General features: G+C 43.5%; 105 protein-coding genes (2 of these 105 cut by a window edge). 52 read left to right on the top strand and 53 right to left on the bottom strand.

Features of this window, described 5'->3' with window-relative positions:
- From MD536_RS15385 to MD536_RS15360, 6 genes are all read left to right on the top strand, one after another.
- On the top strand, positions 1-579 hold the 3' portion of the coding sequence (locus MD536_RS15385) for a rod shape-determining protein (RefSeq protein WP_234867301.1). 447 nt of this gene lie to the left of the window's left edge; 579 of the gene's 1026 nt are visible here — the last part of the coding sequence; the start codon falls outside the window, past its left edge; the stop codon is at positions 577-579.
- Between the two features lie 5 nt (positions 580-584).
- Positions 585-1439 (top strand): rod shape-determining protein MreC, encoded by an 855-nt coding sequence (gene mreC, locus MD536_RS15380; protein ID WP_239601699.1) that lies wholly within the window; start codon positions 585-587, stop codon positions 1437-1439.
- The gene (locus MD536_RS15375) at positions 1432-1962 is read left to right on the top strand and encodes a rod shape-determining protein MreD (protein ID WP_239601697.1); all 531 of its coding nucleotides are present in this window, start codon (positions 1432-1434) and stop codon (positions 1960-1962) included. Before mreC ends, MD536_RS15375 begins: the two co-directional genes overlap by 8 nt.
- Before the next feature lie 134 nt (positions 1963-2096).
- Positions 2097-4193 carry a penicillin-binding protein 2 gene (gene mrdA / locus MD536_RS15370; RefSeq protein ID WP_239601696.1) on the top strand — a complete coding sequence of 699 codons (2097 nt, stop codon included), beginning with the start codon at positions 2097-2099 and terminating at the stop codon, positions 4191-4193.
- A gap of 4 nt (positions 4194-4197) precedes the next feature.
- Entirely contained in the window at positions 4198-5529 is a 1332-nt protein-coding gene (gene rodA / locus MD536_RS15365) for a rod shape-determining protein RodA (protein WP_239601695.1), read from the top strand.
- A gap of 11 nt (positions 5530-5540) precedes the next feature.
- Positions 5541-6278: an MBL fold metallo-hydrolase gene (locus MD536_RS15360; protein ID WP_239601694.1), complete on the top strand. Its 738-nt coding sequence runs from the start codon at positions 5541-5543 to the stop codon at positions 6276-6278.
- Position 6279: 1 nt separating this feature from the next.
- Here the strand turns inward: MD536_RS15360 and MD536_RS15355 are convergent, their stop codons facing one another.
- From MD536_RS15355 to MD536_RS15320, 8 genes are all read right to left on the bottom strand, one after another.
- Positions 6280-6687, bottom strand: a complete 408-nt coding sequence (locus tag MD536_RS15355) for a hypothetical protein (protein WP_239601693.1) — start codon at positions 6685-6687, stop codon at positions 6280-6282.
- 10 nt (positions 6688-6697) lie between these two features.
- On the bottom strand, positions 6698-7465 hold the full coding sequence (locus tag MD536_RS15350; RefSeq protein ID WP_239601692.1) for a hypothetical protein: 768 nt from the start codon (positions 7463-7465) through the stop codon (positions 6698-6700).
- Between the two features lie 34 nt (positions 7466-7499).
- The gene (locus MD536_RS15345; RefSeq protein WP_239601691.1) at positions 7500-8045 is read right to left on the bottom strand and encodes an RNA polymerase sigma factor; all 546 of its coding nucleotides are present in this window, start codon (positions 8043-8045) and stop codon (positions 7500-7502) included.
- A gap of 31 nt (positions 8046-8076) precedes the next feature.
- Positions 8077-9030, bottom strand: coding sequence for a transketolase family protein (locus tag MD536_RS15340; protein ID WP_239601690.1), 954 nt, complete (start codon positions 9028-9030; stop codon positions 8077-8079).
- A gap of 27 nt (positions 9031-9057) precedes the next feature.
- Entirely contained in the window at positions 9058-10113 is a 1056-nt protein-coding gene (gene galE, locus MD536_RS15335) for a UDP-glucose 4-epimerase GalE (protein ID WP_239601689.1), read from the bottom strand.
- 35 nt (positions 10114-10148) lie between these two features.
- Positions 10149-11015 (bottom strand): glucose-1-phosphate thymidylyltransferase RfbA, encoded by an 867-nt coding sequence (gene rfbA / locus MD536_RS15330; RefSeq protein ID WP_239601687.1) that lies wholly within the window; start codon positions 11013-11015, stop codon positions 10149-10151.
- A gap of 95 nt (positions 11016-11110) precedes the next feature.
- Entirely contained in the window at positions 11111-12172 is a 1062-nt protein-coding gene (locus tag MD536_RS15325; RefSeq protein WP_239601685.1) for an inorganic phosphate transporter, read from the bottom strand.
- 100 nt (positions 12173-12272) lie between these two features.
- Positions 12273-12920 (bottom strand): DUF47 domain-containing protein, encoded by a 648-nt coding sequence (locus MD536_RS15320; RefSeq protein WP_234867278.1) that lies wholly within the window; start codon positions 12918-12920, stop codon positions 12273-12275.
- Between the two features lie 164 nt (positions 12921-13084).
- Between MD536_RS15320 and MD536_RS15315 the strand changes: the two genes are divergently transcribed.
- The 6 genes from MD536_RS15315 (at position 13085) to MD536_RS15290 (ending at position 21468) form a co-directional block, all read left to right on the top strand.
- Positions 13085-14296, top strand: coding sequence for a porin (locus MD536_RS15315; RefSeq protein ID WP_239601683.1), 1212 nt, complete (start codon positions 13085-13087; stop codon positions 14294-14296).
- A 130-nt stretch (positions 14297-14426) separates the two neighbouring features.
- Positions 14427-17219, top strand: a complete 2793-nt coding sequence (locus tag MD536_RS15310; RefSeq protein ID WP_239601681.1) for a TonB-dependent receptor — start codon at positions 14427-14429, stop codon at positions 17217-17219.
- Positions 17220-17258: 39 nt separating this feature from the next.
- Positions 17259-18617 carry a beta-helix domain-containing protein gene (locus MD536_RS15305; RefSeq protein ID WP_239601679.1) on the top strand — a complete coding sequence of 453 codons (1359 nt, stop codon included), beginning with the start codon at positions 17259-17261 and terminating at the stop codon, positions 18615-18617.
- Between the two features lie 64 nt (positions 18618-18681).
- A complete protein-coding gene (locus MD536_RS15300) occupies positions 18682-19101 on the top strand; it encodes a hypothetical protein (RefSeq protein ID WP_239601677.1) in 420 nt (139 codons plus the stop codon).
- A gap of 154 nt (positions 19102-19255) precedes the next feature.
- Positions 19256-20521 (top strand): DUF5690 family protein, encoded by a 1266-nt coding sequence (locus tag MD536_RS15295; protein ID WP_239601676.1) that lies wholly within the window; start codon positions 19256-19258, stop codon positions 20519-20521.
- Positions 20522-20631: 110 nt separating this feature from the next.
- Positions 20632-21468 (top strand): endonuclease/exonuclease/phosphatase family protein, encoded by an 837-nt coding sequence (locus tag MD536_RS15290; RefSeq protein ID WP_239601674.1) that lies wholly within the window; start codon positions 20632-20634, stop codon positions 21466-21468.
- 54 nt (positions 21469-21522) lie between these two features.
- On the opposite strand, the gene MD536_RS15285 is transcribed toward MD536_RS15290, so the two are convergent.
- Both MD536_RS15285 and MD536_RS15280 read right to left on the bottom strand, forming a co-directional pair.
- Positions 21523-22578, bottom strand: a complete 1056-nt coding sequence (locus MD536_RS15285) for a sensor histidine kinase (protein WP_239601672.1) — start codon at positions 22576-22578, stop codon at positions 21523-21525.
- Positions 22575-23261 (bottom strand): response regulator, encoded by a 687-nt coding sequence (locus MD536_RS15280; RefSeq protein WP_239601665.1) that lies wholly within the window; start codon positions 23259-23261, stop codon positions 22575-22577. The genes MD536_RS15285 and MD536_RS15280 overlap by 4 nt, the downstream gene beginning before the upstream one ends.
- A 144-nt stretch (positions 23262-23405) precedes the next feature.
- On the opposite strand from MD536_RS15280, the gene MD536_RS15275 reads away from it, so the two are divergent.
- The 18 genes from MD536_RS15275 (at position 23406) to MD536_RS15190 (ending at position 45247) form a co-directional block, all read left to right on the top strand.
- A complete protein-coding gene (locus MD536_RS15275) occupies positions 23406-25631 on the top strand; it encodes a hypothetical protein (RefSeq protein ID WP_239601663.1) in 2226 nt (741 codons plus the stop codon).
- A 12-nt stretch (positions 25632-25643) separates the two neighbouring features.
- Positions 25644-27416, top strand: a complete 1773-nt coding sequence (locus MD536_RS15270) for an ABC transporter ATP-binding protein (RefSeq protein WP_239601661.1) — start codon at positions 25644-25646, stop codon at positions 27414-27416.
- Between the two features lie 438 nt (positions 27417-27854).
- A complete protein-coding gene (gene atpB, locus MD536_RS15265) occupies positions 27855-28952 on the top strand; it encodes a F0F1 ATP synthase subunit A (RefSeq protein WP_239601659.1) in 1098 nt (365 codons plus the stop codon).
- Positions 28953-28995: 43 nt separating this feature from the next.
- Positions 28996-29244 (top strand): ATP synthase F0 subunit C, encoded by a 249-nt coding sequence (gene atpE / locus MD536_RS15260; RefSeq protein WP_150848847.1) that lies wholly within the window; start codon positions 28996-28998, stop codon positions 29242-29244.
- 125 nt (positions 29245-29369) lie between these two features.
- Positions 29370-29873, top strand: coding sequence for a F0F1 ATP synthase subunit B (gene atpF / locus MD536_RS15255; RefSeq protein ID WP_239601658.1), 504 nt, complete (start codon positions 29370-29372; stop codon positions 29871-29873).
- A 54-nt stretch (positions 29874-29927) separates the two neighbouring features.
- Entirely contained in the window at positions 29928-30491 is a 564-nt protein-coding gene (gene atpH / locus MD536_RS15250; RefSeq protein ID WP_239601656.1) for an ATP synthase F1 subunit delta, read from the top strand.
- 26 nt (positions 30492-30517) lie between these two features.
- A complete protein-coding gene (gene atpA / locus MD536_RS15245) occupies positions 30518-32095 on the top strand; it encodes a F0F1 ATP synthase subunit alpha (protein ID WP_239601654.1) in 1578 nt (525 codons plus the stop codon).
- A gap of 308 nt (positions 32096-32403) precedes the next feature.
- Positions 32404-33492: a hypothetical protein gene (locus MD536_RS15240; protein ID WP_239601652.1), complete on the top strand. Its 1089-nt coding sequence runs from the start codon at positions 32404-32406 to the stop codon at positions 33490-33492.
- 96 nt (positions 33493-33588) lie between these two features.
- On the top strand, positions 33589-34227 hold the full coding sequence (locus MD536_RS15235; protein ID WP_239601650.1) for a T9SS type A sorting domain-containing protein: 639 nt from the start codon (positions 33589-33591) through the stop codon (positions 34225-34227).
- 63 nt (positions 34228-34290) lie between these two features.
- On the top strand, positions 34291-34440 hold the full coding sequence (locus MD536_RS15230; protein ID WP_239601648.1) for a hypothetical protein: 150 nt from the start codon (positions 34291-34293) through the stop codon (positions 34438-34440).
- Between the two features lie 98 nt (positions 34441-34538).
- Complete coding sequence (locus MD536_RS15225; protein ID WP_239601647.1) at positions 34539-36791, top strand: TonB-dependent receptor; 2253 nt, start codon at positions 34539-34541, stop codon at positions 36789-36791.
- Between the two features lie 12 nt (positions 36792-36803).
- Positions 36804-37445 (top strand): hypothetical protein, encoded by a 642-nt coding sequence (locus MD536_RS15220; RefSeq protein WP_239601645.1) that lies wholly within the window; start codon positions 36804-36806, stop codon positions 37443-37445.
- A 1-nt stretch (position 37446) separates the two neighbouring features.
- On the top strand, positions 37447-38061 hold the full coding sequence (locus tag MD536_RS15215; RefSeq protein ID WP_239601644.1) for a hypothetical protein: 615 nt from the start codon (positions 37447-37449) through the stop codon (positions 38059-38061).
- Between the two features lie 21 nt (positions 38062-38082).
- A complete protein-coding gene (locus MD536_RS15210; RefSeq protein ID WP_239601642.1) occupies positions 38083-38373 on the top strand; it encodes a winged helix-turn-helix domain-containing protein in 291 nt (96 codons plus the stop codon).
- Between the two features lie 70 nt (positions 38374-38443).
- Entirely contained in the window at positions 38444-39376 is a 933-nt protein-coding gene (locus tag MD536_RS15205; protein WP_239601640.1) for an ABC transporter ATP-binding protein, read from the top strand.
- Positions 39354-40193 (top strand): ABC transporter permease, encoded by an 840-nt coding sequence (locus tag MD536_RS15200; protein ID WP_239601638.1) that lies wholly within the window; start codon positions 39354-39356, stop codon positions 40191-40193. The genes MD536_RS15205 and MD536_RS15200 overlap by 23 nt, the downstream gene beginning before the upstream one ends.
- 1 nt (position 40194) lies before the next feature.
- Positions 40195-40884 carry a LolA family protein gene (locus MD536_RS15195; protein WP_239601635.1) on the top strand — a complete coding sequence of 230 codons (690 nt, stop codon included), beginning with the start codon at positions 40195-40197 and terminating at the stop codon, positions 40882-40884.
- A 91-nt stretch (positions 40885-40975) separates the two neighbouring features.
- Entirely contained in the window at positions 40976-45247 is a 4272-nt protein-coding gene (locus tag MD536_RS15190) for a T9SS type A sorting domain-containing protein (RefSeq protein WP_239601633.1), read from the top strand.
- A gap of 7 nt (positions 45248-45254) precedes the next feature.
- Here the strand turns inward: MD536_RS15190 and pdxA are convergent, their stop codons facing one another.
- Positions 45255-46346 (bottom strand): 4-hydroxythreonine-4-phosphate dehydrogenase PdxA, encoded by a 1092-nt coding sequence (pdxA, locus tag MD536_RS15185; RefSeq protein ID WP_239601632.1) that lies wholly within the window; start codon positions 46344-46346, stop codon positions 45255-45257.
- Between the two features lie 78 nt (positions 46347-46424).
- Here pdxA and rsmA point away from each other — a divergent pair, with 78 nt between their 5' ends.
- The 6 genes from rsmA (at position 46425) to MD536_RS15155 (ending at position 52307) form a co-directional block, all read left to right on the top strand.
- Complete coding sequence (rsmA, locus tag MD536_RS15180; RefSeq protein ID WP_239601630.1) at positions 46425-47189, top strand: 16S rRNA (adenine(1518)-N(6)/adenine(1519)-N(6))-dimethyltransferase RsmA; 765 nt, start codon at positions 46425-46427, stop codon at positions 47187-47189.
- Complete coding sequence (locus tag MD536_RS15175) at positions 47182-48105, top strand: NAD(P)-dependent oxidoreductase (RefSeq protein WP_239601628.1); 924 nt, start codon at positions 47182-47184, stop codon at positions 48103-48105. Before rsmA ends, MD536_RS15175 begins: the two co-directional genes overlap by 8 nt.
- A gap of 98 nt (positions 48106-48203) precedes the next feature.
- Positions 48204-48677 carry a transcription elongation factor GreA gene (gene greA, locus MD536_RS15170; RefSeq protein ID WP_234867225.1) on the top strand — a complete coding sequence of 158 codons (474 nt, stop codon included), beginning with the start codon at positions 48204-48206 and terminating at the stop codon, positions 48675-48677.
- 90 nt (positions 48678-48767) lie between these two features.
- Entirely contained in the window at positions 48768-51116 is a 2349-nt protein-coding gene (locus MD536_RS15165) for an alpha-L-rhamnosidase (RefSeq protein ID WP_239601626.1), read from the top strand.
- A gap of 67 nt (positions 51117-51183) precedes the next feature.
- The gene (locus MD536_RS15160; protein WP_239601625.1) at positions 51184-51891 is read left to right on the top strand and encodes a toxin-antitoxin system YwqK family antitoxin; all 708 of its coding nucleotides are present in this window, start codon (positions 51184-51186) and stop codon (positions 51889-51891) included.
- Entirely contained in the window at positions 51888-52307 is a 420-nt protein-coding gene (locus tag MD536_RS15155; RefSeq protein WP_239601623.1) for an HIT family protein, read from the top strand. Before MD536_RS15160 ends, MD536_RS15155 begins: the two co-directional genes overlap by 4 nt.
- On the opposite strand, the gene ruvC is transcribed toward MD536_RS15155, so the two are convergent.
- On the bottom strand, positions 52291-52860 hold the full coding sequence (gene ruvC / locus MD536_RS15150) for a crossover junction endodeoxyribonuclease RuvC (protein ID WP_239601621.1): 570 nt from the start codon (positions 52858-52860) through the stop codon (positions 52291-52293). The two genes, MD536_RS15155 and ruvC, sit on opposite strands and share 17 nt — an antisense overlap.
- Positions 52861-52882: 22 nt before the next feature.
- Between ruvC and MD536_RS15145 the strand changes: the two genes are divergently transcribed.
- Positions 52883-53899, top strand: a complete 1017-nt coding sequence (locus MD536_RS15145) for a lysylphosphatidylglycerol synthase transmembrane domain-containing protein (RefSeq protein WP_239601618.1) — start codon at positions 52883-52885, stop codon at positions 53897-53899.
- 1 nt (position 53900) lies between these two features.
- A complete protein-coding gene (locus tag MD536_RS15140; protein ID WP_239601617.1) occupies positions 53901-54695 on the top strand; it encodes a DUF3108 domain-containing protein in 795 nt (264 codons plus the stop codon).
- Between the two features lie 40 nt (positions 54696-54735).
- Here MD536_RS15140 and MD536_RS15135 read toward each other — a convergent pair whose 3' ends face one another.
- Genes MD536_RS15135 through MD536_RS15115 form a run of 5 tightly spaced genes read right to left on the bottom strand, consistent with a single transcriptional unit; the run spans position 54736 to position 58905 of the window.
- A complete protein-coding gene (locus MD536_RS15135) occupies positions 54736-55566 on the bottom strand; it encodes an MBL fold metallo-hydrolase (RefSeq protein WP_239601609.1) in 831 nt (276 codons plus the stop codon).
- The gene (locus MD536_RS15130) at positions 55547-56887 is read right to left on the bottom strand and encodes an MFS transporter (RefSeq protein ID WP_239601608.1); all 1341 of its coding nucleotides are present in this window, start codon (positions 56885-56887) and stop codon (positions 55547-55549) included. Before MD536_RS15130 ends, MD536_RS15135 begins: the two co-directional genes overlap by 20 nt.
- A 27-nt stretch (positions 56888-56914) precedes the next feature.
- A complete protein-coding gene (locus MD536_RS15125) occupies positions 56915-57745 on the bottom strand; it encodes an undecaprenyl-diphosphate phosphatase (RefSeq protein WP_239601603.1) in 831 nt (276 codons plus the stop codon).
- Between the two features lie 10 nt (positions 57746-57755).
- Positions 57756-58016 (bottom strand): DUF3098 domain-containing protein, encoded by a 261-nt coding sequence (locus tag MD536_RS15120; RefSeq protein WP_239601601.1) that lies wholly within the window; start codon positions 58014-58016, stop codon positions 57756-57758.
- Positions 58017-58032: 16 nt separating this feature from the next.
- The gene (locus MD536_RS15115; RefSeq protein ID WP_239601599.1) at positions 58033-58905 is read right to left on the bottom strand and encodes a cell division protein FtsX; all 873 of its coding nucleotides are present in this window, start codon (positions 58903-58905) and stop codon (positions 58033-58035) included.
- Between the two features lie 144 nt (positions 58906-59049).
- On the opposite strand from MD536_RS15115, the gene leuS reads away from it, so the two are divergent.
- A complete protein-coding gene (leuS, locus tag MD536_RS15110; protein ID WP_239601598.1) occupies positions 59050-61827 on the top strand; it encodes a leucine--tRNA ligase in 2778 nt (925 codons plus the stop codon).
- Between the two features lie 438 nt (positions 61828-62265).
- On the opposite strand, the gene MD536_RS15105 is transcribed toward leuS, so the two are convergent.
- The 5 genes from MD536_RS15105 to MD536_RS15085 form a co-directional block, all read right to left on the bottom strand.
- The gene (locus tag MD536_RS15105) at positions 62266-63378 is read right to left on the bottom strand and encodes a hypothetical protein (RefSeq protein ID WP_239601597.1); all 1113 of its coding nucleotides are present in this window, start codon (positions 63376-63378) and stop codon (positions 62266-62268) included.
- Positions 63379-63402: 24 nt separating this feature from the next.
- On the bottom strand, positions 63403-63837 hold the full coding sequence (locus MD536_RS15100; protein WP_239601596.1) for a class I SAM-dependent methyltransferase: 435 nt from the start codon (positions 63835-63837) through the stop codon (positions 63403-63405).
- Positions 63834-64307 (bottom strand): GNAT family N-acetyltransferase, encoded by a 474-nt coding sequence (locus tag MD536_RS15095; RefSeq protein WP_239601595.1) that lies wholly within the window; start codon positions 64305-64307, stop codon positions 63834-63836. The genes MD536_RS15100 and MD536_RS15095 overlap by 4 nt, the downstream gene beginning before the upstream one ends.
- Positions 64308-64334: 27 nt before the next feature.
- Positions 64335-64748: an ester cyclase gene (locus MD536_RS15090; RefSeq protein WP_239601594.1), complete on the bottom strand. Its 414-nt coding sequence runs from the start codon at positions 64746-64748 to the stop codon at positions 64335-64337.
- A 67-nt stretch (positions 64749-64815) separates the two neighbouring features.
- Complete coding sequence (locus MD536_RS15085) at positions 64816-65379, bottom strand: Crp/Fnr family transcriptional regulator (RefSeq protein ID WP_239601593.1); 564 nt, start codon at positions 65377-65379, stop codon at positions 64816-64818.
- Positions 65380-65461: 82 nt separating this feature from the next.
- Here MD536_RS15085 and MD536_RS15080 point away from each other — a divergent pair, with 82 nt between their 5' ends.
- A complete protein-coding gene (locus tag MD536_RS15080; RefSeq protein WP_239601591.1) occupies positions 65462-66460 on the top strand; it encodes a S41 family peptidase in 999 nt (332 codons plus the stop codon).
- Here the strand turns inward: MD536_RS15080 and MD536_RS15075 are convergent.
- From MD536_RS15075 to MD536_RS15030, 10 genes are all read right to left on the bottom strand, one after another.
- Complete coding sequence (locus MD536_RS15075) at positions 66446-66925, bottom strand: YdeI/OmpD-associated family protein (RefSeq protein WP_239601589.1); 480 nt, start codon at positions 66923-66925, stop codon at positions 66446-66448. The genes MD536_RS15080 and MD536_RS15075 overlap by 15 nt on opposite strands.
- 12 nt (positions 66926-66937) lie before the next feature.
- The gene (locus MD536_RS15070; protein WP_239601587.1) at positions 66938-67474 is read right to left on the bottom strand and encodes a DinB family protein; all 537 of its coding nucleotides are present in this window, start codon (positions 67472-67474) and stop codon (positions 66938-66940) included.
- A gap of 15 nt (positions 67475-67489) precedes the next feature.
- On the bottom strand, positions 67490-67855 hold the full coding sequence (locus tag MD536_RS15065) for a DUF2200 domain-containing protein (protein WP_239601585.1): 366 nt from the start codon (positions 67853-67855) through the stop codon (positions 67490-67492).
- Entirely contained in the window at positions 67852-68319 is a 468-nt protein-coding gene (locus tag MD536_RS15060; protein ID WP_239601583.1) for a hypothetical protein, read from the bottom strand. Before MD536_RS15060 ends, MD536_RS15065 begins: the two co-directional genes overlap by 4 nt.
- Positions 68320-68398: 79 nt before the next feature.
- Positions 68399-69127 (bottom strand): carbon-nitrogen hydrolase family protein, encoded by a 729-nt coding sequence (locus MD536_RS15055; RefSeq protein WP_239601581.1) that lies wholly within the window; start codon positions 69125-69127, stop codon positions 68399-68401.
- On the bottom strand, positions 69124-70398 hold the full coding sequence (locus MD536_RS15050) for a serine hydrolase domain-containing protein (protein ID WP_239601579.1): 1275 nt from the start codon (positions 70396-70398) through the stop codon (positions 69124-69126). Before MD536_RS15050 ends, MD536_RS15055 begins: the two co-directional genes overlap by 4 nt.
- A gap of 13 nt (positions 70399-70411) precedes the next feature.
- Positions 70412-71029, bottom strand: a complete 618-nt coding sequence (locus MD536_RS15045) for a succinate dehydrogenase/fumarate reductase transmembrane subunit (protein WP_239601577.1) — start codon at positions 71027-71029, stop codon at positions 70412-70414.
- A gap of 74 nt (positions 71030-71103) precedes the next feature.
- Complete coding sequence (locus MD536_RS15040) at positions 71104-71556, bottom strand: RES family NAD+ phosphorylase (RefSeq protein WP_239601575.1); 453 nt, start codon at positions 71554-71556, stop codon at positions 71104-71106.
- Between the two features lie 3 nt (positions 71557-71559).
- Positions 71560-71982, bottom strand: a complete 423-nt coding sequence (locus tag MD536_RS15035; protein ID WP_239601573.1) for an Xre family toxin-antitoxin system antitoxin — start codon at positions 71980-71982, stop codon at positions 71560-71562.
- A 51-nt stretch (positions 71983-72033) separates the two neighbouring features.
- Complete coding sequence (locus MD536_RS15030; RefSeq protein WP_239601571.1) at positions 72034-73107, bottom strand: serine hydrolase domain-containing protein; 1074 nt, start codon at positions 73105-73107, stop codon at positions 72034-72036.
- A 159-nt stretch (positions 73108-73266) separates the two neighbouring features.
- Here MD536_RS15030 and MD536_RS15025 point away from each other — a divergent pair, with 159 nt between their 5' ends.
- Positions 73267-73947 (top strand): DUF2202 domain-containing protein, encoded by a 681-nt coding sequence (locus tag MD536_RS15025; RefSeq protein WP_239601569.1) that lies wholly within the window; start codon positions 73267-73269, stop codon positions 73945-73947.
- Between the two features lie 7 nt (positions 73948-73954).
- On the opposite strand, the gene MD536_RS15020 is transcribed toward MD536_RS15025, so the two are convergent.
- The 11 genes from MD536_RS15020 to MD536_RS14970 all read right to left on the bottom strand — a co-directional run bounded on the left by MD536_RS15020 (position 73955) and on the right by MD536_RS14970 (position 82992).
- Positions 73955-74665: a CPBP family intramembrane glutamic endopeptidase gene (locus MD536_RS15020; protein WP_239601566.1), complete on the bottom strand. Its 711-nt coding sequence runs from the start codon at positions 74663-74665 to the stop codon at positions 73955-73957.
- Between the two features lie 49 nt (positions 74666-74714).
- The gene (locus tag MD536_RS15015; RefSeq protein ID WP_239601564.1) at positions 74715-75287 is read right to left on the bottom strand and encodes a Crp/Fnr family transcriptional regulator; all 573 of its coding nucleotides are present in this window, start codon (positions 75285-75287) and stop codon (positions 74715-74717) included.
- Between the two features lies 1 nt (position 75288).
- Positions 75289-75729, bottom strand: coding sequence for an RDD family protein (locus tag MD536_RS15010; RefSeq protein WP_239601562.1), 441 nt, complete (start codon positions 75727-75729; stop codon positions 75289-75291).
- Positions 75730-75762: 33 nt separating this feature from the next.
- Complete coding sequence (locus MD536_RS15005; protein ID WP_239601560.1) at positions 75763-77010, bottom strand: S41 family peptidase; 1248 nt, start codon at positions 77008-77010, stop codon at positions 75763-75765.
- Positions 77011-77028: 18 nt separating this feature from the next.
- A complete protein-coding gene (locus tag MD536_RS15000) occupies positions 77029-77718 on the bottom strand; it encodes a nucleotidyl transferase AbiEii/AbiGii toxin family protein (RefSeq protein ID WP_239601558.1) in 690 nt (229 codons plus the stop codon).
- Positions 77715-78209, bottom strand: a complete 495-nt coding sequence (locus tag MD536_RS14995) for a hypothetical protein (RefSeq protein ID WP_239601556.1) — start codon at positions 78207-78209, stop codon at positions 77715-77717. The genes MD536_RS15000 and MD536_RS14995 overlap by 4 nt, the downstream gene beginning before the upstream one ends.
- Before the next feature lie 120 nt (positions 78210-78329).
- Positions 78330-78506 (bottom strand): hypothetical protein, encoded by a 177-nt coding sequence (locus tag MD536_RS14990; RefSeq protein ID WP_239601554.1) that lies wholly within the window; start codon positions 78504-78506, stop codon positions 78330-78332.
- Between the two features lie 18 nt (positions 78507-78524).
- Positions 78525-79466 (bottom strand): toxin-antitoxin system YwqK family antitoxin, encoded by a 942-nt coding sequence (locus MD536_RS14985; RefSeq protein ID WP_239601552.1) that lies wholly within the window; start codon positions 79464-79466, stop codon positions 78525-78527.
- 204 nt (positions 79467-79670) lie between these two features.
- Positions 79671-80501 (bottom strand): hypothetical protein, encoded by an 831-nt coding sequence (locus MD536_RS14980; protein WP_239601550.1) that lies wholly within the window; start codon positions 80499-80501, stop codon positions 79671-79673.
- Between the two features lie 4 nt (positions 80502-80505).
- Positions 80506-81492, bottom strand: a complete 987-nt coding sequence (locus MD536_RS14975) for a hypothetical protein (protein WP_239601548.1) — start codon at positions 81490-81492, stop codon at positions 80506-80508.
- 12 nt (positions 81493-81504) lie between these two features.
- Positions 81505-82992 (bottom strand): rhomboid family intramembrane serine protease, encoded by a 1488-nt coding sequence (locus tag MD536_RS14970; RefSeq protein ID WP_239601546.1) that lies wholly within the window; start codon positions 82990-82992, stop codon positions 81505-81507.
- 251 nt (positions 82993-83243) lie between these two features.
- Between MD536_RS14970 and MD536_RS14965 the strand changes: the two genes are divergently transcribed.
- Positions 83244-83834: a hypothetical protein gene (locus tag MD536_RS14965; protein ID WP_239601545.1), complete on the top strand. Its 591-nt coding sequence runs from the start codon at positions 83244-83246 to the stop codon at positions 83832-83834.
- Positions 83835-83921: 87 nt separating this feature from the next.
- Here MD536_RS14965 and MD536_RS14960 read toward each other — a convergent pair whose 3' ends face one another.
- Complete coding sequence (locus tag MD536_RS14960; RefSeq protein ID WP_239601543.1) at positions 83922-85025, bottom strand: DUF2147 domain-containing protein; 1104 nt, start codon at positions 85023-85025, stop codon at positions 83922-83924.
- A gap of 153 nt (positions 85026-85178) precedes the next feature.
- On the bottom strand, positions 85179-88469 hold the full coding sequence (locus MD536_RS14955; protein WP_239601542.1) for a S41 family peptidase: 3291 nt from the start codon (positions 88467-88469) through the stop codon (positions 85179-85181).
- Positions 88470-88585: 116 nt separating this feature from the next.
- On the opposite strand from MD536_RS14955, the gene MD536_RS14950 reads away from it, so the two are divergent.
- A complete protein-coding gene (locus MD536_RS14950; protein WP_239601540.1) occupies positions 88586-89074 on the top strand; it encodes a hypothetical protein in 489 nt (162 codons plus the stop codon).
- Here the strand turns inward: MD536_RS14950 and MD536_RS14945 are convergent.
- Complete coding sequence (locus MD536_RS14945) at positions 89053-90051, bottom strand: LacI family DNA-binding transcriptional regulator (protein WP_239601538.1); 999 nt, start codon at positions 90049-90051, stop codon at positions 89053-89055. The two genes, MD536_RS14950 and MD536_RS14945, sit on opposite strands and share 22 nt — an antisense overlap.
- 296 nt (positions 90052-90347) lie before the next feature.
- On the opposite strand from MD536_RS14945, the gene MD536_RS14940 reads away from it, so the two are divergent.
- From MD536_RS14940 to MD536_RS14925, 4 genes are all read left to right on the top strand, one after another.
- On the top strand, positions 90348-93332 hold the full coding sequence (locus MD536_RS14940; RefSeq protein WP_239601536.1) for a SusC/RagA family TonB-linked outer membrane protein: 2985 nt from the start codon (positions 90348-90350) through the stop codon (positions 93330-93332).
- Between the two features lie 21 nt (positions 93333-93353).
- Positions 93354-94883 carry a RagB/SusD family nutrient uptake outer membrane protein gene (locus tag MD536_RS14935; RefSeq protein WP_239601529.1) on the top strand — a complete coding sequence of 510 codons (1530 nt, stop codon included), beginning with the start codon at positions 93354-93356 and terminating at the stop codon, positions 94881-94883.
- A 71-nt stretch (positions 94884-94954) separates the two neighbouring features.
- Positions 94955-98251 carry a VCBS repeat-containing protein gene (locus MD536_RS14930; protein ID WP_239601526.1) on the top strand — a complete coding sequence of 1099 codons (3297 nt, stop codon included), beginning with the start codon at positions 94955-94957 and terminating at the stop codon, positions 98249-98251.
- Positions 98252-98263: 12 nt separating this feature from the next.
- On the top strand, positions 98264-101581 hold the full coding sequence (locus tag MD536_RS14925; protein WP_239601525.1) for a VCBS repeat-containing protein: 3318 nt from the start codon (positions 98264-98266) through the stop codon (positions 101579-101581).
- Here MD536_RS14925 and MD536_RS14920 read toward each other — a convergent pair.
- Both MD536_RS14920 and MD536_RS14915 read right to left on the bottom strand, forming a co-directional pair.
- A complete protein-coding gene (locus MD536_RS14920; RefSeq protein ID WP_239601523.1) occupies positions 101572-102456 on the bottom strand; it encodes a hypothetical protein in 885 nt (294 codons plus the stop codon). The genes MD536_RS14925 and MD536_RS14920 overlap by 10 nt on opposite strands.
- A 3-nt stretch (positions 102457-102459) precedes the next feature.
- Positions 102460-103365: a GyrI-like domain-containing protein gene (locus MD536_RS14915; protein ID WP_239601521.1), complete on the bottom strand. Its 906-nt coding sequence runs from the start codon at positions 103363-103365 to the stop codon at positions 102460-102462.
- A 64-nt stretch (positions 103366-103429) separates the two neighbouring features.
- On the opposite strand from MD536_RS14915, the gene MD536_RS14910 reads away from it, so the two are divergent.
- Together MD536_RS14910 and treF are read left to right on the top strand one after the other, a co-directional pair.
- Positions 103430-105475, top strand: coding sequence for a kojibiose hydrolase (locus tag MD536_RS14910; protein WP_239601519.1), 2046 nt, complete (start codon positions 103430-103432; stop codon positions 105473-105475).
- A 16-nt stretch (positions 105476-105491) separates the two neighbouring features.
- Positions 105492-107087, top strand: coding sequence for an alpha,alpha-trehalase TreF (gene treF / locus MD536_RS14905; protein ID WP_239601518.1), 1596 nt, complete (start codon positions 105492-105494; stop codon positions 107085-107087).
- Here the strand turns inward: treF and MD536_RS14900 are convergent.
- From MD536_RS14900 to MD536_RS14890, 3 genes are read right to left on the bottom strand one after another with little or no spacing between them, the layout of a single operon-like run.
- Complete coding sequence (locus MD536_RS14900; RefSeq protein WP_239601514.1) at positions 107084-107965, bottom strand: carbohydrate kinase family protein; 882 nt, start codon at positions 107963-107965, stop codon at positions 107084-107086. The two genes, treF and MD536_RS14900, sit on opposite strands and share 4 nt — an antisense overlap.
- 9 nt (positions 107966-107974) lie before the next feature.
- Positions 107975-109147, bottom strand: coding sequence for a glycoside hydrolase 100 family protein (locus MD536_RS14895; RefSeq protein ID WP_239601513.1), 1173 nt, complete (start codon positions 109145-109147; stop codon positions 107975-107977).
- A 2-nt stretch (positions 109148-109149) separates the two neighbouring features.
- Complete coding sequence (locus MD536_RS14890; RefSeq protein WP_239601511.1) at positions 109150-110478, bottom strand: MFS transporter; 1329 nt, start codon at positions 110476-110478, stop codon at positions 109150-109152.
- Between the two features lie 86 nt (positions 110479-110564).
- Between MD536_RS14890 and MD536_RS14885 the strand changes: the two genes are divergently transcribed.
- The gene (locus MD536_RS14885; protein ID WP_239601509.1) at positions 110565-111254 is read left to right on the top strand and encodes a peptidoglycan DD-metalloendopeptidase family protein; all 690 of its coding nucleotides are present in this window, start codon (positions 110565-110567) and stop codon (positions 111252-111254) included.
- A 73-nt stretch (positions 111255-111327) separates the two neighbouring features.
- Positions 111328-112536 carry an OmpA family protein gene (locus MD536_RS14880; RefSeq protein WP_239601507.1) on the top strand — a complete coding sequence of 403 codons (1209 nt, stop codon included), beginning with the start codon at positions 111328-111330 and terminating at the stop codon, positions 112534-112536.
- 43 nt (positions 112537-112579) lie between these two features.
- On the opposite strand, the gene MD536_RS14875 is transcribed toward MD536_RS14880, so the two are convergent.
- Positions 112580-113476: an NAD(P)H-binding protein gene (locus MD536_RS14875; protein ID WP_239601506.1), complete on the bottom strand. Its 897-nt coding sequence runs from the start codon at positions 113474-113476 to the stop codon at positions 112580-112582.
- Between the two features lie 40 nt (positions 113477-113516).
- Positions 113517-113942, bottom strand: coding sequence for a MarR family winged helix-turn-helix transcriptional regulator (locus MD536_RS14870; protein ID WP_239601505.1), 426 nt, complete (start codon positions 113940-113942; stop codon positions 113517-113519).
- Between the two features lie 152 nt (positions 113943-114094).
- On the opposite strand from MD536_RS14870, the gene glgP reads away from it, so the two are divergent.
- A protein-coding gene (glgP, locus tag MD536_RS14865; protein WP_239601504.1) for an alpha-glucan family phosphorylase crosses the window boundary here: on the top strand, positions 114095-115343 show its 5' portion. It continues 407 nt past the right edge of the window; 1249 of the gene's 1656 nt are visible here — the first part of the coding sequence; it begins with the start codon at positions 114095-114097; its stop codon lies off the right edge, out of view.

The raw sequence follows: 115343 nt of genomic DNA, 5'->3' as shown, positions 1-115343 counted from the left end.
GTGGAAGAACCCGTTGGTAACATGATCATCGATATAGGTGGTGGTACTACCGGTATTACGGTAATCGCTCTGGCTGGTATCGTGTGCGACCAGAGTATCCGTATCGCTGGGGACGAATTTACCGCTGATATCATGGAAGCGCTGCGTCGTTATCATAGTCTGTTAATCGGCGAGCGTACTGCCGAGCAGATCAAAATCCAGATCGGAGCGGCAATGAAAGACCTTGACAATCCACCTGATGATATCCCGGTAAACGGTCGCGACCTGGTAACCGGTATCCCCAAGCAGATCATGGTGAGCTTCCAGGAAATTGCTGAAGCACTGGATAAGAGCATTTTTAAAATTGAAGAAGCCATCCTGAAAGCATTGGAAACCACACCACCTGAGCTGGCCGCTGATATTTACCGCAGAGGCTTGTATATCACCGGAGGCGGTGCCCTGCTGCGTGGGCTGGATAAGCGACTGAGTCAAAAAATCAAACTGCCTGTTCATGTGGCAGATGATCCGCTGAAGAGTGTGGTTCGTGGTACTGGTATTGCGTTGAAGAATTATGACCGCTATCCCTTCGTGATGCGTTAACAGATATGCGAAATATCTTCCTGTTTATCCGGCGTTACTTTAATTTTTTGTCGTTCCTGGCATTGCAGGCATTGGCACTGTCTTTCCTTTTTCGGTATAATAAATTTCACGAAGCGGCATTTGCAGGCGTTGCCAATGAGATAACCGGCAGGGTAAATGAACAATACAATACCGTAGACTATTACTTCAAGCTGAAAAAAGCGAATGAAAACCTGGTAAAAGAAAATGTAGCACTCAGGGAATTGCTACGATCCAATTACCAGTCGCCCGATACTACGCAAAAACTCATCGTGGATTCCATCCGGGTGGATTCACTGAAGCCCTTTCAGCGCTACGTCTACCGGGAGGCCAAGGTCGTGGGAAGTTTTATTACCACTCAAACCAATTTCATTACGATACATCGGGGTTCCAGCCAGGGTGTTCGGCCAGATATGGCGGTGATTGGTCCCAATGGGGTGGTAGGCCGGGTAGTTAATACCAGTGCGAATTACTCAACAGTAATGACCATGATCAGTCGGCAGTTCAAAGTGGATGGAAAGCTCAAAAATTCAGGTGAACGGGGTTCGATAGGGTGGGACGGGCAGAATCCCCGTATCGTACAGATGCGGAATATTCCGAAAAGTGTGAAGATTCAGAAAGGAGACTCGGTGCTGACCAGCGAACTATCTTCTATTTTCCCGCCCAATATTTTGATTGGAACCGTGGATAGTGTGATGAATGATCCCAGTACCAATTTTTACAACCTGCGGCTTAAAACAGGCACCAATTTTTCAACGGTGCAGTTTGTATACATAGTGCAGAATACACAACTGGAAGAACAACAGAAACTGGAAAACGCAACCCGCAATACGAATGAGTGATTTTGTGAAACATAGTCTGCGAGCAATGCTCTTTCTGCTGGTTCAGGTTTTTATCCTGCACAAGATCCCGCCATTACATCAATTCATTGTTCCATATCTCTACTTTTTATTTATTCTCTGGCTTCCATTTAACATGGGCAGAACCTGGCTGATGGTAGTAGCATTTTTGTATGGCCTGGCACTGGATTACTTCCTGATGTGGCCGGGATTACACACAGCGGCCTGTGTTCTGATTGCTTATCTGCGCCCCTTCCTGGTGAATCTGCTGATCCGGCAGGAAGGAGCAGAACAGAGTTATGGTGCACCTTCCATAAACAGCATGGGCTGGGCACCCTACATGGTACTCGTAGTGGTATTAACACTCGTACACCACAGTTACCTTGTTTTCCTGGAATGGATGAGCTTTGGCAACTTCTGGTATTTCCTTGGCAAAGTAGGCGCATCTACCGGGATCAGTCTCTTGCTTATACTTATAACCGAGATGCTCTTTTACAGGAAGGAGAGATTTCGCACTAATATGTGAGAAGAAGTGAAAGGTGAAAGGAGATACTCTTCTTTCACCTCTCACTTCTCTCGCTTTCACCTTTCACCTTTCACCTTTCACTTTTCACCTTTTCCCTACCTTTGCCCTTATAATTCTCCATCTCCCATTCCCATATGTCTGTGTTTAACCAATCGCGTTCAACTGTTATCCGTCTGATTGTGGCGGGTGTGTTTCTGATCATTGTGGCACAGTTGGTAAACCTGCAATTGTTTTCCAGTAAATACGAGGCCCTGGCCTTTAACAATGCGGTATATCCCAAAGTGCGGTATCCGGATCGTGGTATCATTTACGATCGCAAAGGGAAGGCTATCCTGAACAATACGATTATGTATGACCTGGAAGTGACCCCTTCTCAGATCAAGGGAGTAGATACCAGTTTCCTATGTAAACTGGTGGAAATTGATACGGCAGAATTTAAAAAGAGAATAGTTACCGCCATACTGAAAAACGGTCGCTACCGACCAAGTATATTCGAAGATCTGCTCACCCCGGAAATGCATGCAAGGCTGGAGGAGAATATTTATAAATTCCCGGGCTTTGCACTGGTGGAACGCCCGGTTAGGGTGTATCCATTTAAAGCGGCCGCCCATATTATGGGTTATATCGGCGAGGCTGATTCCGGTAATATCAAACGTTCCAATGGATTTTACCGGTTGGGTGACTATATCGGTAAAACCGGACTGGAAGCCTATTATGAACGCGTGCTTATGGGCAAACGGGGGGTAGAATACCTCATCAAGGATAACAAGAACCGGCTGGTAGGCAAATACGAAAACGGGATTTATGATACTGCAGCCGTTGCAGGAAGAAATCTGCATACATATATAGATATAGAACTTCAACAACTGGCCGAGAAATTAATGCAGGGCAAAGTGGGTGCGGTTGTTGCCATTGAACCAAAAACAGGGGGCATTTTATCTATGGTATCCGGACCAAATTTTGACCCCAACATGTTGACGGGTCCCAATAAACAACAAAACTTCAACAAGCTTTTCCTGGATGTGAGTAGTCCGCTCCTGAACCGCGCCATTAAGGGACAGTACCCTCCCGGTTCTACCTTTAAGCCATTGGGTGCATTGGTAGCATTGGATGAAGGTATTATCACACCCTCCTTTGGAATTGGATGTGGTGGCGCTTATTATGGTTGTTCAAGGCCTGTAAAATGTACGCATAACAATGCCGGACATGCGGCTAACCTTCGCCTGGCGATCGCCAACTCCTGTAACTCCTATTTCACACATATCTACCGGTTATCAGTAGATGCAGCCAAATACAAAGGAGTGAAAAGCGGTTACCAGAAATGGAAGCAGTACATGAATGCATTCGACCTCGGGGTTCGGGTAGGAGTAGATCTTCCAAGTGAAGACCGGGGCAATATTCCAGACAGTTCGGTGTACAACAAAGTGTATCGTAACAGTTGGAACAGTTGTACAAATCTGACCCTGGGTATTGGGCAGGATATGATGCTGGCTACTCCCTTGCAACTGGCCAATTCCATGTGCATCATTGCCAATAAAGGGTATTATTATACCCCTCATTTTGTAAAAAATATTGAAGATGAAACGCCTGCTGATTCCATCATGAATCCCTTCCGGATCAAACATGAACCACTCACAAGTATACCGGATGATGCCTATGAAGCGGTGATTTCCGGAATGCAGGATGTAGTTGAAATTGGAACAGCGCGGGTAGCCAAACTGCCTGATATTAATGTTTGTGCAAAAACCGGAACGGCAGAGAACTATCGGGTAATTGATGGAAAGCGAACCAAACTGAAAGACAACTCTGTATTTGTTTGCTTTGCCCCCAGAGAGAATCCGAAGATAGCGATTGCCGTGATTGTGGAGAATGCGGGATATGGTGGAACCTGGGCAGGACCAATTGCAGCGCTCATGATGGAGAAATTCCTGAATGACACCTTGCGTACAGAGCGATTGAAGGAAGTTGAACGAATTGCAGCTGCCAACCTGATGCCCGGCTGGCTGGTGCGCGAACAGTACAAGGCCGACTCAACGCGAGCCTATAACTGGTTCAAAATGACAAAGGATTCCAGTGCAATCAAGCGTTTTTTAAGAAGGGATTATAAAAAGGACAGCCTTCAGCAAAAAGAAAATTCGCCAACTCCGATTCGGGATATCCGTACAACCTGGCAACGACCGGAAGCCATTCTGCCTGAACAATATTTTATCACCCATCCTGTAACTGCCTGATCGTATGCACGCAAGAAATGCTTCAAAAGGTATTGACTGGGTATTGGTGGGCCTGTATATGATTTTATGTGCTATCGGGGTGATAAGTATATTCGGTGCTACCTACAAGGAGGGAGATCCCATCCTGCAGTCCTTTACCTCTTTTAAAACCGATTACGGTAAGCAATTGATATTCTGGGTGCTGGCCATGATCATTGCGGTCTTTATCATGGTTACAGATTCGAAATTTTTTACCGCAACGGCCAATTTGTGGTATGCATTCGGTATTGTTTTGCTGTTGCTCGTATTTCCCTTCCATACAGAAATCAAGGGTACGAGATCAATCATCCGCTTTGGTAGTTTTCAGTTGCAGCCGGCGGATCTTTGCAAAGTATTTGTGGCGCTGGCACTGGCTAAATATTTAAGTAGGGTTGAAACGGATTTTTCAAAAACAAAATCACAATTAATTGCTACCGCGATAGCACTTACACCTGCCATACTCTCCATCCTGCAGCAGGAAACCGGATTGGCACTGGTTTATTTTTCATTTTTCCTGGTCATGTTTCGGGAAGGATTACCGGCGGGTATTTTGATTATCGGTTTCTCTTTTGCAGTGCTGGTGGTGGCCACTCTTTTAATGGAGCCGAATACGCTGGCGATGATATTAACCGGTATTGCATTGGCAGCGATCTATATTTTACGCAGGCAAATTAAACGTAGAAAGCAACTTCTAATTGCGATTATCGGTATCTGGATGGTATGTGTGGGTGTTCAACGTTTCCTGGTTCCCTATGTATTTGAATCAGTTTTGCAGCCCTACCAGGTTAAACGAATCTACGATACCATTGGTAAGGATTATGTTCCAAGCGGAGGCACAGCTGTACTGGAAGAAGTGCCTGCCAAGAAAAAAGACGATAGTGGCGATTATAACGTAAAACAAAGTAAGATCGCAATTGGTAGTGGAGGGTTTGCCGGAAAAGGGTTGCTAAAAGGGACACAAACCCGTTATGATTTTGTACCCGAGCAAAGAACCGATTTCATATTTTGTACAATTGGGGAAGGTTTCGGATTTGTAGGAAGTTTTATACTGATGGCTGTTTATTTTTTACTACTAATGCGGATCATTACAGTGGCAGAACGACAACGAAGTGTTTTCAGCAGGGCCTATGCTTATGGAGTAGCATCCATCCTGTTCTTTCATATTGCGATTAATATCTGCATGACCATTGGGCTTGCTCCGGTGATCGGAATTCCTTTACCTTTTATCAGTTACGGCGGAACCTCATTAATCACGTTTACTGCTGCACTGTTTATATTAATCCGATTGGATGCAGACCGGCAGATGGTACTGCGTTAAATTCAAAAAATATGCGCGTAATCCCTCTTTCAGAAGGAAGTTTCACGATTGATGGTACCAAACAATTTGTGCCTTTTAATCACCAGGAAGATGAATTGAATAATCGTCCGACAGGTAGTTTGTTGGTAGAAGTTCAACCCTTTGTAGTAATAACCAGCGAAGATGTTTTATTGCTGGATACCGGGCTTGGATTCGAAGTAGATGGACATCCACAGTTGTTCAAAAACCTGATGGATGCAGGGATTAATCCAGGTGAAGTCACGAAGGTCTTGATGACGCATTTACATAAAGATCATGCAGGAGGAGTAAGCCACCGAGATCCTGAAACAGGAAAGATGGAGTTGTCCTTCCCACAGGCAACCTATTATATTCAACGCAAAGAACTGGACTTCGCTTTTGAAAAGGGATTTCCCTCTTATATACCGGAAGAGCTGGACTGTTTAAGATCAGCGCCACAGGTAGTACTGCTGGATGGAGATGGAGTGATCGACAGTTATATTCAATATCAATTGGTAGGCGGGCATTGCCCTTACCACCAGGTATTTCGGATTGTAGACGGTGGAAGTACTGTGTTTTTTGGAGGTGATAATGCGCCACAACTGCAGCAGATGAAAAGCAAGTTTGTGGCGAAATATGATTATGATGGAAAACGTGCGATGGAACTTCGGCAGGAATGGTGGAAAACCGGCCAGGAAAACAGCTGGAAATTCCTGTTTTACCATGATGTCAAAATACCAAGTTTCGGTTAAGTTAATTGTCGCGGAAGCGCGCCCGGTTATCCTGTCGTTGCTGGCGGCGCTCCTGTAGTTCTTTTTGAACGTATCCGTAGAATTCTTTTTCTGCCTTAAAGAATTGATTCGCCCGGTCAGGGGATAAGGCCTTGCTAAAAGATGCCTGGTACTTCTTTCTTACTTCCAAAAGCTTCTCTTCGCGTTTAAGTTCATCGCCCCCACGGTTCTCCTGCCGAACTTTTTTCAGATCGGCCATATAATCATTGTATACAGGCCAGAATTTTTGCGCTTCTTCCGTATTCAGGTTAAGCTTCTTGGTCAGGTAGGCTACTTTCAGCGCTTCCAATCGTTCCCCGTCGCGCTGTTGCGCCTGGGTTATCAACTGAAATGAGCCTATAAAAAAAAGAAGAGTAAAAATATATTTCATGCCTTTCCCTTTAGTTCATTGAATTTGCGTTTTTCCCATTGAATTCCTGCAGGTATTGTTGCAGTGCTTCGTCACTAACATCTCCAAGGAGGTCATGTACTTCAGAACCGGATAATTCTCCCGGAGCAAGCACGGCCGTTCCATAATAGATCGTGCTGGTTGGATTGGTGAATTCCAATATTTCCTCATCACTGATCTCCTTTATTTCCTCATCCAATTGCTTTACAAAAGCCGGATTAACCCCCAACTTATCGGATGCCGGGCGGAAATACAACCATCCAGCCAGGGCAAGTACTGCAGTAACCACTGCTGCAGCAGCATATCGTATCCAGGATCTTCCCAGTGAAATTACCTTGGCACCGGAACCTGAAGCAGTTGAAGGGATATCATTTACTAGGTTGTTGGCCGACTGAACCTTACTCAATAGTTGCTGAGGCAGCTCCTCAAAGTACCCGGTTGGTACTGTATATGGGCCTGTCCTTCCAATTCTGTGCAAGGGTGAAGCAGGGGAAAGATCGGAGATACTCTCGAACGCCTGCTCTGTTTGCTCGAAATACCCCTCCGGTACCGTAAACGGCATTTTTTTAGATAAACCGGCAAGCAGGGGAGAAATAACTGCAATTTCCTCTTTTGCTTCAGCCTGTTTTACCAGTTGAAGCATTCGTTGAGGGAATTGTTCAAAATACCCGACCGGTATCTCGTATGGAAGCGGAGATTGCTTTCCTACAAGTGCCGGAGCTAACTCCCTTAATTCATTTTCTATGTTCAGATCGGGCATCATCATTTGTTAGACCCTGCCAGCTGGCCCAGGTTTAATGATTTAGTAAATAGTCTTCAATTTTTTTTACTGCATGGTGATAGGATGCTTTCAACGCTCCTTCGGAGGTGTCCAGCACCCGGCTCATCTCTTCATATGGCATTTCGTCATAATATCTAAGGCTGAATACAATCCGCTGTTTTTCAGGTAGCTTTTGAATGGCAAGCTGCAATTTCCATTCAATTTTTTGTGCATCAAAGTCTTTTTCAGCCCGAACCTGGTTGATTAATCCCTCATCTACATCAGAAAGTGATACCGATGTTTTTTTCTTCTGTTGTTCCAGAAAGCTCAGGCATTCATTGGTTGCCACCCGGTACAGCCAGGTATAGAGTTTGGAGTCTTCCCGGAAGTTTTCGAGGCCGTTCCATACACGGATAAATACATTCTGCAGTACATCGTTCGCATCTTCATGGTTCACGACCATCCGTCGGATATGCCAGTAGAGCCGTTCCTGGTATTTTCTGACAATAGACGTGTAGGCACGCTCCTTTGTTTCGGGTTGCCTGAACTGGGCCAGTAATTCTAGATCGTCTGTAGCCATAGTTAAATCCGGTCGGGTTGCACCGTTCCGTTTATTTTCGGGTAATTACTTTTTTGGCGGCTGCCACGATATGATCGGGACTGAGTCCGTATTTTTCAAGTAGTTGGGCAGGTGTACCACTTTCACCGAAGGTATCCTGGGTGCCCACCATTTCAATGGGAACAGGATGGTATTGTCCGGCAACCCTGGCAATACTTTCACCTAATCCTCCTAATACATTGTGTTCTTCTGCGGTAACGGCACAACCCGTTTTCCGGATAGAGGTCAATACGGCTTCTTCATCTAGTGGTTTGATCGTATGAATGTTTACGATCTCCACGCTTAGGCCTTCTGCCTCGAGCTTTTTACCTGCTTCAATAGCATTCCAGACCATATGTCCGCATGCGAATATGCTTACATCCGTTCCCTTGCTGAAAAATTGAGCTTTTCCGATCTCAAAAGGCAGCCCTTCAGTAAAAATGGGCCAAACCGGGCGACCAAACCGCAGGTATACAGGACCTTCATATGCCGCAATAGCCAGGGTGGCCTGCCGTGTTTGCTCATAATCGCAGGGAACGATGACCGTCATACCCGGAAGCATTTTCATCATGCCGATATCTTCCAGTATCTGGTGGGTAGCACCATCTTCACCTAGGGTAAGGCCGGCATGGGAGGCGCAGATCTTTACATTTTTGCCGGAATAGGCCACGGATTGCCTGATTTGGTCGTATACCCGACCGGTCGAAAAGTTGGCGAAGGTGGTGGTAAAAGGAATCTTGCCGCCGATTGTTAAGCCAGCTGCTATTCCAATCATATTGGCTTCCGCAATCCCACATTGGATAAATCTGTCGGGATTTTCTTTGATAAAAATTCCCAGTTTCAGCGAGCCGGCCAGATCGGCGGTAAGGGCAACCACATTTGGGTTGGTTCTCCCGAGTTCAGTAATGCCATCGCCAAAGCCGCTACGGGTATCTTTTTTCCCGGTTACCTGGATTTCCTTCAACATACGCTAACTGTTATTCAGCTAAGATACTTAATTCAAATTGGCCTGTTGTACCTGGAAAAGGTTCTCGTCTTCCTTCAATTTTTTCTCCCATCTCCAGGCTGTAGCCATCATGTCTTCCAGGTTGTACTTCAGTTCCCATTCCAGTTCATTTACAGCATGTTCATTGTTGGCATAAATCGCAATGACATCACCCGGACGGCGGGGTCCGATTGAATAATTAAGAGCCTGTCCGCTTACTTTCTCAAAAGCACGGATGGCCTCCAGTACGGTAACCCCATTTCCTGTACCGAGGTTAAACACTTCACAGGATTTTTTTCCTTTTCCTTTTATCAGGTATTGAAGAGATAGCGTATGTGCATGGGCGATATCCGAAACATGGATGAAATCACGAAGGCAGGATCCATCTCTTGTATCGTAATCGTTTCCAAAAACAGTCAGTTGCGGTATTTTACCGATAGCTGTCTGGGTGATGGCAGGCACCAGGTTGGCTGGCCGGCCAATTGGCAATTCTCCGATCTGAATACTGGGATGCGCACCTACCGGATTAAAATAACGAAGCAGAATACACTGGGTCTGGTTCACTTTCGCAAATTCACTGATGATTTGTTCTCCCATTTGTTTGGTATAACCATAGGGCGATTCGGCCGGTTTAGGTGGTGTGCTCTCTGTAACGGGAATTTCATCAGGGTTGCCATAAACTGTGCAGGAAGATGAAAATACGAAATAAGGAACTTTAAATTCCTGCACACATTTCAGCAGGTTCAGGAGGCTAACCAGGTTATTCTCGAAATAGAGGAGGGGCTGCTCTACGGATTCGCCAACCGCTTTGTAAGCCGCAAAATGGATGATGCCGGTGATATCACTGTTCTCTGCGAAGATTGCATACGTATCATCGAAATTGCAAAGGTCTACTTTGTAATTTTTGATTTTTTTACCGGTTATTTTTTCTACACCCTCAAGAATACGAGGCGTTGAACGGGAGTTGTTATCGACAGAAATAACTTCAAATCCGTTTTCAACCAAATCAACCACGGTATGTGAACCGATATAACCACATCCACCGGTAACCAGAATCTTGCTCATGGGATTGTTTTAGGTTAATGATATATGTTATAGTGTCAGCCTTCTTTAAGAACGGCCATGAGGTATTGTCCATATCCACTCTTCAATAAAGGTTGCGCAATTTTTTCAAGTTGTTCGTTATTAATAAATCCTTTTCTCCAGGCTATCTCTTCAATACAGGCTACTTTAATGCCCTGTCTTTGTTCAATCACCTGCACAAATTGTGCAGCCTGCATAAGCGAATCAAAAGTTCCGGTATCCAGCCATGCGGTGCCGCGATCCATGATGGAAACTTTGAGCTTGCCTCTTTTCAGGTATTCTTTGTTTACATCCGTTATTTCGTATTCACCCCTCGGACTTGGTTGAAGGTTGGCGGCAATTTCAATCACGGCATTATCATAAAAATACAATCCAGGTACGGCGTAATTACTTTTTGGCCGGGCAGGTTTTTCTTCAATGGAAATCACCTGGTTGTTTTTATCAAATTCTACTACACCATAGCGTTCAGGGTCGCTTACACGATAAGCATAAACTATTCCGCCATCAGGGTTGGTATTATGTGCCAGTTGTGTTCCAAGTCCTGCACCATAAAAAATATTATCACCGAGTACAAGTGCAACTTTATCTTTTCCAATAAAAGGCGCCCCTATTACAAAAGCCTGTGCCAGTCCGTTAGGAATAGGTTGTTCAGCATAGCTGATGTCAAGTCCGAGTTCATTTCCAGTACCCAATAGTTTTTTGAAAAGTGGTAAATCGTGCGGTGTTGAAATAATCAATATTTCCCTGATTCCGGCCAGCATCAGCATGGAAAGCGGATAATATATCATTGGTTTATCATAAACCGGCATAATTTGTTTGCTGATGGCATAGGTAATTGGATGCAGCCTGGTGCCTGAACCACCGGCAAGAATAATTCCTTTCATAGTAGCTTAAAATAGTCGGCAATATAAGCCAAATTCTCTATGTGTGCATGAAAAAGGGGTGCCTATTGACACCCCTTTTACTGACTAAGAAATACTTAGAATATTGCCTTTATAATAAAATATACAATGGCTGCAATGATGGCCGACACCGGAATAGTGAGGATCCATGCCCAAAGCAGGTTAATGGTAACGCCCCAGCGAACGGCCGACAAACGTTTGGTGGCACCTACGCCGATGATAGCACCCGTTATGGTATGAGTGGTACTCACCGGAATCCCCAATGCTTCGGTGAGATAGAGTGTTGCGGCACCAGCGGTTTCTGCACTAACTCCTTCCAGTGGAGTTACTTTTGTTATTCGGGTTCCCATCGTTTTAACAATCTTCCACCCTCCACTCAGCGTTCCCAATGCGATGGCTGTAAAACTCGCAACGGGTACCCACCAGTAGTCTTCCACGAAATGTGAAAAACGGTGTGCGGAATCCAAGGTGGTGTAGGCAGAATTTCCGTTTTGAACTTCAAAGAAGATTACCGCTGCTCCAATAATACCCATTACTTTTTGGGCATCGTTTCCACCATGTCCCAGGCTGAATAGAGCAGACGATACGAGTTGCAATCGACGGAACCATTTTTCAGCTTTGTATGGCACTGCTTTCCGACAAATATTCAATATGATTACAGTTATAATGTAGGCTATAATCATTCCAATTACAGGAGCAAGAAAGATAAATAGAAAAGTTGGGAGCACTTTTGCATAGTTGATAACATCTTCCCCATTTTTAACCATTCCGCCAGCATGTGCTACTGCTGCACCCATGAATCCACCCAGTAATGTGTGAGAAGAACTTGATGGAATTCCAAACCACCAGGTTAACAAGTTCCAGGTAATGGCTGCAATCAGTCCGGCAAAGATCACTTCCAGCGTGATGAAGTTCTCATGCACAGATTTCGCGATGGTATTGCCTATTTTGAATTCTCCAATCAGGTATTTGGAAATGAAAAATGCGGCAAAGTTGAACACAGCTGCCCATAAAACTGCCTGGAAAGGTGTCAGTACTTTTGTTGATACGATGGTCGCTATTGAATTCGCAGCATCATGGAAGCCATTGATATAATCAAATATCAGGGCTAACACAATGATGATTACCAGGAAAGTCATGGGGAAAGTATGAAGTATGAATTAGGAAGTATGAATTAGGAAGTAAGAAGTGGGAAGTCTCACATCTCACGTCTCACGTCTCACATCTCACTTAATTGTTTTATGCATATTTAATGATGATGCTTTCAATTACATTGGCGGCATCTTCACATTTGTCAGTAACGATTTCCATAACCTGATAGATCTCTCTTTTCTTAATTACTTCCTTCGCGTCAGGTTCGGTTTCAAAGAGTCGATCAATGCTCAGATCAAAAATATCATCAGCCTGGTTTTCAATGCTGTTCACTTTTACCAGCGCATCGGTGATCTGGCGCATGTTTTTCATGTTCCGCAGTTCGATTACCGCGTTTTTGATATGCTCTGCTCCCTGCTCAATCAGATCCGCCATTTTCTGGATGCCAGGATCATTCGGGTTCACCTTGTAAAAATTGATCTTTTTGGCGGACGCGAATATATAGTCACAAATATCGTCCAAGGCAGTTGCCAGGTAGTGTATGTCCTCGCGATCGAATGGGGTTATGAAATTTCTTCCGAGTTCAGTGAAGATTTTATGAGTCAGGTCATCGTTAACATGCTCGAGGTCCTCCATTTTTGAAATCAGTCCCGCTCTCTTGTCGAAGTCCGATTCACTTACCACATCTTTCATCAGGGCCCCCATTTTGGCTACAGTATTTGCTACTTCTTCGAAAAGCGAATAAAAGACTTTATCCTTGGGAGTGAACAGTTTTAGGATCGAGGACAGTGCCATAACTAAATTTTGCGCAAAAATAGACCCCTTTACCCTGTTGAGGGATGCCGGGGGCTTTGGTAATAATTTCTTAACATTAACGATTGTTGAGTTTCCCCCTCTATTCTAAAGACATTACCTTTGCCGCCGTTAATAATTTGGTAACACTAAATTAATTCCAGTAAATGGCTTCATTTCACCGGCTAATTGGCTTGATTCTTATTGGGTTGACTGTTTTTTCTAATGTGTCGGGCCAGGATTCGGTGACTACAGTAGCCGTTACCAAAAAGAAGTGGTTTGAAACCTTCACAATCCGTGGATATGTACAAACCCGGTACAATCGCCTGCTGGAAACCAATCCCAATCTCCAATGTGAGCAATGTGACCGTAGCTGGGGAGGAAATGGCGGATTTTTTCTGCGCCGGGTCCGCGTCATTATCCAGGGTAATATTTCTGATCGGGTATCTATTTATATACAACCGGATTTCGCCTCCTCAGCCGGTGGAGGGCTTAATTATGGTCAGGTGCGCGATGCCTACTTTGATCTTGCTTTTGATGCAAAAAAGACCTGGCGGATTCGGGTTGGACAAAGTAAAATCCCTTATGGATTCGAAGGTATGCAGAGCAGCTCCAACCGGTTACCCCTGGATCGTAGCGATGGTATCAACTCCTCCTTTGTTAACGAACGGGATCTGGGGGCTTTTTTATATTGGGCGCCTGCAGAAAAACGTGAGTTACTGAACCGCCTTACAGAAGATGGCCTCAAAGGCTCAGGTGATTATGGCGTTGCAGGTTTTGGGGTATTTAATGGCCAATCGGCCAATCGGCCAGATCAGAATCGCCAGGTGCATGTGGTTGGTCGGTTTTCATGGCCTACCCAATTGTCTAACGGACAAATCATTGAAGCAGGTATTCAGGCTTACACCGGCAAATACACGGTTGCCGATACCACTCGCGGCGTAAAGCTGATCAACCCCGAAGCAAGTTATAAAGATGAAAGAGTAGCTGCTTCCTTTACCTTATATCCACAACCGTTCGGCATCCAGGCAGAATATAATGTAGGAACCGGTCCTGAATACGACCCTTCTACCAACACGATCCAGCAAAAAAGATTACAGGGTGGTTATTTTATCGCCAATTACATGATGAAGCCGGGTAAGATGGTATTGATTCCATTTGCCCGCTACCATTATTATCAGGGAGGTAAAAAGTTTGAACTCGATGCCCGCAGTTACCAGGTAAATGAACTGGAACTTGGGGCCGAATGGCAGATCAACCGTAATGTTGAGCTGGTAGCTATGTATGTTTTTTCCAGCCGGAGGTATGAAGATGCGGCTAATCCTGATAACAAACAAAGTGGCCGTTTACTGAGACTGCAGGCGCAGCTGAATTTCTAAATCCTTGCTGGATAAGGCCTTCAGGACCTCTTAATATTCCGGTAACATTGGAGTTACAATTCGTTAACGCTCCAATAACAAGGCGATAATATTGCCCTTCTACTTTTGCCCGCAAATAAACCTCTTAGTTGTGAGCAAAAAGTTTACCTACCTGTTGTTGTTGGTGTTGATGACCGGACTGCAAGCCGCAGCGCAAACAACAATTAAACTTAGTGGTAAAGTAATCAATACCCAAAATGAACCCGTACCTGGTGCTACTATCGCTGTTGAAGGTGCACAGCAGCGTGTAGCTGCGGATGTGGAAGGTCGTTTCAGCCTGACCCTGGCAGCAGGAAAAAAATATGTATTAAGAGTATCCAGTGCAGGGTACAATACAAAACTGGTAGAAGAAGTTGAACTGAAAGAAGGTGTAGAGAATAATGTTACGATTGTACTTGAAACCAAATCTGAGTTAGGAGAAGTAGTTGTAAGAACTTCTGTTCGTCGCGAAACTACTTCTGCACTGATTAACCTGCAACGTAATAATACAGCTGTATCCAGTGGTATTGCCGCTGATCTGATTAAAAGGACGCCTGACCGTACCACCGGTGAAGTATTGAAGCGGGTGAGTGGTGCTTCCATCCAGGACAATAAGTTCGTAATTGTTCGTGGTTTGAGTGATCGTTACAACGCGGCCTTTATCAACAATGCGCAACTTCCTTCGTCTGAGCCAGACCGTAAAGCTTTCTCTTTCGATGTGATCCCGGCCAACATGATTGATAATATTATTATCAATAAAACGGCTACACCTGAGCTGACCGGTGAATTTGCCGGTGGATTGATCCAGGTACAAACAAAAGATATTCCTACCAAAGATTTCCTTTCTGTTGGTGTTCAGTTCGGTTTCAATACCAACTCTACTTTCAAAGATTTTATCAGTAACCCCAGAACATCCACTGACTGGCTGGGTTTTGATGACGGTACCCGTAAATTTCCTGCAGGTTTCCCGGGCTCTCCCCAGGAATACCGCGGACAGAATGTGAATGATCAGATTGCCGATTCGAAGTTGTTCCGGGATGATGTGTATGCGCAGCGCACTACCACGGCTCTTCCCATCATGACATATAATATTGCCTACGGTAGTTCCAGAGTCTTGAAAAATGATGCCAAATTGGGTTTGATTGCCTCTGTAGTGTATCGTAACTCAATGATCCGTTATAATGTAGATCGCCAGTTTACGCAAAATGATGGCACCCCGATTTTCCAGTTTGAAGACAAGCAAAACCGGTATCAGACAAACCTGGGTGCGTTGATTAACCTTACCTATTCTCAAAAGAAAAATAAGATCTCTTTCAAGAATATTTACAATCGTTTCTACGACGATAATTACTTCGTACGCGGCGGTGTGAATAATAACCGTAACCAGAACGTTGATTTTTATTCCTCTTTCCTGAATCAACGGAACTTTTTCAGCAGCCAGTTGGAAGGTGATCATCAACTTTCGATTGCTAAAGCAAAATTCCGCTGGAATGCCGGTTATTCTTTAGTTACCCGTGATCAGCCTGATCTTAGAACTCAACAGTACACCCAGGCTTTTGGAAGTAATATCAAACAAATTGATCCGGATGACTCCCGTCGTTTCTGGTCAGACCTGCAGGATCATACGATAACCGCTTCAGGTGCATTTACCATTCCCTTCGAACTTTTTGGTGAGAAGCAGAATTTCAAATTCGGTGGTTCTACAATTGTACGTTTCCGTGATTTCCAGTCGAGAATCTTCCGGTACCGCGAAGCAAGTCTGCCGAATTTCAATGATGATCTCGTGAGTTTACCTTACGACCAGATTTTCAACCGTAACAACTTTGGCATCAATGGTTATGTGATGGATGATTTTACCGGGAACTCTGACAAGTATTTTGGTATATCCGCCATCAATGCTGGATTCCTGATGTTTGACAATAAATTGAGTGATAAGGTTCGATTGGTTTGGGGTGGTCGATTGGAGTTTTTTGAGCAGTATCTGACATCCAAAGATGTTACTGCCAAGCGTATTAATGTGAATACAGAAACCTACGATTTCTTACCTTCTGTAAACCTGACCTATTCAATCAATACCACGCAGAACATTCGTTTTGCGGCCTTCCAGACCGTTGCTCGTCCGGAGTTTCGGGAAATTGCACCCTTCCAGTTTTTCGACTATGAATCCAATTATGGAGTATCTGGTAATCCTGATCTGAAGCGGACAAAAATTTTGAACCTGGACTTGCGTTACGAGATCTACCCAAGAGCAGGAGAGGCTTTCACCATTGGCGCCTTCTACAAACGGTTTACGGATCCGATCGAATTCCGCCTGGACCCGGGTTCCAATGCCGACCGCCGCTTGTACTTCTACCAGAATGCATCGGAAGCCAATACCTATGGTGCGGAATTGGAGATTCGCAAAAACATGGACTTTTTGGGTGATAGTAAATTCTTTGATAATATGACTGCTTTCGGAAACTTTACCTACCTGTTTTCAGATGTGAGCTTCCCGGATGCAACATCAGCCGGACAGTCGATCAACTCCAACCGTCCGATTCAGGGACAATCGCCTTACCTTATCAATGGTGGATTGCAGTATTCAACTGACAATGGATTAAATGCAACGGTTTTATATAACCGAATCGGTCCCCGCCTGGCACTGGTAGGTAATGGAGAGTTTCCTGATATCTATGAACGCCCCCGTCACCTGCTGGATTTCCAGTTATCTAAGCGGATTCTGAATAAAAAGGGAGAATTGAAACTGACTTTCTCCGACATTCTGAACAATGAGATTTATCTCTATGAGAACGTGGGTGGCAGTAAGGAATTCAATAAAGGGAACGGAGACCGGCTCTTCAGTTCCTATCGCCCTGGTACCAATATTTCCATTGGATTCACCTATGATTTCGATTTAAGAAAATAAACAACTATAAACTCTACTCAACTATTTAAACTGTATAAAATGAAATTGGTAAAACAATTTGCCCTCATCGCGATTAGTGCGGTAACCATTACTTCCTGTATTAAGGTAGAAGTGGGTGATACAATTAATAATCCCGGTGGTGGCACCGATACAACAGCCCGTGTTCTAAACGGTACCATTGATGAAAGCGTAACCCTTACTCGTGGAACCTGGACCCTGAAAGGATACGTATATGTAAATAATGGCGCTGTGCTGACGATCGAGCCAGGTACCATCATTAAAAGTGATGTAAGTGATAAAGGTGCCCTGATCGTTGAGCGTGGTTCCCGCCTGGTGGCTGATGGTCGTCCGGATGCTCCAATCGTATTTACTTCTGGTCGCCCAGCCGGTGAGCGTGCACCTGGCGATTGGGGTGGTATCATTCTCCTGGGAAATGCACCAACCAACCGTCCGCAATCTCCTGCTCCCATTATTGAGGGAGGCGTTAACCGTCCTTATGGTGGAACCAATGCGGCAGATAACAGTGGAACACTGCGTTATGTACGTATCGAGTTCTCTGGTATCGCTGCCGAGCCCGGATCAGAGATCAATGGTTTAACACTTGGTGGTGTAGGTTCCGGTACAATTATTGAAAATGTGCAGGTTTCTTACGGTGCAGATGATGCTTATGAGTTCTTTGGCGGTACTGTAAATTGTAAAAACCTGATTGCTTTTGGTACCATGGATGATGACTTTGACTTCGATTTTGGTTACCAGGGTAAAATTCAGTTTGCCGTTTCCCTGCGCGACAAGCCAGCGGATACTGACCAGGCCAATGGTATCGAATGTGATAACGATGGGTCAGGTTCAAATGCTGAACCGTTTACCCGTCCTTACCTTTCCAACCTTACTTTGATTGGACCTTACGATACAACCGGTTCTAATTCCAACCACGGTTTTTCCAATCGTTGGAGAAGAGCTACCCGTTTTGTATTGAACAATTCCTTGTTGATTGGTCATCGCCGTGCTGGTTTCTCAATGGAATCTGCAGCAACTGCCCAGGCATACAAAGATGGTTTGTCTGAATTCAAAAATAATATTGTAGCTGTTTACACCAGACCTTACAACGTACAGGATGATGGTGCGAAGACAGTGTTTGCTACAAATGATATTCTTCAGACAAAAGCGGAATCAGAAGGTAACAGAACACTTGCTTCCCGTGATGCAGTTCAGTTGAATGATCCGTTCAACTTAAACGCTCCTAATTTCCTGCCCAAAGCTGGTTCACCCGCTTTGACTGGAGCAAGTTTTACCGGTATGGATAGTTTCTTCACCACCACCACCTATATTGGTGCATTCGGAACTTCCAACTGGGCACAGGGCTGGTCCAGCTTTAATCCTCGAGCAAACGTTTATTAATAATTCCTAAACTCTTATTGCCGCTTTGTGATAAATCGCAAAGCGGCAATTTATTTTTGGACAAATGAGATACCTTCTTTTCTTCGGGTTACTGGTTACATTTTTTTCTTGCGCTGAAAATAAAAAAGCCATAGGAGATAGCCAGTTTCCACAAATGGCTGCTGTTGATAGTATACAGGTATTGTTTTATGATAAGGAAGATGAAGATCGTTTTTATACCTATCTTATTAATTCAGATAATTCAAAAATCAGTGGTTTGATCAACGATTTGCGTTATGACACCATCGCACCTGTTAGCTGCACCCGGCAGGGTAAAATTTATTGCTTTGTAGATGGTGCAATCTACAATACCGTATACTTCAACCTGGATTGTAAAATCCCCCATTTCAGGTACATCAAAAATGCCCGGCTATATCATTTCCCGATGTCGGGCGAAAACCGGCAACAGTTAGCGACCTGGAGAAATGAAGCGATTGCTCCTTAGTAAACTGACGTTTACTTAACCTCCCCTTCATAATTCGGTAATAAGAGAACCTGAGATTTGTGTCTCAGTTGTTGTGTTTTCAATAGCAGCAAGATTTTCTCATGCAGTTTAGAACCCGGACTATTTCTATAGTCCGGGTTTTGTATATTGAGTGATGTTCACCAAAAAAGACTGGTTAAGCGCTTTTTATGCGGCACTGATTGCTTTTTGCCTCTATTCCAGCCTGTTTGCCTTTCGGAAGGCATTTAATGTGGCAGCTTTTGAAGGGTTTAGCCTGGCCGGACTCGATTATAAAATTATCCTGGTCATTACCCAGGTTGCTGGCTATATGGCTAGTAAATTTTATGGTATCAAGTTCATCGCTTCTATGAAAAGAATGGGGAGGGGCAGACTGATTCTGATCCTCGCCGGTGTTGCCTGGCTTTCCTGGCTGGCATTCGGACTGATCCCCGCCCCTTATAACTGGCCCTGTCTTTTTTTTAGTGGCTTTCCGCTTGGGATGCTTTGGGGTATTGTATTCTCCTATGTAGAAGGCCGGCGTATGACTGATTTTATCAGTGCGGCACTTGCGGTCAGTTTTATTTTCGGATCAGGGCTTGCCAAATCCGTTGCTTCCTTTGTGATGGAACAGCTCGGTGTTTCGGAATACTGGATGCCTTTTACCACTGGTGCCATTTTTGCCCTGCCATTGATTTTTTTTGTGGTACTGATGGAAAAAATTCCACCCCCATCCAAAGAGGATATCCGGCATCGTACGGTGCGATTGCCCATGACCGGTAGTCAGCGTATGCTACTGGTTAAAACCTACGGCCCAGGTTTGTTTTTACTGGTACTGGTATATTCATTGGTGACTATTCTAAGAGAAGTGCGAGACAGCTTTATGGCAGATATGTGGCGCGATTCAGGGGATCAATTTAACCTAAGTGTCTTTGCTCAAACCGAAACGATTATCACTCTAGTTTTACTGATTCTGATCGCTTCCATGGTGCTGGTTAAAAAAAACTTCAAAGCGTTGATGCTTACCCATTGGATTATGGGGGTCGGTTTTTTATTAAGCCTGCTGATTACCATTGCTTATAGGCAGCAGGCTGCAACCACATTTTACTGGATGTTAGGGGTAGGGTTAGGCTTGTATCTTGTGTATATTCCATTCAACAGTATTTTATTTGATCGTTTGATTGCCAGTTTTCGTGTAACCGGCAACGTTGGATTTCTTATTTACCTGTCAGATTCATTTGGTTACTTGGGAAGTGTCACTGTTTTGCTGAGCAAATCAGTATTTAATATTCAGTTGTCCTGGTTGAATTTTTACCAGGAACTGGTTCTTGTAACAGGAATTATAGGATTGATAGCAACTGCTGCTTCAATGTTTTATTTCAGAAATAAATTTAATAAAGGGGAAGTGGCCCCGGCATCCTGAGTCGCAATTATCAATGAATAATCTGCTAACTTCAATTTCCGAAATCAGCCGGATTCCTGCTTAATACTATTAAATACGAAATAACTTTAGCAGGCAATAAACAGAACAACATGAAAAAAACAAGATTAGTGGTTTTGCTCTTGATGCTGCTAAACGGCTCTTTTCTGCAGGCGCAAAACCTGGTTACTGGTAGCTTCAATATTCGTTATGCAAATCAGAATGATACTGGCAACCTTTGGGTTGATCGAGCACCTGTTTGTGCAGCCCTCATTCGCTTTCACCAATTTGACATTGTTGGTACACAGGAAGGATTACGCCACCAGTTGGATGATTTACAAAGTTCGCTTCCGGGTTATGCTTTTTATGGTGTCGGCCGGGATGATGCCAAAACAAAGGGCGAGCACTCTGCTATTTTTTACAAAAAAGATCGTTTTCTGGCAAAAGACAGTGGTGACTTCTGGTTATCTGAAAAACCGGATGCACCCGGCTGGGGTTGGGATGCCAAACACAATCGGATCTGTACCTGGCTTAAATTGGAAGATAAAAAAGCGAAGAAAATATTTTATGTGTTTAATGTCCACTATGATCACCAGGGAGTAGTTGCAAGAACTGAAAGCAGCAAACTGATCTTAAAGAAAATCCAGGCTATTGCCGGAAAAAATCTGGTCGTTTTGATGGGCGATTTTAACGGAAATCACCAATCCGACTGGTATTTACAGATTCAAAACAGTTCAAATCTGAAAGATACCTATACCCTGGCCAAGGACCCCTATGTAAACAATGGTAGCTTTAACAGCTTCCGTCCTTTTCCCAAATCAAAGGATATTATAGATCATATCTTTATTAGCAAGCCGTTTAAGGTAATGCGGTACGGAATCCTGACAGATACCTACCATGGGAAATTTCCATCTGATCACTACCCGGTTTTAGCAGAACTGAGCTATTAATTTCCACCGATTTTTCTTTGCTGCCTTACGCTGTAGCGTAGGGCAGTTTTTATTTTATCCCTCGCCCCTCGTAGAAGATAGTGTGAATCCAATCGTTGTTCCTACATCCGGTTTACTGCGTACGTGCATAGATTCACCGTGTGCTTCGATGATATGTTTGCAAATGGCAAGGCCCAGTCCGGTGCCGCCTTTGTCGCGGCTGCGGGCTTTGTCCGTACGATAAAAACGTTCAAATATGCGGGGTAAATGCGCTTCTTCAATGCCTATTCCGTCATCACTAACTTCCACCAATACCTTGAACTCATCCGTATTGTACACACTGATCACAATACTACCGCCTGCCTTACCGTATTTGGTGGCATTGGATATCAGGTTAATCATAACCTGACGGATTCTCTCCTTGTCTGCAAAAACGTAAACCGGCGCCTCACATCCTTTTTTAATGGAAGCTGAAATCTCCTTTTGACTCAGTTTGATGGAAAGGGATTCAATCACTTCACGGATCAGGTCCTGCACCACAAAGTACTGTTTGTATAATACCTGTTCACCACTTTCAAGTCTTGAAATTTCATCCAGGTCATTCATGAGGTTTACCAGGCGATCAACATTTCGGCTGGTATTTTCCAGGAAACGTTTCCGAACATCCGGGTTTTCCATTGCGCCCCCAAGTAGCGTATCAATATATCCCTGTATAGCGAAAATCGGCGTCTTGAATTCATGCGCCAGGTTCTGCAGAAACTCTTTTCGAAATGCTTCATTCTTTCGTAACACCTCGATCTCTCCCTGCCGCTGTACTGCCCATTTCTCAACGTCTTCCTTTACCTCATCAATACTTTTCTGGGGTATAATGTATTTGTTGTAAAACTCCTCTCTTTTGGTTGCCTTGGTCTGGTAAATGAACTTATAAATCAGCTTGATCCGGCGATAGATGAATTGCTGCAAAAAATAAAATATGAGGAGGTAGGCAACCAGAAATAAAACCGCAAAGGAGGCGAGGGCGATGAGCCAGTCGTCTACCAGTATAAAATTAGCTAGTCCCACCAATGCCGATATGGCAAATGCCAGCACAGCACTTACCTGCCTCGGAGATAAATTTTTGAATTGGATCATAAATCAAACTTGTATCCAACCCCTTTCACGGTGGTAATACAATCTAATCCCAGTTTTTGCCGGATTTTACGAATATGAACATCAATGGTGCGATCTCCTACGATCACTTCATTGCCCCAAACCTGGTTCAGGATTTCGTTGCGAAGGAATACCCGACCGGGACGGGAAGCGAGTAAATATAATAACTCAAATTCTTTTTTGGCGAGGGTAATCTCCTTGTCGTCCACCATTACCACAAATTTAACCGGATCGATCACCAGGTTGTCTATCATCAGCACACCGGTTCCGGCTTCTTCCTTTTTGGTAACCCTGCGAAAAAGAGCATTCACCCGGCTTGTAAGTAGTTTTGGGCTAATTGGCTTACTGATATAATCATCAGCACCCGTGTCGAGTCCTTTTAATTGGGAGGATTCATCACTCAGGGCGGTAAGAAAAATAATAAGGGTATCCTTGTAGGCGGGCTGGGCTCTCAATAACTCACAGACTTCAACCCCATTCTTTTTGGGCATCATTATGTCCAGAATAATCAGGTCCGGTTTGATCTGTTTGGCTCTCATCAGGGCTTCATCACCGTCTTTGGCGGTATAAACCGTGTATCCTTCCGCCTGCAGATTGTACTGGATTATTTCTAAAATATCCGGTTCGTCATCGGCAATAAGTATCTTTTTATCCCTGTTATCCATTAACGATTTGTTTACGCAAAGTTAACCCTGGCCGCTAAGCAGCCAATTTTCAGCCGATTATGAAATTGTTAAGGGCAATTTTAGTGTTACTGAAACGTTATGCAGGTGTTGCATTGTGTAAATTTGAATCCAAGGCTCCTATCTATGAACAAACTGATACCCTTTTCCAGCCTGGTTTTTGCCAGTCTGGGTTCGATCGCACAGACCTCGGCATCCGGCTTTCAGGCCATGCCGGTTGCTACCTATCCGGTGGAGCGCAGCCGTGTGATCTTTCATGAAAACATCGATAAAGAACAAAAGAAACTCTTTCAGCAGCCGGGCTCCTATGTGAAAGGCTATATTCCGTTGAGTAAGGATGAAACCATCAATACCGCTGTTCGGTACGCGATGGTGGATCAACTGGATGCCATCCAGAAATCAGTTGAGCTGGATTCCCTGCTAAAGGATAATGAAAAAATTAAATATTTAAAAGGGCTGGAAATCCTTGCCAGGAACTTTGGTTCGGGTGCCCGTGCCCGTCAGATCCAGCCTGCTCTGGCTCCCCAAATGGTGGAGCATTTCAGCGAAGCAATGGTGTTGGATAAAAAAAACAAGGGTATTGACCCCGTTGTTGCCAAATCGCATTACTGGGTTGGTAAAATCATTGTGGATTGTTTTACTTACCCAGAAAATATCGGGGTAAAAGCCAGTAAGGATATCCTGCAGATCAAATACCTGCAGTTATATCCTGAGCGCACCATGCCTTTCCTGAAAACCAATTTTGCTTATCCGAAGCGGGATAGCCTGATAGCTGCCGAAGCTCGCCGTGATCCTCGTAAGGTCTATGATTATGCAGCTTCTAATGATGCGTTGGCCAGGTATATCCGCATTCACCCTGATCCGGTGGTGAAAGTAATTGCCGAAATGGCTTCAAGTCGCAGTGGGCAATTGTATTTTCCCTTCATAGATGAAATTTACCGCGGTAAAATGTCTTTTGAAGAGGTGGATAAGGTAAAAGACAACGACCTTGAATATTATCGACTGATGGTGAAAACACGCCTCAGCCACACAGAACGGATGCTGCAGAAGGATACCCCGATGGAGCGGAAAGCCCTGCTCGAACGAATGGATAACAAGGCCCGCCAGTATTTCATCAGCCAGATCAATGGGTTGCATAATTCCCCTGACCCCGTTCGCTTTAAAGTGATTGAACCCCTGAGTCCTCAGGAACTCTATTATCTCTGTGTATTGGGCGAAGATGAAATTTACACCTCCAGCTACCGGGGTGTTTTCAAAAGGATCATTACCAAATTGAAAGGAACCCCCACCGATAGTCTGTTCATGAGTATGAATTTTGACTATTTCAGGAAGTTCATCAAAATGGCAGCAGCATATAATGAATTGGACACCCTGCTTAAACTAATGCCGGATTCCAATGCAACCGTTCTGATGAAGTCGTTCATGTTTGGCCTGGAAAAAACCACCAACATCAATAGTGTAGAGGATGCGGTGGATGTAGCAGACGCTTATTCCAGCATTTTTGAAAAGAATAAGGTATTGGCCGCCAATATGCTGGAAGAGGCCCGTCTGAACTATGAACGCAATGTACAGAACGGTGATCTGAATGGACAGAAGATTTACCAGATCGAAAAAACCTTGTTTGAATCGGCGGATACTACTTCGAAAGTCGATTTATCAAAAGCCCTGGGCATACCTCCGGTATACACGGTGCCATTTGAACGGCTGGCCGACTCTGCCGGGCGGGTCATACAGCAGGTCTTTTTCTACGGCGATGATGATAAGGATGGTCAGGTTTCCTTCGCAAATTTCATGACACTGTTTAAGGGCAAACCTGATTGGGCGGTTACCGAAAACAAAGATTTTGTAACCATCAAATCCACCAAAGGGAAGCCGGTATGGATCTTTGCGAACAAACCACTGTACGGATTAGATGATCCGGATGCCAAAGCCCAGGCCAAATTGCAGGAATACCTGGACCAAAATCAGTTGTATCCAACTGTATATATCCACCGTGGACATAGTTACCATGTGAAGTCATCCCTTAACCAGATTACTCCCAGTGCCCGAATTGTGGTGCTTGGATCCTGTGGAGGGTATAATAACCTGAATGATGTGCTGACCATTAGTCCGGATGCCCATATCATATCTTCCAAGCAAATTGGCACAAGGGCAGTAAATGAACCAATATTGAATTCAATTAATACATCCCTGAGAAATGGGGCTGCAATTGAATGGATGCCCATGTGGATGGAGCTTGGCAAGCTTTTCACAGGTGAGGCAAAAGAGCGCTTTGATGATTATATCCCACCCTATAAAAACCTGGGTGCGATCTTTATCAAAGCCTACAGAGGGGTAGAAGAGGAAGAGTAATATCTTTGCGCCATGTCATCGACCTCTGGCAATAAGAAGATATTTGATTGGACATTATTAAGAAGGGTATTCAGCCTAGCCGCACCTTATCGGAAAAAAGTGATGTTATCACTGGGCCTGGCTATTTTGCTGGCCCTGCTGACACCGGTAAGACCCTGGCTGATCCAGATCACGGTAAATAATTACATACGGAACGGGATGCTCGATTGGGTAATCCGAATCACCTTGATTCAATTCGGACTGCTCCTAATAGAGACCTTGTTCCGTTTCTTTTTTACATTCACTACCTCCTGGCTTGGACAAACCGTGGTAAAAAACCTGCGGGTGCGTGTGTTTAATAAAGTAGTGGGATTGAATCTCTCCCAATTTGACGCTACGCCCATTGGTACACTTACCACCAGAACGATCAATGATATTGAATCGGTGAATGAAGTTTTTTCAGACGGATTGATTCCCATTATTGCAGATTTTCTATCCATTTTATCGATTTTGTTCGTAATGTTTTGGGTCGACTGGAAACTGGCCCTGATCAGCCTGGCACCTTTCCCTTTCCTGATTCTGGCAACCTATATTTTTAAGGAGAGTGTAAACCGGTCTTTTATCCGGGTGCGAAATGCAGTAGCTGCGCTGAATGCCTTTGTGCAGGAGCATTTGACGGGGATCCAGGTGGTGCAGACTTTTGCGGCAGAGGATAGGGAGTTTAATAAGTTTAAAAAGATCAATAAGGAACACCGGAACGCTAATATCAATGCGATTTTTGCCTATTCTGTCTTTTTCCCGGTGGTTGAAATTGTACTGGCGGTCTCTACCGGATTGCTGGTTTGGTGGGCAGCGAGTCATGCTTTGCAGTTGCCACCCGAGCAGGGTGCTGAGATGGCAGGTAAAATGATCTCGTTTATTTTGTTTTTGAACCTGCTCTTTCGTCCACTTCGGGTGATAGCGGATAAGTTCAATGTGTTGCAGATGGGCATGGTGGCCAGTGAACGGGTATTCAAGGTGCTGGACAATGAAGATTATATCCAAACTGAAGGAAGCTTTGCACCGGATAAGGTAGCGGGTAAAATAGAATTTGACCATGTCTGGTTTGCTTACAAGGATGAGCAATATGTTTTGAAAGATTTGAATTTTACGGTGGAACCCGGTGAAACCGTGGCACTGGTAGGTCATACCGGTAGCGGCAAGACATCAATCATAAGCCTTCTGAACCGCTTGTATCACATAAATAAAGGCAGTATTAAGATTGATGGAGTAGCTGTGGAGGAATATCGGTTGGAAGCATTAAGACGGCAAACCGGTGTGGTGCTTCAGGATGTTTTTCTTTTTTCCGGATCGGTGCTTGAAAACATAACCCTTCGTAATCCTGCCATCAGTCGAGATCAGGTTGAGCGTGCTGCTAAAATGATCGGGGTGCATGAATTTATTGAGTCGCTGCCTGGTGGTTATGATTATAAAGTAATGGAGCGGGGGGCAACGCTATCTTTAGGTCAGCGGCAGATTCTGTCCTTTATCCGGGCACTTTTATATGATCCGAGTATTTTGATCCTCGATGAAGCCACTTCCAGCGTGGATACGGAAAGTGAGCAACTGATTCAGCAGGCGATCGACAACCTGATATCGGGACGTACCGCAATAGTAATTGCGCACCGCCTGAGTACCATTCGAAAGGCGGATAAGATCATTGTGTTGGATAAAGGGGAGATCCGGGAAATTGGTTCTCATGAGGAACTGTTGGAGCGAAAGGGCTATTACCACAGTTTGTACGAGTCGCAGTTTGAGAAGGGGTAGGGAAGGGGCATGGAAGGGAGACAAAGGAGACGGGAGGCAAAGGAGGAGAGAAGAATGGAAGAGGGGGGAAAGGAAGATCGACGTTTGGAAGAGACTGGACTCAGGGAACTGTAAACATACGTATTGGGCTTAACTCAAACCAAAAACCCGAGAGCCAGATTTTTGACATAAAGATTCAACCTTTATATTTAATTTGTTTATATACAATAAGTTATATATTTTTTTAACATTTCCTTTCTCAATGGAATGGCCCTAAATGATCAATTATCGCCAATTTCACAGGTTTCTGCTGGTTGCAGTTACGTCTCCTTTGCCTCCTCTGTCTCCTTTGTTTTCCCTCTCCCAACTTCATAATTCATAATTCCTACTTCTAACTTCATAATTCCTCCTCCATAATTCCTCCTTCCTCCCTATCTTTGCGCAAAATTTTGAAACGGCATGGCAAGGAAAAGCGTCAAATCTTTACTGGTAGCGACTTTCAGCGCATTTTTGGTATGTTTCGGAACCACTGTTCTGGCCAATGAGGGTGATGACCACGGGAAAGCTGAAAAATTTGATGCCGGTAAAGCCATCCTGCACCATATTGCTGATTCACATGAATGGCATTTTTTTACCATTGGTGAAACGCATGTAACACTGCCGCTGCCAGTTATTGTTTATTCTCCACAACGCGGTCTCAGCATATTTTCCTCCTCCAAATTTCACCACGGTGAAACCGTTCATGAGGGGTATAAACTGGATCATGATCATATCGTGCCGGTTGATACCAGCGGAAATGTGGATGCCTCCGTTAAGGTCTACGATTTTTCCATGACCAAAAACGTGGTACAGATGCTGCTGGCGGTAATTACGCTGGTATGGATCATGACCGGAATTGCTAAAAAGTATACCGTAAACGGTGCCAATAAAGCTCCTTCTGGCTTACAAAATGCGGTTGAACCGGTAATCACTTTTGTTCGGGATGAAGTTGCCAAACCCAACCTGGGGCATAAGTACCAGAAATACCTGCCCTACCTGTTAACTGTATTTTTCTTTATTCTTATTAATAACCTGTTTGGTCTTCTGCCAGGTGCAGCCAACGTAACTGGTAATATTGCTTTCACAGCATTGCTTGGAATTATTTCGTTTATAGTTATTCTTTTCAGCACCAATGGCCATTTCTGGGGACATATATTCTGGCCTCCGGGAGTACCCTTTCTGGTGAAGTTGATCCTTATACCTGTGGAACTGCTGGGTGTGTTTATCAAGCCCGCTGCATTGATCATACGTCTTTTTGCGAACATGACAGCTGGTCACATTGTAATCCTGAGTTTTGTATCCCTGATCTTCATATTCGGGCAAATGAGTACAGTGGCTGGATGGGGCTTCTCTCCCGTATCCATCGCCTTCTCAGTATTCATTTATGTAATTGAATTGCTGGTTGCCTTTATCCAGGCATTTATCTTCACCAACCTGACAGCCGTGTTTATTGGTCAGGCAATGGAAGGTGATCACCATGAAGATGCAGCTGGTCATAAAGATCCTGTGGTACTTTAATTAATATTCAACTTTTTTTTATAAAACACAAAACACAAATTGTATGTCTATCATGAACATCCTGTTGGAAGTAGGTCAGGCTCAGTTGGGTGGCGCAATCGGTGCCGGACTGGCTGCGATCGGTGCTGGAATCGGTATCGGTCAGATCGGTAAAGGTGCGGTTGAGTCTATCGCTCGCCAGCCTGAAGCTGCCAACGACATTCGTGGAAACATGATCCTGACTGCAGCGTTTATCGAGGGTGTTGCTCTTTTCGCTGTAATCGCGGGTCTGCTGGCGGTACTGACCACCTAATCCACGCAAAAAAATTAGCTGGTCCGGAGCACAGGGCCGAGGACCAGCCAATTTTGAAGAGAGAGGTGAGACGTGAGATGTGAGATGTGAAAAAAGAAAATAAATTGACCTTTTAAATTAATAAAATGGAATTATTACTGCCTGCTTTAGGATATTTCGTTTGGACCCTGGTAGCTTTCCTGATTGTATTCTTCATTTTGAAGAAATTTGCCTGGAAGCCCATCATTTCCTCTCTTTCTGAAAGAGAAAAAAATATCGCTGATTCCATTGCGACCGCTGAAAAAGTGAAGCTGGATATGGCCCAGATGAAGAACGAGAATGAAGTGCTGATGGCCAAAGCCCGTGAAGAACGTTCACAGTTGCTGAAGGAAGCAAAGGAGCTGAAGGATAAAATTGTTAACGAAGCGAAAGAGCAGGCCAAGGTGGAAGCATCTAAAATAATGGCAGATGCCCAGGCTACCATTGAGCAGCAGAAGAATGCAGCTCTTACGGACGTGAAGAATGTAATCGGTAATATGGTAATCGAAGTAACGGAGAAGGTTATTCGCCGCGAACTGGCTTCCAAAGCTGAGCAGGAAAATTATATCCGCAGTCTAGCTAATGAGCTGGGAACTGCATCACGCAATTAAGTGAGCATTCCAACAAGTTTAGGAATCAAGGAATACAATTCGAAAAAATAAATTATGCGCAATACACGTGTTGCCAGAAGATACGCAAAAGCCCTGATGGACATAGCGGTTGAAACCAACCAGGTGGAAACTGTTAAGAAGGATGTTGATCTGCTGAAGGTTGCAACAACCGGTGAATTGGATCTTGTCCTGAAAAGTCCGATTATTCGTCAGGACAAAAAACAGGCTATTTTCTCTGCAATATTTGAAGGGAAAGTGAGTCAGCTTACCAGCATGTTCTTCCGCTTATTATTCGAAAAGGGTCGTGAAATTGTACTTCCTGAAATACTGGACGCATTCAATGCCTCTTATCGTAAGATGAAGGGAATTGAAATTCTGGAACTTACTACAGCGGTTGCTGTATCCGATGAGGTTAAAGCAAGCATCGTTGACAATTTTAAAAAGATGCCGGAATACAGTGCCAATACTTTTGAGGTTAAAGAAAAGCTGGATGAATCCATACTTGGTGGCTTTCTAGCTCAAATAGGGGATAAGCTGTATGATGCCAGCATCCGGAATGATTTGCAGGCAATCAAAAAGCAGTTCGTAGAGAACATGTATATTCAGAAAATCAGATAACAAAACAAACGTCTAAATAAAGCTATATGGTAGACATTAAACCAGATGAAATATCAGCGATACTGCGCCAGCAGCTGAGCAACTTCAACGCTTCTGCCGACCTGGAAGAAGTTGGTACCGTTTTGCAGGTGGGTGATGGTATCGCCCGTGTATACGGACTGAGCAATGTGCGCGCAGGTGAGCTGGTTGAATTTGCCAACGGAGTAAAAGCAATCGCCCTGAACCTGGAAGAAGACAATGTGGGTGTGGTATTGATGGGTGAGTCATCCGAAATTAAAGAAGGTGATAAAGTAAAAAGAACCGGCCAAATCGCTTCTATTAAAGTAGGTGATGGTTTGGTAGGGCGTGTTATTAATACCCTGGGCCAGCCAATTGACGGTAAAGGTCCTGTTTCCGGAGACCTCTATGAAATGCCACTGGAGCGTAAAGCGCCGGGTGTAATTTTCCGTGAGCCGGTAAAAGAACCACTTCAGACCGGTATCAAAGCAATTGACGCGATGATTCCGATTGGTCGTGGCCAGCGGGAATTGATCATTGGTGACCGTCAGACAGGTAAAACTGCCATCGCGATTGACACCATCATCAACCAGAAAGAGTTTTTTGATGCGGGCAAACCCGTTTATTGTATATACGTAGCGATTGGTCAGAAAGCTTCTACCATTGCAGGTGTGATGAAGACCCTCGAAGAAAATGGTGCGATGCAGTACACTACCATCGTAGCAGCTTCTGCATCTGACCCGGCTCCTCAGCAGTTCTATGCTCCATTTGCTGGTGCTGCTATCGGAGAATTCTTCCGTGATACCGGTCGTCCTGCCCTGATCATTTATGATGATCTGTCTAAGCAGGCAGTAGCTTACCGGGAAGTTTCCCTGCTGCTTCGTCGTCCCCCTGGTCGTGAAGCATATCCTGGTGACGTATTCTACCTGCATAGCCGTTTGCTGGAGCGTGCAGCAAAAATCATCGGAAAAGATGAGGTTGCCCGGAATATGAATGATCTGCCGGAAAGCATCAAACACCTGGTTAAAGGTGGTGGTTCCCTAACAGCTCTGCCAATCATTGAAACACAGGCGGGGGACGTATCTGCCTATATCCCAACAAACGTAATTTCTATCACCGACGGTCAGATCTTCCTGGAAGGTAACCTGTTCAATGCTGGTATTCGTCCGGCGATCAACGTAGGTATTTCGGTTAGTCGTGTGGGTGGTAATGCGCAGATTAAATCAATGAAAAAAGTTGCTGGAACCTTGAAGCTGGACCAGGCGCTGTATCGTGAGATGGAAGCGTTCTCCAAATTCGGAGGTGATCTGGATCCTGCTACCAAATTGGTGCTTGATAAAGGTGCACGTAATTTGGAAATTCTGAAGCAGCCTCAGTTCGCGCCGTTTTCAGTAGAAAAGCAGGTGGCGATTATTTACCTCGGTACACAAGGTTTGCTGCGGGATGTTCCTGTAAACAAAGTAAAAGAGTTTGAAGAGCAGTTCCTGCATGAGATGGAAGCAAAACTTCCGAATGTACTGGCTGAGTTCAAGAAGGGCGGACTGCCTGAAGATGGCCTGAACAAGATGGTTGAGTTGGCGAAGGGAATTGCAGCGCAGATGAAATAAAGTGAGACGTCAGACGTGAAATGTGAGACTGAAATTCCGATTAATTCATGCTTCACACTTCTTAATTTATATTTCCAAAAGGGTCGTATCTAAAAATACGGCCCTTTTTTAGTAGGATGCCTTTCTCACGTCTCACATCTGACGTCTCACTTCCTCTTATTGTTCCATTCGTCGAAATAATTTTCCCTATTCCTTGCATATGTCAAAAAGGGATGCAATCTTTGTTCTGCGTCTGACATGATCCAATCCTGCTGAATGGCTGTTATCCAGTACCTATGGGCATTTTGATAATCCACCCATAGTTGATCATGAAAAGAACGTACCCGTCGATGTTATGCGCATTGACAATTCTATACAGTAGCCTGTTATTATTGGTTGGTACCTCTCAGGCCCAATCACCTCAGGCAACAACTCCTTTGTTTTTTCATCATCCTGTTTTGATCGAAGGTCAAGCCGGTCAGGTAGGATCAGTTTATAAGTTTACTGGCGTGATTTCAGCTTCCAATGGCCAGCCACTGACAGATTGTGTAGTTCGGGTAGAGGCGTTGTCGGAAGGAGTTGAGTTGCATTCGATCGATCAGGAAGAAAGCAATCAGCTGGCTGCGTTTGAGCCAGTAGTGGAACATCAGCAAACCATTGGGGCAGCGTCTGTAAGTTTCAGTTTTGAGTTTGTTCCTCATGATCCGGCTACCAACATGGATGGTAAATATATTTTTCCAGCCCTTGCCGCTTCACTCTCCGGTTTGAAAGGATTAGAAGATGCACAGGCGTTTGCCGAATGTGCTATTGGTAAAAATGGCCGGGTGTGGGTAAACCGGGAATCGAAAAATATTATGCTAGCCAGGAGCGGAGATGCTTTCCGTGCTCAGTATAAATGGAGTAATGAAGATGAAATTTTTTCAGTAAATGCTGCACCGGTAGTATTTGCTAACCAGGAAGTAAGTGGCTTCAGAATAAAAATGGGTGTAAACAGTAAGGGTAGTCCGTATAAAGGTCGCTCCGTTTATAACCTCTTGTTGACAGAATCTGTTCCTGTTAGTCTTGCTGGAAACGCTGTTCACTTTGCCTCCCTGGTAAAAAAAATCGACATATTACCAGAATGGATAGGATATGAAGCTGTTGTAGCTGTCCAGGATACCAGTAAGGTTAAAACATTAAAAAAGTTACCGCTTTCCAATGATCTGTTGGTGTTTATTCCAGATGAAATGGTGCAAAAGAAAGTTGTAATAAACATCTATAACCAGAAAGGGGAATTAAAAAGAAAAATAATTGAAGAAAAAGCTCCCCAACAATTATTGGTTGAAATCGGAGATCTGGCAGCAGGATCCTACAAAATAGAAGTACAATCTGATGATAAGAAGTTTACTATGCTAACCATCCGGTCTTCACAGTTGTAGTAAGTTTTCATATTCTTCTCTCCACTCCTCTGAATTACACATCCCTGATCGTTCCAATGCCTGTGGGTTCCGATTTGTTAACCCCAACGCATTACAATGAAAACGTCGTACCCCCTGAACAAACAGTTCATGCTTTTAGGCATGCTGTTACTTAAAGTGCTGGTTGTAAGCGCTGCTGATCGTATCGGACTGGAAAATTTTTCCGCTAAATGGGAAAAGAACCAGGTTGTTCTGAAATGGACAGCAGCAGTAGAAAAAAACTTTAGTCATTTCGCCATCGAAAGAAGTATAAATGGTGAGCAGTTTAAGGAAGTGGCAATCTATTTTACGGAAGGTGATACCCGGTTAAAGAGCAGTTATGCTTATACCGATAAATTCCTTCCTACTAAAAATAAGGTTTTGTATTACAGGTTAAGGTTGATCAATAAAGATGGAACCATCCAATATTCTTCTCCGCAACAGGTAAACCGGGACGCAGCTGAAACTATGCGGCTAAGTCTTTATCCCAATCCGGTACAACGTACTGTGGTCGCTGCACTTCCGCAGCAATGGAACCAACAGGAAGTTATATTGGAATTGTATAACGGAAATGGACAGTTGCTGAAAACCAGGGTTGAGAAAAGAGCTTCAGTAGCACTGAGTATGGATCTTGATGATGTGGCGCCCGGCTGGTATATTCTAAAAGCCCGGACCGCTTCTGAATCAATACATGCCCGGTTGGTGAAGACGAAGTGAGAAGTGAGACGTGAGAAGTGAGACGTGAGAAAATAATTTGATGGAACCACTAAACCGAACCGTATGGACTTGAACCGAAGATCAAAAAACGGTTCTGTGCCGGGAGAATACCGCCTTCCTTCTTCCCCACAGACTGTTGTAAATAAATGGATCACAATTGGAGTATTGGCTGTGATTTGGCTTGGACTGGTTATCAGTCTGCTCCAGCAATAAGAGTGTATAGTTTTAAAGGGTACGATCAACAAGGCCTGGCTAGTCTTAGTCGGGCCTCTATTTTTTTTGTTTGGTTTATATTGTAAACTAGTTTATATTTGATAAAAATTAGAGCATTGAACCACCTTATCCTGCTTCTTCTGCTTTTCATCAGCCAACTGGCTGCCCTTGGTCAAACAACTCTCAGGGGAAGATTACTTACGCCAAAGGGCAAACCGGTTCCTGGTGCCAGTTTGGCAATAAAAGATAGCTACGATGGAGCTACTTCCGATTCTACCGGCCGGTTTCAGTTTGAAACCACAGAAAAGGGAAGACAACTGCTACAGGTAACGGCTATAGGGTATAAACCGGTGGAAGAATGGCTGGAGCTGAATGGAAGCCCGGTTGATCTTCAATTGATCCTAAAGGAAGCCATAGATGAATTAAAAGCAGTTGTGGTTACTGCAGGCAGCTTTGAAGCCAGTGATACGAAACGAACTACGGTATTGAGTTCAATTGATGTGGTAACTACAGCCAGTGCAAACGCAGATGTTACAGCTGCTCTTCGCACGCTGCCCGGTACACAACAGATAGGAGAGAGGGAAGGACTGTTTGTGCGGGGTGGAAGTGGTGAGGAAGCCAGGGTATTTATAGATGGTACTTTGGTAAATAATTTCTTTTATTCTGCACTGCCCGACCTGGCAACAAGGGGTCGTTTTTCTCCCTTTTTGTTTAAGGGAACGGTGTTTAGTTCCGGCGGTTATTCTGCACTATATGGTCAGGCTCTTTCTGGTGCATTAATACTTGAAACCATCGATCTGCCAGACCAAAGTTCAGCTTCTTTAGGAGTGTCTTCCGTTGGTTTGAGTGGAGGTTATCAACACCTTAACAAAAAGAAAACAGCCAGTTGGGGTGCGAATTACGGTTATACCAATCTGTACCCCTATTTCCAATTGGTAAAACAGCGGCCGGATTATTTTCGTATACCCGCTTTTCATGGTGGAGATGCCAATTTCAGAATAAAAACTTCCAAAACCGGCATCCTGAAATTTTATAGTACCATACAGGCCAATCAGCTAGGTATCCGAACACCGGATATTGACTCCGGCAGTCTTAAAAATGCATTCGGACTAACTAACTATAACATCTATACGAACCTTGCCTGGAAGGAACGTCTTGGAAAAAAATGGAAACTATTTCTTGGTACTTCCTATAGTTTAAACCGGGATGATATCGAAAATCGGTTACAGGACCAGGACAATAAAGATCAGTTTATCCCAGTGCAGCCTTATGTATCCAAATCTTTTGATGTGGATGCGAGCGGAAGCCTTTTGCAAGTTAAAACTGTATTTGATCGACGCCTTGGTTCCGGTTTATCGGTACTTCGTTTTGGCGGGGAGTGGCTCTATTTTAAAGACAATGTGAAATTCCGTGATACCATCAGCCGCAATAACCTGCAGGAAGACCAGTTCAAAGCTGGTTTTGCTGAACTGGATGTGTACATCACCAATAACCTGGCTGCTAAGCTGGGCACCAGGGTGGAGCATTCTTCGCTATTGAACCGTGCTAATATTGTACCCCGACTTTCAATGGCCTACAAATTGGGCGAAAAAGGACAGGCTTCCCTTGCATATGGCATTTTTTTTCAGAAACCTGAACGCAATCAGTTATTGCTGAACCCGGATCTTCGCTTCACCAAAGCAGCTCATTATATCGCGAATTACCAGGTAATCAACAGTTCATATACTTTCCGGGCTGAAGTCTTTTATAAAAAATACGAGGAGCTTGTTAAAACTTTTCCATCTGCCGATAATAGCGGTGATGGATATGCGAAGGGTATTGAATTTTTCTGGCGCGATAAAAAAACGATTGAAGGTGTTGATTATTGGGTGTCTTATTCTTACCTGGATACCAAAAGGGATTACCTGAATTTCCCTGGAAGTCTGCAGCCTAATTTTGCCGCTAATCATACCGCCTCACTGGTTGTAAAGAAATTCATCACTAAGTGGAAGACCCAATTCAATGCGTCCTATTCTTTTGCAACAGGAAGACCTTATTACAATATCCGTTTTGACCAGGGGGCCAATAAATTCATACTTGCTGATCAGGGTAAAACGATTCCCTTCAATAATCTGAGCCTGAGTGTTAATTTCCTGCCGGCAATAGGAAAAACGGGTGCCAAATCTTTTACTGTATGGGTGTTATCGATTAATAACGTACTTAATCAAAACCAAATTTTCAATTATAACTATTCCTACGATGGTTTAACCAGAAGACCGATTCGTCCGGCTGCCAACCAGTTCTTTTTCATTGGCTGCTTTTTCAGTTTTGGTGTAGATCGTTCACAAGATGTAATCAATAGTAATCTTTAAATATCAATTGTTATGAAACAAACAGCCTTTCTCTTATTATTAATGATGGGTAGTTTTTCTTTGTTTGCTCAATCTGAAAAATACCAGAAAGCTATGCAACAACGCATCGCTGAAATGGAAACAGCAGTTCAAAATGGAAACATGCCTGCACTCGCCAATACTTTTGAACGAATAGCAGATGCTGAAAAAAACCAGTGGCTTCCGTATTATTATGCCGCCTATTGTCAGGTTATGACGGCCCTGCTGGAGCAGGATAAATCAAAGGTGGATCCAATTGCGGATAAAGCAGAAGTGCTGCTTAAGAAGGCAGAGGCGTTGGCCGGGGGAGCCAATAGTGAAATAAATGTCATATATAGTATGATTGCAACAGCTCATCTGACAGTGGATCCTGCAGCTCGTTGGATGCAATATGGACAAAGTTCTTCGGCTTTCCTGGAGAAGGCCAAAGCCCAGGATCCCACTAATCCGCGTCCGCTTTACCTGGAAGGGCAATCCAAATTTTATACACCAGAGCAATTCGGGGGAGGGAAAGCTGCTGCAGCCCAGGTGCTGGAAAAAGCGATCGCTATGTTTGATCAGTTCAAGCCTGCTTCAGAACTCCATCCAACTTGGGGGAAAGCAGCTGCACAATATTTCTTAGCTCAATGCAAATAAGATGGAAAGAAGAGTACAACCTGAAATACCAATGAGCAGTGCTGAAAGCCTGATACTGATCGAATCCATGATTAATAAGGCAAAAAATCAATTTAGTGAAGATGGCCATCTGTATCAGTTATGGGGATGGGTGGTTTTTATTTGCAGCCTCGGTCAGTACATTGGTATGCGTTTTTTGAAAATTCAGTCTAGCTATTATGTATGGTTGCTTACCATTTTAGCAGTCATATATATGGTGTTTTACCTGTCCCGGAATAAAAAACAGCGGAAGGTAGTTACATATACCGATGAAGTATTAGGGGCAACCTGGATTGCGTTCAGTATCGTGTTGTTATTGACAGGCTTTATCCTTGCTCAGGTATTAGGTGCCAAATTTTATACGGTGCTCAACCCGATTTATCTTAGCATCTATGGTATTCCAACGTTTATATCAGGAGTGGTGTTGAAATTCAGACCACTGAAAACAGGAGCTGTAATATGCTGGGGACTGGCGGTTTTATCTACATTTATACCGGTTGCCGAACATTTGCTATTAATTGCCGTTGCAATGCTGTTTGCCTGGATCCTACCGGGATACCTGTTAAAACAGCGCTATAACAATCAATCTGTGAATTAAAGAGGAAGGAGATGCTTTTTCATGTTTAAAGAACTTGATCCCATATTGCATACCCCACTGAGGCTGGCCATTGTGTCTTTACTGATAAGCGTAAAAGAAGCTGAATTTACTTTTATTAAGGATAAAACCAATGCAACTGCCGGTAACCTGAGCGTACAAATCAGTAAATTAAAAGAAGCTGGTTATATCGATGTAGTAAAACAATTCAAGGAGAATTATCCTCAGACCATCTGTAAGATAACTCCTGAAGGGATCCGTGCTTTCGAAACCTATGTCAAAAACCTGCAATCTTACCTGAATGCCGGAAATTAACGGTATTTAAGGCATCGTTGCTCAACAATGGAATTCATCCGCTGTTATAGTTAGCAACTAATTGGGCAGGATGCAACCTTTGATTGAAGTCAACAAGCTGGTTAAACAATTTGATTCCCTGGTAGCAGTAGACAACCTCTCTTTTTCCGTTTATCAGGGAGATGTCTATGGTTTCCTCGGACAGAATGGAGCAGGAAAATCAACAACCCTGCGGATGCTGCTTTCCCTGATACTGCCCAGTTCCGGCAGTATTCGCTTATTTGGAGAGGAGCTCACGCCTAATCACAAATCCATACTCAGCCGGGTTGGTGCCGTTATTGAGCGGCCTGATCTGTACAAATATCTTACCGCCATAGAGAACCTTCGCATTTTTGCAAGGATGAGCGGGGTTAGGCCCAGTCATCGCCTGTTAATGGACCAACTTGAAATGGTGGGACTTGCAGAAAGAGCCAATAGTAAAGTGGCGACCTATAGCCAGGGTATGAAACAGCGATTAGGCATTGCCGTTGCATTGGTACACAATCCTGACCTGGTGATTTTGGATGAACCCACGAATGGATTGGACCCCCAGGGAATTGCAGATATGCGAAACCTGATCCTTCGACTGAGCCGTGAATTCCAAAAAACAGTGGTGGTTTCATCGCACTTACTTACTGAAATTGAACATATCGCTACGCGAATGATCATTCTCGACAGAGGAAAAAAAATGATGGAAGGAGCTGTGGCGGATTATTTTCAGCCAGCCAGTAATAAAGTTCACCTGGGTGTAGCCAATCCTGAAAAAGCAATTGAATTATTAAAAAAGGAGCCCTGGGGTTTACAGGTGGAACTGTCCAGGGAAGAATTGATTGTGTCCCTTGCTTCACACCAGGTACCTGCTCTGAACCGATACCTTGTTGAGCAGGGAGTAGAGATTCAATCCATTCGCTCCGTGAATTCGCTCGAAGCCTATTTTTTATCCTTAACCTCCGGAAATCAGCATGTGGCAGCTTTTACGAATTGAACTGTTTAAAATTTTCAAACGCCCCCGTACTTATATCAGCTTTGCTGCCATTGGTGCTATTGTGGCGCTGATTCTGCTGGCTTTTTATGCAGATGGCACCAATTATATGGCATTTGGTATGCAAAGCCTCACCCAGAGTTTTGACATTCAGGGAAATGTGCTCAATGGTTACCTGATCTGCTTTATCATTTTGCAAACCCTCCTGATTCACGTACCACTGCTGATTGCGCTGGTTGCAGGAGATCAGATTGCAGGTGAAGCCAATATGGGAACGCTTCGGTTGTTGATTACAAAACCGGTAAGCAGAACCAACTTATTACTGGCGAAATTTTTTTCCTCTGCCATTTATACCATTCTCCTTCTTTGCTGGATGGCCTTGTTATCGCTGGTTGTTTCTATTCTGATCTTTGGTACCGGCGACCTTATGATCCTGAAAAGTGAGGAGGTAGTGATACTAGAAAAAGCAGATGTGCTCTGGCGCTATTTTGCAGCCTTTGGTTTTGCAGCTATCGCCATGACAACGGTTGCAGCACTCTCCTTTTTACTCTCAGTTTTTGCTGAAAATTCCATTGGTCCGATTGTTACCACAATGAGTGTCATTATTGTCTTTACCATCCTCACCACTATGGATATTCCCATTTTTAATGCTATCAAACCATTTCTGTTTACCACGCATATGATAGGGTGGAAGGGCTTTTTTGATGCTCCGGTACAATGGGAACCTGTTTTGCAATCCGCTGGCATTTTACTTTTCCATATCATTGCCTTCCTGGTTGCTACTATTCTGATATTCCGTAAAAAAGATATTCTGTCCTGATATGAAAAATAGTTTGCTTATATCCTGTTTCTTACTGCTTTACTCATGCCTTCAGGCTCAGGATGCAGATAAATTGCTGGCATCAGTAAAAGCCAAACTCGAATCCGTAAAGGATTATACTGGGGAAGCTACACTTTCAGTAAATGTTTCCTTTATGAATGTGCCGGATTCCAGGGTAAAAGTTTACTTCCTGCAACCCGATCAATTTAAAATTTTAAAACCCGATGGAATATCGATTCTGCCCAAGGGGGGTATGAGTATCAGCCTGAACTCCCTTATTTCAGGGAAGGAGTTTACTGCAGTACCAGCAGGGTATACTTCGATGAATGGACGTAAACTGGCGACGATCAAACTTTTGCCTGTCAACGAAAACAGTGATATCGTTTTAAGTACCTTGTTGGTAGATGAAACTACCGCACTGGTATGGAAAGCTACTACTACTACCCGCGAAAACGGAACATATGAATCCATCCTTGAATACGGTCGTTTTGCACGTTGGGGATTACCTGACAAAATTCTTTTTGTGTTCAATACCAATACGTTCAAGCTTCCAAAAGGGGTAACGATGGAATACGAGGGTAGCAAAAAAGCAGCCACATCGAAACCACAGGGTGACGGAAAAGGCAGGGTTACGCTGGTTTATTCCAATTACACCATCAATACCGGTTTAAAGCCTGCCTTATTTAAGTAGTATTCGGCGTTTTAAGGGTTTTCCATTATTTTTTGTGTAAGAAAAAATATTAATCTCAATTGGTCGTTTTATAGGAGTCCAACCCTAGATTATGACCACCCCAATCCGTAAAATAGGTTTTTTGTTACTTGCAAGTTTGCTTGCATTTTTTGACATTCAATCGCAGAATCCTGCTACTCGTTCTATTGTTGTGGGTATTGGCCGAACCTCCTGTAATTCAGGGAACAATCGCCTGACTCATTTTGAGTTTAATGAACCCTTGAACAGGTTGAATAAGTTTCCATCTGACTGTAACCCATCCCTTGGCGGTCCGGGTTTTTCTATTTATGGCGCATTGGTTGATTATAACCCCAAAGACAATATGTTGTATTATTTCCGCTGGGTTGGAAATGATACTTATGTGTGGAGATGGACTCCAGGTACCTGTCCGACCGGTAGCCTGGCTCCGCTGCGAGTGTTTACCAACGCCAACCTCACTGCATCCTTTGATGCGGATGGTTATGCCTGGATGGTGAACATGATAGCAACAGGATCTAATCCGGTTCGTCATAACCTTACCTTACAACGCATTGATTTTACTACCGGTGTAGTAGGCGCAGCAGTACCTGTAACGCTTCCCAGTGGTGTAAATATTTATGAGAAAAGCGGCGACTTTACCATTACCCCGGGTGGTCAGTTTTATTTTGCGTTTGACAATAAGTTGATGACCATGAACTATACTGATTATGGTTCATTGCCCATTAATGCTACTTATATTGATACCATTCCACTTCCTGCTCCTAACCAGGATTTGATTGGTCTGGCTTATGCTGGCGGTCAGTTTATTGCATCTTTTGTTCGTTTTTCTCCCAATACTTGTATTCATAGCCGAATTAATATGTTAACCGGCGACCGTTTTACTGTTACACCCAATTCTACTTTTAGCTCCTATGACAATACCAGTATAACATCTGGCATTGGTTCTGCCAAGCGACTGGTTTCCTTAACACCTACCGGAACTACAGGAGAATACGATGTGGTGTATGATTTGCATGTCAAAAACTATGGGAACTATCCCATTTCCAATTTGCAGGTATTTGATACGCTCTCAAATATCAATGGGTTGGCGAATGTGGTAAGTGCAAGTGCCAGCCTGGTATCCAACCCGGCAGGAGTTGCTCTGAATACATCATTTAATGGTACCACCAATACAAGGCTGTTGGCTAACAGTCAGACACTAAAAAACTTCCCACTTGATGAGAATAATTTTACAATTCGGATAACTGTTCGGTTAAGAAATATTTTAGCTGGTGTCCTCTACAATAACTCTGCTACTGTAACTGGTACAGGTTTTGGAAGTACATCCACAGGTTTTGGAAGAGATCTACGTGATGTGTCCACCGATGGGTCCAATCCTGACCTGAACTTAAATGGAAAACCGGATGACGCCGGTGAGTCAGTACCAACTCCTTTTGTTGTAACAGTTGCCGGTGAAGCACCTCCTTGTCCGGCTATAAACAGGGTGCTCTATTCCCAGGATTTTGGTTCAGGTGGAACTTCCTCAGCTATGCCAGCAGGAACTTCCAACACTTATACTGGCGCCACTTCAAATCCGCTTGTTGAAAATCGGTATATGATTACAGATAATCCAGCGAATGGCAATACCAACTACTGGAATTCCATGCCGGATCATACTGGTAATTCCAATGGTAGGATGATGGTGGTTAATGCGGATGTGGATCAAAACGTTGTTTTCAGTACAACGATCAACAATCTTTGTTCTAACCTAAAGTATTCACTCAATGTATGGGTTGCCAACATAAGCAACAGCAACCAACGTACATTCTGTTCTGCCGTTGGTGGATTCAAATCGCCGAAGTTGCAATTCCGAGCAAGAGATGCGGTGACCGGATTGGTACTGACAACTCTTACGACACCAGAGATAACCGGTAGTAGTTGGGAGCAGCATGGTATTCGATTTGTACTTCCTAATGGCTATACTTCCATCATATTGGAAGTTATCAACCAGGGTGAAGGTGGCTGTGGTAACGACCTCGCAATTGATGATATTGAATTCGGATTGTGTGATGCAGAGCCGGTTGTAAATACTACTGCAGTGAGTGCGGGATGTATTGGTGGTGAAGCAACATTCTCTGCGACACTTAGTGATCCAACCATTATCGATGGAACGGTTCAGTATCAATGGCAGGTGAGTAATGACAGTATTAGCTGGACAAATATTTCAGGAGCCACTAATTCAACCTACACAATTGCTTCGATGGATGCATCAAACCAACGCTATTATCGGGTTTTGGTTGCATCCGGTGGTAATATCAATAATGCACAGTGTAGATATGCATCTCCTGGATTTTTCCTTCCATTGAAATCTCCAAGTACAGCTGCGCCTGTTGGGATAAGGTCCAATCGAATAACTGTTTGTCCCAGTACTCCTACCCAACTAACAGCATTTGGCGGTCAGTTTGGAACCAATGCACGGTATGTCTGGTATGCAGTAGGTTGTGGTACAAATGCTCCTATTGGTTATGGCCCAACTATAACAGTATCACCTTCTACCAGCCGCCATTATTATGTTCGAATTGAAGGTGATTGTAATGTTACTGCTTGTGCAAGTATTCTGTTGAATGTCGGTTGTGATATCGATGATGATGATGATGGTATTCCTGATCTGGTTGAAAATAATGGACTGGATGCAGACCTTGATTCAGATGGAGATGGTATACCTGATTACCGTGATCCTGATACCCCAGGATTTCAAGATGGTGACAACGATGGTATTGATAATCGTTATGATTTTGACAGAGATGGTATCATCAACTCACTTGATCTGGACAGTGATCGTGATGGGATTCCGGATGTAGTGGAAGCTGGTGGCGTGGATGAAAACGGTGATGGTCGTATTGACAATTTCTCTGACCCTGATGGTGATGGCTTATCACAAAACGTAGACGCTTCATCAACCGGTGTTGCAGGTTCAGGAAATGGTCTTGGTTTACCCGACCTGGATGGTGATGGCATTCCCAATATGTTTGATCTGGATAGTGACAATGACGGTATTTATGATGTAATTGAAGCAGGAGGCATAGACATTAATAACAATGGTAGAATTGATAATGTAACCATCCTTCTTCTTCGCACCGGCCCGGATACAAATGGAGATGGCCGCGCTGATTCATATCCTTTCCGAAATATGGACAACGACTTAAGACCCAATCCCTATGACCTCGACAGCGATGGTGATGGTATTACAGATCTTCGTGAAGCAGGCTATCCGGACACTGATTTTAATGGAATGCTGGATACAGGAACACCCCGCCATTTTGTGTATCCCAACTCAGATGGCAGAGGTCCCCTTGATTACCTGGATATAGATTCAGACGATGATGGTGTGCCTGATAATATCGAAGGACTGGCAACAATCAGCTATCAGATGCCAACCGGAATTGATTCAGATAATGATGGTATAGATAACGCCTATGATGGAGTGAGTGGTTTCGGAGGAGTAGGTATCGTACCTAACGATGAAGACGCTGATGGCATCCCTGATTACCTGGATGAAGACACAGATGGAGATGGTGATCCGGATATCGTGGAAGCAAATGATTTCAACATGAACAATCGGCCGGATGACAACATTACCTTAACCGGCAATGATACCGATGGCGATGGTTTGGATAACCGCTTCGACCGGGATAATAATTCCGCGAAAGGAACCTCATCCTATATGGGTAACGGGGGCTCTCTAACAGGTGACCCTAGTCCAGGCTCCTCAACCATGGTGCAGAGACATTCTACTGCATCTACCGAACGCGACTGGAGAGTCTATCTCTATATCCTATCTACCCGATTTGTTCAGGTGAGTGCCTTCCAGCAAAACAATGGTATTCAATTGAACTGGGAGATCAGTACTACAGAACCGGTTGACTATTTTGAAATTTTGCGCAAGGATCCAACTGGTAACTATGTGCTGGTCGGTACCGTCCAGAATAGCTCCGGCTTCTTTGATACCAAACCTGGTACCGGTTCGGGTGTGCAATACCGTATCAAAGCAGTTAACCGCTCCGGTAAATTTGTGCTAAGTGATGTAGTTCTCGTAAAACTTTCTGTAGTGGAACAGGTATCTGTTATGCCGAACCCGGCACAATCCTACCTGCAGGTAATCATCAGCGCGAAGGAAAAACAATGGCTGGATTGCCAGTTGATGGACGACCGAGGCCGACTGGTTTACCAGCAATCACAACAAATTCAGAAAGGAAACAATACCATTCAGATTACCGGTTTAGGAAAGTTTGCACGCGGTATATACCTGCTGCGACTGGTGTCAAACAACCAGGAAGTAATTACCCATAAGATAATTCTCAGATAACGATTGCTTACTCTTCGATTTTCTCATCAACCGCATTCGCAAGAAGGCGGTTGGTGAGTTTTTTCATGGGGTTCGCCCTGTTTTCACGATATGCTGTGCGCTGCCGGATGATGTCAATACAGGTGAAAATAGCACTGATGAAAGAACTCTCATCGCCTTTGTTCTTACCTGCAATATCAAAGGCAGTTCCATGATCAGGCGATGTGCGTACTGCTGATAAGCCCGCAGTAAAATTCACCCCTTCTCCGTGGGAGAGTGATTTGAATGGGATCAGGCCCTGATCGTGATACATGGCCAATACAGCATCAAATCGCTCATGATATCCTCTTGCGAAAAAAGCATCTGCTGAAAATGGCCCCTGCACTATCGCATTGTTTTGCTGCTTGTATTCCTTGATGGCCGGTTTGATGATGTTTTCTTCTTCTGCGCCAATCAATCCTTCATCACCAGCATGCGGATTCAATCCCAATACTGCAATCTTCGGACGATCAATACCAAAATCCTGTTTCAGGCTGGCTTCTATCAGTTTCAGTTTGGATACGATAGCTGCTTTTGTGATATGCGGACCGATCTCCTGTACCGGCACATGTTCCGTCAGCAGGGCTACCCGCATATTGCTGGCTACCATCATCATCACAACTTCTTTGGCGTCAAATGCCTCTTTAAGATAAGGTGTATGACCAGTGAATGGAAAATTATCTCCCTGGGTATTTTTCTTGTGAATCGGTGCGGTTACCAGGCCCTGAATATGTCCCGCTTTCAACGCTTCTACAGCCGCAGTCAGAGAAAGAATCGCATATTTGCCTCCTTCCGGTGTCAACTGCCCCGGCGTAATAGCTACCTCCTCTTCCCAGCAATTGAATACATTTACCTGCTTGGGATTGATACGGGTGAAATCCTTGATCTGCTGAAAGTTAAAATTGCTGTCCGGTATGGATTTCCGGTAAAAATTGATCGCCTTGTTGGATGCAAAGATGATCGGTGTGCAAAGTTCCAGCAGTTTATTATTGGAAACTGTTTTGATGATCAGTTCGAGTCCGATTCCATTCAGATCCCCACAACTAATCCCAATCAGTGGACGTATAGATTCTGTTGACATATGTTCTATCTCGTTGAATAAGCAGTAAAAATACAGTATTCAGCGGCCGCGCCCAATACTGTATTTTTGCTCCATTCTATGTACACGCTTAAAAAATCACTGGGCCAGCACTTTCTTCGTGATGAAAACATCTGTCGTAAAATCATCGATGCCTTGCAGGAACAGCCTTTTGACCGCCTGCTGGAAGTAGGTCCGGGTGGGGGAGCACTAACCAAATACCTGCTGGAACTGCCCGGGATTGATTTCCGCGCTGTAGAGCTGGATGCCGAAAAAGTGCAATTCCTGGAAGCCACCTATCCGGCTTTAAAAGGCAAGCTGATCCACCGGAGTTTCCTGGATATCGATTGCCCCTTTGAACAAGCTTTTACCCTGGTTGGAAACTTTCCCTATAACATTTCCACTCAAATCCTGTTTAAAGTATTGGAATGGGAGCACCAGGTAGAACGGGTGATCGGGATGTTCCAGAAGGAAGTAGCCCAGCGGGTAGCAGCAGCTCCGGGTTCCAAAGTGTATGGCGTAATCAGTGTATTGGTGCAGGCCTGGTATGAGGTGCAGTACCTGTTTGATGTTCCTCCGGGCTGTTTTAATCCTCCTCCTAAAGTGATGAGTGGCGTAATTGCACTGGTGCCAAGAAAAGTAGTACCGGTAATGCGCAGCCGAAGAGATTTTTTCCTGCTGGTGAAAACTGCGTTTAATCAACGCCGTAAGACCCTGCGTAATGCTGTTAAATCTCTGTTCCCTCCTGAAGTATTGACGGACGAGATCTTTCAACAAAGGGCAGAACAGTTATCTGTAGCTGATTTCGCAGCGCTGACCTTTAAAATGAATGGTAAGAATGGATAAGGTATTGATCACGGCGGGTGTTCATCCCTGGTTGCCGGAAAAGTTAAAGTCACTCGGATTTGAAGTAGATCATCAGCCGGCCATTACCTACGACCAGGTAGTTGCGGGCATTGCTGATTATACCGGCATGATTGTTACTACCCGGATCAAAGTGGATCGCAACCTGCTGCAAAAAGCAGATCGTTTAAAATGGATCGGGCGCCTAGGCAGCGGACTGGAACTCATTGACCTGGCTTATGCCAAAGAAAAAGGTATCCGTTGTGAAAGCAGTCCGGAAGGCAACCGAAATGCTGTTGCTGAACACGAACTGGGCATGCTCTTATCACTGCTGAACAACCTGCATTCCAGTGCCGAAGAAGTACGCCAGGGGAAATGGTTAAGGGATGCTAACAGGGGAACAGAGTTGAGTGGCAAAATAGTAGGGATTATCGGCTTTGGTCACACCGGTGGTGCATTCGCCCGGTTATTGCAGCCTTTTGGGGTAACTGTTCTGGCCTATGATAAATATAGGTTCGGATTTGCTAAAGATTACATTAAGGAGGCCAGCCTGGAGCAGATCGCACGTTATGCACAGGTGATCAGTTTACACGTGCCCCTTACTGAAGAAACCCGGCACCTGGCCAACGATTCGTTTTTTAACAAGCTGGAAAATCAGCCGGTTTTTCTGAATACCAGCCGTGGAAAAGTGCATGATACTGCTGCGCTGATCCGGGCCCTGGAAACCGGTAAAATTGCTGCTGCCGGGCTCGATGTGCTTGAAAATGAACAGCTCAGCACCTATACGGAAGAGGAGAAGGCGCGCCTTTCCTGGCTCTGCTCTCAACCCAATGTGCTGGTTACTCCGCATATTGCGGGATACAGTCATGAAGCCTATCTGAAGATGGCAGAGGTCATCATACAAAAGCTGTTTGGATAATTAAAATCCCTATATTTGCTCCATCTGAGTGCAACGCTTTCACTATTCGCTGAAGGCGTTGTTCTTTTTTTTTACTTTTTAACCAAAGGAGGTTAATTATGGCAGATGTAATTTATGTGTCAAAAGAGACCCTTGAACAAATGAAGGAAGAGCTCCACCATATGAAAGCGGTGGAACGTCCTGCTGCCTCCAGAGCGATTGCCGAGGCGCGGGAAAAAGGAGATTTGCGTGAGAATGCCGAATACGATGCAGCCAAAGAGGCACAGGGAATCCTGGAAGCCAAGATCAAAAAACTCGAAAGCGATCTGGCCGTTGCCAGGATTCTGGAAGCAGATTCCATTGATACCAGCAAAGTATCCATCTTGACAAAAGTGACCGTTTCAAACCTCAATACGAAGAAAACCATGACCTACCAGATTGTTTCTGAAAAAGAAGCAGATCTGAAAGCAGGAAAGATTTCCGTAACCTCTCCAATCGGACAGGGACTGCTTGGCAAAACGGTAGGTGAGGTGGCCGAGGTAAAAGCACCCGCAGGCATTCTGAAATTCAAAGTGGAGCAGATATCGCTTTAAAAAGATTGACAGCAAACTTTAAAAAACGGTCATCTTTCAGGTGACCGTTTTTTTTGCCCCTATATTGTTAATTTCAGACAAACTGCGGGTATGCGATTGATTCTTGTCTGTTTGTTTCATCTTTTTATTATCGGATCTGGTACAGCTCAATCATCTTCAGCCATTCATTGGAAGGGGAAATGGATACGTGATCCCCAAACTCATTTCTTTGCTGATGAGAAAGCCTACCAGGAAAATCCTGCACCGGTTTTTAAAAAGGAATTCAGGCTGAATAAACCGTTGCGTTCTGCTATGCTGCATATCAGCGCATTGGGCTATTATGAAGCCAGTTTGAACGGAAAAAAAATTGGTAACCGCGTACTGGAGCCTTCCCAATCAGATTATGCACACCGGATATTTTACAGCAGTTATGACCTAACGTCAGCGCTTAACCGACAAAGCAATTCATTAGAAGTTGTGGTCGGCAATGGCTGGTACAATCCTATGCCTCTTCGGTTATTCGGAAGATTTAATCTGCAGGAAGCCCTTCCTGTTGGGGAGCCTGCACTCCTTGTTCAGCTGGAATTGATTTTTAAAGATGGCAGCAAACAACTGGTAAGTTCCGATGAATCCTGGCAGGTGACTGACAGTGAAATCCTTAGAAATAGTATTTACCTGGGAGAGTGGATTGATCTGCGTGTAAACAACAACTTTAGAGAATGGCGAAAGGCAATCATAGCAAACCCGCCTGCAGGTAAACTGGAGGCACATCGTAGTCCGTCTGTTGTTATTGGCGATACATTGGCTCCTGTTGCCATATACTCCACTAAAACCGGATGGCTGCTGGATTTTGGCACCAATCAAACCGGAGTATTGCAACTTAAAACCCGCCTCCCGGCCGGAACAAAACTGAAAGTGCAATATGGCGAACTCTTATACCCGGATGGAAGCCTCAATAAAATGACCAGTGTAACCGGCCAGATAAAAGCTGCCGGTATCGGAGGCCCCGGCGCTCCTGATACTGCTTACCAGGAAGATGTTTTTATATGTTCAGGAGGAGAAGATCTGTTTCGCCCGAAATTCACGTATCATGGTTTCCGGTATGCAGAAATCCAGGGGTATCCCGGTGAACCGGATACCTCGGCGATTCGTGCTTTGGTCTTGCATGCGGATCTCAAAGAAACCGGCAGTTTTTCCTGTTCTAATCTCCGCATCAATGAATTAGTGGCGATTTGTCGCCGTACTTTCCTTAGTAACCTCATCGGTGTACAATCTGACTGTCCGCATAGAGAAAAACTGGGATATGGAGGAGATATTGTAGCAACTGCAGAGTCTTTTATCCACCTGTTTGATATGGAGGATTTCTATGCGAAAACCGTTCTTGATTTTGCAGATGCCGCCCGGCCCAATGGAGCCTTCACCGAAACCGCCCCCTTTGTTGGTATTGCTGATGAAGGTTATGGAGAAGGATCCGGACCCATTGAATGGGGTACTGCACATCCTGAATTGTTGTGGCAGTTGTACCGGTATTACAGTAACAAAGAATTGCTGCTGGATCAATATCCGAATGCAAAAAAATGGGTAGAGTTCCTGCGCAGCAAAGCTGTTGATCACCAACTGCACAATACCATTGGCGACCATGAATCGGTTGCACCTAAAGATCTTTCTGTAAGTGCTACTTCCTTTTATTATTACAATGTGAGCTTGTTAGCGCGACTAGCATTCATCCTGGGTAAAGAGGAAGAAGCAATGAACTATGTTGGTTTGGCGGAACAGATCAAACAGCGGTTTGTGGAAACCTATATTAGTAAGGATTCCGGCAAGGTAGGAATCGGAACCCAATCCACCCAGGCACATGCATTGTATTTTGGCCTGGTTCCATCTGAGTTAAAAGCTGCAGCATTCAATTACCTGGTAAATGATATTACGATATGCCAATCCGGTCATCTCAGTACCGGAATTTTTGGTACGAAATACCTGCTGGAAGTTTTGGGAGAAAATGGCAGGGCAGATCTGGCCTATGATATCATCACGAAAGAAGGCTTTCCCGGCTGGATGCACATGATTGATAATGGCGCTACCAGTTTATGGGAGCATTGGGGGTATAGTGATAATACTTTTTCGCATAATCACCCGATGTTCGGGACAGTAACAGAGTTCTTTTTCCGATGGATAGCAGGGATAAGGAAGATGGACAAGGGAGGAATGGAAGAAAAGTTTATTGTGCAGCCGGATACGAGGCGATTAGACTGGGCGAAGGCGAAAGTGGGTACTAAAAATGGCACGCTTAGTACAACATGGAAAAAGAAAGGAAATCAACTGGAGGTAATAGTAGAGGTGCCTGCTAACACCATCGTACAGCTGCAATTGCCTACAACTAAAACTTCCCGAAACCTGAAAACAACCATCCTCAAACAGGGTAAACACACCATCCTGCATACCCTCCCGCCCGGCTGGTAACAATTCGGTAACCTTCCGGTAACATTGGGGATACATTTTGGTAACACAGGCCTGATAGTTTTGCGCCATGATTTGGCGACTCCTTTTCATGCTGCTGTTTTTCCCTTTGGCCATGCAGGCTCAAAAGACCATTAAATGGAATGGCTTACAGCTGAATGCCATTGATAAAAAAGGCCGCAAGCAGGGCGACTGGCTATTCTTTGACAAAAAAGGCAATGCACTTATGCAGTGCCAGTTTCAGAATGATAAAGTGGTAGGACCTCGGGTATTCTTCAATGAAGGAGATACAGTACTGGTTCGCTTAACCCCCACCGATAGCCTTGAGCATTTTATCTATTACTATAAGGGTGAAAAAATTAGCGGAGCCTTTGTGCAAAATGATGACCGCTTCCGGATCGAACTGGATCATATACCCGCAGATTTTGGTTCAGCAGAATTGGCTGAACTCAAGCGCTGGTATGCAGTGAAGATCGAGCCGGTGTACATGTTCGCCACTCAAAACCTGATCGATTATTTCAGCGCTGCTTATTATAAAGCGAATGCCATTCCCAACTGGAATCATACCTTTGTGGTCACCATCAATGCATCTGGCAAAGTGACCCATGTGGAATGTCCGTCAAGGGATGAACTCTGGACAGAGAATCTTGAGAATGAAGTTTTTGGAATGTTTTACAACATGGGTCGCTGGCAGCCATTTTTTGATACCTGGGAAACCCGGGATATAAAAATTACGATGTCATTGGGGGCAGATTTGCAAACAATCACCTCAAGATGACCATATTCACCAAGTTGATCAACGGCGAAATTCCTTCTTACAAGATCGCCGAAAATGACAAATTCTACGCCTTTCTGGATGTATTCCCCATGACACACGGCCATGTGCTGGTTGTGCCCAAAATGGAAGTAGATAAATTCTATGATGTGCCGGATGCCTACCTGGCGGAAATACTGGTTTTTGCAAAACCTATCGCACGTGCTATTGAACAGGCATTCCCCTGTCAGCGGGTAGGTTCTGCAGTAATTGGACTGGAAGTGCCGCATGCACACCTGCACCTCGTGCCCCTTCAATCTGCTGACGACCTGAATTTCACCCGACCTAAATTGAAACTGAGTCCGGAGGAATTAAAAACCGCACAGGAAAAAATCCTGGCATACCTGGAAAATCCTGAAGTATTCAGACCGGTTTCCTGATCCGGTGCTCGTTTTTCTTAAGGAAATCTTCCCAGCCTTTTAGTTTGGAGGCGGCTCCGGGAATGGGAGAGGTTGTCTGGTAGTGATGACAGATTGCTACTGCGAGGGCATCCGAGGCATCCAGGAATTCAGGTTTCTCTTCTATCGTGAGTATGCGCTGTAACATGGACCAGACCTGGTGTTTATCAGCATTACCATTCCCGGTGATGGACTGCTTAACTTTTTTGGGCGAGTACTCACATACTTCGAGACCAGCTTGAATGGCGGCGGCAATTGCTACGCCCTGTGCTCTTCCCAGCTTGAGCATACTTTGTACGTTTTTGCCAAAGAAGGGTGCTTCGATCGCAAAACTGGTAGGTTGGTATTCCTGGATTAATTCGGCCACCCGGCGATGGATCAGCTCCAGCCGGATATGCTGGTCTTTTTTAGCATTCAATTTTAGCACATCCATGTGCAATAGTTGGAGCTTTTGACCGTTCACTGCTATCAATCCATAGCCCATTATGATGGTGCCTGGATCAATACCCAGAATTATTTGTGCGTTTTTTTTCAACGAGCGCTTATTTTTAACCCGGATGGTATCCAGCAAAAATATCAAAATCTTTCTCAACTACTGGTTGGGACCCCTGATATTCATTTGGTTGAGCTGGTCGATCTATCGGCAACTGAGTCTCCAGCCTGATTTGGCTACTACCTGGCAACAAATGCAGGAGACCCTGAGAACCGAACATGCCTGGAAACTAATTGCGGTGGTTGTGCTGATGTTGGCTAACTGGGGACTGGAAGCATTGAAATGGAGAGAACTCTTATTGCCCCTTCATCGTATATCCATGGTAAAGGCGTTTAAGGCAACACTAGCCGGACTCGCATTTGCAGTGAATACACCCAACCGGATTGGTGAATATGGTGGGCGGGTGCTCTATCTGCCGGAGGGTAAAAGACTGGCATCGGTTTCCTTAACCCTGATCGGAAGTTTCAGCCAGGTTTTGGTAACATTAGTAATTGGTACCATCTCACTATGGATTTGGTACGCCAATTATCAATCTGTGGACCTGCCTTCGCATTGGAACCTGCAGGAAATTTGGGTACCGGCACTGGGTTGGTTGCTGAGTTTTATCAGTGGTGCAGCTATCCTGCTGTATTTTCGCATCAGCTGGGTGGTAAGAGCTGCTGAAAAGATTCCGGGAGCAGGTAAAATCCTTCCGGTTTTGCAGGTGGTGGATCATTTACCGGTTACAATTTTGTTAAGAGTGCTTGGGTGGTCAGTGTTGAGGTACGGGGTATTTGTTATTCAATATATCTTACTACTGCAAAGTTTTAACGTGACGGATGCAATTGGAGTAGCTGCCTGGCTGATCAGCCTCCAGTTTTTGATCATGGCGATTATTCCTACTATTGCATTGGCAGATATTGGGATCCGTGGAAAGCTGGCATTGGAGTTGTTCGGAATGATCAGTGCCAACCAGTTGGGAATCATTGCAGCAGCGCTGGGAATCTGGCTGATCAACCTTATTGGCCCGGCTATTGTTGGTAGTTTACTGATCATCCGGATTAAACTCGTAGGTTCCGGTCCGGTCAAAGAAAATAAGTAGGATGAAAAGATTTTTAGCGTTCATATTCGTAAGCCTGGTGTTTTCCAAAAGACTGGATGCATACAATGAGTTTTGTGGTGTTCGCAACATCGCTTTTGTAAATGGTGAATCCACTACCTATAAAGTCTTTTATACACTGGCTGGTATGTATATTGGTGCCGGAGAAGCTAACTTCTCAGTGCGTCTAACCAACCTCAATGGTAATCCGGTGTACCATGTAATTGGAGATGGCAAGACTTACAGTTTCTATGATAACTTCTTTAAAGTGCGGGATAAATATGAATCCTATATCGATACGTTTTCAATGCAACCGCACAAGTTTATCCGGAATGTGTACGAGGGTGGGTATACGAAATTTCAGACAGTTAATTTTGATCACAAAGCCAATAAGGCGATTGCCAACTATGGCACGTTTGATGTTCCAAATTGTGTGCAGGATGTAGTGAGCTCCATCTATTATGCGCGTAATATCGATTTCAGTAAATACAAGCCGGGAGATAAAATTCCTTTTTCCATGTTCCTGGATGATGAAACCTATAATCTCTACATCCGTTACCTGGGTAAGGAAACGATCAAAACCAAGTACGGGAAATTTCGCTCCATCAAATTCAAACCGCTGCTGGTGAAGGGAACCATTTTTGAAGGGGGCGAAAAAATGACGGTTTGGGTTAGCGACGATGGGAACAAAATCCCTCTGCGTGTGGAGAGTCCGATTAGCGTCGGCAGTGTAAAAGTTGACATGATGTCTTACCGCAACCTGCGCTATCCCCTAAGCAGTTTGGTGGGCGTACGATAATTTCATCCGCCACCCGTCCGGTGCCACCGGACGGGTGAGGTTACAACTCAGTCAATTTCAGTGTTGCCCCTGCCCGCACTCCTTTTTCCGTCTGTACCAGTTCTGCCAGTTCAATTTGAGGATCATGTTCGAAATAAAGCAGGTAGTTGTTTTCTACTGCCTCTGCGAGGAAAGATTTTTTCTCCTGCAAGGTGGTTAGCGGAAACATATCATAGGCCATTACATAAGGAATGGGCAGATGTGCAGCTGAAGGTAGTAGATCCGCCATGTACACAATCGTTCTTCCTTTGTAATTTAGTTGAGGCAGCATCATGGAATTGGTATGGCCATTGACCAGTCGCACAGAAAAATTATCTGTAAAAGATTCCCCTTCTATAAATTTCAATTGTCCCGATTCCTGGATGGGTAAAATATTGTCCTTCAAAAAAGATGCTTTCTCCCGGTCGTTGGGGTGCACCGCCCAGTTCCAGTGATCTGCATGACTCCAGTAAGTAGCGTTTTTGAAAGCAGGTATCAATTGATCTCCCTGGCGGATGATGGCACCTCCGCAATGATCGAAATGCAGGTGGGTGAGAAACACGTCGGTGATATCATCGTGATGAAAACCATGTTGGGCAAGTGAGCTGTCCAAGCTGCTATCACCATGCAAATGATAATGCGAAAAGAATTTGGTATCCTGTTTATTACCAATGCCGGTATCTATTAAAATTAGCCGGTTCCCATCTTCAACCAGCAGGCAACGCATGGCCCAGGTGCAAAGATTGTTTTCATCCGCCGGATTCAGTTTATTCCACATGGTTTTGGGAACCACACCAAACATGGCACCACCGTCCAGTTTAAAATAACCCGTATCAATTGTATAGAGTTGCATGTGTTTTATCGTAGGCTTTTTTGGTATAGAATAAGGCGATCAGTCCGAGTACAAAGAATACACCTAATGCTATGATTGAATTGCGCATACTCCCGGTTATCTCTTCGAGGTAGCCAAAAGTAAAGATGCCAATGACAATAGCGATCTTCTCTGTTACATCGTAGAAGCTGAAAAAGGAAGTCGTGTCCTGCGTAGGCGGCAACAGTTTGGAATAGGTGCTTCGGCTCATACTCTGGATGCCACCCATTACCAATCCTACACAGGCAGCCAGAATATAAAACTGCGTTTGTGTCTGTACGTAATAACCGGCGATGCATACTAGTATCCAGATGCTTACCGCAATGATCAGCACCCACATATTCCCGATTTTTTTTGATAGCCGGCTCAATCCAATAGCGCCAATAATAGCTACTAGCTGGATCAGGATGATGGTGATCAATAATTTCGGTTCATCCTCGGGATTAGGGAAGATTTCCTTTTTCCCGAAACCGGCAGCTACTAGCATCACAGTTTGCACGCCCATATTGTAAAGAAAAAAGGACAACAGGAATCGTTTTAAAACAGCCATCTGTTTGAGCTGGCTCCAAACCAGTTGTAATTCGTGGAAGCCATTTACAAGAACATGTTTTTTTGATTTTCGCTCGGCCTTGCTACTGAGAGGCAATACGCGCAGTGTGAATTGAGCAAATCCAAACCACCAGAGTCCTACTAATAGGAAGGAAAATCGAGGACCAAGGGTTTTATCTTTTGCATCAAATCCAAACAGGCTTTCCAGAATACCAGGATTTAAAATCAGAATAAAACAAATGATCTGCAGCAACACAGATCCTACGTAACCCAACGCAAATCCTTTTGCACTGACACGATCCTGGTCTTCCGGTGCAGCTATATCAGGCAGATAGGAATTGTAAAATACCAAACTCGCCCAATAACCCAATGCCGCAATGGAAAAGAAGATGATACCTAACTCGATGCGGTCGGGCGTAAAAAAGAACAAACCTAAACAGGCGGCGGATCCCATAAAACTGAACCAGCGCAGGTACACTTTTTTATTACGCCGATAATCTGCAATAGATGAAAGAATCGGGCTGCTAAAGGCCACCAGCAGGAAAACCACACTGAGGGCATAATCCATCAGTGCCGTGTTCACAAATTCCCTTCCGAAAAAAGAAACTTTATGCTGGCCATTGCCATTGCCGGAAGAAGTGATCGCCACAAAATAAGCTGGGAAAATGGTACTGGTGATTACCAGGTTATACGCACTGTTGGCCCAATCGTACATGGCCCAACCATTGATTACTTTTTTTGGTGCCGTCTGCATGCAGTTGCTTGGTTTTGGAACAGGGACTTATCCATTCTGGATGGCACCTGTCCACAGCAATATAAGAAGAATTATACCAGCCACAATCCGGTAATAACCGAACCAGCGGAAGCCGTGTTTCTGGAGAAAACCAATAAAGAATTTGATGGCCAGGAGTGCCACCACAAAGGCTACAATATTTCCAACTACAAAAGCAACCAGGTTGTCCTGGGAGCTGAGCAGCATTTCATATCCTTTCTGCTCTATGCCATCTGCCCCGGGCCAGTCTTTTAATACCAGGGAATAACCGGTGGCTGCTGCCATTGTTGGCACTGCCAGGAAAAAAGAAAATTCAGCTGCCACTTTACGACTCAATCCCTGCTGCATACCCCCAATAATAGAGGCTGCACTTCTGCTTACACCGGGAATCATTGCCAGGCACTGCCAAATACCAATAATGATGGCTTTACCATAACCGATTTCAGCTTCTTCGTGTATGCGTGGATGTTGAAAACTGCGATCAATGAATATCAGTACAAAACCTCCCAATAACAGGGTGATGGCTACTGTAAGCGGACTCTCCAGCAGGGCATCAATCTGATCTGAAAACAGGAAACCCAATAAAAGTGCCGGAACCACGGCCAGGGCCAATTTGATATAAAAGCTGAAACTTTTAAAGTCGACGAATTTCTTCCAGTAAAGCACCACCACGGCGAGAATCGCCCCCAACTGGATAGCTACTTCAAATAATTTGGTGAAGGATTCGGTATGGATACCCAGCAGGGAACTGGCAATGATCATGTGACCGGTAGAAGAGACAGGTAAAAACTCGGTCAGGCCCTCTACGATGGCTATGATAATGGCTTCAAGAATACTCATGGAAAAAAGATCAGGAGGTTGGCTTTTTGAAGATGGCCACTACTTCCAGCGCCAATCCAGCAATAATCAGGATAGGTGCAATGGTGATCCGCGTAGTGCTGTAGACTTCTTTCTGCTCAAATACAGTCGGATCAGCACTTCTGCCTCCAGCCATCAGCAATAATCCCAATGCAATCACAGCAATTCCTGCCAGCATCCAAATATAGTTGGTCTTTCCGAACAGGCTTTCGGAGGTATGTGAGGTAGTTGTAGTTGTTACTTTCTTAGACATGGTTGCAAAATAAGGATTAATAGAGATCATCCAGCTTCATCTTCAGGTATTTCACCACGCTGCGGTGGGTACTCAGCAATGAAATCAGGATTCCGAGTAATATGATGCCTGCTCCCAGGATGGTCAGCCAGGTGGTATCCCGCATGGCTTTGAGCTCCGGAAGCTGTTGTTCGGCAAAAAAGATCAGGGCGATGATTCCAGCAATCGCAATTACCCCGGCAATAGCCCCGTTCAAAATTGCCCGCATATCCATCGGTTTGGCAATAAAGCCCCGGGTTGCCCCCACCATCTGCATGGTTTTGATGATAAACCGGTTGCTGAACATGGCCAATCGGATGGTATTATCTATCAGTACAATCACCACCACACAGAGCACGATCGCAATAATCAGCAGAATCAGGCTGATTTTTTTCACGTTCTCATTCAGGTTATCAACCAATGTGCGGGGATACTGCACATCATTCACAGCAATATTCTGTTCCAGGTCGGCCTGGATGGCTGCCAGGGAATCAGAATGTACATATTCATTAATAAGGGTAAAATCTATACTGGCCGGCAGGGGGTTGGCTTCCAGGATATTTTTCCAATCGTCATTCCCATCTGCCATGAATTTCTTCTTCGCATCCTCCTTGGTTACATAGGTGTACTGCCGCACATAGGGCTTGCTGGCAATGTACTGAGTCAGTTCCACACTGTCTTTAGAAGAGATATTTTCTTTCAGATATACCCGCACTTCCACATTTTCCTTGAAATATTGCCCCAGTTTGTTGGCATTGATCACGATCCAGCCAAGCAGTCCCAGGATGAACAGCACCAGGGATACCCCCAGAATGGACATGAAATAGGATGGCTGGGAACGTTTCGCGGAGGATTTTCCGATTTGCGTCATGATTTGATGTTTCGATGGGTCAGTACTTGTCGACGCGGACAAAAATAGCGGTTTTAGCCTTTCTGTTTGTATTTTTGTCGCCCCTTGGCCAGTTCTTTTAAGGCCAATTTCACATTTAAAATATTGTTGATCCAATTAGTAAGCATGGAGTATAGTTTCAGGCAGATCGAAAAAAAATGGCAGGCAGCGTGGAAAGCGAATCAGACTTACCAGGTTTCCAATATTTCTGACAAGCCCAAATGTTATGTGCTGGATATGTTCCCATATCCGAGTGGAGCAGGGCTTCATGTGGGCCATCCCCTCGGTTATATTGCCAGCGATATCTACAGCCGGTTCAAACGCCTGAAAGGATACAATGTATTACACCCGATGGGCTATGATGCTTTTGGATTGCCCGCAGAACAGTATGCCATCGAACATGGTGTACATCCGGCTGTGAGCACCGAGACTAATATTCAGAATTTCCGCAAGCAGCTGGATAATATCGGTTTCTGCTTCGACTGGAGCAGGGAAGTGCGTACCTGCGACCCTTCCTATTACAAATGGACACAGTGGATCTTCCTGCAATTATTTGAATCTTATTATAACCGGGCTGCCGGAAAAGCTGAATCTATCGCCTCCCTGGTTACCATTTTTGAAGAGAAGGGAAATGAAGGAGTTGTTTGTCCCGGTGAACCGGGACTTCAATTCACTGCGGCCGACTGGAAAGCATATTCTTACCAGCGCCAACAGGAAATCCTGATGAATTATCGACTGGCCTATTGTGGATATGGAGAAGTCAACTGGTGCGAGGCATTGGGAACCGTATTAGCTAATGATGAAGTGGTGAATGGGGTGAGTGAGCGTGGTGGTCATCCCGTTGTAAAAAAGAAACTGCGCCAGTGGTACCTGCGTATCACAGAATATGCGGATCGCCTGCTGGAAGGATTGGATCGCATCGAGTTCAGTGAGGCCATGAAGGAAATGCAGACCAACTGGATCGGCAAGAGTTATGGCGCGGAGATTGATTTCGCAGTGAAGTCAGAGAAAGGAACTGTATCCAGCCTGAGAGTGTATACAACCCGGCCCGATACCATTTTTGGCGTGGACTTTATGGTAGTGGCACCAGAACTGGATATCGTGGAAGGATTAAAATCAGAAGGACAGGTTGCTGCTGTAGAGCAATACCTTGATTATGTAAAGAGTCGAAGTGAGCGGGAACGCATGGCGGAGAAAAAGATCACTGGCGTATTTACTGGTTCCTATGCCATCAATCCTTTTGATGGCAGAGAAATTCCGATCTGGTTATCTGAATACGTGTTGGCAGGATATGGTACCGGTGCTATTATGGCCGTGCCTTGCGGCGATGAAAGAGATCATCGTTTTGCAGAACATTTTTCCATTCCGATTACCAACATTATTGGTGCACAGTATGATGGAGTGGAAGCCAATCCTACCAAGGATGCGATTCTCGAGAACAGCGGTTTCCTGAATGGTATTGGCATGCGCGAAGCAACTGAAATCGTGCTGAAGAAACTGGAAGAGATGGGTATCGGTAATCGCAAAGTGAATTACCGGATGCGGGATGCAGCGTTTAGCCGTCAGCGTTATTGGGGTGAACCTTTCCCGGTTAAATGGCAGAATGGGGTGGCGAAAGCATTACCTGCTTCTGATCTACCACTGGAATTGCCTTATGTGGAATCTTACAAACCCGGACCAGAAGGAGAGGGCCCCCTGGCCAATATTCCGGAATGGATTGCTGCAGAACTGGAAACCAATACCATGCCTGGTTATGCCGGATCTTCCTGGTATTTCCTGCGTTATATGGATCCAAAGAATGAGAAGGAATTTTGTTCCCGCTCGGCCAGTGATTACTGGGGCCAGGTGGATTTGTATATCGGCGGAACAGAGCATGCCGTAGGGCATTTATTATACAGCCGGATGTGGACCAAAGTATTGTATGACCTCGGACATATCGGTTTTGATGAGCCCTATAAGAAGTTGGTGAACCAGGGCATGATCCAGGGAAGCAGTCGGTTTGTTTACAGGATCAATGGCACGAATACATTTGTGTCGAAGGGCTTGTTGAATGAAGAAGGAATGTATGAAGGCAAGCTGGTTGATAAACTGCATGTGGATGTGAATATCGTGGATGGATATGCGCTGGATAGAGAGGCGTTTAAGAAATGGAAACCCGAATATGCCCAGGCAGAATTTGTGCTGGAGAATGAGCAGTATCTCTGTGGCTCGGAGGTGGAGAAAATGTCCAAGTCCAAGTTCAATACTGTGAACCCGGACCATATCGTAGAGAGATTCGGCGCGGATACCTTCCGCATGTATGAAATGTTCCTTGGGCCCGTGGAAATTAGTAAACCCTGGGATACCAAAGGCATTGAAGGAGTACATCGTTTCCTTAAGAAGTTCTGGCGTTTGTATGTGGATGAGAACAAGGGACTGAACCTGACTGATGAAGCTCCAACTGCGGCAGAATTGAAGGTCTTACATCGTACCATCCGCAAGATCGAAGAAGATACCGAGCGCTTTTCTTTTAATACAGGCGTGAGTGGCTTTATGATCTGTGTGAATGAATTGAATGAGTTGAAATGCCGGAAGAAAAGCATCTTGTTACCACTGCTGGTATTGCTGGCGCCTTATGCGCCGCATATTACAGAAGAGCTGTGGCAACTGGCCGGACAGCCAGGTTCTGTTTTGGATGCAGCTTTCCCTGAGTTTACGGAAGAATATGTGCGGGAGTCGGCCAAGGCTTACCCTGTAGCAATTAATGGCAAAACGCGCACAGAGATCACCATCGGTTTGGAGGTTTCACAGGCGGAAGTGGAGGAGATTGTGCTGGCAAATGAGCTGGTGCAGAAATGGCTGGAGGGGAAGGCACCGAAAAAGATAGTGTACGTGAAAAACAGGATGATTAATGTGGTGATTTAGCCCGTTTGAGCACTGATAAAATTTCCAAAAAACCGTCGTAAATGTCCATTTATCGACGGTTTTTGCTTGAAGGGCGAAAGAGTTTTTAAAGGGCGAAAAAGCGTACCATCTTTGTATCAGCAACAGAGAATAGTAGTCCCTAGATCCTAAACCAATCCAATACCTCTGAAGCGACCGTAGAAACAGCAGAAACCAATCCAATCCTTTTGAAAGCAGCAGTAAATGAATCCGACATCCGCGAAAACAACTAGAATCCAACCCAATGAAGAAGATTTATCAATGCGTCCATCATTGGTAGATTGATTGTCCGGGCTCCCTGAAAATGATGAGCTAAACAAAAAAAGTGTAAGCAGTTATTGAAAGGCCTATTTCTATGAAACCGTAGGTTGTTGACTCGTCCGGAAAAAAATTGAACCGCCCCTTGTGGGCGGTTTTTTATTATTCAGTTATTTTGTCAAATGAACAGTGGATATATCCAAGATCTTTGTTTTCAAGAGGACAAATGAAGAGGTCAACCCGTCCAGGTTCATCACTGTTGCTTTCAAATACTATGCTAAGGAAAAGAGTAAAATAAACAAAGTTTTTACTGTGCCACTTCGATTCTTTAGGCTTCATTGGAAATTGAGGGTTGTGTCCTTTTGGAATGATAATTTCTTCAATTGTTGCACTATAAAAATACTCACCCTTCCAGTTTTTTGATTTGGTGAATGCTGCTTGAAAATTATTTCGTCTATTATCTGGCCTTTCAATGTAGAGTATTTCTGTTTTTTTAGGAACTAATAAATTCTTATCAATACATTCACCGGCTAAAATAATTTCTATTCCTTTCGAAGAATCCCCTCGATTCCAGAATGAAAAATCCAGTTTACTACTTTCACCTTTTTTTAATGTCAAAATCGAATGAGTTTGAAAAAATTGAAAAGTGGTCAGAGGTAATACTGGTTTTATTGGTTTGTTTTTCTGCCTGAAATGAAGTGCAATTCCATCATTTTTATGAAACTCCTGGATATCTTCAAAACCTGAAATCAAGTATGCTGAGTTTATTCTGGCGAGTTGTGCAAAAGCCTGTAAGAATTCCTCGGCAAAAATGGGGTTGTTGTGCCATGCTTTTTGTATGTCTTCAAAAATATGTGGGGGGTGAAGTACGTCTGACCATGCTTCAGGTTTATTCTTATTAAAATTGACCTTCTTTCTGATATTAGATATTGAATCTACTTCTTTCCCGTTTGTAAATAGGCACATTGATATGGAATCACTATCATGCACTAGTATTGACAGTGTGCTTGTTTTTATGGAAGAAGAAAGAAATTTTGCCAATTGCTTTAAATCGGTCAAATGTTGCAATTCAGTATCTTCATCGTAAATGGAAACCCAGTTTGAATCAGGTTTAGACACTATCAGAACTGATTTATCTGCTTCATCCTGATTGTCGATTGGTTCGTAATCAAGTTCACTATTGTATTGCTTTAAACAAAAAACAATTTCTTCAATCAGATTTTCTTTTTTTAATAAATCTATTTTGATTTGAATATTGGTAAAAAAAGCTCCCATATTATAGTTGATGATAGATAGGGTCTAATTTTTTTTGAAATGCATAAGATCAATTTCCTGAATTATCTCAGGACCATCAATAAATAGTTTACCTTTTTTACTAAGTACACTTACTATATTGGCAAATGCTTTATGTGCCAATTCAGGATGCCGGCCATCCAAAGCGCCAACCCGTATTGCAACCGCCAAATCAAACAATGGCTCGGTTGAATCAAGTTTAAAATTTTCAATGGCCATCTTTTTAAACGCCAATTTCCCTGATTCGATTTCCAGTGTGGAATTTTTAATGGCTTGCTGAATTGCCTTATCAGATCGATCAATTCCCAATACAAAACCTTCTCCAATCTGGTTGGCTATTGCTCTGGCTAATACACCGGGACCACAGCCGATTTCCAGTACCCTGATTCCCTCTTTAAGAGGGAGTGCATGTAAAACTGCCAAAAGCCTATTTGAGATCATCTGGCTAAATTTTTTTCCATCACAACTATGTTTCTTGACTCAACCTCCATTCGTTCCAATACCTGCCAACCGCATCTTTTGTAAAGTGATTCAGCCGTATCCGTATATAAATGGAGTTTTGTTATGCCCTCTTTTTTCGCTTCTTCTTCTACATTTTTACAAAGCAAGGCACCGAATCCCTTACCTCTTTCCGTCGGAATCGTGTAAACCAAAGCAAGCCAATATGTATAGATTTTCAGCCTCGGTATCTTTTCCAGGATACGCACGTTATTGTATACGCCAGCTGTTCCAATAGGAACTCCATCCCTGGTCATGACAAGTTGAAACTGATCTTTTAGCGGTGTAATGGTAGCCAGCCTGGTTAGCGTTGTCTCCAGAGGAAATTTCCATTCCATCTGGTACCAGTTGGCTATTTGCTGAAAGACATCAGATTGATTATAAGTCAGTCGGCTGCATGCTATTCCTGCCATACTCCAAAATAAATAAAATTTAATTGCCTATGTCTTACTCGTGTTCTTTTGCCGGATTTGACTTTCTATCGATTGGCCATCAATCAATGCATAATGCGCTTTGATTTTTCCATCTTTCAGGATAAAATGGCGATAACCAACACATTCAATCTCGGCCTGGGTTGGCTCGATGTTACGCCAGTTGCCAATATGCACTAAGTGCATTCGTATTCTTATCATGCACTGGTTGTCTTCAGTTACCTGGCTTTCAATAAAACTCAGGTGGCTGAATGAGCTACCTGTTTGCTTTATCCATTGAATGGTGCCTTCTTTTCCACGTGGATAGGAAGCCGGTAGAGAATGATCCTCAAAATCAGGGTGTAAATACGTGTCGATTTTGTCAAATGCCTGCTGGTTCCAGATTTCATGCAGGAATGCTTTAATAAGTAATGATTGCTCCATTGGTGATTTTTTATTGCACAAAATTGGAGCAGGCAGCAAAGCGATACCTGCGTCAAAAATCACAAAATCAGCGGGCTGAACGAAAGCGGCTGAGTGATTCCCGGCTAATTCCTAAATAGGAAGCTAGCTGCGTGAGAGAGACTCTTTGAAGTAAATCTGGTTGGGTTGCCACCAGGTGTTCAAATCGTTGTTTTGGTGCCAATAATTTGAAACTTTCGGTATGAAGGGTTTGGCGGGTAAGCAACAATTCCAGCACTTTTCTCCCAAAGCTTTCAATTTCATGTGATGCTGAATAGGCAGCCAGGAGCTTGTTTTTGTTTAGAATAACTACTGTTGTTTTCTCCAGGGCCTTGATGGAGCTGGTGGAAGGCTGTTGACTGGTAAGACTCTGGATATTGGTTGCAAAATCATTTTCGAAATGGAATGCGGTGTTGATTTCTTTTCCATCCAGATTGTGAAAAGATTTACAGGATCCCTCCACTATAAAGAAAATGGATTGGCATATCTGCCCTTCTTTTACTAACAGTTCTCCTTTTTTGAATGTCCTTTCTGTGAAACAGGACTGGAGGATATTCCAACTGTTATCAGAGAGGGGTTTGATCGATCGGATATATGATTTCAGCGCTTCCATTAGTTTTCCCTATAAATGATTGTTAACCTCAAGGAGCAAAATGAATTTATTATAGTTTTATAAAAAAATACAGTTGTATTGAATGAAAATAGTTAGTGTTATCATTCTTTTGTTTTCAAGATTTTTGGTAGCTGCCCAGCCAGTTCAGTCATTGAAATGGTTGGTGGATTCTTCTTTATCTATCATGGAGCAGCATGCTATAAATAGAAAACAAGTCAACTGGAGTGAAATTCGTACAGCTGTGTATAAAGATACTAAGGGGCAAACAGAAAGAGATTCTGTTCTTTACAAATTAAAATCAGTTTTTAGACAGATTGATGATTATCATGGTGGTTTTCAAGTGAAGAACAAGTTTATAAAATGGGAAGAGGGCAGGAGATCTGTTGTTGTAGATAAGTTGATTGACTCAGCCATAAAATATGCTCCAAAGATTCTCGTAAAGCGCTTCGGTAATATTGGATATTTCAGGGTACCGGGAGGTACAACAAAAAATGTTTCCTATGTAACACAAATCCTGATTGACAGCTTGTGTACAATCGATCCCGCAACAATTGATGGATGGATAATTGATCTCCGGTTAAATACAGGAGGGAATAGCTGGTTTATGCTGAACAGCTTGTCTTGGTTAATTGGAGACGGACAAGCAGGCGGAATTCGATATACAGATGGTCGTACAGATGATAAAATCAGGATAAAGGATACCAAGGTAATTGGATACAATCAAACATTTTCGATTGAAAAAAATACTTGTGGACTAACTGATAAAAATCTACCTGTTGTGGTTTTGATGGGGCCCAAAACTGCGAGCTCAGCAGAGGTAGTTGCACTTGCATTTAAAGGCAGAAAAAATGCAATTTTAATGGGAGAGCCATCTGCAGGGTATGTAACCAATAATAATAGCTTTCCGCTAGCGCCTGACATTACGCTGGTGTTAGCTACCGGCTATATGCTAGATAGGAATGGGAAGGCATATAATTCCAGTATACTTCCAGATATGGAAGTTATTGGTGGCGATAATCCATTTTTGCTGGATCAGGATAAAAAAGTATTGGAAGCTATCAAATGGCTAAGGAATAAATGAGTTTTTTTCTACAAATTGCCGAACTAATTTATTAATCCGCTCTATCCTTGTTGATTCGGTTTTGGCCTCGTATATCCATTTCACCCATTTTTCCTGGTCGGATTCGTTGAGAGTTTGAAAATAGGTATACGCTGCTGGTTCGTCTTTCAGGCAATCAAGCAAATCTTGCGGTATTTCAAGTTGATCATCATCCGGGAATAAAATTACATGAACCTTGTCTCCAGCCTGTTTTTTTATTTTCTTCCGGATTTCCGCCTTAACTGGCAGGAATAATAAGCCATTGCCCATCGGCATCAGGTGATAACGTTGTATTGGATAACCATCGATTGTTCCTTTGACTCTAACCCATCCAAACGGCTTTTCTTTATTTTGACGAATCTCCGGCAGTGCAACATAGGTCCAGCCCCCTTTTCCTGGAATTTTTTCAAGAAGGTAGCTTTTATTCACAAGGGGAGCAACAGACATAGAATGATTATTTTATTTTTTTATACAACTAATATCACCTTCCCGAAAGGACCACTCCGTATGCTGATTCAGTTCCTGCCGGATTATCAGTTGCAGTTGTCCTACATGGTGAGCTGTATGACGCAGATTGTAAAGCAATATTTCAAGAAAAGAGTAGTCCATATCCCCTTCTTCAGAACCTTCTGTGAAGCGTGGTTGTGTAGTATCTCCGGTTAGTGAAAATACAAGCCCCTTACATTTTGCGCGAATGACCTCTACATACTGCAATAATTCTTCTTTTGTGTAAATCACATCCGGTATCATATCTCCAATAGATTCAGCTGGCCTTTGCTCAACAGGAAGTTGTGTAAACGATAATAGCGGAGTGAAGCTTGACGGTGGAAAACTGGAATAATAATCAAGGAAAACGATGGTGTGAAAACTGAGATAATAGGCACGCTTATGATGGGAGAAGAAATCATCCGGAACAGTGTGAATACAATTCGTGAGCATATCAATGCACGCTCCAAACTGATTCCATAGTTCTTGACAGAAGTTATTAGTTGGCATAATTGTACCCGAATATCAGGATTCGCGTAATATCTTTTCCATTTTTTTACCCTTGGCCAATTCATCCACCAGCTTATCCAGGTATCGTACCTGTTGGGTAAGCGGATTCTCAATTTCCTCTACCCGATAGCCGCAAATCAGTCCGGTTATCAGATGCGCATTCGGATTCATTGTTGCCTGCTGAAAAAAAGCTTCGAAACTGACTTTTTGTTCAATCAATTCCTGAATCCTGGCATCACTAAAACCAGTCAGCCATTGAATCACCTGGTGTAATTCCGCCTTTGTTCTGCCTTTTTTCTCCACCTTAGTTAGATAGTGAGGATAGACAGAAGCAAAGCTCATCCTGGCAATTTTTTCATCATGTGCGGCAGTTGATTTCATAATTCGCTGTATTGAAGTTTTTCAATCCAATCTCTGGCTGCTGCAGGATCTACAAAATAATGTTCCTGTTCCGTGCTAAACCTGGATTCATACAGATCCATTTTTGTTTGATCCTGGTGAGAATGGGCAACACCTATACATTGTATACCACGATTAGTTCTAATGGTCATTTGTTTTGCTTCTTCTTCAAATAAATTTACATATCCCTCTTTCCATCCATAGTTTGCCAGCGTGAGTGGAATAACCGACCTGAATCTTTTATGCGCTTCCAGGTTGGCGGCAGTAAATCCATGCAGGTTTACAAATAACTTGAATTGGGTATTGGCTTCCATATGTTCGAGGGTACTTACAAATTCCTCTTCCCAATTTTCAATATCCGATTTTTCCAAAATGCCACTGAGCTGCGTTACCAACAAAGATTTCTCCGGGTACCAATTGGTTTCTACTTTTTTACTTGTTTCCATAAAGTAAAATTACAATTGACTAAGATTCCGTATTGCCCTGGCGCAGCTTCTGCTCATTTTTTAACTGAATATATAGCATCTAGATAAGTAGCGTGCTTGCCTTATCCTTGTCAGTTTCATAGAAAAGCAGTCCCTCTTGTTTATTGCCTAGCTGTTCGATTAAATTTCCTTCATTCGACCAGATCGCAGTTTGTCCGGCAGCCTCAAAATCATCACAGGGTCCGATACAGTTTACCATCATAACGGGTATGGAATACTTGCGGGCGATTGATGAAAAATAAGCCATCGCCTTATCTACTCCCTGTTGAGATTTGGCTACACTTGCCAAATAAAGATTGGCACCCAGCTGATACGCGTTCTCTGAATGATCCGGTTGCAGGCTCTCATAACAAATGGCAGGTGCGATCTGGTAATTTTTAACCGGGATTAATACCTGCTGTTCGCCGGCTTCAAAAAATGGAAACTCATCCGAGTGTAGCTGCTGTTTGAAATAGTAGTGTCGCATTTGCAGAGGCTGAAAAATGGCCATACCAATCTTTGGCTTTTTCCTGCCAGCAATTGGCATACCCACGCCGATCGATATGGATAACTGATTGCTTAGTTCCTGGAGTTCATCCAGGATTGTATCGCCCTCCTTCATTGCCAGCTGTTCCGCCAGTGCAGATTCATAACTGGTAATGGATAATTCCGGAAAAAAGACACAATCCGAACCTGCTTGTGCAGCCTGCCTGATATAGTTTTTATGAATTGCCAGATTGGCTTCGGTATTTCCTTTTACCGGCTTTATTTGTGCCAGACTTATTTTCATTCCCTGGTCTTTTTGAGATAGTAGATATTGTCTGTTTCCTTGATCTGTAATTCACCCCGTTGAGGGAAGAATTCAAAATAATACCCGCTGGATGAATGCATAAAATAGTTCTCGGCAATTGGTTCCAGTTCAAAAACGATGCCCTTGGTTTCAGCAGCTAATCGCGTCCCTGTCACAGTACATTTCACTGTTATCTGCTCATTTGAATAGGTTCCGGTATAGTTATTCAGATATATTTTCTTGTTATTGCCGAAGGGAAGATAAAAGGGCTCATCAAAGCAGATTTTCAGTACTCCTTCTATCAGATCCGTGCGTGGATAATGTATGCCATTAGTACAATAGGAAATGGATAAACCGTCTTCCGGGTAATGCCAGACCGCCGTATAGAATTCTTCTATTCTTCCATTGTGCCCATAACTTTTTTTACTGCCATATTTGTTGGCAAAGATCCCCATTCCATACTCATTTACAATTGTCTCCATTCTTGCTAAGCTTGCCTGGGTGATGAGTTTGTTGGTAAACAGGGCATTGATGAAAAGAATCAAATCTTCCGGGCGGGATATAATAGCACCTGCCCCTCCATGAATGCGTAAATCGGTTGACTTTTCGGGTATCCAATTTCCATTATTGTATTTGAATGAAGGGACTTGCGGCTTTTTTATACTTGCTTCAGTTCCGAACCATGTATTCGTTAATTGGAGCGGATCAATTATTCGTTTCTTTAAGACCTCCGCATAGCTTGCCTTTGAAATCTTTTCAATAATATACCCAAGTAAAAGAAAGTTGCTATTGCTGTATTCCGATCTTTCACGTGGTAGGAAATCACTTCCTTTTTGCCTGATAATAGTTAAAAGTTCAGCTTGCGATTTCGGTTGATCCATCCAGGTAGTGAAATCCGTATCCTTGGTATAATCGTGCAACCCACTTCTGTGATAAAGCATGTCTTCGATGGATACAGAGGCAGCATTGGGGAGATCAGGATAAAACCTGCTTAGCTTCTGGTCTAAGGATAGTTTTCTTTCTTCAATTAGTTGAAATACGAGTACAGCAGTAAATAATTTGGTTACGGATCCAATTCTGTATTGGCTAGCAGGACCTAATTCTTTCCTGTAAACAAGCTGTCCGTTTTTTGAGATAGCAAGGCTTCCCATCGCTACACCTTTGGAAGAAAGCGTTGTTAAAAAACTGTCCAGCTTCCTGTTATTGATTTGCTGGGCGCAAGAGGTGCTTATATACAGCCAAAGAAATATGGAGAGAAGGATTGATTTCATCTGAGGCAACTGCTTATGACCCCGTCAAGATACGATACTCCTCGGGTATTTCGATGCCGGAGAATTGATTCGTCAATCCATAAAAGATCAGCAAGGTTAAAACTGCTCCCAGGATCAAAATGGCCCATGCTTGCTGAACCGGACTTAGGCCCAATATAGGTTGATTCATTTTTTTACTGTGTATGGCTGCCAGGTGTCCGAAAAAAGAAAGGATGGCCAAAGCATAATAGGGTATAAAAAACAAGTTTACGGGAAAGCTATTAATTCCTGCTGCTCCAAAGTAAAAGTTGGTATCCAGTTTTAAATAGAACCTTCCAACCAATACGGCACTGACATGAATAACCAGGAAAATGGCAAGATATAGTCCGCTATACAGGTGTAGTTTATCAAAAAAGGTAGCCTTCCTACTGTCCTTCCTTCGGAATAACTGATGTCCGGATAGTATTTGAAACACCACCGCAACCAGCAGTATAATTTCAATAACAGGATGGCGGTAAAATTTTCGAAGGCTATCCATTAACTCAATATGCCGATCAATACCAACAATGCTGATAAAATGATTGAATAAATGAATGCCAACAAAGAGGGCCAATAAGATGCCTGAGAAAAAATGAACTTGTCTTGTTTTCATTTAGATTGTCTTCAGGCGAAATTCCTGATATCCTTGGTTGGAAATATTATCCTGGGGTAAGAACTCTAATGTTCTTACAATAATCTCGTGTCCCAGAAATAAGATTCAGTTCTTACCAGTTTAACCTTTTCTTGAAAATCCGGATGTTCTGTATTGATGACAAAATTGTATTCATATGGTATGATAACAGAGGGAACTTTTAGTAGTAAGCTTTCTCTCTTGTTATACCATTCTGAGCCAATTTTTTGTAACTGTCCGTACGCGGCAAATAATCGCCAGTTTGCAGGTAGCTCTTTTAGTTGAATTTGCCTGATTAAATGATCATCATCTGCTATAGAAATGACCATCATTTTATAAATTTCTGAGGGTTCAATACTTCCTTTATGAACGATACATTCAAGGGATGAAAGTGATCTGGAAGATCCGCAATAAATTACCTGTTGCCCTTTTTGATTCCACCAGTTAGCTCTTCCAGATGATAGCAGGTGGTTTGAGAAAACATCTTTTGATATTCTAAAAACTTCCATCACTCACACATTATCTCCATACTCTATTGCGGTTAATCTATCATCGACGAATTTGATGCCTGTTACGGTATTTAAAAAGGTTGTAGGTTTCGAATTATCAAAATGGAAGTTGGATGTATTTAGCCACTGTTCAAATGCTTTAGCTGAGCCAAAAACATTAATTCCGTGTTTCATTAAGGCCAATAACAACAGAATATGTTCTTTGATGTTTTCTTTAAAAATACTTTTAGGCTTACGATATTCCCTGTAGGTCTTAACACTAAGATTTAACCATTCAGCTAGCACCTCATCATTAAAATTTGTTAGTTTTTTGATAGCATTTAAATAATTCGAATTAATCTCTTTACTGTGGAGAAAATAGAGGATCTCACTATCATTGATTTGCAGAGGGATTTCCGCTGTCAATTTAATTTCATAGTTCTCCATGCTGATTAATTTACAACTAATTTACAAAAAATAGAATAGGTGCTATTTTACTCAATTAATCACCGCACTGATTTTCTCCCAAAGCGCATTGTCAAATCCTGATACTGCAAAATCAGGATTGTCCGGATTCGATGCCTGTCCCATCCGAATCACTACCATTTTTTTGCTGGGGATTACATATACGCGCTGATCACCGGCACCCATACCTGCGAACATATCTGCAGGAGCATTCGGGATCAATGTTCCCTGGTACACGGTCTGATCACTTGGTAACATATACTTGGATTTGCCATTTAACCACCACATATAACCGTAAGAGGGATTGATGGCCTGGGAGGTGGTAGTGCTTGCAGTAATGAATGCTTCATTCACGACCTGCTCTGTATTCCATTTTCCTTTGTTCAGGGCAAGGATGCCAAATCTTGCCATACTTCTGGCAGTACTGTGATAGATCGTAAAGATGGTACCGAAATTCCATCTGCCATCCATACCGATTTTATTTTTGAGTTTGGCATTGAAGTACGCTTCAAATTCCTGGTTGCTGGCTTCCGCCACCACATCGGTCAGTTTTTGAAAAATATTGCTATAGGCCCAACGGGTGCCAGCATCGGCAACATAGGTCAGGTTGGACTTGATCATTAATTGTTTGGTGTCATCATTGCCGGATGTCATTGTCAGCAAATGTTTTACTGTGATCAGGTTCTCTTTCTCAAGCGGCATGCTTGTCCAGCCCGTTCCCAAATAATCGGATGCTTTATTATTGATGTTCACCAATCCATCCTGGGCAGCCAGGCCGGTGGTAGTAGCAACCAGGGTTTTACCGGCGCTGTTCCATTCCCATTCAGTGCTTGCATTGTGGCCATTGAAATATTCTTCCATCACAATCCGGCCATTTACCAGGATCATAAAGGATTTGGTATTATTAGCAGCAAGAAAATCTTTCAGGGGCTGAACTGCATTCTGCTTCCATCCGAGGCTGGACAGGCTGGTGGTTTCCCAGGTGAAATTCCCCGAAACAGGAGGGAAGTACATGGTTTCAGGGGGCGTAGTTGGCCCATCAATATTGTCTTTACTACAGCTTGAAAAAGATACAAGGATAAGCAGCAGGTAGGCGATTGGTTTCATAAAATTGGAACTTGATTTTTCTTTGGACGCGCTTTTTTGCCGAAAGTTTAATCTCTCGTATTACAAAAATCGGTAACGTAAGATTGAGGTTGATTATTGTGTAACTACAGTTACTAAACGACAAGGTGACTTATGGTAACTTGAACAAAATTCTTCACAATGAAAAACTCAGCTAAAAATATAGGCAAACTCTTCCTGTTAGCAGTTTCATTGTTTCTATTTTCCTGTACAAAAGAGGATGTTTCAGATCAAGTGGATAATTATACTGATAACTTTAATTACACTAGTCTGGAAGCACAAATAAAAAGCTTACCCAAAGAGCCATTGAATACTGCAGAATTAGCCTCCTTGTCGTTTATGCGGGAAGAAGAGAAACTGGCAAAGGATGTATATATTAGTTTGTACAATAAATGGGGGGTAAAGATTTTTACCAATATTTCTGCCAGTGAACTCACTCACATGAACACGGTTTTGTTATTGTTGAATAAATATGGTTTAACAGATCCCGTTGGTTCAAATCCAGTTGGTGTGTTTAGAGACACATCGCTACAGCAACTCTATAACCAACTTGTGGCAAAAGGAAATACGAGTATTTTAGAAGCGTATATAGTAGGTGCGACTATTGAAGATCTGGATCTGTTTGATTTAAAGAATCAGCTAATCAATATTGATAATCAGGACATACGATTGGTTTATGAAATGCTGATGAAAGGAAGTCGTAATCACCTGCGATCATTTTATAAGAATATCCTGAAAGTTGGAGGTTCCTATACTCCTCAATTTATTTCTCAGGCGGAGTTTGACGCCATTGTTAATAGCGGAATGGAAACAGGATATTAATGCGAATCTATTGCACCGCCTGGAAAACCCCAAACAACGCAGATAAGATAACCAGCCAGTGAATGATGATGGTGATATAAAGTCGCCTGCTAAATAGTAATATAACCCCAAATGCCAATCCCCAAATCAGGAACCACCAAAACTGGTCGATGGATTTTAGTCCGTGTTGGAAAACAAAAGGGATGGCCGCCAACGCTACAGCGAGCCATTTATTAACCCGATGACTTTCCAATGCCCGGATAGCAAACCCGCGATATACGATCTCTTCTGAAATACCCGCCGTGAGTCCCATGATAACAAAGAGGATCCTTGCGCCAGTTGTTTTGGGAATAAGAGAGTAGACCGAAGCTAACCTGGCGGGATCCACCTGCATATTGGCGAGAGCTATTTCAATAAAGGCAACAATCCCAAACCCAACCAAGAAGTAACCTGCGATAAAAAAAAGCGTTTGTTTATTATTCAAAGAATAATTCAAAAATTCCCAATTAAGACCAGCTTTTTTTAGTATCCGGGAAATGAGCAGGATTTGGACCAGGTACCATACCGTAACCAGGATCCAGAAAAAGAGGATGAAATCAAATCCGGCTGCTGTAAATGCTTCTTTCTTCAGTAACAGCAGGGATAGCAGGGTGGAAATGATCGGAAATCCGAACAGTACCAACAACAACTGGGTTGCCGGAATTTTTGGTGATGAGTTAGCAGTAATGGTTGGTGGCATACTGCGAAAATAGCTGTACAAGGCAGTACAGCAGTTACCATTTGGTAAGTCAGCTTAGTTTGCCGGACCGGATCCTGCTGAGACTTTGAGGCGTAATACCCAGGTAGGACGCGAGGTATTTAAGTGGGGTTCGGGTAATATTGGGATTGGTTTTCAGCATCTCAAGGTATCGCTCCCTGGCAGTTTTGGTCAATAAGTCGATCTGCTGGTTTTGTTTGTAGATAAAGCTGGCTTCCGCTGCAATTCGGGTTACTTTTTCACCTTTGGCATCGGAAGCAAAGGTCTTTTGAAACTCCTGGTAACTAATCCGGAAAATAGTACTGTCTTCAAACAACCTCACTTCGATCGGAGTAGGTTGCCTAGTAGTGAAAGACATATAATCGTTCAGAAAATCTCGGTCAAAAGAGATATCAATACAAACAAAGTTATTCTTCTTCCAGATCAGGTTTCCTCCTGAGCCTTCCATGATGAAATTCATGTATTTCTCCACAGTGCCGGCAGGCTTGAGAATAGTTTCTTTCGGGTACTGAATCACTTCACCCAATTGTTCAAAATTGCGCCATACCTGGAGCTCCAGTTTTATGTAGGGGTCAAAAAATTCTTTTAGGAGTTGCGCTACCATATTATCCGTTTTCACTTTTTTGAAACTCACCATCTTCAACTACCATTGTTCTCGATAATACATCGTGCCAGGCTTTAGCGTCAGCTCCTAAACCAAGGGATAAAAATTCAAAAGGAATGGCCCTAGACCATGTTCTGATCAGGAAAAGCCGGAATTCAGGTTGTACCCCTTTCTTGAAAACCACCTTCGTTTTTGTAATATATTTTCCGATCGTTTTTCTGAAAAAGTATTCGCTTAATATGGAATATGCGCCTAAAACAAAAAACCAAAGCAGACCAATGAATATGTAATCAATGGAGGGGAAGGTTCTTGCAAGGTATCCCAAAAAGTATAAAAAAATAAACCAGATACTCGTGTCTATTAAAAAGTTGAAAAATCTCTTTTTCTTGGAAGCTTCTGTAACCAGATTTCCTTCATTATCTTTTAAATTTTTGGTTGTCATATTGTATGTGAAGTGATTTGGAATTATTGGTTACTATCGCCATATTTTATTAACCTGTTTCAACCAGTCTTCCTGATTTGATAATTCAATATCCGGTTGAATCCCAATATCTTCAAATTTAAACATACCAGGCGTTCGCATATCGGTTGGATAAAAAACAAATTCTCCCCCTGCTATAGGAATATGCCTGCCATAGTTACTGCCATAGGCAAGCATGCCTTTGGTTGACTGACCAGCCAGTACAACCCCTTTCAGTCTGGATAATCTTTGTGCAGTTATTTCTCCCTGGCTGATAGTATAAGCGTTGATTAATACTATCACACGTGATTTTTTCCGTATTTGCCTGATCCACTTGATATACGGCTTTGCCATGGAAGCAGCACCGCCGGTGTTATTGCGTAAATCAAAAACAATAGTAGGCTGTGGTTCAGAGCGGGTAAGCAATTGATACAGACTATCAGATTGTTGCCTCCGCTTTCCATTATTGGAAAAACTGCTCACGCGTACATATTGTACGGAAGGCATCGGCTTACTCAATAAAAAAGGACTGGCCGTATCTGGCAAATTGCAATAATCCGGTAGGTTTAGCTCTTTTGTGTAAATACCCGTATAATTGGATGGATACAATTTGGAATACATGAGTTGTTGATTGGCATAGCGCTCAGTAGCGTAGTAATTGAAATGCTTGGTAACCGGGTGCAGGTAAATGGCCGAAAACCGATTGTTTTCTTTTTCGCTTAACCAGGCCATGATGTGTCCGGGCTTTACATAAGGGGTTGAGGATTCCAGTACCACCCCCATGTATTGTTGCTCACCGGTTTTTAAGATGCCCAGATTGAAATCGCTACCATAGTGAAAAATCCCCTCTATGTCCTCTTTGGATTTACGGGCTAATTCCTCTTTCAATGAATCAAGGTTCCAGGTTACGGAAGGCACATCACGGAAATAGTCAGCAGCAAATAATGAATCGATTTGTTCCCTGGTTTTGAATAGCTGGTAATTTACCCGTTGATAAAAACCCAGGTGATTATCCTTCACAAGGTCCAGTAGTTTCGTTAATAAGAGAAAGCGTTGCCAGGCGAGCGTAGTGTCAGGGCTTACCAGCAGTTCCGCTTTCTTTTGCTGGTAATGCTGTTTTCGGTCACCTTTGATTTGTTGCTTGAATGACTTGGTTTTCCGGAGCAGTGAATCAAGGGAATTCACTTCCTGCTGGAATCGTGTGGTTTGAGCGAAACTTAGGTGGTGCAGGAAAAGAAGGATGAGTAACGAAAATATGCGCATTTACATAATTGATTAGGATTAATAGGTATTCTTTGATTGTGAAACAAATCTGTTGAGTGCCTCTATTATTTTGATGCCTTCAGTGTTTCCTGCGTGGCAACCTATCCATTCTTCAAGGTATATATTGCTATTAATTTGTTTACATTCTTCAATAAGGTAGCTTCGTAAATTTGGATTCGCTTCAGCCATTTCCTTCCAAATTGTCCTTCTGTTTCCCCATACAAATACAATATCCTCAAAGTCTGAACTCATTCTTCCATCGTTATTTCCCCGGCTTTTGAAGGCTTCCATTTTAGTTGCTATAAAATATGCGGGAGAAAAAATCTTCACCGTGTGCTGAGGATCTATTGTATAATTTATGGATGTTTTAAACCCTTCTTTGTACCATATATTTATAAAACCAAGGATTTGTTCTTCAGTTGGCATTACATCTACAACAATACCAGAATGAAGATATCGGCCGATAAACTTGGCTTTTTTGTCATTTTCAAATCCCATTACCCTAAGCTGTTCTTCCAATTTTGCGAATTCAGTTTTACTGGTGATTTCTATTAATATATCAACATCCTCTGTTGGTCTTGTTTCTTCAGCTTGCCTGTCAGCATAAAGTGATACTGTGGCTCCGCCTACAAATACTACTTCACTTCTTAATTGGCCGAGAGCATTATATACTGCTTTTATCCGCGAAATATTTTCCTGGTGGCTCATAATATTTGTCTCTTTAGTTCTGCAATTGCCACTTTTACTTCCCTAACGCGGCCTACCCGAATTACATCAAGCAATGCCAATAGCAAATAAAGAGCAGGGTCAATTTTGGCAGCTTTTACCTGATTTTTATATAATGGTTCAATTGTCAATCCTCGAACATCACCAAATGCTTCATTCCAAACGTAATTTATTTCACTTGGGAATTTTGTTTGCATAAATGGGTGGGAGTGAGCAGTATAAATACCATTAACCATTGTGCCGGGACGTGCAGGAAAAACATAACGCAAGCCATGTTCCAGAAATTCCATCAAGGATTGCCGGAATACAACTTTTTTGGATGCATCAATCAATCCTGCTACCTCACTTCGCGAGAGTGAGTCAGACACTTCTGCCGGACTGATAAAAAGTTCTCCTGCCAAATCCTTGTTTTGCCAGGGACTGTTTTTTTTTGTAATGATTTTCAAAAGAATGACCACGTCTTGTGGCCTCATACCATTGTGCTGCCTCATTCAATAAAGGTAGTGAAAATTCGTAATACGTGAATTGCGAATTTCGAAATAAATTGAATATCAATATTATAGGTTTATATTATCCTCAACTTTTGTTGGATTCTAAGCACTGTCTTCTGATTTGCGTGTATTTTTCTTTACAAGAGTATCCAGTAATTCTTGTCTTTTTTCATTTAATCGTTCCTGCTTTTCCTCACGCCTTATTCTGGATTTTTGACTTACATAGTAAAAAAAGGATAGTGCAATAAATATTGCAATGAGGCCATATGGAATGTTCATGCAAACAGGTTTTAAGGTTTACTTCCAATCGCTGTAAATATCAAACTTATCAAAAGCAATTTTCCCAAACTCTTTGGTGGTTTTTATATTCGTCTCCACCTTATCCAGGTCTGATGTATGATAACTGTCGCCGCCATCTTTATATAAATACCATTGTTTATCGTTTGTTGAATATTTAAAGGTGATGATTCTTGTCCAGCGCCAGGCGCTTCCGCCATAGTGCTCAATAGAGAAATAGCCTTTTTTGATTACAATCTGCATGTAAGGATCTCCCATCATTCCACCGCAGTTTACACAATACACCACATTGTCATTCCGGGCCGCGAGTGTAAAGCTCTCGTTTGCCTGGCCGATTAAAATCAACAGCGGTCTTTTTACTGTATGATCCACATCTTTTGCTATCGAGTCTTCCCCATTTATTTTCAACACCAATAGTTTATCAGGATATTTATCAAGATTTAAATCTCCTGTTGCGGAATCTAGTAGGTTGTAGCCCTCGGGGATAAATTTAGTAATGGAGTATTCTGCTGTATCTGAATCATTGTTCTTTTCTGCTGCTGCTTCCTTGTAATCTTTTGAATTGATTAGATGGCCTGCTTCATCATACTCCTGCCAGGTGCCGACCATTTTTGAACTATATTCTGATAAGATCACCGTATCTCTTATGGCTTCAGTTTCAATTCCTTGCCTTTCACCATTGATATATTGGCCTTCCTGTATTGATAATTGAGGCATAGATTTTTGTCTCCATATTAATCTACGTTCTCCATTTATATCTAAAGATTTCATATAAGAATATTCTATCCATAGTCCATACTTTTTACCATTTTTGATTTCATTTTGGCCATTAATAATTTGTCCATGTAAAAATGAATTTATTATTAAAATCAAAACTAAAATCAACACCACATTTAGTTTAGGTTGTTTTCTTCTTTTCTTCATAGCCAGGTTTATTTCCATGATTGTATCAAGATTTAGAATCAAATGCAGCAATTATATTCCAATTGATAGTCCATTTAAAGGAGGTAATTGTATGGGACCAATCCTAAAATTGAATGAGGATATGCCAGCTGTCAAAGACAGTAATTCAAATGTTCCTGAAAGAAAAAATACGCCTGTAAAAATGAGCGTCTTTTTGATATTTGTAAAATATAAGTAGGTAATTTATTGCCCACTTTCATTTGGAATGGATATGTTATCCATGAACCAGTTTAAAGTAATGCTATCAATACTCATGTATTCCCTTGGTAAATTACTCATTAATATGCCCTGATCTTTAGTGAAATGTATAGTTTCTTTACTTGTCTTTAAGAATGTTTTCTTTTCTGGATCCAATGGATATATATATTCAGTTGTATCCAATTGTATTCCGGACCACTTGAATTTGTATAGTCCAGCTTCTCCAGGGTGGCCATATGTTAAACCGCGAATTACTTTTTCTTTTGGATAAAATGTTGGATTTAGAAATTTATAGGCGGATGTAAAGCACCCGGTCTGTTTTTGGTATAGATAAACATGATAAACGTTGGCAAGACAGCAACCCGAAGATGGATAAGTGTGGATAATATAATCATTGTAAGAATCTCCATTAATGTCTCTGATAGTGTCATTAAGATAATTCAACTTCCATTCGGTTCTTTCTACAAGAAGTTTAAAATTATTAACTTCTGAACTGTAAATGGTTAATATCACCTCTGATGGAGTAGTCCTTCTAATTATTAAATGTTTACTATTTTCATCAAAGAGATACCCCATAGCTAATTCTGTTTTTATTTCCTTTGATGAGTCTTCTAATGTGTAATTAAATTCATATCTGAATGATGTTTTTGTTTTATTCTGATCTGCAATATCAAGGGCATCAGTCAGTACTTGATGTATGAGTATATTGTCTTGTTTCTTTATTTCATCTGATTCCTGCTGATCTGCCTGTTGAGGTTTCTCATTACAACAAATTATTGTTGATAATAGTGCATATAATGTAATAGTTGTTTTCACTTCCCTACTTTTCAAACTGTATCAACTCGCTATTATAATCTATCGTCACCTTGAAGTATTTCAGGAAAGATCCTCCAATCGCGCCTTTTACTACTTTGTCCATGCTGCCGATCATTCCTTTCGACCAGGCTTCATCCGGTCTTTTGGAGAACCATACTGGTCCCGCAACCATTGCACCCACTCTTATTTCGGGAACCTCTATCATATCAGCTCCATTTAATTCACCCTTCGGAATGAATCTCCAGTCCGGATGCTCCTGCCGCCATTGATCAAATATGCTTTTAGCTATGAATGATCCACCTATTGCATTTTCCGTGGTACCCAATTCTTTTTTGCCAGTAACTGATAGTAGAAACATCGCTCCGGTGTCAAATAAGAAATCAATCATTTTCTCATCTATCTCCAATTTCATGCTTGGATGTCCAAATAATTTATTTCCATTTTTGTCTTTTTTAAAGCCGAGTTGCTGTGTATTGACTTCAGATAAAGCTGGGTGCAACGGCGTATGTATATATAACTCTTTCGTTAAATAATTGAATGTCCAGGAGTAATTTATAAAGAAGAATTGTCCAAGGAATACATCATGCGGTGCTAGCCGCAAAAAATAGGATGATTCGGCATTGTCTTCCGGGACTTCAAAAAATGGCTCCTTTATACTTCCTTTGTAATAATTCGCTATTGCAGGATAAGGGATCTTGTCATTAGAATAGATGTCTGCTGCTTCTATGTACCGGGTGCTTTCACCTTTTATGGTTACCTGGCTGATAACATTTTCTAATCCGAATTTCTTTGCTGTTGCCTGGTACAGGGCTGTAAACCCGCCACCTGTATCACAATATCCCATTATAGTATCTCCGTTACTTGTTGGAATTTTCAGGAAGAAGTGGTCATTGATCAGTTCTGATGGAAGTAATTTTGGACTCGGTTCACCTGCTTTTTCCTGAGCCGACAGGTTTAGTCCTACCAGTAATAATAGGAGAATATTTTTCATGCTATAAGATTGTTATGGCTTCAACTGATCTCCTGCTATTTCTGAAATCAATTTCTCAATTTGTTGATTGTATGTCTGCATTTCCTGTTGGTATTGATTAGTATCCTGTTCTACCGCTTTATACATGGTTTCATAAGATTTGATCCGGACCTGGCAGTATTCTTTCAGTTTTTCGTTTCTTTTTTTAATAGCTTTCGGTAAATCTGCGTCATCAAAATTTTGCAATAATTGCAGGTTTTCGTTCCAGTAATACAGACCCCGATCCTTTATTTCGATAAGTATGGAATCTTTTGATGTTCCTTCCGGCAAATTAAATACTTCCAACGCCATTAGTTCCATTGATACAAATCGTTTCATCTCTTTTTCGTAATTGGCGATATCATTTGGAAGGGTTGTACAAATTGCAAAACCCGAAGCGGAAAGAACCAACAATAAAACTCCAATGGTAGCTGCTTTGAGACTTTTGTTCTCAAATGATTTTAAACTGGGAACAAATGAGTAACCAATTAATAACCCGCTTACCAATCCGCCTATATGTGCCGCATTGTCAATTCCGCTGTTTGGCCTCAGGCCATACACCAAATTATAGCCGATGTATATAATAATACTTGTCAATAATGTCTTCTGTTGTGTTTTTTCTATCAGGTTCGTAGTGAGTAATGCCAGAAATACCCCATACATTCCGAAAATGGCACCCGAGGCACCTGCGCTTATGGTGAGTTCATTCCACCATAAACTTGCCAGACTTGCAGCAATTCCGGTTATGAGATAAGCTGCCAGCATTCTGGTTTTTCCAAGGTAAGGCTCCAGTAACAAACCTATGTAGACTAATGCATACATGTTAAGTAAGAGATGTAATACCCCAATATGAACAAAACAGGATGTAAAGAGCCGCCAATACTGACCATCCAATGTATACGGACGGAAATTTGCACCCCAGAAAAGAAGTTCCTCGTTTTCCGGTTGAAAAATATTAACCCCCGACACCAGCATCAGGATGAATACAAGGATGTTAAAAATGATTAGTATCGGTGTTACGAAATAACCTTCGGTTGGTATAAAAATGGAAAAGAAGTTTTGGATGGTTGCTGGTTCTTTTGTTGCAAGCTCATCCGGATGTTCTTCATTTATCATATTCAGTTGTTGCTGTAATTCTTCCAGCTTGATGGTCATGTTCTCCTGGGAGAGGCTGGTTTTTTCAGCTTCTATTTGAGAAAGGAAAGCAGTTACATTTTTTTTATTTTTTCCCCAGTCAACCATCTGGTTCCCGGTGCAGGAACTTTGAATGATGGCTATTCCGTCCTCAATTTGCACACTGATTTCCTCTCCATAAGACCTCCAGGAGAAATTTGTAAAAGCAATTAGTCCATCTTCACTTAAAGCGAGTAGGTTCCAATTCAGTTTTTTGATTGCTTCTGTTGCGAGTACGATAAAACTTTTCTGATCAAGATTTTCCAGTGGATAATCCTGTTTGAATTTTGGGGTCAGTCCAATAGCCATAGTTTCTTTTGTTTCGGGTAATGCTTCGCCACCTGAGTCCCGGAGAGGGGTCAAAGGATAAGTTTGACAATATAGATATTCCCCTGGATTGATGCAAGTGACTGATTGTGATTCAATTGATTCAATTCAATCGGTTGATAATGCGCTGATTATTATTAGTTTATTAGATATTATACGTAGGATGTACGTAAGCATACTGAAAGATTAATGAAAGATGTGTTTATTTCTTATATTACACTAAATCAATATCTATGGCAATCGTACAGAACAATTTGCTCTTCCATAATTTCCATGGCAAGTTTGGAAAAAGCATGGTATTTCGGGTGGTGCGTGGTAAAACAATCGTCAGTAAATACCCCGATATGAGCCGAGTGGAGCGCTCCCCCGATCAAAAGGCCTATAATAATCTATTTCGGGAAGCAGTTCAACATGCAAAGTCTGAACTCATAGACCCAAACACCAAAGCAGCACTGTTGAATCGGATGAAAAGGAATCCCAAATTGAAGGATCGGAACCCTATGAATGTGTTGGTGTCTGAGTATTTAAGAGAACGTTCCTATATCATGTCCAGGGAGGAAGCCTCAATGCTGGTAGTACAATACAATCAAAAATACCAGTTGAACGAAAGACAATCGGCTGCACTGAAATTCCTTCTTATCTATGGGGAAATAAACAACACACTCTATTTACAGATCAATAAAGTTTCCCGACCAACCGCCACCCGTGATTTGGCAGATTTAGTCACAAAAGGTATCCTCCTTTCTAAAGGAAAAGGTCCGGCTACCAGCTATAAATTGCAGGATAAATTACTTGATGACTCAATTAACCTATTTAAAAATTGAATCAAACAGGCAGCATAATTGAATCAAAACAAGTTTTAATTGAATCAGAATTGAATCAAATCCGATGAATTGAATCAGCTAGCGCGTTCACTCTTTCAACAACTCCGGGTTTACCAGCCGGATCATCGCACTGCTTTGCTCATTGGCGAACAAACGGGCTTCATATCTCTTGTCACCCACAATCGCTACCATAAAGGAAGTGTTCGGGGGGATGCTTCCCAGGTTCTCGGCTACCATTACCAGCTCATTGTCCGCCTGCAGATCAGCCGCATTGATCTTAATCGTGTAAGCCTCCTCCGTCAACCGGATATTTTTGAATAATAACCTGCCATTCAGAAAAAGTGCGATGGAGTCACCATCCACCTGGGCATTGTCATAAAAACGTAGCTCAATTGTCTTGGCCGTGATAGGAATCACCGTTTGCAGGACATTCTTACGGGTTGTGAATTTCTTCTCCACCACATCTATGGGTGCACTTGCCACTGGAGCAGGAGCAGCAGTTGCCTCCACCGGAGCAGGAGTAGGGTTTGCAGCACCCGGCTCGGGAGCACTTACAGCAGGCGGAGGATTGCTCTTACCCGGAGCAACTATCACCATCACAGGTTTCATATTCTTCTCCTCAGGAAAATTCACTTTCGCCGTAATCTGTGATACACTATCAATCAGGATCGGATCATTACCCCCAACGAAGTAATTATCTATGATGAAATCCCACTCATCATTGAAGATAGGCTTTGACATTTTCTGGAGATGAACCTCCCCATTTTTACTGTTTTGTTTATCGCGACTGGAACTGGTGCCATCGAGGTACATTTCCTCGCCACCCGGACAATTAAAATCCGCAACCATCATCTGTGCACCGGCATCGGGCCTGAGTTGCATGATGCCCCCTGTGCCGTAATCATCCAGCAACATCTCATCCCACCAGATCACTGAATTGGTATTGGGATCAAAATGGCCGCGTAAACTGTAGCGTTTGTATTTGTTCTTCTTCTGATAATAATAGGCTACTCCTACTAACTCATCTCCTGATTTCACAATTTTCACTTCCGCCTGCTGCCCTTTGATCTTGCCCCTCCAAACACCCGTAATGGTTTGGGCATTTACACTGAAGGAAATAGAAAGAAACAGGAGCGCCATAAGACTGCAGAACAAAAAAGGGCGGCGACTGATTCCGGAGGAGTTCTTCATGTTGGATAATTTCACGCTCCAAACTAACGAAGGAATCCCCCAAAATCGTTCGCCACCCCTTATTTTTATCTTTCCCTTAAGGAAATCCATATTTTCACCTCTTCCCCTCTCACTCTTTCACCTTTCACTTTTCACCTTTCACTTGACCGAAGGTCAAAACCCCTTCTTTTCACCAATCGTCTTCAACATCTCCTTCACCGCTGCCTCTATCTGTGCATCCTTTCCATTCAGAAAATCCTCATACGATAATGGCACCCTGATATCCGGCTCCAATTGCAAATTCTCTGTTGGTCTTCCTTCTTTTCCAATGGTAGCAATCATAGGAATGCCAAACACAATGGTCGGATCGATCTGCTGCTCCCACCAAACTGCTGTACCGGTGCCAGGAACCGGCATGCCGATCAGTTTACCAACGCCCTGCTGCTTGTACACATAGGGGAAGATAAAGGCATCGGAATAGTTACCCTCACTCATTACCACACAACTGGGTTTGCTCCACCTGCCTGCCGGCTCTCCATCTTTCAGGCGATTGCCCTGGGGCGCAAAATCCAGGTACCGCTTGGCGCTCAGGAATGTCAGCAGGTCGTCGTGCAACCAGCCACCTCCATTAAAGCGGGTGTCCACAATCAGTGCTTCTTTGTCGCCATTCTTACCCAGAACTGCATCAAACGTGTTTCTGAAACTACCATCGTTCATGCCCTGCACATGCACATAGCCCACTTTACCGCCACTAAGTTTGTTCACCATCGCATCCATCTTCTTCACCCAGCGTTTGTACATCAGCGATGCTTCATCCTGGAAGCTGATCGGTTTGGTGGATTCCTCCCAGCGTTTGCCGGTTGCAGGATCATACAAACTGAGCAAGGTATTCTTCTCTGCTTTGCGATTCAGTAAAGCTGTCCAGTCGTTCTCCTGGCTGATGGCCACGCCATCAATCTTTTCGATCACCACACCCGCTTTTACTTTGCTTTCCGCACGATCCAGAGGGCCTCCTTCGATTACTTCTGTTACGATCAGTCCATTGCCACCCTTGCTTTCATCATAGAGCAGGCCGAGTGCAGCAGTGGCATCAGGGTTCTGCATTTGCGGACTATAACGTCCTCCTGTATGTGAAGCATTCAGTTCTCCCAACAGTTCACTGAGCAGTTCCTGGAAATCATAGTTATTGCTGATATGGGGCAGGAAACGTGCATAGTCTTTTTTCAGTCCCTCCCAATCAATGCCGTGTATCTTGGGATCATAGAATTTCTTCTGCACCTGTCTCCAGGCATGATCAAAAATATATTCACGCTCTGCTGCGGCATTTAAGACCATTTCGCCATCTATCGCAACCGGAGCAATCTTCCCTGCTTCATCAATCTTCACCAATGCACCGCGATTGGTTACAAACAGACTCTTACCATCCTTGCTCATCTGGATACCGCTGGGTGTACCTCCCAGTTTGGCCAGTATCTTGGTTTCTTTGGTACGCGGCTCTGTTACCCAAAGATCATAGCCTTTCTCAAAAGCCGCCAGGTAATAAATCTTGGAAGCATCCTTGTTCACTGCATAATCTGCAATAGAACTGGAATTAATGGTGAGCCTTGCCACCCTGTTCTCCAGATTCTCCAGCAATGGTGTCCACTTCGGTTTTTCCTCTTCAGGCGCCTTCACCTCCTTCTTCCCTTTCTTCCCTTCTCCCTTTCCTCCCTTCTCCATTACCCCCTCTTCCTTTTTTCCCTCTTCCTTTCCTCCATTCTTCCTCTCCTCCACCAACGCATACTCTTCCTTACTCAACTTAAACTTATCATAGAGGTCCTGGTCCAAAAATCCTGCATAAATATCCACTTCCCGGCTGCCCTGCATGGCCAGTGATTTCCGGCCTTCCTTGGAACTGGTCCAGAATACCGCTTTGCCATCCATGCCCCATTTGGAATTACCCTGACCAAAGCCACTCTTGATCGGGTGCTGAATACCTCCACTTCCATCGGCCTTGATCATAGCCATATTGTCGGAAAACATTTTGCCATCACTGTCGTCACTGATGATCCATTGACCATCCGGACTCCAATTAAAATCCCAGTCGCCATCTGCGTAGGAATAATTATGTCCAGTTGGTAACAGTGTGCGCGTTTTCTTTGTTGCGAGGTTATACACTTTCAACTGATTCCGTTCTGCTACATACGCAATCTCTTTGCCATCCGGAGAAAATTTCGGCTGGTATTCTTCTTCAGCAGTAGCAATCAGGGGCGTTTCATTAATCACAGTTGCAGCATAGAAATAAGGCTCTTCTGCGCGGGCAATTGTTGCCTGGTAAATATCCCAGTTATCATTGCGTTCAGCAGCATAAACCAGCGACTTGCCATCGGGACTCCATTGCACCATTCTTTCCTGCTGGGGTGTATTGGTGATGCGTTTGGTTTGTTTGCCTTCCACACTGGTTACAAAGATTTCACCGCGCGTTACAAAAGCAATTTCTTTTCCATTGGGAGATAAGGCAAATTGGGTCACATTGCCATTGATGGATACATTTTTAGTAACTCCTGCTCTGCCATCATTAAAGATCTGTACAGCCAGTTTTTTCGGTTGCTCACCCTCCTTCAGTGTATAGATCTCACCGTTGTAGGTATAACAGAGAGTATTGTCTTTACTTGCTGTTAAATGACGCACCGGGTGGCGATCCAATTTGGTGAGCTGTTGTTCCGCCATCCGGTTTAATACCGGCGCCTTGTAAATATTCTGGTTACCATTTTTTTCACTCAGGTAATAGATGAACTGATCATCGCTACTGAATACCGGCTCCCGATCCTCGCCTTCATAACCTGATATCTTACGGAAGGTATTGGAAGCTGTTTCCATTACCCAGATATCGCGGGTTACAGAAGAATTGTGATGCTTGCGCCAGGCATCTTCATATCCTTTCCGATCCTGGAATACGATCTGTGTGCCTTTGCTGTTATAGCGTGCAATATCCATTCCGGCTGAACTAAGCAGGATATTACGTCCACCTGTAACCGAAACGGAATATAAATTCTGAAACAAACGCGGACTGTAAAACCGGATATTCTCTGCTGGAATATTCCTTGAACTGCCAAATAGTACCTGTTTGTTGTCAGGAGAAAAATCAAATGGAAAATCAGGTGAACTGTGATGAGTTAAACGCACAGGTGCTCCACCTGTTGCAGGCATTACAAATACATCGAAGTTGCCATAACGGTCAGATGCAAACGCAATGCTTTTACCATCCCTGCTCCAGACAGGCATCATGTCCTGTGCCTCGTGAATGGTGAGCGGGATGGCAACTCCGCCGGCTGCATCCACGCGGTAGATATCACCTTTGTAACCAAAGGCAATGGTTTTGCCATCCGGACTAATACTGGGATACCGCATCCAGAGCGGATTTTCCTGGGCCTGCAAACCTGTCCCAAGCAGGCAGACCAACAAAGCCTTATACATGTATTTCATACTACAGCTGTTTAGATCCTTAAAGTTAAGGATGGATCAATTGCATGCGCCCCATGTTTAAACAAAGCAATTTCAATTGCCCCGATTGATGGAATTTTAATACAAATGATTTTGATATGGCAACACCTGGAATGGTATTAATTGATGCTCTGCGGAAAACTGCTTCGAATCTGAAGAACGGTGCTTATTATGCCTGGGGCCATCATGGCGGATGCAATTGCGGTAACCTCCTGCAGGTGGTTACCCAGCTCAGTAAGGAAGAGATCCTTCAGTATGCACATACGGGAGTAGGGGAGTGGACGGAAATTGCGGAGGAGTATTGCTCGGTAACCAGTGTTCCACTGGGACTCATGATGACCAAGTTGCAGGAGATCGGGCTCACCCCCACGGATATTCATAATATAGAATACCTGGAAGACCGGGATGTGTTGAATTCCTTGCCTGGAGGTTTTAGATGGCTGAAACGCAACCAGCGGGAAGATGTGATCCTCTATTTTGAAGCCTTCGCCAACCTGCTGGAAGAAAAGCTACTGCAACAGGTTCCGGTGGAAGCTCTTTTAAAGGAATCCATGAACACCCCGGTTCAAGAGGCGCTGACCACCTGAACCTCCATATAATGTGTTTCGGGAACAATGGGTAGTTGCCGGATTAGCTGAAAAAGCAAAGCTGCTGCAGCCTGGCCCATTTCAAATCCTGAAGTGCGCACATAAGGAAATTCAAAGGGCAGGTACCGGGGGAGTTCTCCATCGCTGATAGCAGCCAGGTGGAGCTCCTCTGGGATCCGTACCTTACTCTTATATAAAACAGGCAGGATGCCGGAAAGCAGCTCATCACTCATTACAAATAGTCCGGCTGGCCGGGCCAGAGATTCCCAGGCTTTCAGTAATTGATCACCTGCTTCTTTTGGATCGTCGGTAATTACGCGCTGAACGCAGTCCTCGGGCCAGTTGTGTTGGCGCAGTGTTTCATTAAACCCTTCCAGCCGGTCCTCGGTAATAGAAAGCCGGGTATCGGCAAACACCCCCATGATACGCGAATCTGCTGGCAGCGGGGCAATCAATTGCTCTACAGCCAGGGAAGCAGCTTCCTTACCAGGCATCACTACCTGATGAGCCAGGGAGTTTTGAACAACCTTATCGAAAAATACAATCGGCACTCCGGCAGCCATCAGTTCCTGGAAATGTTCGATATCGTGGCTCTGGCGGGATAGGGATACCAGCACGCCATCCACCCCCATATTGGCGCAGATTTCGGCGTTTTCAATTTCCCGGTCGAGACTGTCATTGGAGTGGAGGACCAATAAGTTATAACCTTTGGCGTGGGTTGCTTCTTCTACTGCCTTAATCAGGGAAGGGAAGAAAAAGGAGGCGATTTCGGGAATAATGAGGCCAATGGTATGGCTGCTGCCCCGGCGGAGGTTGATCGCCATCAGGTTTGGCTTATAGCCCATTTTTTCGGCCAGTTGTTTGATTTCCTGCCGCAGGGAGGCACTGACATCGGGATGGTCGCGCAGGGCTCTGGAAACCGTGGAGGGGTTGATGTTCAGCTTTCTGGCGATATCTTTTATTGTAATACGGGCCACAAAAATGTTATTATTTGATAAAAACTAGTTAATTTTAACTCAATATGTATTTTTTACACAACAAACGTTTGCGAAACCGTTTGCAGGTTAAAAGGTAAAAAAACATTGATAAAAAGTTGGAATTTGATTGCTGTTAGGCGTTGTTGAAACCAGTTTAAAAAGTTGAAGCAGCGTTCAGACATTAATGATTGCCTATAAAAGACCGGGGTTGTGCCCGGAATTTTGGGGGTGGGGTTTAAAAAGTTTTATATCAAAATCAATATAAAAACCGTCACGAAAACCAAAACACAACAACTATGACTGTTGCATTGCCACGCTGGGTAAGAGGCCTTTCTATCCTCTTGCTTTGTATGTTCCTCGGCTCCTCTATACAGGCCCAGGAAAGAGTTATTACAGGTAAAATCACCGATTCAAAAGAAGGGACACCAATTATTGGGGCTACGGTTACCGTAAAAGGAACAACCATTGCAACCTCTACAGAGCCAGATGGTACTTTTCGTTTGGGTGGTGTACCAGCCGATGCCAAAACACTGGTAATTACTTCGGTTGGATTTGCTACAAGGGAAGTAGCCATTACAGGAGATCAAATCAACGTAACCCTCACTGCATCTGAAGCTGATTTAGGTGAAGTGGTGGTGGTAGGTTATGGTACCGCGCGTAAAAAAGACCTTACCGGTGCTGTTGCATCTGTAAAGGCAAAAGATTTTAACAAAGGCGTTGTTACAGCGCCTGATCAATTATTACAAGGTAAAGTAGCAGGTGTGCAGATCCTGAATAATTCCGGAGCACCTGGTGCTGCTACTACGGTACGTATCCGTGGTAACTCTTCTATCCGTTCAGGTAACCAGCCTTTGTATGTAATTGATGGGGTTGCGCTTGACGGACGTACTGCTCGTCCTGGTATCAATGCCGGTGGAGTTGGTACGATTCCAGGAAGTAACCCGCTCAACTTTATCAACAACAATGACATCCTTTCCATGGAAGTGTTGAAAGACGCTTCTGCAGCTGCGATTTATGGTTCTCGTGGTGCAAATGGTGTTATCATTATTACCACCAGAAAAGGAAGTACTGGTCAGCAGGTGGATGTGAATGCCTCTGTAGGTGTGAGCAGCCTGATGCGCCGCCTCGAGGTATTGGACGGTAATGAATACCGTGCAGCGCTGGACAAGTATGGATTGACTACTGGTGATTATGGCGACAATGTGGATGCTATGGATGCTATCACCCGTACTGCTTTCACACAGAATTACAGCATTGGTGTATCTGGTGGCAATGACAGAGGAAAATATCGCATTTCTGCAAGTTACCTGAATCAGGATGGTATCATTCTGAAGTCTAATTTCAAAAAATATACAGCGGGTATCAATGGTTCATTCAAGTTCCTTGAGAACAAAAGACTGGGACTTGATTTCAACGTAACAGTTGGTCACAATACGGAAAACGCAGCACCCATTTCCAATGATGCCGGTTTTACCGGAAGCATTGTTGGTCAGGCTCTGCAGTGGAATCCAACCCATCCTTTGCGTTTCCGCGGCTCTAATGGTGCAGATTCACTGTTTATTATCCCTCAATTTGGTAGCACTTCTATTAACCCGTTAGTAATGTCTGCTGCCTGGGATGATATCTCCAATACTACGAACGTACTGGCCTATGTAGCGCCTTCATATAATATTGCGAAAGGGTTAGATTATCGTTTCTTGTACAGTATTAACCACCAGGTGAGTGATCGTAAAAACCAGATTCGCAGTTACCTGAACCTGGAAAACATTCAAAACCGTGGTTTGGCTAACCAGGCTGGCGGTACATTGACTACTACCCAGATGACACATACCTTAAACTACATTAAGGAGTTCAGTGATAATATCACCGTGACAGCCCTCGGTGGTTATGAATACATGAAATTCCGTTTCCTTGGTAATGGTTTATTTGGTCAGGACTTTGCGAATGTTAGTACGCCGTACTACAATTATATGCAGTACACTACGCAAGGCTCCCGCCAGATTTACTCTTTCGACCAGACAACTGAATTGCAGTCTTATTTCGCAAGAGCAATTATCAACTTTAAAGATCGTTACATTTTTACGGGAACTTTCCGTGCAGACGGTTCTAGTAAGTTTGGTACGAATAATAAGTATGGTTATTTCCCATCACTGGCACTTGCCTGGAATATTCACAACGAAGCATTCATGCAAGGGCAAAATATTTTTGATCAGCTGAAATTCAGAGCAAGCTGGGGTACTACCGGTAACCAGGAATTCCCTGCATTTGCTTCTCAGGAAACATATACTGCAGGTCAACAATCCTTCAGCCGTGCTACCCTTGAAAATAAAGACTTGAAATGGGAAACTTCTACCACTATCAACCTGGGGTTGGATTTCTCTATTGCTAAAGGAAAGCTCTTTGGTTCAGTTGATTATTTTAACAAAAAGACCACCGATATACTTTTTGACCGAGATTTAGCTGATCCTGTTCCGGTAGGTTCTGCTTCAACCTGGGTGAACCTTCCCGGAGAGATCATCAACTCTGGTGTGGAAGTAATGTTGAATTACCTGATCGCTAAGAATACCAACTTCTCCTGGGATTTCGGTGTCAACGCTACTTTCCTGAATAACAAGATCACCGGATTCGGGGACCTGGTAATTCCAACCGGTGCATTGAGTGGTCAGGGTATCTCTGGTACAAATATTCAGCGTTTCGTAAACAACCGTCCGTTGAATGTGTATTATTTAAGGCAATTCACAGGAATTGATCGTGATGGTCAGGCAGGATTAGTAGATGGTGGAGCTTCTTTCTTCTATCTCGGAGATCCTAACCCAAATATGCTGTTAGGTCTTACTACCAATATTGGTTACAAGAAGTTCAACCTGGAAATCAGCATGAATGGTGCTTTTGGTCATGAACTCTATAACAACACAGCAAATACCGTACTGCCAATCAACAACCTGGGTACACGGAATATCGCGAAGGATTTGGCGAATATGGATCCTGCTGAGGCATTGTCCAGCCCAATCACAGCTTCATCCCGATACCTGGAAAAAGGTGATTATATGAAATTGACCAACGCAACACTTTCTTACAGACTGGGTAATCTTGGATCTGTTGTAAAGAATGCCAATTTGTTCCTGACAGGGCAGAACCTGTTTGTAATCACCAACTTCTCCGGATTTGATCCAGAAGTAAACGTGGATAAGAATGTAGCTGGTCGTCCTTCATTCGGTATCGAATACATTCCATACCCAACTGCAAGGAATATAATTCTTGGACTTAATTTTTCTTTTTAATTCAAACAATTTTTGAGCCGTATGAAATATAAATTAATTCTAACCGCTTTCATGGTCTCCTCGCTTTTCAGTTGTACAAAACTGGAAGAGCCGGTTGATTCCGCAATCACCGGAGACCAGGCAGATGAGTTATTTGGTGGCTCCAATTCTGCACCCCCGGATATTAGTGCGTTATTGGAAGGTGCTTATCTATCAACTCGTACGCCGTACCAGGATCAGTCACGTGTTTGGGCTGCAATGGAACACACAACGGATGAAGTAATCGGACCTACAAGAGGTGGTGACTGGGATGACAATGGAGTGTGGCGTGTATTACACAGCCATCAGTGGGATGCAGATCATGCCTTCCTGGCAGATACCTATCGTGATTTGGGAAGAATTGTGTTTGCAACAACTGACCTCCTGAAATTCAACCCAACTCCGGCACAGGCTGCAGAAGCCCGTTTCCTGAGAGCTTTCGCCATGTTTACTATTCTGGATGGCTGGGACCAGGTTCCTTATCGTGAAGTAAATGGTACACTGAATGATTTACCACAAGTGCGTAAAGGAACAGAAGCCTTGGACTATATCATGTCTGAATTGACAGAAATATTGCCCAATCTTCCGGTATCTCCAAATTACAAGGCCAACAGAGATGCAGCAAAAGTGCTGATGATGAAATGCCTTCTTAACAAAGGTGTGTATGCAGACCGTGCCAATCCAACATTTGCTGCTGCGGATATGGAAGCAGTAATTGACCTGGCAGATGAATTAATCAATAGCGGACGTTATTCGCTGGAAGCAAATTTCTTTGACAACTTCGCTCCAAACAATGCGACTATTTCAAGCGAAAACATCTGGACAGCAGAAAACCGTGGTGGAAACAGCAGTGGTAACGTACGTTTTCATTGGTTCTGTACGCTTCACTACAACAACAACCCCAGTGGTTGGAATGGTTTCACTACTCTTTCTGATTTTTATGACAAGTTTGAAGCAAACGATACCCGCCGTGGTGCATCTTATCCTGGCATGACCAATGTATCAGGATTAAGAGTAGGTTTCCTGGTTGGTCAGCAATTTGATCAGAATGGTGTTGCTCTAAAAGACAGAAGAGGTAATAATCTTGCCTTCACACGTGAAGTAAAATTGAAAGAAACCGGAAACGACCTGGAAATCACTGGTATTCGTGTTATCAAATACCCAATCGATTATGCATCTGGTGATAACGTTGACAACGATTTCGTTTACTTCCGGTACTCCGATGTATTGCTGATGAAAGCAGAAGCCCTTCTTAGAACCAACAATGCAGGAGGTGCGCTGACTATTGTGAACAATATCCGTACTACAAGAGGCGCTTCTACCCTGGGTTCTGTGAACCTGGATCAGTTGCTGGATGAAAGAGGTCGCGAGCTTTATTACGAAGGCTGGAGAAGAAATGATATGATCCGCTTCGGTAAATTCCTTGGAACCTGGCAGGAAAAAGCAGCTTCTGGTCCTGAGCGTCTGATCTTCCCGATTCCCAACCGCTCACTGGCTGCGAATCCCAATTTGACTCAGAACCCCGGCTATTAATTTTTAGTATCTTGCAAATAAGTAAGAGGTCATTAGTAATAATGACCTCTTATCGTTTATTGAAATACATTATGGTTAAATGGATTACTGCCTTCCTTGGTTTAGCGCTTCTGACATCCTGTGGATCCGAACCTCAAAAACCAGGTTTGTTTACCCTGATGGAAAAAACCGGGATTGATTTTGTAAATGAAGTCAGTGATACCAAAGACTTCAACATATTCAGCTATCGAAATTTTTATAACGGGGGTGGTTGTGCCATCGGCGATATCAATAATGATGGATTGGCCGATGTCCTGTTTACTTCCAATATGGGAGAGAACAAACTTTATCTGAATAAAGGCAACTGGAATTTCGAAGACATTACAGACAAAGCAGGAATTGCTGAAGCCGGTAAATGGAGTACCGGTGTGGTGATGGTAGATATTAATGCCGACGGGCTTCTCGATATTTATATCTGTAATGCCGGATATCAGAAAGGTATGCGGCAGGAGAATGCTCTCTTCATCAATAAAGGGGATCTTAGTTTTGAAGAATCCGCAAAAGCATACGGATTGGACAATGATGGCTATACCACCCACGCTGCTTTTTTTGATTATGACCTGGATGGTGACCTCGATTGTTTCATTCTGAATAATAGTTTCATTCCTGTTAATACACTCAATTATTCTAACAAACGGGAATTAAGAGCGAAAGACTGGCCGGTTGCTGATTTTCTCAAAGGAGGAGGTTCTTTCCTATTGCGCAACGATAATGGAAAGTTTGTGGATGTAAGTGAAGCAGCCGGTATCTATGGCAGCCTGATTAGTTTTGGTTTGGGTGTAACCGTTGGTGATATAAATGGCGACAGCTATCCAGATATCTATGTGTCTAATGATTTTTTTGAACGGGATTATCTCTATATCAATAATAAACAGGGAGGCTTTAGCGAAGAGCTAGAAAAACGTATGCAGCATATCAGCCATTCTTCCATGGGTGCTGATATGGGTGATATCAACAATGACGGACTGCCTGATATCTTTGTTACCGAGATGCTGCCAGATGATGAATTCCGGCTGAAAACTACTACCTCATTCGAGCAGATTGAAGTACAGCTGCTCAAACAGCGATCCGGTTTTTATAACCAGTTCATGCAAAATACCCTGCAGGTAAATGCAGGTAACGGACAGTTTCTGGAAACAGGCTATTATAGTGGAGTAGCTGCATCCGACTGGAGTTGGGGTGGATTGCTTTTTGACGCGGATAATGATGGCCGCAATGATCTCTATATCTGCAATGGCATATTCAGAGATGTAACGGATCAGGATTTCATCAATTTCTTTGCCAATGAAGTGATACAAAATATGGTGATAACCGGCCAGAAAGAAGAAATTGATCAGATCATTGAAAAAATGCCATCCAATCCGATTCCAAACAAGATGTTTCGGAATACAGGTAACTGGAAATTTCAGTCGGTGGAAAAGGATTGGGGATTATCCAAACCTTCTTTCTCCAATGGCGCAGCTGTTGGCGACCTGGATAATGATGGCGACCTGGATCTCATTGTAAACAATGTAAACCAGCCAGCTTTTATTTATCGTAATAATTCAACCGAACAGAATAAATCGGCTTTTATTACATTCCAATTACAGGATACTGGTAAGAATAAATTTGCTATTGGTTCTAAAATCCTGCTCTACCAGGGAACAGAAAAACAATTACGCGAACTGGTCCCTACCCGCGGCTTTCAATCCTCAGTTGATTATACATTGCATTTTGGATTGGGAGAAAAAGCCATTGATTCCGTATATGTGATTTGGCCTGGCGGTGAAACAGAAAAGATTACGAGTTTTAAACCAAATCAACTCAATAAATTAAATCGAGGTTCGGATACTAAGTCAGTACTTCATCAGGTTGTATTTACACCAGCCTTATTCAGTTTTGTAGATTCTTTGCAATTCGACAAACATCAGGAAGATGAGTATGTCGATTTTTACAATGAGCGAAATATTCTCTGGATGAATTCGAGGGATGGCGCACAGGTTGCAAAAGCAGATGTGAATGGAGATGGATTGGAAGATATTTATATCGGAGGAGCAGCAAAACAAGCGGGACAACTGTATCTGCAAACGATTACTGGTTTTAAGAAATCACTGCAGCCGGTATTTGAAGCTTATAAAGATTGGGAGGATGTAGCTGTAGTATTCATGGATGCGGACGGTGATGGTGATGCGGATCTGGTTATCGGTTCTGGAGGTAATAACCAGGTTTTGCAAAGTCATAAACTGGATCATCGGGTATACCTGAACGATAGTAAGGGAAATTTTACTGCGGTTCCTAATGCTTTTCCGGTAAATGGTATGAATATTTCAGTAATGGTACCTGTGGATATCGATGGAGATGGCGACTTGGATCTCTTTGCAGGTGCCAAATCCATTCCATATCAATATGGTGTTCCGGCATCCAGTCAATTGCTGTTAAATAATGGAAACGGAATATTTGAATTGTACCGACTAAACGGAAAAAATCCATTTGATTCAATTGGAATGGTAACCGCCGCTGTTGGTGCTAATATCAGCGGTGATTCAAAAAAGGAACTTGTGCTGGTAGGAGAATGGATGAATCCCCTGATATATGAATGGAAAGAAAATAAACTTTCTCCAATAAATGGTTACTTTGACAACCTCTCAGGCTGGTGGCAGAGCATAGCTGCTGCAGACCTGGATGGGGACGGAAGGGATGAACTGGTACTCGGTAATGTTGGCGATAACTTTTACCTCCGTGCGGATAGTCTGCATCCTGTAAAAATCTGGTACAACGATTTTGATGAGAACGGTACCGCTGAAAATATCATCACAAGAACTATTGCCGGAAAGGATATGCCGGTATTCATGAAAAGAGAGTTGACGGAACAAATTCCCGGATTGAAAAAACAGAACCTGCGCAATGAACAATTTGCAACCAAATCCATACAGGATTTATTCGATGCGGCAGTAATTAATGCCTCGGTTATGAGATCTGTCAATTATACCAAATCCTGCATTGCGTTTTTGGGAGAGAAAGAAGTGCGTTCTATAGTGCCGCTTGATTTCCGTGTGCAATTATCTTCAGTACATGCCATCCGCATCTTGGATATTAATAAAGATTCAAAACCTGACCTGGTACTGGGTGGCAATATGTTATGTCTGCAACCTCAGTTTGGTCAGTTGGATGCCAGTTTTGGACATGTATTACTGAATGAAGGGAGTGGACAATTCCGGTATCTTGGTCCTGCTGAATCCGGATTTTTTGTAAAAGGTGCGATTCGGGATATGGAAGTTTTAAGTACGAAAAAAGAGAATTCACTCTTGGTTACACGAAACAATGCTCGTCCGGTTTTATTCCGGTTTTAAGTAGAGGTATCAATGAAAAACAGTGTTTATATAGTTGGTTGGTTAGTGCTTGTTCTGTTTGGTTGTGTTGATACAGCCAACAAAGATCAGTTTGAATTGCTTTCTTCAGAAAAGACAGGAATTGATTTTGCCAACCGGTTGACTGCTACAGCTGATTTTAACATGTTTAAATACATGTATTTCTACAACGGTGCAGGGGTAGGTGCAGGTGATTTTAACCAGGATGGTCTGATTGATTTGTTTTTTGCTTCCAACCAGGAACAAAATCGCATGTATCTTAATAAAGGGGATTTTAAATTCATTGATGTAACCACACAGGCGCAGCTCCCGAATGATAAAGGTTGGTCTACTGGTGTTTCTGTAGTTGATATTAATAATGACGGACTGCTGGATATATATGTTTGCAGGGTTTCCGGATTTGAAAATTTGAAAGCGGGTAATCAGTTACTGATTTGCCAGGGGGTTAAAGATGGTGTACCATATTACAAGGACGAGGCCAGCACATATGGATTGGCTTTCTCCGGTTTTAGTACCCAGGCCAGTTTTTTTGATTATGATCTGGATGGTGATCTTGATTGTTTTTTACTGAATCATTCCATTCACCATAATGGAACATTTGGTAAAAGAGACCGTTTTTTGAACACCTATCATGAGCAGTCAGGAGATAGGTTTTTTGTAAATGATAAAGGAAGATTCATTAATAAAACGAAAGAGACAGGTATTCAGAGCTCAGTTATCGGTTATGGATTGGGGATAGTTGTGAGTGATCTGAATGCAGATGGCTGGCCGGATCTGTATATTGGTAATGATTTTCATGAGAACGACTATCTCTATATAAACAACAAAGACGGTAGTTTCAGAGAGGAGCTGACCAGTCGCACACAACATTGCAGCCAGTTCTCCATGGGAGTGGATGCGGGAGATGTAAATAATGACGGTCTGCCCGATATTATATCTGTGGATATGCTGCCTGCAGATCCTGAAATACTAAAACGATCCCTGGGAGAAGATGAATACAATCTCTTCATGATGAAGATCGGTTATGGTTACCATTATCAGTATACGCGCAATAACCTGCAGCAAAATAATTTTTCTGGCCATTTCAAGGAACTTGGACTGTATGCTGGGATTGCAGCAACCGACTGGTCCTGGGCTCCGATATGGGCAGATTTTGACAATGATGGACATAAAGATCTGTTTATCTCCAATGGAATACCGAGAAGATTAAATGATATTGACTATGTCAATTTTATTACCAATGATAATTTCCAGGATAAAATTCGGAAGGCTGAATTGAAAAAAGAAGACATGGGCCTGGTGGAGCAATTTCCTCAAATCAAATTGCCCAATGCATTCTTTCGTAACCAGGGGGATTTTCAGTTTTCAGAAGCTGCTTTCGCTGTCAGTAAAAATCAGAAAAGCTTTTCAAATGGTGCGGTTGTAGTTGATTTGGACAATGATGGCGATCTGGATATTGTAACAAATAATATTGATGATCCGGCATTTGTGTATCGCAATAACCAGCTGGCTGCAGATTCATCCAGTTATATGCAACTGGAATTAAGAGGTCCTGCTGATAATCTTAATGCGATAGGAACTACCGTGTTGGTATGTGCAGATACAACCAGGCTGTATTATGAAAAATATCCGGTGCGCGGTTTTCAGTCATCTATGGAGCAGTACCTGCATCTCGGTTTGGGAAATATTCGTCCGGATTCTGTATTGATTATCTGGCCTGATCAAACGTATTTTAAACTGGATTCAATTTCTTTCAATACACGTACAAGTCTGGTATATCAGCATGGGTTACCTCATTTTGATAAGCAGGCACATTTGAAGGAACATGCCACGGTCAATGCGCTTGATCTTTCACAAACGGCTATGCTTAAAATTGCACACAAAGAAAATCCGTTCGTGGAATTCAATCGGGAACCTTTAATTCCTTTCATGTTATCAACTGAGGGTCCCGCATTGGCCGTTGCGGATATAAATGGAGATGGGAAAGCTGATTTTTTCATGGGATCCTCCAAAGGAAAAAAAGCAAAAGTTGTGGTGCAATCGAAGAATGGAACTTTTGCTGAATTGCTACAGCCTGCGCTGGAAGCTGATAATATGTATGAAGAAGTAGATGCCATATGGCTTGACATCAACCAGGATGGATACCCTGATCTGTTGACCGCTTCCGGGGGAAATGAATATTATGGTAAGGATTCAAAACTGCTGCCTCGCGCCTACCTGAATAATGGAGCCGGTATATTAACACTGTCTCCGGATGCATTTCCTAATTCAGTACTCTTAACCGCTTCCTGTATAAAAGCGGCGGATTTCTCCGGCGATGGTATTCCGGATCTTTTCATTGGAGCCAGAGCAGTTCCTTATGAATATGGAAAAGTTCCACCATCCTATTTTCTGGTGAATGATGGTAAAGGGCGTTTCATTGATCAAACCGCCACAAGGGCACCTGAAAATGGGCTGCTGGGTTTTGTGAAAAATGCCAACTGGTATGATATGGATGGAGATGGCGATGTTGACTTATTGCTAGCATTGGAATGGGGCCCCTTGACGATGTTGGAAAACAAAATGGGGAAATTCAGTATAAAAATCCTTCATCCCGCAAAAGGATGGTGGAATTTTCTGGTGCCTGTGGATATTAATAAAGATGGGTTACCTGATTTAATTGCAGGAAATCAGGGGTATAACAATCGCCTTAAACCTGAGAATGGGAAGCCGGTTCGGTTATACGTGAATGATTTTGATGGCAATGGTAAAAGAGAACAATTGCTTACCTATTATATCAAAGAAAAAGAGCATCTCTTTGCCAATAAAATGGAACTTGAAAAACAGCTTCCTTACCTGAAGAAAAAATTTCTTTATGCAGGCGATTTTGCTAAAGCATCACTTGGTGATATTATTGAACCTGCCAAACTTAAGGAAGCGAAGTTGTTTACGGCAGATGATTTTGCCAGTGGTTACCTCATCAATAAAGGTAACTGGCAATTTGAATGGCATGCATTCCCCTGGGAAGTTCAATTGAGCCCGTATCGTTCTACAGAATTGGTAGATGTAAACGGCGATGGGTGGATGGATCTGTTGGTAGGGCCCAATTTTTATGCAAACTCCATACAGATGGGTCGCAATGATGCAGGTGAGGCAGCGGTTCTGCTTAATGAAAATGGAAATGATTTCAGGTATCTGCCCTGGACCACTAAGGTTACGGGAGAAATCCGAAAATTCGCTCCTATTGAACTGAACAAAGAGCAGCTAATCCTAACAGTAAGGAATAACGACAGTTTAGGACTGTTCCGGATAAATGGACTGAATCAGAAATAAGGATAGAATACTTCCAGCTTCACCTGCTGACTATCAGATATGAGCAATAAGTCTTTTGGTAAGGCAATATAAGGGATGGCCATATTGACCAGTCCATAATCAGCTTTATACTGCTCCAAAGCGTACAGTGCCTTTCTATAATTATTGAATGGACCTTGATAATGAGCTACCAGGAGATTTTTCTTGTAGGGCATTTGTTTGAATTCAATGCCCTGAGGTAATTTGTTTTTTAGTGGACGATGGATAGAAATACTGGCATTCAACTGGAAATGGCTGCTATCGGGTTGCTGAAGATTCAGTATACGGTAACCTCTGTAGTCCAGTGCTTCAGCAGCTGCATAAGCAGCCAGGCTATCGTACACCTGGTTAAGTTTTTCCATCAGTTCTTTTTTGGGAACCCGGATCGATTTAAACAGAAATGTTGTATCAGTTACCTCAGTTCGCTCAATACTGATTCCGTAAAATGATTCTGTATTGTTGAAAAAAGAGTCGAGTGCTAAAGCGAGTGTTTTTAATGGAGCCGGAGTATTACCCAGTAAAGAATTCCATCGCTTATCTGTATAAACTAACTGGATCAGGCTTTTGTTAGGCTGGTTGGTCTCAGGAACAACCTTTAATAAAAAAAGAAGTGGCTGATGCCCGGCAGATTTCAATTGGGCTTTATAGGAATAAGGTGTCAGTTCTTCCAGGGTCAGCGAGGAATCACCCATCCATTTTAACCAGTTTTCAGTTTTTCTAAATTCAAGAGTGGTTTTATCTGCAAATAGTGGACTCTTAATGGTGGTGGTGTTGGTTTTTTTACTGTTTAGTAACCAAACAATACTACCCCCTGCCAATAAGGTTAACACAAGAAAGAGTTTCGTTATATGCTTCATAGATTATTGCAAAATAGGGTAACAAACTTTTATCCGCACTAGTTCATCCGGCGCATAACCATATCCGGGGGAAAGAAAGTCTTCGAAGGGTAACATGAGTCCCACCAGGGAATAGTCTTTCCTGTATTGATCCATTGCTTTATAAACGAGGTGGATATCTTTATACGGGCCTTCATACACGGCGGTGAGTTGTTGTTTACCGGATGGAAGTTTTTTCTGACCAATGCCCAAAGCAGCACTGGTGGGCAGGGAACAGGTTACTACAGTTCCGGTGAAGATATTGAGTTGAGCACTATCGCCGGGTTGCTCATAAAAAATGCGTCGCCCATGCCAGTCCTGTTCCTTTATCTGGATGTAATGGGTGAGGCTGTCAAAGAGTTGTTTGGTAACCATCGCTTTGGTGCTATCGGTCACATGCGCAGTCATAAACAGGTAACAGCTATCCGTAATTTGTTCCTTATTGATGGCATATCCATAAAAACGTTGTGTATCATTGGTGAAAGCTTCCAGCTCTTTGAGGCTGGCTACCATCAATTCATCTGTTGGATCCGGATCAAACCAGCGTTTCCAGATGGTGCGATACACAGACAGATCAACAATGCAATGTTTCCTGTTGGCAGGGTCTGCTGAAATATGAATACTGTACTCCCTGCTCATTTCTTCTGTTTCTACTTCCATTTCGATCGTACCAGGTTTCGAACTAATCACTTCTACCTTATCTTCATCGCTTTTTTGGAGAAACCATTTTGCAAGCTGCTCGGTGGAGCGAAACTGATCCATTGTACGATCCAGTGAATAGGGTACTTTCGCTTTACTGCTAAATTGAATAGGAACAGATACAGAGCTGAGCAGAACCAGGCCGGTGATTCCCAATAATAAAATAATGATAAACTTCCGGCCTTTTAACATAATTGGTGGTTACTTGCAATAGTGTTGGTAAATTTAATAAGCTGGTCTCAAAATCATTGCAACTATGAAGAAAGTATTTATCAACTCTTTATTGATAACAGTTTGTTTTGCCAGTTGTTTGGGTGTATTGGCTCAATCAATTGACCCCTGGAAAATAACTGCGGTAAACCCTTCCCGCGACAATTACTACGGTATCACGGTCGCCAATGGTATGATCGGCATCGTGTCTGCTCCTTCCCCCTTTACTGTGCAGGAAGTAGTACTGGCTGGTGCCTGGGATCAATATGGCAGAGGCAGAGTGAGTAATTTTTTACGCAGTTTTAACCTACTGAACAGTTCCCTCGAGATTGATGGAAAACTCATGGATTACCGCCAGGTTTCCAATTTTACACAGAGCCTGGACATGCAGAAAGCTGCTTTCACGGTTAGTTTCGACTATGCAGATAAAGCCCAGGTGCAATATTCCTATTATGCATTACGTCACTTGCCTTATACCGTGTTGATGGATATCCAAATCCTGCCTAAGAAAAACATAAGTGTCCGAGCAGCCAGCATTATGGAAGCGCCTGATGCCTTGCGGGATGTGCAGAATTACTACAATGAAATCGATCGCCCGCATGTAGTGCTGAGCTTATTGAGTTCAACAGCTAAGAGTCCTACCGGCAAACTGCAGCTCTGCGCCTCCAATACCTTTCTTTTCGAAGAAGAACATGGTCATGAGCCGCGCGTTATTCATGAAATGTGGGATAACAATCGCCACCTGATGAAATTCAGCAAGGAACTCACAGCCAATAAACCTTATCGCTTTGCTATTGCTGGTTCTTCTATCACATCTGCACATCATGATGATCCGTTAAATGAAGCAGAACGCCTTACAGTATATGCCAAACTGGAAGGACGTGATCGTCTCCTGAAATTTCATGAAGCCGCCTGGAAAGAACTCTGGAAATCGGATATTATCATTGAAGGTGATCCACAGGCACAACAGGATATTCACAGCATGTTGTATCACCTGTATTCCTTTACCAGGGAAGGAACTGCTTATTCACCTTCACCGATGGGTTTGTCTGGTTTAGGATACAATGGCCATGTATTCTGGGATACAGAACTTTGGATGTATCCCGGTTTGCTGGTATTGCAGCCGGGAATTGCAAAGAGCCTGGTTGAATATCGGTACCAGCGACTACCCGCAGCCCGCAGAAATGCTTTCTCCAAGGGATTTAAGGGCGCCATGTTCCCCTGGGAGAGTGCTGATTCAGGTGTAGAGGAAACGCCCGTATGGGCGCTGAGTGGACCTTTTGAACATCATATTACTGCCTGTGTGGCCATTGCTGCCTGGAATTATTATTGCGTTACCCAGGATAAAACCTGGTTGCTGGAAAGGGGTTATCCTATTCTGGCTGAAACAGCTGATTTCTGGGCCAGCAGAGTCGAGAGAAATGGTCCGGGAAGGTATGATATCAAAAATGTAGTGGCTGCTGATGAATGGGCCGAAAATGTAGATAACAATGCGTTCACCAATGCTGCCGCAAAAGCCAATCTGCGCTTTGCAACAGAAGCGGCCCGGTTATTGGGCATTCAACCCAATGCTGATTGGGCCCTGGTGGCTGATAATATCCCAATTTTGAAAATGCCCGATGGCGTTACACAGGAACACGCTACGTATAAGGGGGAAGGGATTAAGCAGGCGGATGTCAACCTGCTTTCCTATCCGTTGAAAGAAATTACCGACCCTAAACAGATTCGAAAAGACCTGGAATATTACGAAACCCGGGTGCCGGATGAGGGTACGCCTGCTATGACCCAGGCTGTCTTCACGACCCTTTATGCAAGGCTGGGTGATAAAGAGAAAGCAGCACACTGGTTCAAAGATTCCTACCTGCCCAATCTGAATCCGCCTTTCCGGGTGATTGCAGAAACCAAGGGGGGTACCAATCCCTATTTTGCAACCGGTGCAGGCGGAGTGGTACAGAGTGTATTGATGGGTTTCGGCGGATTGGAAATCACACCAAAAGGTATTGTGCAAATTAAATCGGTGCTGCCAGCTAATTGGAAAAAACTGACCATTACAGGGGTAGGACCAGATAGAAAAACTTATACGGTACAATAAGAGAAAAAAATCGCTTATGCATGTACGTTCGATTACAAATATAGTAACTGGTTTGTTGCTTTCGATGGGCCTTACTGCCCAGGACAGTTTGCCTAAATCACCCGACCAGTTGTATGGTGAACTATTCACGGAAGTGCAACTGGCGCGGATCTTTCCGGATGGCAAAACCTTTGTAGATGCTGTTCCGAAAATGAATCCGGATGAAATTATGATGGCCTTTCGCGAGGCCAAAAAAAATCCGGCTACCAAATTTTCGGTGACTCAATTTGTGCGGAATTATTTTGTGTTACCTGATTCAACAACAAGTGCCTATCGTTCCAATCCGCAACATTCCATTACAGCTCATATTCAGGATCTCTGGAAAGTATTACGCCGCCAACCGGATACTGCTGTTAAAGGCTCGAGTCTGCTGCCACTGCCACATCCCTATATCGTGCCCGGTGGCAGATTTCGTGAAATCTATTACTGGGATTCCTATTTTACTATGCTGGGTTTGAAAGAGAGTCGCGAGTTTGAAATCATGGAAAACATGATCGATAATTTTGCTTACCTGATCAATACCTATGGACATATCCCCAATGGAAACCGAACCTATTACCTGAGTCGCTCGCAGCCTCCCTTCTTTTTTATGATGGTTGAATTGTTGGCTACGGTGAAAGGTGATCAAACCCTGCTGCAGTACCTGCCGGCACTGGAGAAAGAATACAGGTATTGGATGGAAGGAGCTAGCACGCTCAAAAAAGGACAGGCATTCAAACGGGTGATTTCCCTGCCGGATGAAGCTGTGCTCAACCGCTACTGGGATGAAGCCAATACACCCCGGCCAGAAAGTTATCGCGAGGATGTTGAAACTGCCAAGCAATCCACCCGACCTAAAGTCAATGTATATGCGCATTTGAGGGCAGGAGCTGCCAGTGGTTGGGACTTCAGCAGCCGTTGGCTGGCAGATGGTAAAACACTTTCTACGATAGAAACTACCAATATTATTCCGGTGGATCTGAACAGCTTATTGGTGGGATTTGAAAATGCATTGGCTCGTGCCTATAAGGTAGCCGGACAGGATTCTGTTTCTATGGTATATTCAGCCGCTGCAGAAAAAAGGCAGCAGGCGATTGAAAAGTATTGCTGGAGCCGGGAGCAACAATTTTATACGGATTATAATTTCAAAAAGCAGGCACTTACCAAACAGATATCGGCAGCCGGACTCTTTCCCTTTGTTTTCTTTTCACATAAGCAGGGTTACCTTAGTGTGGTTGCAAGGCAGGCCGCAATAGTTGTAAAAGAGCAATTATTGCAGCCAGGCGGATTAGTTACTACCACGCAAACAACCGGCGAGCAATGGGATGCTCCTAACGGTTGGGCTCCCCTGCAATGGATGGCAGTACGCGGACTCGCACGTAGCGGACAGATCGGATTGGCAAAAGAAATTGCACAGCGCTGGACCGGGCTCAATGAAAAAGTATACCAGGAAACCGGTAAAATGATGGAAAAATACAATGTGATGGATCTCAGCAAATCCGCCGGGGGTGGTGAATACGCGGCGCAGGATGGATTTGGATGGACCAACGGAGTGTACCTTGCAATGAGTGCCTGGCTGAAACAACCGCTTTAATCCAATTCACCTTTTAGCCTGCGTGCAGCTGTATCCAGGGCCAGTTGTATGCAATCCTCCAATGAGTTTTCGGTTAACCATGCGTGTACAAATCCGGCCCAGAAGGAATCACCTGCTCCTGTGCTGTCTTTGACTTCAACTGGTATTGCAGCCCGATGTTGCCAGTCCTGTTCCGGTGTTTTATACCATACCCCTTCACTTCCACAAGTCAGACAGGTTACTCTTGCAGTAAACTGATGCAGAAAATCTTTTGCCGATTCAATACTTTGTATTTGGTTGGTAAATCGTTCGATATCATCCAGGCTGCATTTCAGCAGCGGTTGGAAAGAGAGTAAGGTTGAAAAAACAGAGGATGAGAAATTTTCCGGTCCCCATATTTTGGGAGAATAATTCCAGTCGATGCTAATCTGTTTTCCACTCCTGTTTGCCAGGTGTAAGGCAGTAAGTATATTGGTTTGGGCTGGTTCCCGGCTCAAGGCGAAAGCAGTTGTATGTAACAGGTCGGTTTCCTTATACATAAAGGGAGCGATCGCACCAATCTGCATATCAGCATCGCGATAGGGAATGAAATCTGGTGTTCCTTTGGTTTTACCTACCACTACCATACTGGTAGCATGGTCTTTGTTGATTTTGATAAGGCTACTATCGATTTCTTTTTCTTTAAGATCATTCAGGATGATTTTTCCCAGTCCATCTGCTCCCAATACTGCATGTAAAAGGGCAGGGGTACCCAGCTGGTGAAGAAAACGACAGAAATTAGCCGGACTACCACCTGGTTTTAGATCCAACTGGCGGGCTGAAGAAAGGTCTTCAACAAATTCCGTAGTAACGGCATCGATCAGTGCTTCTCCGATTGCCAATACTTTTTTTGTTTTCATAACCAGGTATTAAGTGAACAATCTTTTTCCTTCCAGGTAGGCGATGGCCAGCACATGTCCGCCTGCACTCCAGGTACAAAATGGCACGCCAATTGGATCAAGAGTTTCGCCCTGCAGGCATTCGTTGTACTGGTGCTGGTTTTTTTGATTCGCTGTTTCGATTTCCTGAGTAATAGTGGCGGCAAACTCTGTATCCTCCATGATAACGGCTGCAGCAGCCAGCAAGCCATTCCACACAGGCCATAATCCGCCATTGTGAAACTCATGTGGCCGGTTACGGAATGTATAAGCATAATTATTTTCCAACTCCCGCATATCCGGATCATCTGCTTCGATACTGGGATAGAAAGAAGGCAGCAATGCTTTTTTACGCAGGTAAATTCCCTGCATAAATTGAAAAGCTTCCTTGTTTTCATCAGCAGCTCCTAATCCCAATATCATCGCCAATGCATTGGCCTGTAAATCAAATTGGGGATATATTCTTGCCGGGTTAAAGCCCATCAGCCAGAAGCCCTGGGGAGCCTTTTCCATCTGGTGTTTCAGGTTGCCGGCATATAAAGGACCAGCACCCAAACGGTTCCAGTAATTGATCTCCACCACTTCCCTGATCTTTGCTGCCTTGGCTGCCCAGCTTTCCTTTTCGAAAACCTGTGCTGCCAGTTGTAATGCCCAGATCCGTAACAACTGGTTAAAAAGAATATAGCCATGTTGTATGTATTCATCTGCCCAATCGCCACTCTGTGGCACATACAACAGGTGTTTGCCATTGTACTCCCAGGCATCCATAACCGAAAAACAGCGATCTACCTGTGGCAGAAATTGTTTGGCAAATGTTGGGTCGTTCTGCAGCAGTGCATACTGACACAAAGTGATCACTGCCCAACTTGGATTATCGGCCCTTCCAACTGTTCCCCCATAACTTACGGCTCCGCCAATACTAACATTGGAAGGCATAAAACCACTTGGATGCTGGTGTGTGAAAATAGTATGCAGGGTGGCTTTTACTGTTTCAATAAGATCTGCTTCTCCACTCAAGAGTGCTGCCATTGAATTCATGCTGCCATCGCGGGTCCAGATCCGCCGGTAATTGTCGTGCTCCTGTAAACTGGCAACAAAACCATGTGGTGTGGATGCTTTTTTTAAGATCCCGATAGATCGTTGATATTCAGCTACATTGATCATTGTTAATGGGCACTGGGTGATGGAATAGGCGTTTCGGTTATGGGTAAGGGTTTGATTCGCAGGGTGGCCATCGCGGCTAAAAACAGCAGGCCTGCAGCAAAGAAGATGGCGTTACCTGGTACACTGCTCAATATATTTTCATATACCCACCCAAAGCTAAGGGTCTGCAGGATCATAGGAATCACAATCATCATATTGATGATACCCATATATACGCCATATTTTTCCTTGGGAATACTTCCAACTACCATCACATAGGGTATACCCATCATGCTGGCCCAGGCGATTCCAAATCCAACCATCGGAAGGAAGAGCAGGAAAGGCTGTTCAATGAAGGGGAAAATAAATAGTCCCATGCTGGCCAGTAATAAACAGATAACATGTACCCATTTCGCACCCCATTTTCTAGCTAGCACCACCAGTCCGAATGCGGATAAGAAAGTAACGATATTGTAAAAGCCATTTACCTGTCCCGTTAGTACCACTGCATCTTCATAAGCAGGACCACTGCTGTCAGTTTTAAATACAGAGGCTGCAATGCTGAGTGAAACATATTGCCAGTAACAGAACATCGCATACCATTGAAACAGGTAAACCAGGGCTAGTTTCCACATGATCGGTGGCATATGTCGGATGGCTTCCATGATTTCTTTAAAGGGTTCAAAAAATCCTTTGGGGCGGGCTCTAAGTTCAGCCAGTTCTGCGGGTGTGGGTGGTATTTCCGGCGTGGTTAGTACCGACCAGAGTACAGATAGTATGGAGCAAACACCTCCAACAAAAAAGGAGCCGTACACCCAATAAGGAATGCCGGAAGATGAAGTACCGGTAATGATATCTTTAAAAAAACCAAGTGATAAATTCGCTAATGTGATACCAAGGCCGGTGAAGAAACTCTGTGTCAGAAATCCGGTTGGCTGTTGCCGGGCCGGAAGTTTATCTGCAATAAATGCCCGGTAAGGTTCCATGGCGGTATTGTTGGCAGCATCAAGGATCCAGAGCAATCCGGCCGCCATCCACAATGCCCGACTAAATGGAAACGCGAACAAGCAGATACTGCAAAAGATAGCGCCAATTAAAAAATAGGGTTTTCTTCTGCCCCAGCGGGGGTGCCAGGTTCGGTCGCTCAATGCCCCAATGACCGGTTGAATCAATAGGCCGGTCATGGGACCCGCAAGGTTCAGAATAGGTAGTTCCTCCGGTTTGGCATCAAGGAAACTGTAAAGGGGATTGATCGCGGTCTGTTGCAGGCCAAAACTGTATTGAATGCCGAAGAAGCCTACATTCATATTGATGATCTGCCAGAAACTCAGGGAGGGTTTTTGAAACTGCATAAGCAATCGTTGGTATTTAAAAATAGTACTTCTGTTTGGGCAGGGGCCAAGATCTCCACAGCAAACCGTTGCGTTATCTTTGTGCTATGATAAATCCCCTGATTGCCAGCCTTACCCGTAACCAAGGCAGTTTTCACCCTGTAGTTTCGTTTACTCCCGGTACGGATAAACTGGCGGCATTGAAGCTGACCCAAAATGGCGACTTACCAGAAGGTATAGCCGACAACCTGGAGCGATTTGTGAGCTTTATGCAAAGTCTTCGCGAAGCAAAACAAGCCCGTTACCTGATTGGGGGTTACAATGAACTACGATTTATGTACAGTCGAAGTGCCCTTTTTGATGAAGGAGAAGAGCCCCGACGCCTGCATATAGGAACCGATATCTGGGGACCTGCAGGTACACCTGTATATGCATTCATGGGTGGAATGGTACACAGTATTGGATGGAATGATCGCCTGGGAGATTATGGGGCTACGATTATATTGCTGCACCAGTTGGATGGCATTCCCTTTTATACCTTGTATGGGCATGTTTCTAAACGGGATATCGATTCGCTGGCACCCGGGCAATACATTAACCGCGGACAGGAGTTGGCACATTTCGGGGCGCCGGTTGAAAATGGGCAATGGCCACCCCACCTGCATTTTCAACTGATATCGGATCTGGGTTTGAATGAGGGCGACTATCCAGGAGTGGTGCGTTACAGTGAGCGGGAACAATGGCTTAGTAATTGTCCGGATCCGGACCTGATTCTGCAACTGAATAAATTTCTGTAATTTCAACTTCCTACCCTTCCTCCTGATTAGCTGGCATCCGCCCCGTTTATTACCTAACATTTAAACAAAAGTTATGGCATTTAACATCCTGGATGCAGCGAAATCCTTCATTACGCCTGATCTGATCGGCAAAGCCGCAGGTTATTTACAAGAATCAGAATCCTCGGTTGGAAAGGCAGTTTCCGGACTATTACCAGCGAGTCTATTAGGCATCACCCAAAAAGCAGAATCGGGTGGTGGAAACATGATTATGGACCTGGCAAAGCAGGCCATGAATAGTGGTATATTAGGAAATCTGGGAAATGCTTTTAACCCTGGAGGGGGTGGTGTGCCGGATAGTTCACCTGGTATATTGCACAGTATATTCGGTGATAAGGTTGGCAGTATTGCCAATGCGATTGCTTCTTTCGCCGGGATCAAAGGTTCCTCTGCTGCCTCCCTGCTTGGTTCGATTGCACCCATGGTAATGGGCTTCCTGGGTAAACATGCTACAGAAAATGGGCTGTCTGCATCGGGATTAAGCTCCTTACTCAGTAATCAGAAATCCAGTTTTCTAAATGCACTGCCGGCTGGTTTAAATATTGGAAACATGTTAGGTATTAGCAGTAGTGCTCCGCGCCCTGCTGTTCCTCATGGTGAAGAGCCAAAAAAATCAGGTTCCTGGTTGATGCCCCTGCTATTGGGTCTGGCAGGTGTTGCACTCTTATTATACCTGTTTAAAGGCTGTGGGGGAGGAGAGCATAAAGAGGAAGTGGTGATGGGAACGCCTGTTAAAACTGCGGACACATTAACTGCCGTACCGGTTACTGTTCCGGCTGTTGAATCCATTAAAGTAAAACTGGCAGATGGTACTGAAATTGATGCATACAAGGGTGGTATTGAAGATAAACTGGTGGCCTGCCTGAATGATGCTGCCTGTGTAGCCGGTAAGGATCAGTGGTTTGATTTTGATAACCTCAATTTTGAAACCGGCAGTGCCAGGCTGACTGCTGAAAGTATTGCTCAGATCCGGAACATAGTAGCCATTCTTAAAGCATATCCAAAGGCTAAAATAAAAATCGGTGGTTATACTGATAAGGTGGGTAATGACGCGGATAATAAGAAATTGTCACAGGAAAGAGCCGATGCTGTGTTGGCTGAAATTAAGAAAGAAGGTGCGAATGCGGCACAGTTGGTTGGAGCCGAAGGTTATGGTGAAGAGCTGGCAAAAGTAGCAGAAACTGCCAGTGATGAAGAACGTAGAGTGGATCGCCGGATTTCAGTTCAGTTAAGAGAGAAATAAAGAGAACCGGGACTGCCAGCAAATTGTGGCAGTCCCGGTTTTTTTATTGTGCTGCTTCAAAAGCGGCTTTGAATTTCGGAAGGAAGTCATCAAAGGAATTGTTACCCTTTATTTTTACTGTATCTGTTTGATAATCTTCAAACATTTTTCCACTTCTGATGGCTGTTCCCATTTCCACATAATTCCGGGCATTCTCTGCCGGCAGTCCTGCTCCCAGCAAACCCTGTTCGGCCTGTTCATCAGTAAACGCAACCCAGGGAAGTTCCGGTTTGCCAATAGTATTTCCAATCTTTTGTGCGATCTCCTGGGAGGTTAGTTCATCACTTACCAGGTAGCGAACCGTGAAACCAGAAAAATCTAATTGCTGTAAGGCACTTGCTGCTGTGGATGCAATATCATCAGTGGATGATAGGATCAGCTTTTCTTCATTTCCTCCAAAATTACTCCCAATGATTCCTGCATTTTTTATCATTGAGATGTTGCCAAGCAAGTTGTAGTAAAAATAACCAGGGCGCAAGGCGAGCAGATTCAATCCAGGTACAGCTTCCAATGCCTGTTCAGCCAGGTACAATCCACTCACCGGGCCGCAACCATCAGGCATATGCGCACCAATACTGCTTAATAAAACGGCATATTTAACTCCAGCTGCCTGGAGCGCAGTTGCATAGTTTTTCCCTACTTGCCCGATTGCTTCTTTCCAGTTGGCAGGATTCCAGATGGGTGGTATCATGAGGTATACAGCGTCTGCTCCTGTAAAGCTCTTGCTTAAAAAAGCACTGTCCTCAACAGAGCCGATAGCTGTTTTTGCACCTGCTGCTGAGAGCTCTTGAAGATTCGCTTCTGCTCTTCCAATTATTGTTACCTGGTGTCCTGCTTTCAATAATTGTAGCGCCAAAGGTTTGGTGATATGGCCGGCGCCTCCTGTTAAAACGTAGTTCATGGTTTGATATTTGTATATGCAATTAATAAATAAAAAAAATTTAGGGTAATTGGTCGTTGATACGGTTGATGGATTTTACAAGACGGCTGGCTTCTTCTTCATTGATCAGCGACTGGTATTTTTCCTGGAATTCGCGGGTGCAGTTTTTCATTTGGGGATAGAGTTCTTTCGCTTTGGGGGTTGGGTAGATATTGGTGAGTTTGCCTTCGGTGGTCCGGACTACCATTTTCTTCTCCTCGAGTTTTTCCAGCAGGCGGGTAACGGTACTGGGACTCAATTGCAGTTCTTCTGCAGCATAACCTGGTTGTACACCGGGATCTTCCAATACCAGTAGTAAAAGGTAGGCATGACTCGGTGCAAGTCCCAGTTTTTTCCAGCTCTCCATAGCTAGTTTCTCAATCTTCCTGGCAAGGGCATTGCTGGAAAAATAAATACACTTATGATACCTGCTTTCAGATGCTTTCACCAAACAAAGATAGAAATCTTGTTTGTATATGCAAATAAATATTTCCGGTATGGCTCTAGAATCACATTTTTGCCTGATTTACATCAGGGGATTGTTCCTGTTACTGGGTTACCTTTCCTGCTTCGAATCTGCACATATCAAACTAGATCAGCATGAAATTTCAATTTCAACATCCCTATACAATTGCTAAGGCCTACGAAAAACCGGTGGCTTATTTCTGTATGGAATTTGCGATTCACCAGCCTTTAAAAACCTATGCGGGTGGATTGGGGTACCTGGGAGGTTCGCACATGCGCAGCGCCTATGAATTGAAACAAAATATGGTGGGTATTGGGATTTTATGGAACTACGGATATTATGACCAGGTTCGTAAACAGGATCAATCCATGTATGTTTTGTTCCAGGAAAAAGTGTATGGTTTTCTGCAAAAAACGGATATCAAATTTACTATTCAGATATCGGGACATGATGTATGGGTCACCGCTTACTACCTGGCTCCGGAAATTTTCAAAACCGCACCTGTCTTTTTCTTAAGTACGGATCTGCCGGAAAACGATTACCTCGGTAAAACCATTTCACATCATCTGTATGACTCCAATCCGGAAACCACGATTGCTGCTGCCATCCTGCTGGGGTATGGAGGTGCCCGCTTATTAGAAGAATTGAACTGGCTGCCGGAAATTTATCACCTGAATGAATCGCATGCATTGCCGCTTGCATTTTATCTCTATGAAAAATACAAATCAGTTGAAGCAGTTAAAAAACGCCTGGTATTTACCAATCATACCCCTGAACCGGGAGGCAATCGGGTTTCAGATATTTACCTGCTTCAGAAATTCGGTTTTTTCAATAACATTCCGTTGCCGGAACTAAGAAATATTACAGGTATTCAGGAAGATCAGTTTAATCATACACTTGTTGCCTTGCGTTTGGCTGGACTGGCGAATGGTGTTTCCAACTTGCATCTGCAAACACTTCGGGGAATGTGGAAGGGTGCAGAAGGCATTTGCAAAATGATCTCAATTACGAATGCTCAAAGTTTTACTTACTGGGCTGATTTCAAGATGTACCAGGTCGTATCCAATGAAGATGATGCCGCCCTGGAAAAGCTGAAAAAACATCGCAAGTGCCGCTTGTTTGAAGAGGTCGCAGAACAGGCAGGAGAAATATATAAAGAGGATGTTTTCACGATTGTATTTGCGAAACGGTTTGTTGGATATAAAAGAGCAGAATTGTTGCTCACCAATATGGAACGTTTTCATCAATTGGTTAGTAATGAAAAGATGCCAGTCCAGATCATCTGGGCCGGTAAACCCCACCCAATGGATTATTCCGGTATTGCTTCCTTTGATAAAATAGTTCATCTCTGCAAAACCTACACCAACTGCGCCATTCTTACAG

This window comes from Flavihumibacter cheonanensis (genome assembly GCF_022352215.1).
Lineage (GTDB): Bacteria > Bacteroidota > Bacteroidia > Chitinophagales > Chitinophagaceae > Flavihumibacter > Flavihumibacter cheonanensis.
Note: the sequence above shows the minus strand (reverse complement) of the source record. Positions and strands in the feature narration are given on the sequence as shown.

What these genes read in the sequence shown, in the direction of transcription:
- MD536_RS14915 (WP_239601521.1), bottom strand. Translation starts at nt 103,365, where the DNA reads ATGTTAAAAGGCCGGAAGTTTATCATTATTTTATTATTGGGAATCACC.
- MD536_RS14995 (WP_239601556.1), bottom strand. Translation starts at nt 78,209, where the DNA reads ATGAGGCCACAAGACGTGGTCATTCTTTTGAAAATCATTACAAAAAAA.
- MD536_RS15230 (WP_239601648.1), top strand. Translation starts at nt 34,291, where the DNA reads ATGGACTTGAACCGAAGATCAAAAAACGGTTCTGTGCCGGGAGAATAC.
- MD536_RS15315 (WP_239601683.1), top strand. Translation starts at nt 13,085, where the DNA reads ATGGCTTCATTTCACCGGCTAATTGGCTTGATTCTTATTGGGTTGACT.
- MD536_RS14965 (WP_239601545.1), top strand. Translation starts at nt 83,244, where the DNA reads ATGGCAATCGTACAGAACAATTTGCTCTTCCATAATTTCCATGGCAAG.
- MD536_RS15360 (WP_239601694.1), top strand. Translation starts at nt 5,541, where the DNA reads ATGCGCGTAATCCCTCTTTCAGAAGGAAGTTTCACGATTGATGGTACC.
- MD536_RS15200 (WP_239601638.1), top strand. Translation starts at nt 39,354, where the DNA reads ATGTGGCAGCTTTTACGAATTGAACTGTTTAAAATTTTCAAACGCCCC.
- MD536_RS15095 (WP_239601595.1), bottom strand. Translation starts at nt 64,307, where the DNA reads ATGGCAGGAATAGCATGCAGCCGACTGACTTATAATCAATCTGATGTC.
- MD536_RS14920 (WP_239601523.1), bottom strand. Translation starts at nt 102,456, where the DNA reads ATGAAGCATATAACGAAACTCTTTCTTGTGTTAACCTTATTGGCAGGG.
- MD536_RS15015 (WP_239601564.1), bottom strand. Translation starts at nt 75,287, where the DNA reads ATGGTAGCGCAACTCCTAAAAGAATTTTTTGACCCCTACATAAAACTG.
- pdxA (WP_239601632.1), bottom strand. Translation starts at nt 46,346, where the DNA reads ATGTCAACAGAATCTATACGTCCACTGATTGGGATTAGTTGTGGGGAT.
- MD536_RS15270 (WP_239601661.1), top strand. Translation starts at nt 25,644, where the DNA reads ATGTCATCGACCTCTGGCAATAAGAAGATATTTGATTGGACATTATTA.
- MD536_RS15140 (WP_239601617.1), top strand. Translation starts at nt 53,901, where the DNA reads ATGAAAAGATTTTTAGCGTTCATATTCGTAAGCCTGGTGTTTTCCAAA.
- mreC (WP_239601699.1), top strand. Translation starts at nt 585, where the DNA reads ATGCGAAATATCTTCCTGTTTATCCGGCGTTACTTTAATTTTTTGTCG.
- MD536_RS15130 (WP_239601608.1), bottom strand. Translation starts at nt 56,887, where the DNA reads ATGCAGACGGCACCAAAAAAAGTAATCAATGGTTGGGCCATGTACGAT.
- atpA (WP_239601654.1), top strand. Translation starts at nt 30,518, where the DNA reads ATGGTAGACATTAAACCAGATGAAATATCAGCGATACTGCGCCAGCAG.
- MD536_RS15090 (WP_239601594.1), bottom strand. Translation starts at nt 64,748, where the DNA reads ATGGAGCAATCATTACTTATTAAAGCATTCCTGCATGAAATCTGGAAC.
- MD536_RS15205 (WP_239601640.1), top strand. Translation starts at nt 38,444, where the DNA reads ATGCAACCTTTGATTGAAGTCAACAAGCTGGTTAAACAATTTGATTCC.
- MD536_RS15035 (WP_239601573.1), bottom strand. Translation starts at nt 71,982, where the DNA reads ATGGAGAACTATGAAATTAAATTGACAGCGGAAATCCCTCTGCAAATC.
- rfbA (WP_239601687.1), bottom strand. Translation starts at nt 11,015, where the DNA reads ATGAAAGGAATTATTCTTGCCGGTGGTTCAGGCACCAGGCTGCATCCA.
- MD536_RS15280 (WP_239601665.1), bottom strand. Translation starts at nt 23,261, where the DNA reads ATGGATAACAGGGATAAAAAGATACTTATTGCCGATGACGAACCGGAT.
- MD536_RS15100 (WP_239601596.1), bottom strand. Translation starts at nt 63,837, where the DNA reads ATGATCTCAAATAGGCTTTTGGCAGTTTTACATGCACTCCCTCTTAAA.
- MD536_RS15325 (WP_239601685.1), bottom strand. Translation starts at nt 12,172, where the DNA reads ATGACTTTCCTGGTAATCATCATTGTGTTAGCCCTGATATTTGATTAT.
- MD536_RS14880 (WP_239601507.1), top strand. Translation starts at nt 111,328, where the DNA reads ATGGCATTTAACATCCTGGATGCAGCGAAATCCTTCATTACGCCTGAT.
- MD536_RS14890 (WP_239601511.1), bottom strand. Translation starts at nt 110,478, where the DNA reads ATGCAGTTTCAAAAACCCTCCCTGAGTTTCTGGCAGATCATCAATATG.
- MD536_RS15040 (WP_239601575.1), bottom strand. Translation starts at nt 71,556, where the DNA reads ATGGAAGTTTTTAGAATATCAAAAGATGTTTTCTCAAACCACCTGCTA.
- MD536_RS14930 (WP_239601526.1), top strand. Translation starts at nt 94,955, where the DNA reads ATGGTTAAATGGATTACTGCCTTCCTTGGTTTAGCGCTTCTGACATCC.
- MD536_RS15085 (WP_239601593.1), bottom strand. Translation starts at nt 65,379, where the DNA reads ATGGAAGCGCTGAAATCATATATCCGATCGATCAAACCCCTCTCTGAT.
- rodA (WP_239601695.1), top strand. Translation starts at nt 4,198, where the DNA reads ATGCACGCAAGAAATGCTTCAAAAGGTATTGACTGGGTATTGGTGGGC.
- MD536_RS15075 (WP_239601589.1), bottom strand. Translation starts at nt 66,925, where the DNA reads ATGTCTGTTGCTCCCCTTGTGAATAAAAGCTACCTTCTTGAAAAAATT.
- MD536_RS15375 (WP_239601697.1), top strand. Translation starts at nt 1,432, where the DNA reads ATGAGTGATTTTGTGAAACATAGTCTGCGAGCAATGCTCTTTCTGCTG.
- MD536_RS14950 (WP_239601540.1), top strand. Translation starts at nt 88,586, where the DNA reads ATGGCAACACCTGGAATGGTATTAATTGATGCTCTGCGGAAAACTGCT.
- MD536_RS15295 (WP_239601676.1), top strand. Translation starts at nt 19,256, where the DNA reads ATGTTCACCAAAAAAGACTGGTTAAGCGCTTTTTATGCGGCACTGATT.
- MD536_RS15320 (WP_234867278.1), bottom strand. Translation starts at nt 12,920, where the DNA reads ATGGCACTGTCCTCGATCCTAAAACTGTTCACTCCCAAGGATAAAGTC.
- MD536_RS15030 (WP_239601571.1), bottom strand. Translation starts at nt 73,107, where the DNA reads ATGAAACCAATCGCCTACCTGCTGCTTATCCTTGTATCTTTTTCAAGC.
- MD536_RS15045 (WP_239601577.1), bottom strand. Translation starts at nt 71,029, where the DNA reads ATGAAAACAAGACAAGTTCATTTTTTCTCAGGCATCTTATTGGCCCTC.
- MD536_RS15210 (WP_239601642.1), top strand. Translation starts at nt 38,083, where the DNA reads ATGTTTAAAGAACTTGATCCCATATTGCATACCCCACTGAGGCTGGCC.
- MD536_RS15300 (WP_239601677.1), top strand. Translation starts at nt 18,682, where the DNA reads ATGAGATACCTTCTTTTCTTCGGGTTACTGGTTACATTTTTTTCTTGC.
- MD536_RS15340 (WP_239601690.1), bottom strand. Translation starts at nt 9,030, where the DNA reads ATGTTGAAGGAAATCCAGGTAACCGGGAAAAAAGATACCCGTAGCGGC.
- MD536_RS15190 (WP_239601633.1), top strand. Translation starts at nt 40,976, where the DNA reads ATGACCACCCCAATCCGTAAAATAGGTTTTTTGTTACTTGCAAGTTTG.
- MD536_RS14955 (WP_239601542.1), bottom strand. Translation starts at nt 88,469, where the DNA reads ATGAAATACATGTATAAGGCTTTGTTGGTCTGCCTGCTTGGGACAGGT.
- mrdA (WP_239601696.1), top strand. Translation starts at nt 2,097, where the DNA reads ATGTCTGTGTTTAACCAATCGCGTTCAACTGTTATCCGTCTGATTGTG.
- treF (WP_239601518.1), top strand. Translation starts at nt 105,492, where the DNA reads ATGCATGTACGTTCGATTACAAATATAGTAACTGGTTTGTTGCTTTCG.
- MD536_RS14985 (WP_239601552.1), bottom strand. Translation starts at nt 79,466, where the DNA reads ATGGAAATAAACCTGGCTATGAAGAAAAGAAGAAAACAACCTAAACTA.
- MD536_RS14925 (WP_239601525.1), top strand. Translation starts at nt 98,264, where the DNA reads ATGAAAAACAGTGTTTATATAGTTGGTTGGTTAGTGCTTGTTCTGTTT.
- rsmA (WP_239601630.1), top strand. Translation starts at nt 46,425, where the DNA reads ATGTACACGCTTAAAAAATCACTGGGCCAGCACTTTCTTCGTGATGAA.
- atpF (WP_239601658.1), top strand. Translation starts at nt 29,370, where the DNA reads ATGGAATTATTACTGCCTGCTTTAGGATATTTCGTTTGGACCCTGGTA.
- MD536_RS15195 (WP_239601635.1), top strand. Translation starts at nt 40,195, where the DNA reads ATGAAAAATAGTTTGCTTATATCCTGTTTCTTACTGCTTTACTCATGC.
- MD536_RS15155 (WP_239601623.1), top strand. Translation starts at nt 51,888, where the DNA reads ATGACCATATTCACCAAGTTGATCAACGGCGAAATTCCTTCTTACAAG.
- MD536_RS15135 (WP_239601609.1), bottom strand. Translation starts at nt 55,566, where the DNA reads ATGCAACTCTATACAATTGATACGGGTTATTTTAAACTGGACGGTGGT.
- leuS (WP_239601598.1), top strand. Translation starts at nt 59,050, where the DNA reads ATGGAGTATAGTTTCAGGCAGATCGAAAAAAAATGGCAGGCAGCGTGG.
- MD536_RS15055 (WP_239601581.1), bottom strand. Translation starts at nt 69,127, where the DNA reads ATGAAAATAAGTCTGGCACAAATAAAGCCGGTAAAAGGAAATACCGAA.
- MD536_RS14875 (WP_239601506.1), bottom strand. Translation starts at nt 113,476, where the DNA reads ATGAACTACGTTTTAACAGGAGGCGCCGGCCATATCACCAAACCTTTG.
- MD536_RS15000 (WP_239601558.1), bottom strand. Translation starts at nt 77,718, where the DNA reads ATGAGCCACCAGGAAAATATTTCGCGGATAAAAGCAGTATATAATGCT.
- MD536_RS15350 (WP_239601692.1), bottom strand. Translation starts at nt 7,465, where the DNA reads ATGCCCGATCTGAACATAGAAAATGAATTAAGGGAGTTAGCTCCGGCA.
- greA (WP_234867225.1), top strand. Translation starts at nt 48,204, where the DNA reads ATGGCAGATGTAATTTATGTGTCAAAAGAGACCCTTGAACAAATGAAG.
- MD536_RS15240 (WP_239601652.1), top strand. Translation starts at nt 32,404, where the DNA reads ATGAAAAGAACGTACCCGTCGATGTTATGCGCATTGACAATTCTATAC.
- MD536_RS15355 (WP_239601693.1), bottom strand. Translation starts at nt 6,687, where the DNA reads ATGAAATATATTTTTACTCTTCTTTTTTTTATAGGCTCATTTCAGTTG.
- MD536_RS14990 (WP_239601554.1), bottom strand. Translation starts at nt 78,506, where the DNA reads ATGAACATTCCATATGGCCTCATTGCAATATTTATTGCACTATCCTTT.
- MD536_RS15070 (WP_239601587.1), bottom strand. Translation starts at nt 67,474, where the DNA reads ATGCCAACTAATAACTTCTGTCAAGAACTATGGAATCAGTTTGGAGCG.
- MD536_RS14910 (WP_239601519.1), top strand. Translation starts at nt 103,430, where the DNA reads ATGAAGAAAGTATTTATCAACTCTTTATTGATAACAGTTTGTTTTGCC.
- MD536_RS14900 (WP_239601514.1), bottom strand. Translation starts at nt 107,965, where the DNA reads ATGAAAACAAAAAAAGTATTGGCAATCGGAGAAGCACTGATCGATGCC.
- MD536_RS15010 (WP_239601562.1), bottom strand. Translation starts at nt 75,729, where the DNA reads ATGACAACCAAAAATTTAAAAGATAATGAAGGAAATCTGGTTACAGAA.
- MD536_RS15120 (WP_239601601.1), bottom strand. Translation starts at nt 58,016, where the DNA reads ATGTCTAAGAAAGTAACAACTACAACTACCTCACATACCTCCGAAAGC.
- MD536_RS15160 (WP_239601625.1), top strand. Translation starts at nt 51,184, where the DNA reads ATGATTTGGCGACTCCTTTTCATGCTGCTGTTTTTCCCTTTGGCCATG.
- MD536_RS14940 (WP_239601536.1), top strand. Translation starts at nt 90,348, where the DNA reads ATGACTGTTGCATTGCCACGCTGGGTAAGAGGCCTTTCTATCCTCTTG.
- atpE (WP_150848847.1), top strand. Translation starts at nt 28,996, where the DNA reads ATGTCTATCATGAACATCCTGTTGGAAGTAGGTCAGGCTCAGTTGGGT.
- MD536_RS15285 (WP_239601672.1), bottom strand. Translation starts at nt 22,578, where the DNA reads ATGATCCAATTCAAAAATTTATCTCCGAGGCAGGTAAGTGCTGTGCTG.
- atpB (WP_239601659.1), top strand. Translation starts at nt 27,855, where the DNA reads ATGGCAAGGAAAAGCGTCAAATCTTTACTGGTAGCGACTTTCAGCGCA.
- MD536_RS15125 (WP_239601603.1), bottom strand. Translation starts at nt 57,745, where the DNA reads ATGAGTATTCTTGAAGCCATTATCATAGCCATCGTAGAGGGCCTGACC.
- MD536_RS14895 (WP_239601513.1), bottom strand. Translation starts at nt 109,147, where the DNA reads ATGATCAATGTAGCTGAATATCAACGATCTATCGGGATCTTAAAAAAA.
- MD536_RS15065 (WP_239601585.1), bottom strand. Translation starts at nt 67,855, where the DNA reads ATGAAATCAACTGCCGCACATGATGAAAAAATTGCCAGGATGAGCTTT.
- MD536_RS15025 (WP_239601569.1), top strand. Translation starts at nt 73,267, where the DNA reads ATGAAAAACTCAGCTAAAAATATAGGCAAACTCTTCCTGTTAGCAGTT.
- MD536_RS15060 (WP_239601583.1), bottom strand. Translation starts at nt 68,319, where the DNA reads ATGGAAACAAGTAAAAAAGTAGAAACCAATTGGTACCCGGAGAAATCT.
- galE (WP_239601689.1), bottom strand. Translation starts at nt 10,113, where the DNA reads ATGAGCAAGATTCTGGTTACCGGTGGATGTGGTTATATCGGTTCACAT.
- MD536_RS14970 (WP_239601546.1), bottom strand. Translation starts at nt 82,992, where the DNA reads ATGGCTATTGGACTGACCCCAAAATTCAAACAGGATTATCCACTGGAA.
- MD536_RS14975 (WP_239601548.1), bottom strand. Translation starts at nt 81,492, where the DNA reads ATGAAAAATATTCTCCTATTATTACTGGTAGGACTAAACCTGTCGGCT.
- MD536_RS15215 (WP_239601644.1), top strand. Translation starts at nt 37,447, where the DNA reads ATGGAAAGAAGAGTACAACCTGAAATACCAATGAGCAGTGCTGAAAGC.
- MD536_RS15005 (WP_239601560.1), bottom strand. Translation starts at nt 77,010, where the DNA reads ATGCGCATATTTTCGTTACTCATCCTTCTTTTCCTGCACCACCTAAGT.
- MD536_RS15220 (WP_239601645.1), top strand. Translation starts at nt 36,804, where the DNA reads ATGAAACAAACAGCCTTTCTCTTATTATTAATGATGGGTAGTTTTTCT.
- MD536_RS15235 (WP_239601650.1), top strand. Translation starts at nt 33,589, where the DNA reads ATGAAAACGTCGTACCCCCTGAACAAACAGTTCATGCTTTTAGGCATG.
- MD536_RS15345 (WP_239601691.1), bottom strand. Translation starts at nt 8,045, where the DNA reads ATGGCTACAGACGATCTAGAATTACTGGCCCAGTTCAGGCAACCCGAA.
- MD536_RS15165 (WP_239601626.1), top strand. Translation starts at nt 48,768, where the DNA reads ATGCGATTGATTCTTGTCTGTTTGTTTCATCTTTTTATTATCGGATCT.
- MD536_RS15105 (WP_239601597.1), bottom strand. Translation starts at nt 63,378, where the DNA reads ATGGGAGCTTTTTTTACCAATATTCAAATCAAAATAGATTTATTAAAA.
- MD536_RS14960 (WP_239601543.1), bottom strand. Translation starts at nt 85,025, where the DNA reads ATGAAGAACTCCTCCGGAATCAGTCGCCGCCCTTTTTTGTTCTGCAGT.
- MD536_RS14885 (WP_239601509.1), top strand. Translation starts at nt 110,565, where the DNA reads ATGATAAATCCCCTGATTGCCAGCCTTACCCGTAACCAAGGCAGTTTT.
- MD536_RS15115 (WP_239601599.1), bottom strand. Translation starts at nt 58,905, where the DNA reads ATGACGCAAATCGGAAAATCCTCCGCGAAACGTTCCCAGCCATCCTAT.
- MD536_RS15020 (WP_239601566.1), bottom strand. Translation starts at nt 74,665, where the DNA reads ATGCCACCAACCATTACTGCTAACTCATCACCAAAAATTCCGGCAACC.
- MD536_RS15050 (WP_239601579.1), bottom strand. Translation starts at nt 70,398, where the DNA reads ATGAAATCAATCCTTCTCTCCATATTTCTTTGGCTGTATATAAGCACC.
- MD536_RS15175 (WP_239601628.1), top strand. Translation starts at nt 47,182, where the DNA reads ATGGATAAGGTATTGATCACGGCGGGTGTTCATCCCTGGTTGCCGGAA.
- MD536_RS15080 (WP_239601591.1), top strand. Translation starts at nt 65,462, where the DNA reads ATGAAAATAGTTAGTGTTATCATTCTTTTGTTTTCAAGATTTTTGGTA.
- atpH (WP_239601656.1), top strand. Translation starts at nt 29,928, where the DNA reads ATGCGCAATACACGTGTTGCCAGAAGATACGCAAAAGCCCTGATGGAC.
- MD536_RS15290 (WP_239601674.1), top strand. Translation starts at nt 20,632, where the DNA reads ATGAAAAAAACAAGATTAGTGGTTTTGCTCTTGATGCTGCTAAACGGC.
- MD536_RS15305 (WP_239601679.1), top strand. Translation starts at nt 17,259, where the DNA reads ATGAAATTGGTAAAACAATTTGCCCTCATCGCGATTAGTGCGGTAACC.
- MD536_RS15145 (WP_239601618.1), top strand. Translation starts at nt 52,883, where the DNA reads ATGGTATCCAGCAAAAATATCAAAATCTTTCTCAACTACTGGTTGGGA.
- MD536_RS14935 (WP_239601529.1), top strand. Translation starts at nt 93,354, where the DNA reads ATGAAATATAAATTAATTCTAACCGCTTTCATGGTCTCCTCGCTTTTC.
- MD536_RS15275 (WP_239601663.1), top strand. Translation starts at nt 23,406, where the DNA reads ATGAACAAACTGATACCCTTTTCCAGCCTGGTTTTTGCCAGTCTGGGT.